Genomic DNA, 113,802 nt, shown 5'->3' on the forward strand with positions numbered 1-113,802 from the left:
GCAGCAGCAGGTACGCGCCGATGCCGCCCACGACCAGGACGATCACCGCGAGCAGGGCGCATCCACAGCCCAGGGCGATGTACAGCGGGGAGCGGCTCTTCCGCTGTGGGGCGCTCGGGGCGCCGTAGGGGTTGCTCATGCGGGCCTCCTGGTCGGGGCACGGGCGCGGCCGACGTCGGTGCCGGGCGCCGCGGTGCCGGTGTCCGAGCCACGGTATAGGGGCCCCGGGTTCGCCGCGATGGGGAGAACTCCCCGTGGGCGAGCGCCCTCGACCACTCCTGGTCAGCGAGGGTCTTAACGGCCACGCCCGCGTCCGGCCATGCCCACGCCCGCGTCCGCGCGAGCCGTGCGACGTGTCCCCCGGCCCGGATGTGGCGTGCGATACTCGCCGAACGGTACAGAATCGAGATGACGCTCGGCGCCGGAGAATCGATCCGCAGGACTCCCCACGCGCGAGCAGGACGACGAGGAGTCACGACCATGCTGACCCGATTGCATGACGCCATGCGCCTGCGCACCTCGCCGGCGATCTTCTTCAGCTCGGCGGCGATCATCATCGCCTTCGTGATCGGCACGATCGCGTTCACAGATCCGCTGAACACAGCGGTCTCCGCGGCCTCGGACTGGCTGCTGACCAATCTCGGATGGTTCTACATCCTGGGCGTGACCGTCTTCCTGGCGTTCCTCATCATGATCGCCGTGGGACGCTTCGGGCGCGTGAAGCTGGGCCCGGACGAAGAGCCCCCGGAGCACTCGGGGGGTGCCTGGTTCGCCATGCTGTTCGCCGCCGGCATCGGCTCGATCCTCATGTTCTGGGGCGTCGCCGAACCGGTGAGCCACTTCGGCGATCCTCCGCGGGGCGAATCCTTGGGCATCGAGGCGGGCACCTGGGGTGCCGCCAAGGACGCCATGAACTTCACGTACTACCACTTCACGCTGCACACCTGGACGATCTTCACGCTGCCGGCGCTGTGCTTCGCGTACTTCATCCACAAGCGCAACCTGCCGCCGCGGGTCAGCTCCATCTTCCAGCCCATCCTCGGCGAGGGCATCCACGGCCCGATCGGCAAGCTCATCGACGTCGTCGCGATCGTCGGCACCGTCTTCGGCATCGCCGTCTCCATCGGCCTGGGCACCCTGCAGATCAACGGCGGCCTCAACCAGCTGTTCGGGATGCCGGAGAACGCGGGTTGGCAGCTGATCATCATCGGCGTGGTGTGCGGTCTCGCCCTCATCTCCGTCTCGCTCGGCCTCGACAAGGGCATCAAGGTCCTGTCGAACATCAACATCGTCACGGCGATCCTGCTGCTGATCTTCGTGCTGTTCGCCGGTGGCTCCACGCTGTTCGTCCTCAAGGGCACCATCGAGTCCTTCGGCAGCTACCTGGTGGCCCTGCCCGAGCTCGCCCTGTGGAACGACACCTTCGCGAACACCGGATGGCAGAACACCTGGACGGTCTTCTACTGGGCCTGGACCATCACCTGGTCCCCCTTCGTCGGGATCTTCATCGCCCGCATCTCCAAGGGCCGCACCATCCGCCAGTTCGTCGCCGGCGTGCTCGCCGTGCCGTCCGCGTTCTCCGTGGTCTGGTTCGGGATCTTCGGCTACTCGTCCTTCAACATCGAGCTCAACGGCGAGGGGGGACTGGTCGACACCGTGGTCGGCGACGGGGACATCCCCGGTGCCCTGTTCTCCTTCCTCAGCCACTACCCCGGGGCGTTCTTCATCTCCGTGGTGGCGATCATCCTGGTGATCATCTTCTTCGTGACCTCGGTGGACTCCGCCGCTCTGGTCACCGACTCGATGGCCAACGGGCACGAGGACTACAACCCGCTGGGACAGCGCATCTTCTGGGGGCTGGCGATCGGTGTGATCACGGCGACGCTGCTGGTGTTCTCCGGGTCCAACGGCCTCGAAGCGCTGCAGTCGACGATCATCCTGGTCGGTCTGCCGTTCTTCATCATGGGCTTCTTCCAGATGTACGCCCTGTACCGAGCGCTCCAGGAGGACGCCGGCGAGCTGCCGCAGATGAAGACTCGCGAATGGGCGCAGGTGCTGCCGCCGGAGGAGTACGAGCGCCGTGAGGAGGACGAGGAGTACGACACCGAGGACTACGTCGTCGAGCCGACCTTCACCACCGAGATCCCCGTCATGCGCGATCCGTACGAGGATGTCGAGGAGGCCGAGGAGAACGGCGATTCCAGCCGTGCGACCCTGCCCGCCCGGACCGGAAGCGGTCGGGCGGATCTGCCGGAGGGCGGGCGCTCGGAGTCCCGCTGACCCGGAGGCAGGCGGTGGCGTCCGACGTCATGGAGGACGACGGCCCGCCCGGACGTCGACGGACACGCCTGCTCACTCCCGGGCATCCCGTCAGATGTGTCGCTCAGGGAGGGACTGAGCGACACATCTGACGGGATCGAACGGGGCAGCGGCGCCGACACCGAGGGCCGACACCGAGGGCCGACGATCCGAGCTGCGGATCGTCGGCCCTCCTCAGGTCGTCGGCGGAGAGATCAGGTGGGATCCACCTGGTGCTTGTCGGCGCTGCGGCGGTAGTACATCGCCAGCACTGCGCCGGAGAGGTTGTGCCAGATGGAGAAGATCGCCGCGGGCAGGGCGGCGGCCGGGCTGAAGGCGGTCGCGGCGAGCGTCGCCGCCAGGCCCGAGTTCTGCATGCCGACCTCGATCGAGGTGGTCCGCGAGGCGCGCTCGCCCTGCTTCAGGACGCGGGCCAGCCAGTAGCCGGCGAGATACCCGATCGCGTTGTGGAGCACGACGGCCAGCAGCACCAGGGCGCCGGCGGAGACGATCGCCTCGGTGGAGCCGCTGACCACGGCGACCACCACCAGGGAGATGCCGACGACGCTGACCCATGGCAGCGCGGGCAGCACCCGGTCGACGAGCCGGCCGAGCAGCAGACGGACGACGATGCCGCCGATGACCGGGATCAGCACCATCTGCACGATGGACAGCGCCATGTCGCCCGCGGCGATCGGCAGGTAGGAGCCGGCCAGCCAGAGGGTCAGCAGCGGGGTGAAGATCGGGGCGAGCAGGGTGGAGATCGAGGTCATCGTGACCGACAGGGCGGTGTCCGCCCGGGCGAGGTAGGAGATGACGTTCGAGCTGGTGCCCCCGGGGGCGCAGCCGACCAGGATGACGCCGACGGCGAGCTCCGGCGGCAGCTGCAGCAGTACGGAGACGCCCAGGCCCACCAGCGGCATGAGCACGTACTGGGCGACGACGCCGATCAGCACGGGCAGCGGCCGGCGCGCGACCAGGGTGAAGTCGGGGATCGTCAGCGTCAGCCCCATCGCGAACATGATGACGCCGAGGAAGAGCGCCGTGAACGGCGCGATCGCCTGGCCGGCCGCCGGCACGAAGAAGGCGAAGGCGGCCGAGGCGAGGATCAGGGCGGGGAAGACGGTCACGGCGATGCGTGCGGACCGGTCCTCCCTCGAGCGCGTGCCTGCACTCGTCTCGGTGGTGGGTGCGGGGGCTGAGGAGGTCATGGCAGAAGGCTACGACCGTGTCCGCGATGCGAGAATGGCGTCTCAGAGATCGAGAGGCCGGTCGTTCCGAGGCGTGGTCCCACCCGTATCGGGCCCGCTCATCACCGTGAGCGAGTCCCGTCGCCCGTCGACCGCGCACGTGAGTCGTCGCTCAGCTCCGCTGTCGCGCCGGCACCGGCCAGTCGTGCACGGGGTCGCCGGAGTCCACGCCCTTCCGGTACAGCCGGGTCATCTCCGCCAGCGCCTCCGGGCGGCCGGCCCCGCGCACCTCGAGGGAGGTGACGGTGTCGATCTGCCAGCGGGCGCCGTTGCGACCGGTGCGGGCCCGACCGGTGAGGATCTCGCCGTAGTGCTCGGCGACCTCCCTGTCGGCCCCCAGATCGCGCAGCCCCTCCACGGCCAGCGGGATCAGCTGCTCCCGCAGCAGGTCCGCCACCCGCACCCGGCCCACCCGCGGCCAGCTCACCCGCGCCTCCAGGCCCCAGCGGGCGCATTGCTGGAACGCCTCGTCGGCCTGCTCGAAGCTCATCCGCGACCACAGCGGCCGCCGCTCGTGCACGAGCGCGTGGACCAGCCCGTAGAAGAAGGCGGCATTGGCGGCCATGTCCGCGGGGGACGGGCCGGCCGGCAGCACCCGGTTCTCCAGCCGCAGGTGCGGCACGTCGGTGCCGGGATCGTAGATCGGACGGTTCCACCGCCACACCGTGCCGTTGTGCAGCCGCAGCTCGTGCAGCCGCGGGGCGGCGCCCTCGGTCAGCAGCGGCTCCTCGGCCATGTCGCGGGATTCGGGGATCAGCGCCGGGAACAGCCGCACGTTCTCCTCGAACAGGTCGAACATCGAGGTGATCCAGCGCTCGCCGAACCACACGCGGGGGCGCACGCCCTGGGTCGCGAGCTCGGGCGGCCGGGTGTCCAGCGCCTGGACGAAGGTGGGGATCCTGTTCTCGTGCCACAGGCGCTTGCCCAGCAGGAACGGCGAGTTCGCCGCGAGGGCGACCTGGGGGCCCGCGATCGCCTGGGCCGCGTTCCAGGCCGGGGCGAACTGCTCGGGGGGCACCTGCAGGTGCAGCTGCATCGAGGTGCAGGCCGATTCCGGGGCGATCGAGTCGAAGGTGGCCTCCACCCCCTTGCCCTCTCCCTCGATGCGCAGGGTGATCTCCTCGCCGCGGGCCTCCATCACGCTGTTCTCCAGCGCCTCGTAGCGGGGGCCGGGGGCCCGCCAGGCATCGCCCGTGAACAGCTCCTCGGTGACGGTGGGGAGGTGGCCGATGGGGATCACCCGCGCGCCGCGGCGGCGGGCGGCGCGGTCGGCCCGCTCGATCTTCTCCGCCAGCTCCCGCTCGAGATCGCGCAGCCCGCGGCCGGTGGGGTGGGTGACCGGGAGGTTCACCTCGAGGTTGAAGCGGCCGATCTCGTGGACGAACTGCTCGTCGTCCAGGTCCTGCAGGAGCGTGTCGACCAGCAGCGCCGGGGCCATGTCCGCGATCTCGGCGAGGTTCATCTCCAGCTCGACGCCGACGGTGCCCTCGTCGATGAACTCGGCGGTGTCGAGGAAGGACTCGAACAGGTCGAGGTTGCGCCGCAGCTCGTGGCGATAGCGCGTGCGCTGCGAGCGTGTGTACTCGGTGGTGCCGATCTCGCGTCCCATGGGGACCTCCGGAGCGTGATGGGGCGTGTGCGGTTCATCCAAGCATGTGGGGCCCGGGCGGCGAAGCCGCTGCCGCAGGACGGAACAGTCGGTCGGCCCGCGCGGCTGCGCGGCATGTCGCCCGGCCACTGCCGCCGGGGGCGTCGTCCCGCCGCTGCCGCCCGCGCTGTCGTCCCGCTGCTGCCGCCCGCGCTGTCGTCCCGCTGCTGCCGCCCGCGCCGTCGACCCGCTGCCGTCGGCCGCGCCGTCGTCCCGCTGCCGTCGGCCCGTCGGCTCGAGACCTCGGTCCGTTGCCACCGGCCCCGGCCAGGCATAACGTGGCAGCAGCGACCCCGCTCGACGAAGGAGTTCCCGATGTCCGACCTGACGAGCAGTTTCGACCACGTGATCGTCGGCGGCGGCGTCGCCGCCGACATGGCGGCCCGGTCGATCCACGAGAAGGCGCCGGCGGCCACGATCGCGATCCTCTCGGCCGACGCCGACGGCCCCGTCTACCGCCCCGCCCTGACCAAGGACCTGTGGCACGGCGAGGACCCCGATCCCGCCTCCCAGGACCTCCACACGGCCGAGGAGACCGGGGCCGAGCTGCGCACCGCCACCTCGGTCACCGCACTCGATCCCGCCGCCCGCACCGTCACCACCGCGGCCGGTGACACGATCGGCTACGGCACGCTGCTGCTGGCCACCGGCGCCTCCCCGCGCCGCCTCGGCGACGGCGAGGACCAGCGCGTGGCCTACCTGCGCACCGTCGCGGACTACCGCCACCTGCGGGACCTGGTCCAGGACGGCACCCGGGTCGCCGTCGTCGGCGGCGGATACCTCGGCACCGAGATCGCCGCGGGCCTCGCCCACGCCGGCGCCGAGGTCACCCTGCACCACACGGGCCGTGTGATCCTCGAACACATGTTCCCCGACTCGATCACCTCCCACCTCACGGAGGTCTTCGAGCAGCACGGCATCACCCTGGTCGGCGGCTTCCGCCTGGCCGGCATCGACGCCGGGGAGCACCTCACCCTGACCGCCGAGGACGGCCGCAGCGCCGCCGCCGACATCGCCGTGCTCGGCCTCGGCGCTCAGCTCGCCAACGACCTCGCGAGGTCCGCGGGGCTCGAGATGGACGGGGACAGCGTCGTGGTCGACGCACAGCTGCGCACCAGCGCCGAGGGCGTCTGGGCGGCCGGGGACATCATCCGCTTCACCGACCCCCTGCTGGGGGACCGCCACGTCGAGCACGTCGACCACGCCTGGGCCTCCGGCACCACCGCCGGGACCAACATGGCCGGCGGCCAGGAGGCGTACGACTACACCCCGCTGTTCTACTCCGACCTGTTCGACGACGGCTACGAGGCGATCGGGCACCTGGACACCTCGCTGGAGATGCTCGAGGTGTGGAGCGAGGATCGCAGCGCCGCCGTCGTCCACTACCTCGACGGTGAGCAGGTCGCCGGGATCCTGCTGTGGAACACCTGGGACTCCGTGCCGACGGCCCGCGAGGTCATGGCCGCCTCCCGAGCGGGACGCCTCCGGCGGGAGGAGCTGCCCGCGCAGATCGCCCCCGGCGGGTGAGGCGCTCGTGAGCAGCCGTGCGGGGCGGTGGGGGTGATGCGCACGGCGGGACGTCGGCCTGCACCGAATCCTGACAACTCCTTCCCAGAGCCCGACCACGACCCCCGCGGAACACCCTTCCGAGCTCTCTAGGCTCTCGGCCATGGACCATGGTCACCGCGGTTTCACCCCGCTCGAGGAACGCCTCGACGCCTGGGCGCATCGCCGCTCGCAGGCGCTCGCGGTCGACGCCAGCCGGCTGCGCCGAGGGCTGCTGGAGTTCGCGGTGTTCACGGTGAAGCAGGCCTGGGCGTGCGTCTTCGGCGCCGCGATGCTCGTGCTGCTGGTGCTCGCCGGTCTGCTCTACCCCGACGGCGCCCTCCTGGTGCGCGGCGATGCGCTGGTGATCGCCGCCGTCACGGTGCAGGCGGCGATGCTCGTGCTGCGCCTCGAAGGCGGTCGCGAGCTGTGGGTGATCATGATCTTCCACGTCGTGGGCACCGCGATGGAGGTGTTCAAGACGCACGTCGGCTCCTGGTCCTACGAGACCGACGGGCTGCTGCGGATCGGCGGCGTCCCGCTGTACTCCGGGTTCATGTATGCCGCCGTCGGCTCCTACATGGTGCGGGTGATGCGCCTGTTCGACCTGCGGTTCGTGCGCTATCCGCCGATCTGGACGACGGCCCTGGTCGCGGCGGCGATCTACGCGAACTTCTTCACCCACCACTATCTGCCCGACGCCCGCTGGGTGCTGCTCCTGCTGGTGGCGTGGCTGTACGCGCCGTGCGTGATGACCTTCCGCAACCGTCGCGGCGGCGCCCGGTTCCGGATGCCGATCCTGCTCGCCTTCGTCGGCGTCGCCTTCTTCCTCTGGATCGCCGAGAACGTGGGGACCTGGGCGGGGGCCTGGATCTACCCGCACCAGGCGGCCGGCTGGCAGCTCGTGCCGCTGACGAAGTTCGTCTCCTGGCTGCTGCTGATGATGATCTCCGTGGTGCTGGTGACCTTCGTGCACCGGCCGCGGGAGCCGGACGCGGCAAGCGCCCGGAACGAGGAGGGAGAGCGCGACCGCCTCAGGCGCTGATCGTGTCCTCCGCCTCGGGTCCGGCCTCCGCGCCTGCGCGCCGTCGGCCCTCCCGCGCCGCGGCGATCGCGGCCACCAGCGTCACCGCCGACAGCGCGACCAGCACCAGGCCGGGGTGCCACCACGCCTGGGACGTCCAGGTCCCCAGCGCCGAGGTCAGCAGCGGGACGAAGCCGCCCACGGTCGCCGCCACCGCGTAGGCGAGCGAGAGCGCCGAGTAGCGCAGCCGGCCCGGGAAGAGGTCGCTCATCAGTCCGCCGAGCGCGGCCCAGGACATGGTGGGCAGGATGCCGCCGATCACCATCATCGCCACCAGCACCCCGAATCCGGCCGACTGCAGCAGGAAGTACATCGGGAAGGCGATCAGCGCGGTGCCGGCGGCGCCGATGCCGACCACCAGCGTCGAGCTGGTGCGGGCGGCCAGTGCTCCGAAGGCGGGCACGGTGATCAGCTGCAGCAGCGAGCCGATCGTCGCGGCGGTCAGCAGCTGCAGGAAGGGATAGCCCAGCACCGCCGCGCCGTAGTTCATCGTGTAGGTGTTCATCAGCGCGTAGGAGCCGATGCCCAGCTGGGCCACCGCGACCGCGATGACCAGCGCCAGGGGACGGGTGCGCAGCAGGGCGAGCACGGGCCGGCGGGCGCGGCTGTCCGTGCGGGCCAGGCGCGAGAACACCGGGGTCTCCTCGACCCGGCGGCGCAGGTACAGCGAGACCAGCAGCAGCGGCACGGCGAGGAAGAAGGGCACGCGCCAGCCCCACGCCTGCATGGCCTGCTCGGGCAGCGTCAGCGACAGGACGATGAACACCGCGGCGGAGAGGATCGAACCGATCGGTGAGCCGAGCTGGGGGATCGCGGCGTAGAACGCGCGCTTGAGCGGGTGGGCGTGCTCGGTGGCCAGCAGCACGGAGCCGCCCCACTCGCCGCCGAGTGAGATGCCCTGGAACAGGCGCAGCGCGACCAGTCCGGCGGCGCCCAGCCATCCGGCCTGCTCATGGGTGGGCAGCAGGCCGATCAGCCCGGTGGCCACGCCCATCAGCGTCACGGTCCACAGCAGCGTGGTGCGCCGTCCCAGGCGGTCGCCCATGTGTCCGAAGATGATCGCGCCGACGGGGCGGATCACGAAGGAGACCGCGATCGTGCTGAAGGAGGCCAGCGTCGCACCGGCCGCCCCCAGGGGTTCGAAGAACAGCGGGCCGACGAAGAATGCGGCGAAGTAGGCGTAGAGGTAGAAGTCGAACTGCTCCAGCGAGGTGCCGACCATGGACGCCCAGGCGATGCGCCAGGGTGAGCGGGAGCCGGCGGCCTTCGGTGCGGCAGTGGTCGTCATGATCTCTCGCTTCCTGCCGCGGCGGGCACCGGGATGCGCCGTGCACGCATCCGTCGGCACAGCGCGGCTCGGCCCGGGAACATTCCCGCCCCGGCGGCTGCGGGCGAGGGGCGTCACAGGAGCCGGGACGGCGGCGGGTCGGCGCGGGCCCGCCACGGGCCCGGGTCGAGTTAAAGTCACCGATCTCGTGACGCCGCTCACACGAAAGCGTCACAGCATCCTCTTCTGGTCACGGTGAGTCTAATGTCCTCGTCACCAGTAAAGGTCCTCGGGACTTTAACAGGAGGTGTCGCCGACGATGAACGATCCGATCTCCCTGGCCGTCTCGACGGTCATCTTCGCCCTGCGCCCTCATCCGACCACCCGTCGGCTGGCGCTGTGGGTCCCGCTGGTGCGTCGCATCCGTGCTCCCCACCAGGGACGATGGGCGCTGCCGGGCGGTCCGCTGACCCCCGACGAAGGGCTGGCCGCGTCGGCCGCGCGGAACCTGCGCGAGACCACGCAGCTGACCCCGCAGTACCTCGAGCAGCTCTACGCCTTCGGCGGTCTGGACCGGGCGCCCACGGCCGCCGAGCGCACCGTCTCGGTCGTCTACTGGGCGCTGGTGCGCCCCGAGGAGGCCGACGCCGGCGCGGCCGGCGTGAACGTGCAGTGGTTCGTCGCCGACGAGGTGCCCGAGCTGGCCTTCGACCACTCGCTGATCGTTCAGTACGCCCTGTGGCGCCTGCGCAACAAGGTCGAGTACTCCCGCATCGCCGCCGCCTTCCTGGGGGAGTCCTTCACCCTCGCGGAGCTGCGCGGCGTCCATGAGGCGGTCCTGCAGCGCACCCTCGACCCCGCCAACTTCCGCCGCCAGATGGAGGCCTCGGGCCGCCTCGTCGCGACCGACGCCTTCCGCACCGGCGGACGCCACCGCCCGGCCCGCCTCTACCGCCACGACCGATCCATCCACCTCGCCGACAACGGCCCCCTCACGGGCCAGTGACCCCACAACCCACCGGAGAGCACGCCATGACCACCACCCACAGCTCCGTCGACCTGACCCTCCGCGACATCTCGGCCGGCACCACCACCGGCAGCAGCTGCTCCACCGAGCTGCTCGACGCCCCCTGGGACGTCGACGCCCGCGACCCCGGCTACGGCCCCGGCGCCTCGATGGCAGACCCGATCCCGGCCGCCGCCCCGCGCCAGGGAGAGATCCCCCAGGAGTACCGCGACGCGAGCGCCGAGGAGCTGGACCGCCGGATCCGCGCCGCGAAGGCGGAGCTCGGGGACCGTGCGGTGGTGCTCGGGCACTTCTACCAGCGCGACGAGGTCATCCAGTACGCCGACCACGTGGGCGACTCCTTCCAGCTCGCCACCGCCGCGACGGCCCGCACCGAGGCCGAGGCGATCATCTTCTGCGGGGTGCACTTCATGGCCGAGACCGCCGATCTGCTCTCCGGGCCCGACCAGGCCGTGATCCTGCCCAACCTCGCCGCCGGCTGCTCGATGGCGGACATGGCGGACATCGACCAGGTCGAGGAGTGCTGGGAGCAGCTCATGGAGGTCTACGGCGGCGAGACGCCGGGGGTCGACGGCCGGATGCCGGTCATCCCCGTGACCTACATGAACTCCTCCGCGGACATCAAGGGCTTCGTGGGCCGCCACGGCGGCATCGTGTGCACCTCCTCGAACGCTTCGACGGTGCTGGAGTGGGCCTTCGAGCGCGGGCAGCGGGTGCTGTTCTTCCCCGACCAGCACCTGGGCCGCAACACCGCCAAGGCCATGGGGATCTCCCTGGACGAGATGCCGATGTGGAACCCCGGCCGACCCCTCGGCGGCAACGACGAACAGACCCTGCACGACGCCAAGGTGGTGCTCTGGCACGGCTTCTGCTCGGTCCACAAGCGCTTCACGACGGCGCAGATCGACACGGCCCGCGCCGAGCACCCCGGCGTGCGGGTCATCGTCCACCCCGAGTGCCCCATGCCCGTGGTCGACGCGGCCGACGAATCCGGCTCCACCGACTACATCCGCCGCGCCATCGAGGGCGCCGCCGAGCCCACCACCTTCGCCATCGGCACCGAGATCAACCTGGTCCAGCGCCTGGCCGCCCAGCACCCGCAGCACACGATCTTCTGCCTCGACCCGGTGGTGTGCCCCTGCTCGACGATGTACCGAATCCACCCCGGCTACCTCGCCTGGGCCCTCGAATCGCTGCTGGACGGCGAGGTCATCAACCGCATCAGCGTCGGCGAGGACGTCGCCGAGCCCGCCCGGGCGGCCCTGGAGCGGATGCTCGCCGCGAAACCCGCGCCGGACAGCGCCGCCCCGGCGTCGAGCGTCACCCCGGGGCCGGGTTCCGCCCCGGCGTCGAGCACCGCCGCGGAGCGCTGAGCATGGCGCGGGAGCAGGAGGCCGGGCTGGGCACCGAGGTGCTGGTGGTCGGCTCCGGCATCGCGGGGCTGACGGCGGCGCTGCGCGCCTCTCGGCACGCGGACGTGCTGCTGGTGACCAAGACCGAGCTGGCCGACGGTTCGACCCGCCATGCCCAGGGCGGCATCGCCGGGGCGCTGGATCCCTCCGACAGCCCGGCCGCGCACGCCCGCGACACCCTCGCCGCGGGCGCCGGACTGGGCGAGACCGAGGCGGTGCGCGTGCTGTGCCAGGGCGGCCCCGACGCGATCGCCGACCTCATCGCCCGCGGTGTCGACTTCGACCGTGCGGCGGACGGCACCTACGCCTGCGGTCTCGAAGGTGCCCACGGCCGGCCACGCATCCTCCACGCCGGTGGGGACGCGACCGGGCGTGCGATCGTGGACGCCCTGGTCGCGGCGGTGCGCGTGCAGGCTGCGGGGGAGTCGACCGGGTCGCTGACCGTGCTCGAGCACGCCGCTCTCGAGGACCTGCTGGTCCAGGATGGCCGCGTGGTCGGTGCCGAGCTGCTGACGGCCGACGGGTCGCGGCGGCCGGTGCACGCCTCCGCGACAGTCCTCGCCACGGGTGGTGCCGGGCAGCTCTTCTCCCACACCACCAATCCCGTCGTCGCCACCGGTGACGGGATCGCCGCCGCCTGGCGGGCCGGTGCCGCGCTCGAGGACCTCGAGTTCTACCAGTTCCATCCCACCGCGCTCGCCGTGCCCGGGTCCTTCCTGCTGTCCGAAGCGGTGCGCGGTGAAGGGGCGGTGCTGCGCGACGAGCAGGGCCGGCGCTTCCTGCCCGGCATCGACCCGCGGGCGGAGCTCGCCCCGCGCGATGTGGTGGCCCGGGCCATCGCCCAGGTCATGGCCGTCCAGGACGGGCGGCCCGTGCTGCTGGACGCCACCGGGATCGGCGCGGAGCGCCTGCGGGAACGGTTCCCCACGATCGATGCCGCCGTGCGCGCGGCCGGGTTCGACTGGGGCAGCCGGCCCGTTCCCGTCACCCCGGCCGCGCACTACTGGATGGGTGGCATCCGCACCGATCTCGAGGGGCGCACCAGCCTGCCCGGTCTGTCCGCGGCGGGGGAGTGCGCCCGCACGGGCGTCCACGGCGCCAACCGCCTGGCCTCGAACTCGCTGCTCGAAGGCGCGGTGTTCGGAGCCCGGGCCGGTGACGCGGCGGCCGGCGCGGCCCGGGCGGGGGTGGGACTCACCGGCGCGGCCCGGGCGGGGGTGGGGCTCACCGGCGCGGCCGAGCTCCCCTCCGCGTCCCCGGCTCCCGGTCAGAGCGCATCCACGGGCGTTATACGAGCATCGAGCGCCATATATGCCGAGGCTGCTCACCGAGCGCCCGTGGATACGCCGCCCTCCCCTCCGTCTCCGCCATGTGCCCTGCCCGGGGTCCCCTCACGCGATGTCGTTCCCACGTCGCCGCCCCGCGTCGATCCCACGCCGTGGACCCGGTCCGCGCTGCAGGAGCTGATGTGGTCCCACGTCGGGCTGCTGCGCACGGGCGAGCAGCTCACCGCGGCCGCCGCGCAGCTCGCCGTCTGGCAGGGCCCGGACCCCGCCGCCCTCACCACGGTCGGCGAGCTCGAGGACCGCAATCTCCTCGACCTCGCCCGCCTGCTCACCGCCCACGCCCTGGCGCGGACCACATCCGTCGGCGCCCATCACCGCCTCGACGATCCGTCCGTCGCGCCGGACGATCGGATCCCCGCTCCCGACCCCTCGCAGGAGGCCCTCGCATGCTGACCACCTCGCCCGCCCTGCCGACCGCCCAGATCGACCCCGTCGTCGCCGCCGCGCTCGCCGAGGACGCCCCGTGGGGTGACCTGACCGGCCAGGTGCTCCTGCCCGCCGACGCCACCGCGAGCGCGCAGCTCGTCGCTCGCGAGGACGGCGTGGCCGCCGGTCTCGCGGTGTTCGCCGCCGCCTTCCGCCTCACCGATCCCGCCACCGAGGTGACCGCTCGCCTCGCCGACGGGGACAGCTTCACCGCCGGTGACGTGCTGGCCACCGTGACCGGGCCGGCCCGCGCCGTCGTCCAGGCCGAGCGGATCGCCCTGAACTTCAGCCAGCGGATGTCCGGCATCGCGACGCTCACCCGGCGCTTCGTCGAGGCCGTCGAGGGCACCGGCGCGGCCATCACCGACACCCGCAAGACCACCCCCGGCCTGCGCGCCCTCGAACGGCATGCCGTGCGCTGCGGCGGCGGGGTCAACCACCGCTTCTCCCTCTCGGACGCCGTGATGGCCAAGGACAACCACCTCGCGGTGCTCCAGCAGCAGGGCCTGGACCTCACGGAGGCGATCCGCCACGCCCGGGTCCAGCTCGGCCACACCACCTCCCTCGAGGTCGAGGTGGACCGGATCGATCAGATCGAGCCGGTCATCGCCGGCGGTGTCGACATCATCATGCTCGACAACTTCTCCCTCGAGGACCTCGCCCGGGGCGTGCAGCTGATCGCCGGCCGCGCGATCATCGAGGCCAGCGGCACCGTCACCCTCGGGACCGTCGGCGACATCGCCCGCACCGGGGTGGACGTCATCTCCTCCGGCGCCCTGACCCACAGCGCACGGCACCTCGACCTCGGCCTCGACATGACCGTCACCTCCGGAGCCTGAAGGAGGCGCCGATGCTCTACCTCGACACCGCCGCCACCACCCCGGTGCGCCGCGAAGCGCTCGAGGCCGCCTGGCCCTACCTCACCGGCACCTTCGGCAACCCCTCCAGCCACCACGCGGTGGGGGAGGCCGCCGCCGCGGGGCTGGAGGATGCCCGTCGGCGCGTGGCCGCCGTGCTCGGGGTGCGCCGCAGCGACCTCGTCTTCACCGCCGGCGGCACGGAGGCCGCGAACCTCGCGATCAAGGGGCTCGCGCTCGCGACTCCGCGCGGAAAGCACCTGGTCACCGCCGCCACCGAGCACGAGGCCGTGCTGGAGACCGTCGACTTCCTCCGCCGCGTCCACGGCTTCGAGGTCTCCCACGTCGGGGTCGCCGCCGACGGGACCATCACCGCCGAGGCCCTGCGTGCCGCGCTGCGGAAGGACACCACTCTGGTCTCCCTCGCGCTGGCGAACAACGAGATCGGCACGATCACGGACGTGCGGGCGCTCGCCGAGGTCGCCCACGAGGTCGGAGCCCTGGTCCACACCGATGCCGTCCAGGCCGCCGGGTGGCTGGACCTGCGCGGGCTCGGCGTCGATGCGCTGACCCTCTCGGGCCACAAGCTCGGCGCCCCCAAGGGGATCGGCCTGGCCATGATCCGCGGACGCCTGCCGGTGGAGCCGCTGGTCCACGGCGGCGGGCAGGAGAACGGCCGCCGATCCGGCACCGAGAACGTCGCCTTCGCCGTGGCCCTCGCGACCGCGCTCGAGCTCGCCGAGACCGAGCGGGAGCAGAAAGCGGCGCGCCTGGCCCCGCTGCGCGACCATTTCCTCGAGCGCGTGCTCACCGCGCGCGAGGGCGTGCTGCGGACCGGGGCGGATCCCCGCCATGCGGGGGCGCGGCTGCCGGGCCACGCATCCTTCTGCGTGTCCGGTCGCAGCGGGGAGTCGATCCTGCTGGACCTCGCCGAGCGCGGCGTGATCGCCTCCAGCGGCTCGGCCTGCGCCGCCGGCAGCGACGAGCCCTCCCACGTGCTCACGGCTCTGGGCATCCCCCGCGAGGTCGCCCAGACCGCGGTGCGCATCACCCTGCCCGCCGACGTCACGGCCGCACAGCTCGCGGCGGCCACCTCCGCGCTCGAGGAGGTCCTCGCCCGCCCGTGAACCGGCGACCTCCGCCGGCGCGATGGCGGATGGCGGCATGTGAATCGTTCCGGTCCGGTGCCTCTGTACCCGTAGACTCCCGGCGTGACCGACCAGAGCTCCCCGCCCTCCGCCGATGCCCCCGCCGACACCGCTGCTGCCGCCCCTGCCGTCACCCGTGCCGTGATCCTCGCCCGCGGACTCGGCACCCGCATGCGCACGGCCGACGAGAGCGCCGCGCTCGACGAGAAGCAGGCCGCCGTCGCTGCCAGCGGCGTCAAAGCCCTCATCGACGTCGGCCGCCCCTTCCTCGACTACGTCGTCTCCGTGCTCGCGGACGTCGGCGTCACCGAGATCTGCCTGGTCATCGGCCCCGAGCACGAGGTGCTGCGCGAGTACGCCGCGCGCGTCAGCGGCGGCCGCGTCACCGTCAGCACGGCCGTGCAGGCCGAGCCCCGGGGCACTGCGGACGCCGTCGCCGCCGCCCGCGACTTCGCCGGCGACCAGCGGGTGATCGTGCTGAACTCGGACAACTACTACCCGCGCGAGGCCCTCGCCGCGCTCGCCGCCGCCCCGGGCAGCGCCCTGGTCGGCTTCGACCGCGAGGCGATGGTGACGGGCTCCAACATCCCCGCCGAGCGGATCCGCGCCTTCGCCCTGGTCGCCGCCGATGAACAGGGCCGCCTCCAGGACATCGTCGAGAAGCCCGACGAGCAGACTCTCGCCGCCTACGGCGAGCAGGCCCCGGTCTCGATGAACGCCTGGCTGTTCACCCCCGCGATCTTCGACGCCTGCGCCCGCATCGAGCCGTCCGTGCGCGGCGAGCTCGAGATCATCGACGCCGTGCGGCTCCTGGTCGCCGAGGGCGAGGCCGTCACCGTCGTCCCCGCCGCTGTCGGGGTGCTGGACATGTCCTCCCGCGGCGACGTCGCCGGCGTGCAAGAGGCTCTGGCCGGGATCGAGGTGCGCCTGTGAGCGACGCCCTCGAGGAGCTCACCGCCGGAGCCCCCGGCACCTCCACCTGCTGGTTCGTGCCCGGACGCATCGAGGTCCTCGGCAAGCACACCGACTACGCGGGCGGCCGCTCCCTGCTGGCCGCCGTCGACACCGGCCACACGATCACCGCGAGCGCCCGGCAGGACCGCGTGCTGCGCGCCCGCTCCGAAGGCGCCGACGGGACCGTCATGATCGACCTGGACCGTCCCGAGGAGTCCGCCGCCGACGAGACCGAGGGGCACTGGGGCGGGTACGTGCGCACCGTCGCCGCCCGCCTGGAGAAGAACTTCCCCGGACAGCTCCGCGGCGCCGACGTCACCGTCACCTCCACCCTCCCGCTGGCGGCCGGGATGTCCAGCTCCTCAGCGCTGGTCGTCGGCCTCGCCCTGGCGCTGATCGACCTCTCCGGCCTCGCCGCCGATCCCGCCTTCACCCGCGAGATCACCACCATCGAGAAGCTCGGCGAGTACTGCGGCACCATCGAGAACGGGCAGAGCTTCGGGTCCCTGGCCGGGGAGCGCGGGGTGGGCACCTTCGGCGGCAGCGAGGACCACACCGCGGTGCTGTGCGGCGTGCCCGACGCCCTCGTGCAGTACTCCTTCTGCCCCGTGCGCCACGAGCGCACCGTCGGCCTCGGTGACGAGCTCGTCCTGGTGGTCGCCGTCAGCGGGGTCGAGGCCGCCAAGACCGGCGCCGCTCGCGAGGCGTACAACCGCGTCTCGCGCGCGGTCATCGAGCTGGTGCTGCGCTGGCAGGAGGCCACCGGCGGCCGGGAGGAGACCCTCGCCGACGCGCTCGCGAGCGCGACGGACGCCGCGGCGCGCCTGCGCGAGCTCGCCGCCGCCGACGACTACCTCGTCGGCCGCCTCGAGCAGTTCCTCACCGAATCCGAGCAGATCATCCCCGCCGCGTCGACCGCGCTGGAGACGGGCGATCTCGAGGAGTTCGGGCGCCTCGTCGACCTCTCCCAGACCGGCGCCGAGACCGGGCTGCGCAACCAGGTCCCCGAGACCATCGCCCTGCAGCGCCTCGCCCGCGAGCACGGCGCCCACGCCGCGAGCGCCTTCGGAGCCGGCTTCGGCGGCAGCGTCTGGGCCCTCGTCCCGGCCGACGGGGCCGAGCGCTTCGCCGCCGAGTGGCTGGAGGCCTACCGCGCCGCCCACCCCGAGCGCTGCGACGCCACCACCGCGATCACCCGCCCCGGCGGAGCCGCCCGGCGCGTGCGCCGCTGAGATACGGCGGCGTCGGACGGCCAGGGGTCGGCATGCGCCGTCCGCCCCGGTCGCCCGTGCAACCTCATACCCGCTGCCGGGCCCGAAACTCCCGCCAGTACCGGCGGCGCCGCCGCACCACCTCCCGCGCCCAGCGCGGATAGAGGACCAGCGGCAGCGGGATCACCGCGAGCACGAAATACAGCACCGGGATCAGCAGCACGATCAGCACCCCGACCGCGAGCCCCCGCAGCACCGGGAAGCCCTCGAGGACGAGGATCGCCGCGACGTCGATCAGGGCGAGCCCGATCGCAGGAGCCCCGAGGACGACGATCCGCTCCAGCATCCAGTTCTCCGCCGGCGGCGGAGCGATCCAGTGACGAGCCGGGGGAGACCCGCCGTGACGTGACCAGAGGGTGTAGGCCAGCAGCAGCAGCCCGACGACCACGAGGACCAGAGGGAGGAGAGCTCGTTGCGACACGCCAAGATTGTCGCAGGCAGACGGCGCGCTGTCCTGTTCCCGGCAGGTCGCGATGTGGATGGGGAGTACTCCCCATTGCGCGAGCTGATCCCGTCGGAGAGTCTGATCCGGTTCGGTATGACGGCATGGGGGGACTGCAGACGTGAACTTCTACGGGATGGATACGGTTCAGGGACAGGAATTCGCCTCGACGCTGACCGAACGCCGGAGCGCCCTGGAGGACAACACAGCCCGGCTCTCGTCCGTCGTGGCGCGGATCGACACCTTCTGGCGGGGCCAGGACGCCGAGTCCTTCCGCACGGAATGGGAGGGGCTGCGCACCGGTCAGATCTCCACGACTCTCGAGCGGTTCGCGGACCTTGCCGAGGAACTGAGGAAGCACGTCGATGAGCAGGACGGCGCCTCGGAGGTCACGGGAGGCGACGGCGGATTCGACCTGGGAGACATCTTCCGCGGCGGGGACATGCCGGGGTGGCGGGACATGCTCCCCAACGACTGGGAAGACGTCGTCGGACTCGGCCTCGGGGGGATCCTCGACGGGCTCGACGGCGCCTACGGCGCACTCTCCAAGTACCTCGGCAATCCCAAGATGATCGCCTCGCTGTTCATGGTCGGCGGCGACGAGATGGCGGACGCCGCTCAGGCGGCGTCGCGCAGCGCGGGCGGGCTGTCCAGGGTCTTCGGGGCCGCCGGAGCCGTCGTCTCGGGCGGCTTCGCCGCGTGGGACCGCTGGGAGGCGGATGCGAGCGACCCCAGCCTCGGCACCGGTGAACGTATGGGGCGAGCAACCATCGACGGTGTGGCCAACGCCGGTGGCGGTGCCCTCGTCGGGTGGGGCGGAGCGGCACTGGGCGCTTCCGTGGGGACCATGATCTTCCCCGGTGTCGGTACGGTCATCGGCGGCGCGATCGGGGGGATCGCCGGAGGGCTCGCCGGGGGGACAGCGGGCAACTTCCTCGCGGACTGGGCTCTTGGCTGACGGAACCCGCAGACCTCGTACCATCCGATATGGACGCAGAACCCATATACAGCGCGAGCAGGAGGACCGATGATCCGAGAGGCAGTGGCCGCGGCGACCGTCCCGGGGGTCGTCGTCTCCCTCGAGAGACCGGACTCCTGGCTGGTCGAGCGCGGAGAGACGACTCCGGCCTTCCTCGCGCTGCAACCGGAGAACGAAGCGGGACCGTTCCGCGACAACCTCCTCGTCGCGATCGAGAAGCCCGCCACCGAACAGCCTCTGGACCTCGAGACGGCACAGTCGATGTCTCGTGCCCAGGCCCTCGCGACGGTCCCTGATTACCACCTGATCGATGATCGGCCCCTTGAGGTCGGAGGGGTCGACGGCTGGTTCCGGGCGGCGGTGTACTCCTCCGAGTCGATGACCACGGTGACCGTCCGCCAACTGTTCGCGGTCCACGGCGGTGTGCTCGTCACCATCACCCTGACCAGCTTCCCCTTCCGGGACCCGGAGTCATCGGAGCTGTTCGAGCGCGTCGCCGCCACCTGCTCGATCACGACCGAAGGGGCCGAGGCCTGATGCTCACGTACGACTCCGCGACGGCCACGTTCCGTGGGTCCCCGAGCGAGATCGATGAACTGGCCCGCCAGCTGACCGTCGACGACGCCGTCTCCGTCCTTGCCCGTCTACGGGACGACGGGGCCGAGATGCCTGAGGGCACCGGGGACGATCTACTCGCGTCCATCGGGGTGACCCTCTCCTCCTCCCTGTTCACGGTGGAGCTCACCGTGTCCGGTCCGAGCGGCCACCAGCGGCACGTGATCGACGCCGGGCAGAACGCCGTGGGGGTGCGTCTCAGCCCGCTCACCGATGACCTCTCGGAGCTGAACGGCTTCCCCGTCGTGAATCTGCCGGGTGGTATGACTCGGCTCGTGAGGTTCCTGCCGGGGATGCCCCCCGCCGCAGACGCCGAAGCCATTCGGGTGCGCACGTCGGCCGTCGTCGACCTCGGCGCGCCGGAGACCTCTGTCCGTCGCAGCGCATGGGTCGAGGTGCAGCCGCACCTTGCGGAAGCCGGGTATCAGGCCGACGGGGCGAGCTCCTGGCAGCTCACTCGCTCTCGCGCAGAGTGGATCTCCATGGATGGCGAGGAATCGTCGAATCTCGCTGTCTACCTTCGCGTCGCCACGCAATACTTCGTGGTGGTCGAAACGGACGACGGTGTCGATCTGGTGCCGGTTCCGTCGGTCACGGCCTGGGAGACCATGATGCAGGTGCTCCCGGGAGCCAACGAGGTCGGGCGGCCGAGCTGAGCGGCCGCGCCGCTGGGGCTGTGTGATCAGCTGTGCCACGATGAGCGGGTGACCACGCCGATGAACTCTTCCCTGCCCTGGCCGACCGAGGCCCCCGCGATCCCGCTGCTGTCCGTACGACCGGTCCTGGACCGCATCGCCTCCCTGGCGCGCACCCACGAGCAGGACGTGACGCTCGTTCCCGGCTTCGCGACGAACGAGGAGGAGCTCGCGGCGGATCCGCCGCCCGCGCTCGAGCAGATCCTCGACGAGCTCGGCGGCATCGAGCTGTGCGGCCACCCCGTGCTGAACCTGCTGATCGAGGACCGCACCGACGTCGGCCCCTACACCCTGCTCGGATCGGCCACGACCTTCTACCCCCTGTACGAGACCCCGGATGCCGCCGTGATCCTCACGATCGACGACGACGGCGCCCCGGGCGCGATCTACGGCATCGGCGAGGACCTCGCCCTGCAGCTGGCCGCCGCAGATCTGCCCTCCTACCTCGAGCGCTTCGCCGACGCCCTCGAGGCGAGCCTGGCGGCGCTCGGCGAAGCCCCCGAGGAGGGGGAGGCCCGCACCGAGCTCGCCGAGCAGCTCATGGACCAGCACCTGTTCGCCGCCTTCCTCGGAGAGGCCGACGATGACGAGGACGACGCCGGGGTGAGTCCGTATGCCGCGGACTCCGGTGCCGTCACCTCCGCAGAGACGACGACGGTGCCGGTGCAGAGCCCGTCGGCCGCCGGGCCGGGCGACCTGCCCGAGGGGACGATCGCCGTGGCGGATCTGCGCCAGGCTCCGCTCGGGGCCCGCGTCGAGCTGATCGATGCCGACGTGCCGGGGGATCCGCTGGATCTCCACGTCGCCTGGCGCGAGCGCGGTCGCGTCGTGGCGCTGCTGACCGCCTGACCCCGTCCCTCCCGTGCCTGCCCGGCGCGCTCCGCCCGCCGGCCTGATCCCTGCGCGCCGCCCGTCGCCCCAGCGCACCCCATGGGGAGTCCTCCCCATGGTTCGTTCCCGGCGGCCCGCCTACGGTGAGAGCGTCACAGGGGAACGGGTGCGACGGCGAGGGGAGCACGGCGGTCGATGAGCGGGTTCTGGGGCGCCGACACGGAGGCGCTGCGGGAGATGGGGTCCGCCTCGGTGCGCCGTGCAGAGCTGCTGGCCGATCTCGAATCCGTGCTCGCCTCGCGCATCGATTCCATGGAGTGGACCGGGGACGACGCCGAGGCGTTCCGCGCGGACTGGGCCGGGAAGGTCCGGCCCGGCATGCAGGACTGCTTCGTGGAGCTGCGTCACCAAGCGCGGCGTCTGCTCAGCCACGCCGAGGAGCAGGAGCACGCCTCCAGCCCGGACAGCATCGGCGGTGCCCTCGGCGGGTCTACCCTGGACATCCGGCCACCTCGACCCTGAGCGGCCACGACCAGGAGGAGCGCCATGACCTCGTCCAGCACGGACACCCCTGCACCGGTTCTCGTCCTCGTCCCCGGAGCGGCTGGGACCCCGCACGACGGCAGCGCCCCCTTCCGCCTCGCCGACCCCGCGGTGCCGCAGCTGTCGATCACCGACCTGGTGGCCACCCGCGGCGACGGCATCTTCGAGACCATCGGCGCCTTCGACGGACGACCCATCAACGTCGGCCCCCACCTGGCGCGCCTCGCCCGCAGCGCCTCCCTGCTCCAGATGCCCGCGCCTCACCAGGAGACGCTCCTCGCCGCGATCGACGCCGCGATCGAGGCCCACGCCGACGTCCCCGAGCTGACCATCCGCGTGATGTACACCCGGGGCATCGAGGGTGCCGGCACCCCCACCTGCTGGATCGATGCGCACGTCTCCGACGACTGGGCCCCGTACCGCCGCGGGATCCGCGTGGCCGCCCTGGACCGCGGCCTGTCCACGGCCGTCCCGGAGACCAGCCCCTGGCTGCTGCCCGGCGCGAAGACCCTCAGCTATGCCGTGAACATGGCGGCCGTCCGCGAGGCGAAGCGCCGCGGCGCGCAGGACGCCCTGTTCGTCGCGACCGACGGCTACGTGCTCGAAGGGCCGACGTCGACGCTGCTGGTGCGCCGCGGCGACGCCTTCCTCACCACGCCCGTCAGCGCCGGTGTGCTGCCCGGAACTTGCGTGACCACCCTGTTCACCGCGCTGCAGGACGAGGGTCACGAGGTGCGCGAGCAGCTGATGACCGTGGCGGACGTCGCCGGCTCCGACGGGGCCTGGCTGCTGTCCTCCACCCGTCTGGCGGCCCCGATCACCCACCTCGACGAGGCCGAGCTGCCGCTCGACCTCGAGCTCACCGAGCGTTTCGAGGCGCTGCTGTCCGGGAGGGCATGACCGCCCGTCGACGTCTGCCTGCGAGGCGCCGGACCAGAGGCGGAGATTCTGTCGACCTCGGACCCGGGCAACGTCCTGTCGGCGCGCACCACGGCCGCTCGGAGGTTCGGCGCGGCGCGAATATGGGCGAAGCGCGCAGCCCGGGCGCGGCAGGTGTCAGAATGTGGCAGCGACCAGGAGGCCCCATGAGCTCGAACGAGCGAGACCACGATGACGCCCACGGCGAGGATGCGGCAGGACCCGTCCCCCTCGCGCTGACCGTCGTCGTCGCCCGCCTGGACGTCACCGATCCCGCGGACGTGCTGCGCTCGCTGTCCGGCTTCCTGCTCGACGCCGGCGCCGTGACGCTCGACTTCCCCGAGGCCCTGCAGGCGCGTGAGCAGCGCTATCCCACGGGCCTGCCCACCCCCATCCCCACCGCGATCCCGCACGCGGACCCCGAGCACGTGCTCACTCCCGGACTGGCGCTCGCGACCCTCGCCCGTCCCGTCCCCTTCGGGGAGATGGGAGGGACCGGCGGCACCGTTGACGCCCGCCTGGTGGCGATGCCGCTGCTCAGCGACGTCCGAGAACACCTCATCGCCCTGCAGCGATTGATGGGTCTGCTGCGGGACGAGGAGGCGGTCGCCGATCTGCTGGAGGCGGCCGACGAGACGGAGCTGCGCGAGCGCGCCGAGGCCCACCTCCGTGCCGGTCCGGCCGCTCCCGGACCAGGCACCGATGACACCGAGGAGCACCACGCATGAGGACGCCGCGGCTGGGGGTGAAGGCACTGATCGTCCGCGACGGCCACGTGCTCATGAACCGCTACATCGATCCCGACGGCAGCACGGTGTTCGCCCTGCCCGGCGGCGGCCAGGAGCACGGCGAGGACCAGGTCGCGGCGCTGATCCGCGAGTGCCGCGAGGAGATCGGTGCGCTCATCGAGGTGCACCAGGCGGCGTGCCTGTTCGAGATCATGATGGATACGCGCATGGTGGACGCATCCCCGATCCCGCCGTTCCACCAGGTCAACGTCGCCTACTGGTGCGGCCTCGCCGAAGGGGAGGAGCCCGGGAAGGGCACCGAGCCCGATCCGGGGCAGGCGGGCACGGCCTGGTTGCCGCTGGCAGGTCTGGATGCCTACGACGTCCGGCCGACGCGGCTCGCCCGCTGGCTGGAATCCGACCCCAGCAGCCGTCCGTTCTCGCTGGGGGCCGGGGGCTGAGGACCCGCCGTCGGCCCGACGACCTCCCCCGCTGACCCGCCTCAGTGGCCGAGGTTGAGGTGCGCGCGGTGGTGATCGCTCGTCTCGACCAGATCGACCAGACCGAGGGCGTAGTCCGCGGCGGAGATCACGCCGCCGTCGCTCTGGACCGCGACGTCGTCGCCGAGTCGATAGCGGCCGAGCTGCTCGGCGGGCAGATGCGCGCCGAACCTCAGAGCCGGGCTCACGAACAGCCAGTCGAGCGTCGCGGGTGTGGCCGGGAGGTCCTCGATGATGAACGCCGCTCCCTCTCGGATCTCCTCGTGGAGCTCCTCGGGGATGCCGCTGAGGTCGCTCACGAAACGATCCGCTCCGGGCGCGGGACGCAGCGAGGAGGCGCCGCCGACGATGATCAGACGCACGCCGGTGGCATCGGCCACGCGGGCGATGGCCCGGTGGGAATCGCGCCAGGTCCCGGCCTGCGCGCCGCGAGGGGCGAGCGCGTCGACCACGACGTCGGCGTCGGCGATGGCCCAGGACAGCGTCGCCTCGTCGCCGGCATCGCCCTGGAGGTAGGTCACGTGAGGAACCGGCTCCTCAGGGGCCGAGCGGCTCAGCGCGGTGACCTGGTGGCCGCGTCCGGCGGCCTCGGCGACGATGGCGGAACCGGCGTAGCCGGTGCCTCCGATGACGGTGATGCGAGACATGAGATGCCTTTCTGTGCACGGGGTGGCGTCGGAACCGACGTCTCGATTACCGTAGGAGAGCAGCTCTCTGTTGGGAAGAAGGCACTTCGTGGTAACCACTGGCACTGGCACTGGCACTGGCACTGGCACTGGCACTGGCACTGACACTGACACCGCCCCGGCGATCAGTCCGTACCGGGCGGGCTGCCCGAGCCGTCACATCCTCGATCGCATCGGGGACCGCTGGACGGTGCTCATCGTCGTCGCCCTCTGGGACGGCAGCGCCCGCTTCTCGGAGCTGGGCCGACAGGTCGAGGGCATCTCGCAGAAGATGCTCACCCAGACGCTGCGCGGACTCGAGCGGGACGGGCTCGTGCGCCGGACGGTCCATCCCGAGGTCCCCGTCCGCGTCGAGTACGAGCTCACCGAGGCGGGCCGGACCCTGCGCGAGCCGTTGCGTGCGCTGCAGGAATGGGCCATCACCTACCTGTCCGACATCACGGAGTCGCAGGAGGCCTACGACAGCGCACGGTGAACGAGGTCGGACCGGCGGATCCGCCGATCGCGACCATCGGTGCGTCCCGACGCGCACCGACGCCGACTGTGGTGCCGTGGGTCCGGGTCAGAGTCCGAGTCCTGATTGGGGTCCGGGTCCGGGTTCTGGCAGGTGGCGTCATCCGCGCTGCGGATCGATGTGGATCTTGGGCCCGGCTCCCGCCCCGTCCGGCCGGGCACCCGCGAGGACTCCCGCCACCTCGTCCAGCCCGATGGTCGCCGCGATGAGCGGGCGGGGGTCGACGGACCCGTCGGCGTAGGCGGCGATGGTCTCCTCGAGCGCGGGGGAGGCGCTGAGCACACCGACGACGGTGAGGTCGCCGAGCACGAGATCGCGGGTGTCGATGCGGCTCGGCTCCTCGGCCAGCCCGATCAGGACCACGCGTCCGCCCGGCTCGACGCGCGAGAGCGCCCAGGGCGGGAGCTCCGCGGAGGGCGCGGCGTCGATGATCGCGTCCACCGGCAGATCCGGCAGGGTCTCCTGCGTCCACACGTGTGCCAGTCCCAGCGAGCGGGCGAACTCCAGCCCCGGCCCGGCCAGCCCCAGCAGGTGCACCTCCGCTCCGGAGGCGCGGGCGAACAGCGCGCACAGCAGACCGATCGTGCCCGGTCCCATGATCAGCACCCGGTGCCCGGGAGCCAGGGCCGCGCCCTGGACGGCGCGCAGAGCGTTGCCTCCGGGTTCGACGAGGGCGCCGAGAGCCGGGTCGAGCTGATCGGGCAGCAGGTGGAGCGAGGAGGCGGGCACGGTGAGCTGCTCGGCCAGCGCTCCGGGCCGATCGCCGCGGATCCCCACCTCCTGGCGCGCCGCGCACACGTGCTGGTGTCCGCGCAGGCAGCGTCGGCAGCGGCCACAGCCCAGCATGGTGTCGCCCATGACCCGTCGGCCGCTCCATCCCGGATCCACGCCGTCGCCGAGCTGAGAGACCGTACCCATCCACTCGTGCCCGATGCGCATCGGGAAGCGGGCGTGACCGGAGCGGAGGTAGGCCATGCTCCCGGCGAAGAACTCGAGATCGGTGCCGCAGATCCCCACGCGCTGCACGTCGACCACCACCTCACCGGGCGCCGCGAGAGGCGGGGCGACGTCGCCCGCGGCAGCCTCGCCGGGGCCGGTGATCACCAGTGCGCGCATCGGGGCAGCTCCTGTCGGGGGTCGGTCTCACCTGCGGACTCATCGTTCCGGAGGGGTCGAGGTGACGTAGCATGCGGGCATTCCACACAGTAGACCGCCGTTTCGGGGAATGGAATCAGCAATGGAGCTTCGCAGCAGCCAGTGGTACGCGGGCGAGGACCGCAACGCCTACATCCACCGCGCCTGGATGCGTCGGGGAGTGCCCGACGACGCGTTCCGCGGCCGCCCCCAGATCGCGATCGCCAACACCGCCAGCGACCTCACCCCCTGCAACGCGCACCTGACCGGCGTCGCGCAGTTCGTCAAGAACGGGATCCTCGAGGCCGGCGGCGTGCCCCAGGAGCTGCCGGTGGTCTCCCTCGGTGAGACCAATGTGCGCCCCACCGCGATGCTCTGGCGGAACATGGCCGCGATGAGCACCGAGGAGATGCTGCGTGCCAACCCTGTCGACGGCGTGGTGCTGCTGGGCGGCTGCGACAAGACCATCCCCTCCCTGCTCATGGCGGCCGCCAGCGTCGACATCCCCGCGGTGGTGGTGCCCGGTGGGCCCATGCTCAACGGCACCTTCCGCGGCGCCCCGCTGGGCTGCGGCACGGGGGTGTGGAAGCTCAGCGAGGAGGTGCGCGCCGGGACGCTCTCGCAGGAGGACTTCACCCGCTCGGAGTCCGCGATGATCCGCAGCGCCGGGCACTGCAACACCATGGGCACCGCCTCCACGATGGCGCTGGTCGCCGAGGCGCTCGGCACCATCGTGCCCGGCATCGCCGGGACTCCTGCCTCCGACGCCCGCCTCAGCGAGGCCGCCCAGCTCACCGGGCGCCTGGCCGTCGATCTGGTGAAGGACGGCCGCACCCCCTCGACCTTCCTCACCAAGGGCTCCTTCCACAACGCGATCGTGGCGCTCGGCGCGATCGGCGGCTCCACCAACGCCGTGGTGCATCTGCTCGCGATCGCCGGCCGCCTCGGCATCGACCTCACGGTGGAGGACTTCGACCGCATCGGCTCCCATGTGCCGCTGCTGGTGGACCTCCAACCCGCCGGCCGCCACCTCATGGAGGACCTCTTCCGCGCCGGCGGCCTGCTCGCCGTGCTGCGCGAAGTGAAGGACCTGCTGGACCCGGAGGCGCTGACCATCACGGGAAAGCCCCTCGTGGACCACCTCGAGGACGCGGAGATCTTCGACCGCGAGGTCATCTCCGGGCGGGAGAGTCCGGTCCAGGACGACGCCGGCATCGCCCTGCTGCGCGGCAACCTCGCGCCCGACGGCGCCATCATCAAACCCGCCGCCGCCACCGGTGAGCTGCTCCAGCACCGCGGCAGGGCGCTCGTCTTCGACAGCATCGAGGACTTCCGTGCTCGGATCGACGATCCCGAGCTCGAGGTCGACGCAGACTCCGTCATGATCCTGCGAGGCTGCGGCCCCAAGGGCTATCCGGGCATGCCCGAGGTCGCCAACATGCCGCTGCCCACCAAGCTGCTCGAGCAGGGCGTGCGGGACATGGTGCGCATCTGCGACGGTCGCATGTCCGGCACCGCCTACGGCACCGTGATCCTCCACGTCGCGCCGGAAGCCGCTGCGGGCGGACCGCTCGGTCTGGTGCGCACGGGCGACTGGATCGTGCTGGACGTGGCCGGGCGGCGTCTGGACGTGGAGCTCGGCGACCAGGAGCTGGCGGCGCGCGAGCCGTCCTCCGCGATGACCGAGGCGTTCGCCGCGCCGGCGCGGGGGTGGGAGCGGCTGTACGTCGACCACGTCCAGCAGGCCGACACCGGCGCCGACCTCGACTTCCTCGTCGGCGCGAGCGGCTCCGAGGTGGGGCGCGAATCGCACTGACCGCTGCGCTGGTCCGCTGTCGCTCGACCCCGCGCCGGCCTCCAAGCCCCTGCGCGGTCGAGAAGGGTGCCGGATTCGGGTACGGAATTCGTCATGGTTCCGCCGCCCTCGCCCCGGGGTGTGCCCCGTGCGGGACGCCTGTGTCCCGACCGAGGGGCGTGACGTCCAGCTCTGGATGAACGTCCTGGTCGCACCCGGAGGAAAGCGTTAGCCTAGGGGAGTCCGTTCGCGGCGTCCCGCCGCCCCCCGATCCCGAGGAGCATCATGCCCGCCTCTCCGTCCATCACCTTCCACGACGGTCGTTCCATCCCGCAGCTCGGCTACGGCGTGTGGCAGGTCGAGAACGAGGTCGCCGCCGACGTGGTCGTCCAGGCCCTCGAGGCCGGCTACCGCCACGTCGACACCGCCCGTGGCTACAACAACGAGGCCGGCGTCGGCACCGCGCTGAAGACCGCAGGTCTGACCCGTGACGACGTGTTCGTGACCTCCAAGGTCCCCAACCAGGACCAGGGCCGCGACAAGACGCTCGCCTCCTTCGACGGCACCATGGCCGACCTCGGCCTCGAGCAGCTCGACCTCTACCTGATCCACTGGCCGGCACCCTCCAAGGGCCTCGCCGTGGAGACCTGGAAGACCCTCATCGAGCTGCAGGAGCAGGGCCGCATCCGGTCCATCGGCGTCTCGAACTTCCGCATCGAGGACCTCGAGAAGCTCGAGGCCGAGACCGGTGTGCTGCCCGTGCTCAACCAGATCGAGCTGCACCCCTACTTCAACCAGCCCGAGCTGCGCGAGTTCCACGCCTCGAAGAACATCGTCACCGAGTCCTGGTCCCCGCTGGGCCAGGGTGGCGGCGAGCTCGAGGATCCGGTCATCCAGAAGATCGCCGAGGCCCACGGTGTCGACATCGCCCAGGTCGTCATCGCCTGGAACCTGGCGCTGGGCAACGTGGTGATCCCGAAGTCCGTGACCCCGAAGCGCATCGTCTCCAACCTCGCCTCTCTCGAGGTCGAGCTCACCGATGACGAGGTCGCGCAGATCACCGCCCTGCACAAGGGTGCCGAAGGCCGCCGCGGCGGCAACCCGGACGACATGGTCGCTCACCAGGGCGCCTGAGCCCCGTCGGGCCCCACGAGGCCCGACGAGGCCCGACGAGGCCCGACGAGGCCCGACGAGGCCCTACGACACACGCCATTGCGCGCTGTGCTTCCACCACGGGAAGCACAGCGCGCAATGGCGTTCAGGTGAGGGCAGCGCGTGGCCGCTCTCGCCGGAGCATGAGTGGTCACCGGATCCGCGTCCCGGTCTCGTGCAGCACCGACAGCTCGAGCGGGGCCGGCGGGGGCAGCGGAGCGGTGTGCCCGGCGCGCGCGGCCTGGAGCACATAGGCCACCAGGCGTCGCGCTGCGGCCACCGCGGTCGATGCCGGCTGCGCTGCGAGGGGATCCACGGCGAGCAGCAACAGATAGACGTCGCTGTGGTCGAAGTCCGGCCGCAGGGTGCCGGCATCCTTCGCCCGCTGCACCAGGTCGGCCAGTCCCTCTTCGGCGCGGATGCTCGTCACCTCCACGTCCACTGCACCCGGGTAGCGGGCCAGGAACGCGGCGCTGAAACCCCGGCTGCGGGCCTGCATCTCGGTCACGGTGGTCAGCAGTCGCACCAGCCCCCGCCAGGGATCCTCGTCGGCCACGGCTCGGGCGAGGACCGCATCGCACTCGGCGAGCTGTTCGGCGAAGACAGCCGCGACGAGCTCGTGGCGGGTGGGGAAGCGACGGTACAGCGTCGCCGGGCTCAACCCGGCCCGTCGGGCGATCGCGCCGAGCGGCACGTCGATGCCGCGGATCGTGAACAGCTCTCGGGCAGCGGTGATCAGGAGATCCCGATTCTCACGGGCATCGGAGCGCAGCCGGGTCGAGCCGGTCCCGGCACTCCTGGAGGGTCCCGCCCCGCTGCTCCCGGAACCGCTGACCTCGGTGGGGCGGCTCCCGGACCGGCTGCTCTCGGTGGGGCTGCTCTCGGTGGGGCTGCTCTCGGTGGGGCGGCTCCCGGACCGGCTGCTCTCGGTGGGGCGGCTCCCGGACCGGCTGCTCTCGGTGGGGCGGCTCCCGGACCGGCTGCTCTCGGTGGGGCGGCTCCCGGGCCGGCTGCTCTCGGTGGGGCGGCTCCCGGGCCGGCTGCTCGGGGTGTTCCCGTCGGCCCCCGCGCCGTCGGCGATCTGCGAGTGATCCTCCTGCATGACTTCCACTCTAGGTGGAAGTGGAAGAGTGTGTTCACTTCCGGGGTTGTGGTGATGGTTCGGTGCGCCAGGTGCCGTCACGAGAGCTGCTCACGAAAGACGAGGACACCCATGCAGACCATGCAGACCATGCAGACCATGCGGGCCGCGATGTACGACAGCTACGGAGGGCCGGAGGTGCTCTACGTCGCTGAGGTCCCGGTGCCGGAGCCCTCCGCCGGGGAGGTGCTCGTGCGGGTCCGCGCCTCGAGCATCAACGGTGGCGAACTCGCCGTCCGTGCCGGGACGCTGCGCCTGCTCACGGGTCGGAGATTCCCGAGGAAGCTCGGCCTCGACCTCGTCGGAGAGGTCGTCGCCCTCGGCGCCGACGTCACCACGGTGACGGTGGGGGACCGGGTATGGGGGACCGTCGAGGAGATCGAGTCAGGGGCGACGGCGCAGTACGCCCTCGTGCGCCCCGACAAGATCGCGAAGGCACCGAGCGGCCCCAGCGCCGTCGAGTCCGTATCCCTGGTCGCCGGCGGCACGACGGCGATCACCGCGCTGCGTGACCATGCCGGCCTCAAGCCGGGGGAGCGGCTCCTGGTGCGGGGCGCGAGCGGCGGGGTCGGCAGCCTCGCCGTGCAGATCGGACACCTGTACGGCGCGCACGTCACCGGGCTCGCTGGTGCGAAGACCCTCGACTTCGTACGCTCCCTCGGAGCCGACGAGGCCCTCGACTACCGCACCACGGCGCCCGAGGAGCTGGGACGTTTCGACGTCGTCCTCGACACCGCCGGGACCGAGCACCGCCGCTACCGGCGCCTGCTCGCCCCGGGCGGGCGGATGGTCGCCGTCAGCCTCGACTTCGCTCGCCTCGCCCCGAGCATCGCCTACCTCGCGACATCGGCCCGCCACGGCGCACGCCGCGTGCGGTTCTTCCGCGGTGATCCGCGCAGTGACCTGTTCGCGGAGCTGACCCGCCTCGTCGACAGCGGGGACGTGCGCCCGGTGGTCGATACGGTCCATCCCCTGGAGGACATCGCTGTCGCCCATCGCGCCCTGGCGGCCGGCGGGGTGCGCGGCAAGCACGTGGTGGACATCGGGTGAGTGGCAGCCTCTTCGCGACCCGGCCGCCGGCGAGGTGAGAGAACGGAGACCAGGAGGCTCGTCCTCCTCGACGCCCGGTCCGTGGCCTGACGCACGCCATTGCGCGCTGTGCTTCCAAGGACGGAAGCACAGCGCGCAATCGCGTCTGGCTGGTGCCCCTTCGCATCGGGCCGCTGGCCACGCCGTAGGGTCGGAGCATGCCGATCCCCACCGCTGCCGCGCCCGACCACGTCGCCGTCTCCGCCTGCCTGCTCGACGCGGAGGGGAAGGTGCTGGCCGCCGACGGCGCGGACCGCCCGTACTACGCCGCCAGCACCATCAAGCTCCACGTGCTGCTGGCCGCGCTGCAGGCCGCCGACACCGGTGTCCTCGACCTCGACGAGAGGGTCCCGGCCACTGACACCTTCACCGGCGCCGACGGCGCTCTGTTCACCCTCGGCGGCGACCACCTCGACTCCACCCATCCGGCCGACGGGGACCCGGTCAGCATCCGGGAGCTGCTCACGCGCATGATCGACCGTTCCAGCAACGAGGCCACCGACCACCTGATCGAGCTGATCGGCCTGGACGCGGTGGGCGAGGCGATCACGGAGCTGGGCCTCACCTCGACGAGGGTGGAGCGGATGATCGGGGACGCGAGCGCTCTCGCGGCCGGAGCGACCAACGAGACCAGTGCCGCCGACCTCGCGCGCACGATGCGCGCTCTCGTGCGGACGAGCTGCCCGCCGAGCGCACCGACCTCGAGCGCGCAGGCTTCGAGCGCGCAGGCCTCGAGCGCACCGACCTCGAGCGCGCAGGCCTCGAGTGCACAGGCTTCGAGCGCGCAGGCCTCGAGCGCACCGACTTCGAACGCACCGACCTCGAACGCGAACACCTCGGGTGCGCCGATTCCGCACGGGGGCCTCGCGCCGCATTCCGGCCCCTCGACGCACTCTGATCTCGCGCCGGAAGCCGGGCTCTCGGCACGCTCCGTCGACCTCGCCCGCACCGCGCTGCGCGCCCAGCAGATCCCGGTGATCGCCCGTGCCCTGCGCGAGGGCGTCCCCTGGGGCTCGAAGTCGGGCTGGGTCGACGGCTATCGGCACGACGTCGCCTTCCTCGGCGACCCGGACGCGGCGGACGTGCGCTACCTGGCCGTGATGACCTCGGGCCTCGATCCGGAGGCGGCGGACGAGGAGATCGCTCGACGGGTGCGGGCACTGGTGGCTGATGTGGCTGCGTGAGCCTCAGCGGCAGGACGACGGGCCCGTCGTCGGAGGTGGGCCCGTCGAGCAGCGGACGGATGCGCTGGTCAACGGCTGACCAGCTGGTCCACGCATGAACAGTGGGTGACAAGGGTGTGTGCACGACGAGGGAGGGGTTGCCCGTCGTGACCTTTCCGTGATCACAGTGGGATCGAGATCACGCACGGCATCGCCGCCCGGCCGACCGGAGGCCGGGCACCGGGGCGGGACGTGCACTCGACACGGAGGTGTCTGACCGTGACCGATCAAGCACTCGTTCCCCACTCCCGTCGGACCTTCTTCCGCGGGCTCGGCGTCGCCGGGGCCGCGGCCGTGACCGGCGCAGCCGTTCCCACCGTGTTCACCGCGTCGGCCTCCGCGGCCCCGGTGCCCGGCTTCAACCAGGAGATCTCCCGCGACGAGGTCATCGAGCGCGCACACGTCTGGGTCGACGATCCCCGGCCCTACAGCATGGAGAGCTTCGACGTGGGCCCTGAGGACGATCCCGACATCTTGTGGCGGATGGACTGCTCGGGCTTCGTCTCGATGGCGCTCGCCGTCCGCTTCGACGACAACCCCACGGGGCTGACCACCGAGACGCTGCACCCCGACGGCGGCTACGGCATCTCCCACTCCATCAGCAAGGATGAGCTGCTCCCGGGCGACTTCATCCTGCAGAAGAACGCCGACTCGTCCAGCGGAGTGGGCCACGTGGTGCTGTTCAACGGCTGGGTCGACGGCGGGTACAACGTGCTCGAGCAGGCCTACGGCGCCGGTGGCACCACCTCCCGCACCGCCACGTATCCGTACGATGATCTGCCCGCCTACCACCCCTTCCGCTACGACAACATCGTCGACTGAAGGTCGGGCGACCCGTGGACTGAAGGTCGGGCGACCCGTGGACTGAAGGTCGGGCGACCGGTCGACTGAAGACCGGGAGACCAGAGGAGTCCCGATCGACGCGACAAGGGCCTCTCCGCCCGCCGGCTCCTGGAACGGGTCGGCAGGGTGGAGAGGCCCTTCGCAGCGTGAAGGGCATTCCTCCGGGGTGATGGATGGGATCGCCGGTGGTCGAAGAACCGGCTGCCGCCGGGTCCGCTCACTCGACGGGCCGGCTGCCGCCGGGTCCGCTCAGCGGGCCAACCGCACCCGTCGCGCCCCGGCGTACTCGCCCGTCGGGTCGTACTCGGTCAGCGACATGATCTCGACGCTGCGGGCCGCGTTCGGGGCCTGCATGATCTGGTCGTCGCCGAGGTAGAGCGCGACGTGGCGGATGGAGTCCCCGCCCGGCTCGGTCGCGAAGAACACCAGGTCACCGCGCTGGATGTCCACCCGTTCCACCGGCTCCAAGCCCGAGTGGTTCATCTGGTCGCCGGCATCGCGGTCGATGGCGATGCCGTGGTGGTGGAACAGCGTGTAGGTGTACCCGGAGCAGTCGAAGCCGTAGGCGCTCACCCCGGCCCACAGGTACCGCAGGCCCAGGAACCGCTCGCCGGTGGCGACGATGTCCTCGACCGTGGGCAGCGGTGGCTGCTCACCGTCCTCGCGCACCACCACGTCGTCGGCCGGGAGGTGGGCGCGACCGCCTCCGGGGACGGCCACCCGCACGGCGTGCCCGGTGCGGCCGAGCACCGGCAGGATCGTGTCGAAGGAGACGTCGACCCCGGGATGGTTGCCCGACGGTGTGCCGCTCAGCGTGCTGGTCAGCGCGGTGACCGTCGCGGTCGGGGCGGAGGCGGCGTGGTCGGCGAAGCCGTCGTCGACCACCAGGTGGATGGTCGGCACCCAGCCGGGGTAGCCGCGCGGATCGCGCGGGGTGCCCTGCGCGGTGACGACGATGTGCGCCCAGTCGCCGTCGATCTCGTCGACGATCACCTCGCTGCCCAGCACGGCCTGCGACTCGAGCTCACCGGTCAGCCAGCGCCGGGTCTCGGTATCTTCCATGTTCGCGTTCCAGGCGTCGAGGTCGACGGGGTTGGTCAGCGAGGGGTCATCGATCCCGGGACGGTTCGTGCGCGGGTCCACCCACAAGGTGGTGGCGGTGACGGCGACGTGGGCGACGCCGCCCGGCGTGAGGCCGACGCCCGGCTCGGGCCGGGGCCCGGGACGCTCGGCGGGCAGGTCGGCGGGGCCGACGGCGCTCGCCGGGGCGAGGGAGGCCAGGCCCGCGACGGCGAGGCCGGCGGTGCCGGTGGCGGCGAGGCGCAGCCCGTCGCGGCGGGTCAGGCGGGGGGTGGGGGAGTGCGTGGACATGATGTCTCCTTCGACGGGTTCCCGCCGGAGCGGGGCAGTGGTGAGCCGGAGTGCGAGGCGTTGATCTGCACGGCGGCGATCGAGCTCGGATCCGTTCGAGTGCGGACGCGTCGGCCGGGTCCGGCCGACGGGCGCGGAAGGCGTCATCGATCATCTCCGATCGGGTCGGACGGGTCGACGTCGGCCCCGAGGCGATCGAGTCCGAGGCCCGGCCCGCCGGTCAGGCGGAGCCAGCCGCTGTCCTGCACGTACCCGCCGGCGGGGACGTCGGAGGCGAACCAGGCCGGCGGATCCAGGTCGATCATCGTGATCGCGGGATGGGCGATCGCCAGATGTGCTGCGGCGGTGATCGAGATGCGCGGCTCCATCATGGCGCCGACCATGCACTCCACCCCCGCCTCCCGGGCCACGTCCGCGATGGCCAGGGCCCCGCGCAGCCCGCCGGTCTTGGCGAGCTTGATGTTCAGCAGATCCACCGCGTCGGCCTCGACCAGGCGCCGGGCATCGGCGGCGTCCCAGACGGACTCGTCGGCCATGATCGGAACCTCCACCGCGGCGGAGACCCGGGCCAGGCCCTCGATGTTCGCCGCGGCGACCGGCTGCTCGACCAGGTCCAGCGGCAGACCGTCGGCGACGAAGCCCGTGATGATGTCGATCGCCTGCTCCGGCTCCCAGCCCTGGTTGGCATCCAGTCGCAGCCGAGCCCCGGGAGCGGCCTCGACCACGGCGGCCAGACGTCGGCGGTCCTCGTCGATGTCGCGGCCGAGCTTGATCTTCAGGACCTGCTCACCGCCGACGACGGCCTCGCGGGCGCGGGTCGCCATCACCTCCGGATCCTCCAGCGAGATGGTCATGTCGTTCATCAGCCCGTCGCCGATCCGACCGCCCAGCAGCTCCACCAGAGGAGCGTCGAGACGCCGAGCCCAGGCGTCGTGCACGGCGACCTCGAGCGCGGCCTTCGCGCTGGTGGCGCCCTCGAGCGCCCCGGCGATCCGCGCCGAGAGCTCGAGGATCGTTCCGCCGGTCCCCTCGAGAGCCCGGCGCAGCGGACCGGTCAGCGCGGCCGTGATCGTCTCGGCCGATTCCCCCGTGACCGCGACCGTCTCCGCCGCGCTGCCCTGGCCGAGGACGCCGCCGGTCAGCTCCACCTCGGCGACGACGTACTCCACCGCCTCGGTGCGCCGGGCGGCGGTGACGAACGGCCGCAGCAGCGGCGCCCGGTGGCGGTGCGCGCGCACCGCCACCACGGTCATCGGTTCCGCGGCCGTCTCCCGGAGGACGAAGGTCTCCGCCACGGTGTCGTCCCCGCTCACAGGACCGACATGATCTGCGCGGCGGCGAGCCCGAGGAAGGTGCCGGCGAAGGAGCCGATCAGCGCCATCAGCACCCCGACGGGCACCAGCTGGCGGTTGTAGGCGGCCGCGACCACGGGCGCCGAGGCGACACCGCCGATGTTCGCGGTGGAGGCGACGGCCAGCGAGAACAGCTCCACCTTCGCGAGCTTCGCGTAGACGAGCATGATGGCGATGTGGACCAGCAGGACCAGCACGCCGATCAGCAGATACAGCGGGGCCTGGGTGAGCGCGGAGAAGTCCGAGCCCGAGGCGATCTGCCCGATCACCACGAACAGCATCAGCGTGGCGACCTCGCTGGAGCCCGCGGTCTTCCCCAGCGGCGTGACGGCGATGATCAGCCCCAGCAGGGAGACGATGAGGATCGTCCAGGTGGTGGCGTTGACGACGGTGCCCCATTCGGGCAGCAGCCCGCCCAGCCAGGCGGCCGCCGTCGAGGCGAACAGCGACCCGAACACGACGATCGCGAGCGAGGCGACCGTGATCGGCCGCTCCTCCTCGTCGAAGGCGCCGACATGGGCATCGAGGTGGGAGGTGTCCGCCTTGGTCCACCGGTTGAAGCGGGGCGAGGAGGCGACCGCGGCGAACATCGCCATCAGCCACACCGAGTACATGATCGTGTCGGTGATCAGGGCGTAGCCGAAGATCGACTCCGGGGCCTGCAGGATGTCCTGCACGGCGACCATGTTGGCGCTGCCGCCGGTCCAGGAAGCCAGCAGGGCGCCGAACACCTTCCAGGACTCATCGTGCAGCGCGGCCTGGAAGATCGTGACCACCACGATCATGCCGATGAACAGCGAGGCGGCCGAGACGGCATAGGTCAGCAGCAGCTTGGGGCCGAGGCGGATGATCTTGCGGATGTCGCAGCCGAACAGGAACAGCAGGATCATCGCCGGCAGGAGGACGTCCTTGACGGCGGCGACCGGCGCGCGGGTGGCGTCGTCCTGACCGAACACGCCGAAGGAGTTGAGGGCAGCGCACGCCAGGTACATCAGCACCATGCCGGGCACGAACTTGAACAGTTTCCAGCCGGTCGTGCGTTCGAGCACGATCAGCACGCACGACAGTCCCAGCAGGACGCCGAGCATGAGCAGGCCGTTGGTGATCACGGGAAGAGCTCCTCGAGGAGGGGATGGACGCGCCGCCGGGCACAAAAAAATCGGAAGCACCCACCAGCGGCGCCTCGGTCGAGGCGTGCTGCGGCGCTTCCGACGGGATCCGGTTCGGTGAGGTTCCGGGCAGACGGTGCGGGTATGGAGTTATGCGGCGGGGCCGGCCGACAAGTCGCGGTACTTCGCAGCGGCGTTGCGCACTGCCGTGGCGAGCGCCCTCTGCGAGGACCCGTGGTACCTGTCGGTGATCGACTCCACCAGGGAATCATCCTCGAGGAGGGAACGGCCCACCAGCAGCTCGCGGACGAACTCGACGGTGAGGGTCAGGGTGGCGGTGCAGTCCACCTTCTCGATGACGTGGGTCTCAGTATCGACGATGAGGCCGATGAAGAACAGCCCCCACTGCTCCGTGATCGGATTGTTGCTGGGCGCCTTGGACTCGCCGGTGAGGTAGATGGTGCGTGCCATGCGCTGAGCCTATGCGACGGCCTCAGAGGTACTCGAGGTTGATCTCGCTGTCGGGGTGGAAGAAGACGCATGAGCCGGGCGTCGGGCGCACGTGGATCGTCATGTCCGCCTCGAGGTCCTTGAACCCCTGGTCCAGACGCATCACCAGCTGTCCGCCGCGCACGGCGGCGGTCATCGCGTCGGTCTCCAGCGTGCGGCAGTGGAGGAAGGCCTCCCCACCGAGCCGTTCGACGAGGCGCACCTGCAGCGGGACGGTGTCGGACCCGGCGGCCGCGGAGCCGGTGCCCACGATCTCCCAGCTCTCGGGGCGGACGCCGACGATCACCCGGTCGTCGGTCTTGGCGACGTCATCCCGGGGCAGTTCCAGGTCCAGGGCGTGCCGGGGCCCGAGCCGGGCGCTCCCGTCGGAGGTGACGGTGGCCCCGTCGATGAGGGTCATCGCCGGGGAGCCGATGAAGCCGGCGACGAAGGTGTTGCCGGGATGCTCGTACAGGTGGGTGGGTTCGTCGACCTGCTGCAGCACCCCTTCTCGCAGCACCGCGACCCGGTCGCCCATGGTCATCGCCTCGGTCTGGTCGTGGGTGACGTAGACCGTGGTCACGCCGAGCTCGCGCTGCAGCTCTCCGATCTGGGCGCGGGTGGAGACCCGCAGCTTCGCATCGAGGTTCGACAGCGGCTCGTCCATGCAGAACACCTTGGGGTTGCGCACGATCGAGCGGCCCATCGCGACCCGCTGGCGCTGACCGCCGGACATCTGCGAGGGCTTCTTGTCCAGCAGCGACTCGAGCTCGAGCATCGCGGCGGCCCGCTGCACCTGCTCATCGATCTCCTTCTTCGGCATCTTCGCGTTCTGCAGGGCGAAGGCCATGTTCTGGCGCGCCGACATGTTCGGGTAGAGGGCGTAGGACTGGAACACCATGGCCACGTCGCGGTCGCGGGCACGCAGCTCGGAGACGTCGACGTCGTCGATCAGGACGGACCCCTCGTCGATCGGCTCGAGCCCGGCCAGCATCCGCATCGCCGTGGACTTCCCGCTGCCCGAGGGCCCCACCAGCACCAGGAACTCCCCGTCGGCGACGGTGAGCGAGACCCGGTTGACGGCCGGGGCGCGGGAGGGGTCGTAGATGCGGGAGGCCTGCTGGTACTCGACGGTGGCCATGGTGTTCCTCGTGCTCCTTCAGGGGGTCGGACGGTCCGTCACAGGTTGGGGGTGATGTCCCGGTCGATGACCTCCTGCGTCTCCTTCTGCAGGTCCTCCATCACCGCGCTCACGTCCTCTCCGGCGATCGCGATCCGGTCCAGGCCGGCCCCGATGCGCTGGCCGCCGCCGCTGACGAACACGCGGGCGTAGTCCTGCGGCGCCGTGTTCTCGCTCAGCTGTCGGATCGCGGTCATCGCGTTGGGGTTCTCCTCGAGGTACGTCTTCTCCTCCTCGTCCTCCATCGCGGACTTGCGCACCGGCATGTACCCGGTGGCCTGGCTGAACGTGATGGTGTTCTTGGTGCTGGTCAGGAAGTCGGCGAACTTCATGGCCGTCACCTTGCGCTCGTCGCTGATCCCATCGGGGATCGCCACCCCGGCGCCGCCGGTGCAGGCGCCCGGCGTGGGGCCGGGCAGGTAGGTGGTGTGGAAATCGAACTCCGCCGAATCGTTCAGCCCGCCGAGCGACCCGGTGGACTGCAGCAGCCCGGAGGCGTTGTTGATGGCGAAGGAGTTCGTGGCGTCCTTCTCGATCTTGATGTGACCGGCTGCGACCTGCTCCTGCAGGAAGGTGGCCGCATCGATCGACCCCTGTTCGGTGAAGGTCGGGGTCCACTCCTCGGAGTACGCCCCGTCGAAGGTCCAGATCATGCCCTGGAAGTACCAGTCGAGGTAGTCCGACCCGTCGGGGACGACGACGGCGGGCTTGCCGTCATTGGCGTCCATGATCTTCGGCGCCCATTGTGCGAACTCGTCCCAGGTCTCCGGGCCGCGATCGGTGGGCAGCCCGGCGCTCTTCATCACCTCGGTGTTGAAGTACATCAGCGTCGTGGAGCGGGAGAACGGCATCCCGTAGTGCTTGCCGTCGTAGGCGTAGTCCTCGCGCAGGGTGTCGACGAGGTCGTCGGAGTCGACGCCGGCCTCCTCCCACAGGTCGTCCAGCGCCGTGGTCGCGCCGGTGAAGGCGAAGTTGAACCAGGTGACGTCCGAGGCCACGATCAGGTCCGGCAGGCCGCCGCCGGCCAGCGCCGCGTTGAACTTCTGGCCCAGCTCCTCATAGCTGGCGCCGCCGTCGATGAGCTTCGCCGGGGTGTCGGGGTTCTCCTCGTTCCAGGCGTCGATGATGGCCTGCTCGATGTCCTTCGAGCTGCCGGGGTGGTTGGACCAGAACTGGAGGGTGCCGTCGCCTTCTTCGCCCCCGCCGCCACCGGCCGAGGTGGAGCCGCCGGCGCAGGCACCGAGTGCCAGCGCCGCCGAACCGGCTCCGGCCATGCCGAGGAGGGAGCGTCGCGTGAGAGCCATGTCAATCTCCGTTTCGTGAGGTGCTGCTGGATCGTTGCGCGGTCGGCGGGTGCCGGCCGGGACGTGGGGGACAGGATGCTGAGGCTCGAGGAGGAGGGAGTGGGGATCCGGGGTGGGCGGCTCAGCCCTTGACGGCCCCGGCGGTCAGGCCCTTGATCATCTGCTTCTGCAGGATCAGGAAGACGAGGAGCATCGGAACGGTGGTCAGGACGGTGCCGGCCATGACCGGACCCCAGTTGGTCAGGCCCTCGTTGTCCTGGAGCTGGGTCAGGCCGATCGGCAGCGGGGCCACCTTGTCGGTGTCGGACATCAGGAACGGCCACAGGTACTGGTTCCACTCGTTGACCACGGTGATCAGCGTGAAGGCGATCAGGGTGGGCCAGGACATCGGCAGCACCACGCGGAACAGGCTGCGGAAGAATCCGGTGCCGTCGAGCTCGGCCGCCTCCATGACCTCCTTGGGCAGGGACAGGAAGTGGTTGCGCATCAGGAAGGTGCCGAAGGCGACCGCGGCCAGGGGCACGATGATGCCCTGGAAGGTGTTGCGCCAGCCCCAGCTGGCCACCAGGGCGTAGTTCGAGATCACGGTGATCTGGTTGGGCACCATGAGCGAGGCGATCACCAGCAGGAACAGCAGGTTCCGTCCGGGGAAGCGCAGGAACGAGAAGCCGTAGGCGCACATCACCCCGAGGCTCACCTCGACGACCGTGAGGATCGAGGTGATGATGATCGAGTTGCGCAGGTAGCGGTCGAAGCGCACCTCGTTGAGCACGTAGGAGTAGTTCTCGGGCACGAAGGGGTCGGGCCACCAGCTGATGGGATCCGTGTAGATGTCGCCGTGGGTCTTCAGCGAGGTGATGACGATGAAGTACAGCGGCACGAAGAACAGCAGCACGGCCACCGCCATCCCCGCGTAGCCGATGATCCTGCCCGAGCTGCCGCCCTGGAAGGCGATGCGGCGCGAGGCGGCGCGCTTCTTCTGGGCGGTGGTGAGCTCGGGCATGTCCTCGGGGCCCGTCCCGGGCACGGGCGGGAGGACGGCCTTGGCGTCGTCGGACATGGTCATGGCGTCATCTCCCGTCTAGTCCTGCTTGTCCTGCAGCTTGACCTGCACCAACGTCACGATCAGCACCAGCAGGAACATGATCGTGGCGACCGCGGCGCCGTAGCCGGCGCGGTTGTTGACGAAGGTCTCCTGGTAGATCTGGTAGATGAGCGTGGAGGTGCCGGTTCCGAACGGGCCGCCCTGGGTCATCACCTGGATGATGTCGAAGACGGTGAACGAGTTCAGCAGCACCGTCACCGACAGGAAGAACGTGGTGCCCTTCAGCTGCGGCAGCGTGACCCGCCAGAACTTCCGCCAGGGCCCGGTGCCGTCGATCTCCGCCGCCTCGTCCAGATCGGCGCGGCGACCCTGGAGCGCCGCCAGGTAGATGACGAAGGTGTAGCCGAGGTTCTTCCACACGTAGGTGGTCGTGATCATGAACAACGCCCAGCCGGAGTGCTGGTAGAAGTGCGGGGTGCTGACGCCGACCCAGTCCAGCACCGCCTGGATCAGCCCATAGCCGGGATCGAAGACGAACTGGAAGGCGACGCCGATCGCGGCACCGGAGATGACGTACGGCGCGAACACGATGGTGCGGACCATGCCGCGTCCGCGCAGGTGCTGGTCCAGCAGCATGGCCAGCGCGAGGCCGATCGCCATCGATCCGATGACCGCGACGACCGTGAAGATCAGGGTGTTGCGGGCGATCTGCCAGCTGGTGTCGTCGGTGAACCACTCGATGTAGTTCCCGAAGCCGATGAACCGCATGTCCGGCGAGGAGATGTTCCAGTTGTAGAAGGAGATGCGGAAGTTGTCGATCAGCGGGCGGTAGGTGAACACGGCCAGCAGCGCCATGTTCGGCAGGATCAGGGCCGCCGCGAGTCCGATCTGGCGCCAGTTGAGCGAGCGGGAGCGCTGGATCGGCTCCTCGTCGGAGACCGACTTCTCAAGACCGGGGATCGTGGGAGAGGTCACATCGGTCACAGTAGCCCCGCCGAACCGGCTCCCGACGGCGATCCGGTGACATCGCTGTGAATCCGTGACCTTCGGGGATCCGTGGGCCGTGCGGTGCTCCGTCGCCCCCGGTCAGCGGCTTGCCGTCGCGCTCACAGCGGCAGTCGGCCCGAGGCCCGTCGGCCTCCTGCCGCGGGGCTCACCGAGGCAGACGGCTCGAGATGCGTCGGCCGCCCGCCTCCGGTTCACAGCGGCAGGCGCACGTAGGTGGTCTCGAGGAACTCGGCGAGCCCCTCGTGGGAGCCCTCACGCCCCAGTCCCGATTCCTTGACGCCGCCGAAGGGGGCCGACGGGTCCGAGGCGACGCCCACGTTCACCGCGACCATCCCGGACTCGATCCGGCCGGCGACGTCCGCGGTCTCGGTGAGGTTCTCGCCCATCGCGTAGGCCATCAGCCCGAACTCGGTGTCGTTGGCGGCGGCGACCATCTCGTCGACGTCATCGAGCACAATGATCGGCGCGACCGGTCCGAAGATCTCCTCGCGGTTCACGCGGGCCTCGCGCGGCACGTCGGCCAGCACGGTGGGGGCATAGAAGAAGCCCGCCCGGTCCAGGCGCTTCCCGCCGGTGAGGACCTTCGCGCCGCGCTCGACCGCGTCGGCGACGAGATCCTCGACCTTGGCGAGCCCGGCCTCGTCGATCAGCGGTCCGAGGGTGGTGCCCGCTTCGATGCCGGGGCCGACCACCAGCTTCTCGGTCTCCTCCACCAGGCGCCGGGTGAAGTCCTCGGCGACGGAGGAGTGGACGTAGAAGCGGTTCGCGGCGGTGCAGGCCTCGCCGTTGTTGCGGTACTTCCCGAGCATCGCCGCGGTCACGGCGACCTCGACGTCCGCCGAGGGCAGCACCAGGAAGGGGGCGTTGCCGCCCAGCTCCATCGAGGATTTCAGCACGTGCTCGGAGGCCTGGGACAGCAGGGTCCTGCCCACCGGGGTGGAGCCGGTGAAGGACACCTTCCGCAGCCGCGCATCGGCCATCAGCGTGGAGCTCAGGCCCTTCGAATCGGAGGTGACCACGGCGTTGACCACGCCGGCGGGCACACCTGCCTCGGCCAGGATCTCCATCAGGATCAGCGAGGTCAGCGGGGTCTTCTGTGCGGGCTTGAGCACCACGGTGCAGCCGGCCGCCAGGGCCGGGCCGATCTTGCGGGTCCCCATCGACAGCGGGAAGTTCCACGGCGTGATCAGCAGGGTCGGGCCGACGGGGTGGGGCACGGTGAGGACCGCGGCGTCGGCCGACGGGGCGTGGCGGAAGCGTCCGGGCAGGCGGACCGCCTCCTCGCTGAACCAGCGCAGGAACTCCGCGCCGTAGGTGACCTCGCCATAGGCCTCCTTCAGCGGCTTTCCCATCTCGAGGGTCATGGCCAGGGCCAGGTCGTCCGCCCGCTCGTGGCACAGCTCGTAGGCGCGGCGCAGGACGTCAGAGCGCTCCCGGGGGAGGGTCGCCGCCCAGTCATCCTGCGCGGCGACGGCGGCGTCCAGCGCCCGGGGGCCGACGGTGGTGGCGTCGGCGTCGACCACCGTGGTCAGCGCGGCGCCGGTGGCGGGATCGAACACCGGGAGCGACGGGTTCCCACCCAGGAAGGCGCCGTCGACGAAGGAGCTGCGCGGCACGCGCTCCAGCAGGTCGGAGATGTGCTGATCGGTGATCTCGGGGAGAGTGGACGGGCCGGCCATGGGATCCTCCTGCGGTGACGGGGTTCCCTCCCAGTCTGCACCTGGGGGCCGGATCCGACGAGGGGACCGCGACCGCTCGGTCCGCCGGGCCGGGTCCTGCCGCGGGACCAACGTGACGGGTCCCGCCCCAGGTCCGGCGGGGCGGGCGCCGCCCCAGGTCCGACGGGGCGGGCGCCGCCCCAGCCGGTCGCCGGGCGTCGGCTGCTCGGCACCGGGCCGTCGCGGCGGCCCCGCCTCAGCTCTTCGCGGCGGCCAGGGAGTCGACGGCGCGGATCAGGCCCAGGTGGCTGAAGGCCTGCGGGAAGTTCCCGGCCATCCGCCCGGCGCCGCTGTCGAACTCCTCGGCCAGCAGGCCCAGGTCGCTCGCGCAGTCCAGCAGCTGGTCCATGAGCCGTTCGGCGTCCTCGATCCGCCCGGAGGCCGCGTACTGCTCGACCAGCCAGAAGCAGCACACCAGGAACGGGTGCTCATCGCCCGGCAGCCCGTCCTGGCCCTGGGTGCGGTAGCGCAGGATCAGGCCGTCCTGGGTGCTCAGCTCCTGCTCGATCCGCGCGACGGTGGTGAGCATGTGCGGGTCGTCGGCCGGGAGGAAGCCGGTGTGGGGGATCTGCAGCAGGAAGGCATCGACCTCGGTGCTGCCGTAGGTCTGGGAGAACGCACCGTCCTCGCCGACGCCGCGGGTCATGACCTCCTCGCGCACCTGGTCCCGCAGGCGCTTCCAGAGGGAGAGGTCCTCGGCGGAGGCGGGCAGGTCGTGGTCCTCGACGCCGCTGATCGCCCGGTCGAAGGTCGCCCAGACCATCACCCGTCCGTGCGTGAAGTAGGCGGGATCGCCGCGCATCTCCCAGATGCCCTGGTCCGGCTCGTCGATCCGATCCATGGTGTAGCGCACCAGCGCCTTCTGCAGCGGCCAGGACCAGATGGTCTCCTCGAGCCCGGCCTCGCGCATGGACGCGAGCGCGATCATCACCTCGCCCACGACGTCGGCCTGGTACTGGTCGGCGGCCCCGTTGCCGATCCGCACCGGCAGCGAGCCCTCGTAGCCCGAGAGGTGATCCAGCTCCCGCTCCAGCAGGTTCCGGTCGCCGGTGATCGAGTACATGATCTGCAGTCGCTCGGGGTCCCCGGCGATGGCGCGCAGCAGCCAGCGGCGCCAGGAGTCGGCCGCGTCGATGTGCCCGTGGGCGAGGAGCGCCTCCAGGGACAGGGCGGCATCGCGCAGCCAGCAGAAGCGGTAGTCCCAGTTGCGCACCCCGCCGAAGTCCTCCGGGAGGCTGGTGGTCGCGGCGGCGATGATGCCGCCGGTGCGGCGATGGGTCAGCGCGCGCAGCACCAGCAGGGAGCGGGCGACCGGTTCGGCGTACTCCTGGTCGACCCGCACCTGTCCCAGCCAGGAGGCCCATTCGGTGACGGTGCGCTCCAGCGCCGAGTCGACGTCGGGAGCCGCGGGCACGTCCTGCCAGGAGGGGAACCAGGTCAGCACCCAGCTGGCGGTCTCGTCGGCCGCGAGATGGTGGCGCCCCTCGTGGGAGCGGCCGTTCGGGGCGAGCTCGGGACCGTGCAGGGCCAGCCCGTCGCCGCCGGCGACGGCGATCAGCACGGGGTCGCCCGCGGCATCCTCCCCGCGCCGCACCCACGGCACGGCCATCCCGTACTCGAAGCGGATCTTCAGCTCCTGGACCACCTCGACCTCGCCCTCGGTGCAGGTCACCGAACGCATCAGATCCGAATGGTCCTCGACGTCCCCGGCCAGGGAGGAGGCGCTGCCCACCAGGGTCCCCGGGGCCGCCCCGGTGGCCGCGTCTCCGGAGCCGGTCGCGGCGGCGGCGTCCCCGTCGGCGATCGGCATCAGCTCGGTGACGACCGCGGTGCCGGTGGGGGAGCGCCACTCGGTCTCCAGCACCATCGTGGTGGGCAGGTAGCGGCGCGAGACCACCTTCCCGTCCGCGATCCGCAGCGACCAGTGCCCGTTCTCGTCGTCCCCGAGCAGGGAGCAGAACAGGGCATCGGAGTCGAAGCGCGGCAGGCACAGCCAATCGATGTCCCCCTGTCTGGTCACGAGCGCTGTGGCGCGCTGGTCGGACAGCAGGGCATGGTCTTCGATGAGCGGACTGGTCATGGCCCCAGTTCATCACGCACGGCCGGTCCGCGGGAGGCAACGACGGGATCCGCCCTCCTCGTGCGGCAGGTCGACGGTTCCTGCCGCGCACGGACGGCCACTGCGTCAGATCGGCCGGCCCTGCCCCGGGACTACGGTGGCAGGCATGACTGCACAGACCACTTCCGCGACCTCCGAGCTGTCCGTCGACGTCCTGGTGGTCGGGTGGGGCAAGGGCGGCAAGACGCTCGCCGCCACCCTCGGCGCCGCCGGCACCCGGGTGGCCATGGTCGAGCAGTTCGACCAGATGCACGGCGGCACCTGCATCAACATCGGCTGCGTGCCGACCAAGACCCTCGTCCACGACGCCGAGCAGCGCCGCGAGGACGACGACGCCCAGCAGTTCTGGGCCCGTGCCGTCTCTCGCCGCGACACCGTGGTGTCCACGATGCGCGAGGTCAACCACCACATGCTCGCCGACCTCGACGCCGTCACCCTGATCGATGGCCGTGCGCGCTTCACCGCCGAGCGCACCGTGGAGGTCACCGGCGGCGAGGACGTGCTCATGGTGACCGCGCCCGTGGTGATCGTGAACACCGGCGCCACCCCGGTCCGTCCCGATCTGGCCGGGATCGACGCGCCGCGGGTGCACGATTCCACCTCGCTGCAGCATGTCGACCCGTTGCCGGGCCGCCTGGTGGTGATCGGCGCGGGGCCCGTCGGCCTGGAGTTCGCCTCGATGTTCGCCGGCTACGGGGCCGACGTGACCGTGGTGAACCGGCGCGAACGCCTCCTGCCCGGTGAGGACGAGGAGGTCGCCGCCGGGGTGACCGACGTGCTGGAGGACGCCGACGTGCGGATCCTGCACTCGGCCTCGGCCGAGCGGATCGAGGACGGGCCCGACGCCGCCACCGTCGTGGTGCGCCGCGACGGCGACGAGCTGCGCCTCGAGGCCGAGGCGGTGCTGCTGGCGACCGGTCGCCGGCCCGCCACCGAGGACCTCGGGCTCGAGACCGCGGGGATCGACGTCGATGCCCGCGGGGCGATCGTGGTCGACGAGCACCTGCGCACCAGCGCCCCGGGCGTGTACGCGATCGGGGACGTCCACGGCGGGCAGCAGGAGACCTATCTGTCCTTGGACGACTTCCGCATCGTGCTCTCCCAGCTGCAGGGGGACGGGCAGCGCACCACCACCGACCGCGTCGCCGTGCCCACCACGACCTTCCTGTCCCCGCCGCTGGCGGCCGTCGGCCTCACCCGGGACGAGGCGCTCGCCGCCGGGCACGAGGTGCTGGTCGCGATCCAGAAGGTCGCGTCCATCAAGGCGATGCCGCGACCGAAGACCGTCGGCGATCCCCGCGGCCTGGTGATGTTCGTGGTCGATGCGCGGTCCGATCAGATCCTCGGGGCGCGGCTGCTGCACGTCGACGCCCAGGAGGTCATCAACCTGGTGGCGCTGGCGATGCGCACCGGCACGACAGCCACGCAGCTGAAGAACGGAATCTGGATCCACCCCTCCTCGGCGGAGTCCCTCAACGAGACCCTCGGGAAGCTGGCGCCCGTCACGGCCTGACGAGCCGGGACCACGGCCGACCCCGGCGGCACCGGCCCCGGACGCCGGGGCTGCCCGGATGCCGGAGCCCGTCGACATGTGTGCGCTGAGGACCGATGAATCCGTTCGCATCGGTCCTCAGCGCACACATGCGTGAGATCCCGGCGGGGGAGCGGCGCGTCGGCGCGGCGCGGCGCAGCGCCGACGCGGTGCGGGGTCGGGTCGGAGCCATTTCGCGCCAGGCGCTGCCGGTCGGGGTCGCCGAGTGCCGGCCGGGATCAGGCCTCGTCGGCCGGTGCCTCCACCGCGGACGGCTCCTCGCCGGTGACGAACTCGGCCAGGTGCTGCGACAGGGCCAGGCGGCTCGGCTCATGGCAGTACATCATGTGCCCGGCCTCGTAGTACTCGGTGCGGATCCGCTCGGTGTAGTCCTCACGCGGGATCGCGAGCTGGGCCAGCACGTGCTCGCTGGCATGGAACGGGGTCGCTGCGTCGTGGTAGCCGTGGGAGACCAGCACCTTCGTGTGCGGGGACTTGCGCAGCAGCCGCGCGAGGTCTGAGGCGACCTCGACGGAGCGGTTCTCGAAGTCCTGGTAGCTCCACGGGTGCACGCGCCCGGACATGATCTCGTAGACCACGTCGCTGGTGAAGTCGAGCTCGCGGCGCAGGTATTGGTTGATGGTCGCGGTGTAGGAGGGGGCGAGCTGGTCGATCGACGCGTCGGTCTCCATCTGCGCGGTGTTGCCGTCCCCCGCCGGGGCGGTGAAACGCCCGTCGATGCGACCGGTCAGCAGGCCCTGGTCGCGCAGCAGTTCGGCGAGGAACGCCAGGTGCTCCACGCGCAGGTTCGCGCGCTGGACCCAGTCGGGGTCCACCCCGATCAGCGCGCCGATCCGCGCGGCGGCCTCCTGCTTCTGCTCCGGTGCCAGGCGCGCCCCGGCGGCCAGCAGTGCCGGGTACTCCTGCTCGGCGAACGCCTCTGCCTCGTCGACCACGTCCTGCAGCAGCCGACCCTCGTGCTTGCCGTGCGCATGCGCGATCGCCGCATAGGTGGGCAGGTAGTGAATGTAGGGGCGGTCGTTGCCCTCGGCGAAGCGGATGGTGCCGAAGTCCAGCACCGGGGAGATCAGCGCGATGCCGGCGACCGCCACGTAGTAGCGGTCCATCAGCCGCGCGGCGACCGCGGAGGCGCGGGTGGTGCCGTAGGACTCGCCCGCCAGGAACAGCGGCGAGGTCCAGCGCTGGTTGCGGGTCAGCCAGTCGATGACGAAGGAGGCCATCAGGTCGCGGTCCGCGGCCAGCCCGTGGTGGCGGTCGCTCTTCGCTCCGGGCACGGGACGCGAATAGCCCGTGGTCATCGCGTCGACGACCACCAGGTCCGCCTGGCGCAGGATCGTCTCGTGGTTGTCGAGCAGGTGGTGCGGCGGGGCTGCGGGAGCACCGGCGTCGCCCGAGTCCACCCGGCGCGGGCCCAGCAGCCCCAGATGCAGCCACACCGTCGACGCGCCCGGCCCGCCGTTGAAGGCGAAGACGACCGGGCGCTCCTGGTCACCGGTGCCCTGGGCGACGTAGGAGACGGAGAACAGCTCGGCGTAGGCGGTTCCGCGCCCGTACTCCTCGCCCTCGGGCTCCTCCCTCAGCACCACGGTTCCGGTGGTCGCCGTGTAGTCCATTGCGCCGTCCGGCAGTGCCAGGGAGTGCAGTGTGGTGACCAGGTGGTCCTCGCGCTTGCCGGCGTCAGGGCCGGCGTCGGTGCCGGGGACGTTCCTCGAGGTGTCGGGGGAGGGGGTGGTGGGCTCAGCGTTCACTCGTGCTCCTTCGTCGGATCCGGCGTCGACGTCGATGCTATGCGAGTGGGGTGACGGGGTGCCGGGGCCTGTGGAGCGGGGCGCACCCGGCCCGGGGGCGCGCCGTCCGCCGACACGTGTGCGCGCCGTCCGCCGACACGTGTGCGCTCCGACGGCCAGGTGCCGGCCTGACATCACGCGCTCGGCCCGACGACACGCGGTCCGGGAACGCCGATTCCCCCGATCCGCACCGTGCATGGTGCGCATCAGGGGACTCGGTGGCCGATCGCCGGCGTGTCCCTCCCGTGAGAGAGCGGGGGTCGGTCGTCGGCGTGTCAGTACGGCCGGAAGTCCGTCCGGTCCGGAGACCCTGCTGCTCAGTCGTCCAGCGGGGCGATGTCGTGGGGCTCCTCCGCGCCGTCCTCGTTGTCGCGGACGACCATGCGGATCGGGTCCACCCTGGTCCAGACGATGAAGGCGATGGCCACGATGACCATGGCCAGGCCCGCCCAGAGGTTGGCGTTGAGGCCGTCGGTCTTGGCGGCGGCACCCTCGTCGAAGGCGAAGATGCCCATCGCGACCAGGATCAGGCCGAACAGGCCCAGCAGCGTGCCGATGAAATTGCGGATGTCGAAGGCGCCCGCGGTCTCGACGTGCTCGGACTCGGGCACAGCGCTCGCGCCGTCGGGGGCTTCCTGAGGGGTGGGGGTCATGACGAGCTCCTTAGGCGAAGAGGAAGTTCAGGGCGACGACGAGGACCAGGGCGATGCCTGCCATCGGGACGGGACGACGCCAGAACGGCATGTCCGCTTCCTCGGGATCGACCAGGTCGGCCTTCGGGGTCTCGGAGTAGACCAGGCCCTTCAGCTCGAGGACGGGCTTCGGTGCGGTGAACTGCGTGACCACCACGGAGACGACGATATCGACGACGAACGCGGTCGCGGCGCTCATGAAGGCGAGCCCCTGGCCCGGCAGCGTGAACACGTCGAAGAACGTCGAGGAGGACCACAGCGCGACGGCCGAGAGCGTGCCCGCCACCAGACCGGACCAGCCGGCGGCCGCGGTCATCCGCTTCCAGAACATGCCCAGGATGAACGTGGCGAACAGCGGGGCGTTGAAGAAGCCGAACAGCGTCTGGAGGTAGTCCATCAGGTTGGAGAACTGCCCGGCGATCAGCGCGGTGAAGATCGCGATCACGCAGGCCGCAGCCGTCGCGATGCGCCCCACCATCGTGTAGTGGTGATCGGGGGCGTCCTTCTTCACGTACTGCTGGTACAGGTCGTAGCTGATCACGGTGTTGAAGGCGGAGATGTTCGCGGCCATACCGGCCATGAACGCGGCCAGCAGGCCGGCGATCGCGACGCCCAGCAGGCCGTTGGGCAGCACCTCGCGCATCAGCAGCAGCAGGGCGTCGTTGTAGGTGACTCCGGTGGCGGCGGCCCCGGCGGAGTCGCCGGCGTGGTCGAGCTGCTTGAACTCCGTCAGCTGGCCCACCAGCACCGCGGCGATCATGCCGGGGATGATCACGATGAAGGGGATGAACATCTTCGGGAAGGCGCCGATGATCGGCGTCATCCGGGCGGCGGTGATCGACTTGCTGGCCATCGCGCGCTGGACCTCGACGAAGTTCGTGGTCCAGTACCCGAAGGAGAGCACGAAGCCGAGACCGAACACGATGCCGACGACGGACAGCACGGGGCTGTCGAAGCCGGACAGTGCCGTACCGGGCCAGGAGTGCAACTGCTCGGACCCGAGCATCCCGTCACCGGCGACCCGCTCCTTCATGCCGCTCCAGCCGCCCACGCGGTGCAGGCCGACGAGGGTCAGCGGCAGCAGGGCCGCGACGATCACGAAGAACTGCAGCACCTCGTTGTAGATCGCGGCGGAGAGGCCGCCGACGGTGATGTAGAACAGCACGAACGCCGCGGCGACGATGAGGCCGACCCACTGGGGCCAGCCCAGCAGGCGGTGGACGATCATGGCCAGCAGGTACAGGTTCACGCCGGCGATCAGCAGCTGGGCGATCGCGAAGCTGATCGCGTTGACCAGGTGCGCCCCGGTGCCGAAGCGCATGCGCATGAACTCCGGGACGGACCGCACCTTGGAGCCGTAGTAGAACGGCATCATCACGACGCCGAGGAACAGCATCGCGGGGATCGCGCCGACCCAGAAGTAGTGCATCGTCGGCATGCCGAGCTCGGCGCCGGTGGCGGACATGCCCATGATCTCGACGGCGCCGAGGTTGGCGGAGATGAAGGCGAGGCCGGTGACCCAGGCGGGCAGCGAGCGGCCGGAGAGGAAGAACTCGATGGAGTTGGAGACCCCGCGTTTGGCGTACCAGCCGACGCCGAGCACGAACACGAAGTACAACGCGATGATCGCGTAGTCGATCCACTGAGCATCCAGGCGGATGTCGACCATGGGGACCAGCTTTCCGGAGGAGGAAGGGGAAGGGGGCGCCTCGAGGGGCGGCGCCCTGTTGCGCGCGCCTCGGGGCGGCGGATCCTGACCGCCGGGCGGATACGCTACCACCGGAAGGGGTCTCCCGCGACGGCGACCTACGGCAATCGCAGGACAATTCTGGCGTGACTATGGTATGCGGGAGCTCGCCCGGCCCGGCAGTCCCATCCGGTCCCCGGCCCTCTCTCCCCGGGCCTCTCCCCGGCCCTCTACCCCCGGCCCTCTACCCCCGGGACGGCCGACCCCCCCCATGCCGAGATCTGCGCAGGTGTTGCCAAGGTGCCTGGTGGGACCGGGAACGCAGAGGTCGGTTCTGGGGTGGGGTGGGGGTGCTGGCTGGCGGGCTCCATTCCCTGCCGAGATCTGCGCAGTTGTTGCCAAGGTGCCTGGTGGGACCAAAAACGTTGAGGTCGGCTCTGCCGGGAACGTTGAGGTCGGCTCTGCCGGGAACGTTGAGGTCGGCTCTGCCGGGAACGCAGAAGTCGGCTCCGCCGGGAACGGGGACGTCGGTTCTGGGGTGCGTGGCGGAGCCGGCTGCACCGTCAGTGCGGGGCTCGAATCGAGCAGGGGTGGGACTCCTCGGGAACTTCGCGTACGATCACGATCGATCCGTGAACGTTCACGCCTCGGTGGTGCCATGACGCACCCGGGTGGCCACGCTCACAGAGAACTCGAAGACGAGGAAGGACAAGGAGAGCGATGAAGCCACGTCTGACCCGGCGCACAGCGCTGGCGGGGTCCGGGGCAGCGATGCTGGCCGGCCTGGCCGCCTGCGCACCGCCGAGCCCCGGCAACGTCAACAACGAAGCGATCATCCCGCCCAGCGACGGTCCGGTGACCCTGAGTTACTGGGCCTGGTTGAAGGACCTGCAGAAGGTCGCTGACATCTTCAATGAGAAGCAGGACCGGATCAAGGTGGAGACCACCTGGATCCCGGGCGGCAACTCCGGCGGCTACGCCAAGATCCTCTCCGCGGTCTCTGCGGGCGGCGGACCGGACATCGCGCAGATCGAGCTGCGCCAGGTTCCCGAGTTCGCCCTCGCGGGCGCGCTGACGGAGCTGACCCGCTACGGTTTCGCCGACCAGGCCGACGCCTTCGACCCCGGCGCTCTCAGCCAGATCAAGGTCGGCGAGTCGTACTGGGCCGTCCCGCAGGACACCGGCCCGGTGGCCACCTTCTACAACCGCGAGGTCCTCGAGGGGGAGCTCGGGCTGCAGCCCCCAGCCACCTGGGAGGAGTTCCGCGAGACCGCCGGAGTCGTCTCCGAGGCCGGTAAGAACCTGATCACCCTCGACCCGTCGGACGGTTCCCACCTCATCTCCTGGATGATGCAGTCCGGCGCCGTGTGGTTCCGGCCCGAGGGTGACGCCTGGATCGTCGACATGACCGGCGACGCCTCGATGCGGGTCGCCGAGTTCTGGGACGAGATCCTCGCCGCGAAGATCATCGGCACCGGATACGGCGCCTTCTCCACGCCGTGGATGGCGGCCGCCGGCGAAGGCAACGTGCTGGCCACCATCGGCGGCTCGTGGTCCGACGCACTCGTCGAGTCGGTGCCGAACGGCAAGGGCAAGTGGGCCGTGTCCCCCATGCCCACCTGGCCCGACGGGTACGCCTCCGGCGCCCATGGCGGCTCCTCCGCCGCCGTGCTGTCGACCAGCAAGCATCCTGTCGAGGCGCTGGAGTTCCTCACCTGGATGTGCACCGACCCCGACGGCATCGACGCGATGATCAAGTACTCCGGGATCGGCTGGTCGCCGGCCAAGGACTACATCGGCGAGTCCCGTCAGGAGCCGTCGGAGTTCTTCTCCGGACAGAACTACAACGAGGAGGTCATCCTGCCCATGGCGGAGGGCCAGAACCTCGAATGGACCTGGGCTCCGATGATGCAGCGCGCTTCTGCCATCGTCGGCGACGGCATGACGACGGCCGTCAGCGGGGAGGTCCCGCTGGTGGACATGCTCCCGCAGGTCCAGACGGAGATCGTCAAGATCATGCGGGAAATGGGCTTGAATGCGGAGGAGGCACGATGAGGTCCAAGACAGCACCCTGGCTCCTGCTGGCCCCGTTCCTGGTGGTGTTCATCGGGACCATGATCATTCCGATCATCATGGCGATCGGGTACTCGTTCAGCTCGGTGGAGCGCTCCGGCCTGCTCGGCGAGGGAGGAATCACCAACAGCTTCGCCGGCTTCGAGAACTACATCAAGGCCCTGTCGAACGCGAACTTCGTGGAGTCGATCGGACGCATGGTCCTGTTCGGCGCCGTGCAGGTGACCGTGATGATCGTGGCCGCCACGATCCTCGCGCTGCTGCTGGAGAGCGCCAGCGCCAAGTGGCCGGGCTTCTTCCGGGCCACCTACTTCCTGCCCTACGGGATCCCGGGCGTGATCGCCACGATCCTGTGGTCGTTCCTGTACATCCCGGGGCTGAGCCCGATCGTGGACGTGCTGAGCTGGGTGGGTCTCGAGATCGACTTCCTGGGCCCCAACATGGTGCTGTGGTCGATCGCGAACATCGTGACCTGGACGTACACGGGCTACAACATGCTCATCATCATCGCCCAGCTCAAGGCGATCCCCGGTGAGCTCTATGAGGCCGCGAAGATCGACGGCGCCAACGGCTTCCGCGTGGCGACGGCGATCCAGCTGCCGCTGATCCGGCCGGCTCTGCTGCTGACGGTCATCTTCTCGATCATCGGCACCCTGCAGCTGTTCGCCGAGCCGCGACTGATGCAGACCATGAGCGCCGGGATCACCTCGGAGTACACCCCGAACATGTCCGCCTACGCCTTCGCGTTCCAGTACAACGACATCGGCATGGCGGCCGCGCAGGCCGTGATCATCGCGGTCTCCGCGTTCCTCCTCTCGGCGGTTGCGCTGGGAGTCTCCTCCTGGACGGAGAAGCGTCGATGACCACCTCGAACACCACGCAAGACACCACGACAACGGACGAGCGCCGTCAGGCGTCGGCCGCCAAGCGGGCCGGGCGCGAGACCCGCGCCGGGGCCCGTGACGCGGGGCGGAAGCCCACGACGACCATCCTGGTCACCGCGATCCTCGTGATCGTGGCGATCTACTTCCTGATCCCCGTCTACTGGGTCATCATCAACGCCACCAAATCGACCGAGGACCTGTTCGGCACCTCCGGCTTCTGGTTCGGGGACAGCTTCCAGCTGTGGGAGAACGTCAAGGCCGTGTTCGCGGCCAACAGCGGGATCTTCCCGCGCTGGGGGCTGAACTCGGTGCTGTACGCGGGCGTCGGCTCCGTGCTGGCCACCTACTTCGCGACCGCCGCGGGATATGCCCTGGCCAAGTACCGCTTCCCGGGACGCCGGTTCGTGTACGTGCTCGTCCTGGGCGGTGTGCTGGTGCCCGGAACCGCCGTCGCACTGCCGCTGTTCTTCCTGTTCAGCTCGATCGGGCTCACCAACACCTACTGGGCGGTGTTGATCCCGTCGCTGGTCAGCCCGTTCGGTCTGTTCCTGGCCTCGATCTATGCGAGCGCCGCGGTGCCCGACGAGCTGCTCGAGGCCGGCCGGATCGACGGCGTGGGGGAGATCGGGCTGTTCCATCGCCTCGCGCTGCCGCAGCTGACTCCGGCGATCGTGACCATCGTGCTGTTCCAGTTCGTGGCGATCTGGAACAACTACATGCTCCCGCTGGTGATGCTGGCCGACGAGAAGCTCTACCCGATCACCCTGGGCCTGGACAACTGGCGGGCCCAGACCGACCGGCTGCCGGAGTTCTACCAGCTCACCACGACCGGCGCGCTGCTGTCGGTGATCCCGCTGGCGATCCTCATCCTGGTGCTGCAGCGCTTCTGGCGCGGCGGCCTCACCGAGGGCTCCGTCAAGGGCTGACCTCCCGCCGCCGAGGCGGCATTCCTGCGGGGCGGCTTCGCCCGGCCCGACAGCCTTGCCCGGCGGGGCGGCCCCGCCCGGCGCGACAGCCTTGCCCGGCGGGGCGGCCCCGCCCGGCGCGACGCGATTGTGCGCTGTGCTTCCGTAGTTGGAAGCACAGCGCACAATCACGGTCTGGGGGACTCCGGTCGCGGGGCACGATCGCGTTCCGGACGCCGCGGGTCAGGGGGCACGATCGCGTTCCGGACGCCGCGGGTCAGGGGGCACGATCGTGTTCCGGCGGCGTCGGACGAGGACGAACAACGTCGATCCGAGGTCCGGGTCGCTTGCATCCGCGGGCTCCCTGCTCTTCGATGAGGGCATGACCGCCGCCGCTCGCCGCCCCGGAGTCCGCCGACGTTCCCTCCTCGCCGCCGGGGTGACCCTGCCCGCCCTCACGGGACTGGCCGCCTGCGACGGCGGGGGCGAGCCCGGCGAGGTCGGCGCGCCCGACGTGGTCGCCGAGGTGGACCGCGAGGCACCGGGCCCCGTCGAGGACGTCGCCGCGCTGACCTCCCCGTTCACCGCCCGACTGCTCGGCGCCCTCGACCGTGAGGCGGTGAACCTCGTGTGCTCCCCGCTGTCGGCCCAGGTGGCGCTGTCCATGGCCGCGCTCGGCGCCGCCGGGGCTACGCGGGAGCAGATGGAGCAGGTGCTCGGCGGCGCCGTCGACGACGTGGCCGCGGCCGCGAACACGCTGACCCAGGTGCTGGCGTCCGTCGGCGACGAGGAGCGGGAGGAGGACAAGGAGGGCGACCCCGAGCCCGCCGTCGCGACACTCGTGAACGGCACCTGGGTGCAGGAGGACCTCGCCCTCGAGGACGACTTCGTCCAGGGTCTGGGCCGCTGGTTCGGCAGCGGCGTCTATCAGGCCGACTTCGCCGACGACGGCGCACGGGAGAAGGCCCGCGAGCGGATCAACGGCTGGGTCGCCGACGCGACGAACGACCTCATCGAAGACCTCGTCCCCGACGGCATGCTCGACGCCGCCACTCGCCTGGTGCTCGTCAACGCCCTGCACCTGAAGGCCGCCTGGCCGCAGCCGCTCACCGCGGCGGGCGGCACCTTCACCGCGGCCGGCGGGGAGGAGCTCAGCGTCGAGATGCTCTCCGGCACCACCGACAGCTGGTACGAGGACGAGCTGTGCCGAGCCACGGCGCTGGAGACCCACGGATCGCAGCTCTCCCTTGCCCTGATCCGGCCCACGGAGGACGTCGCCACCGTGCTCGACGCCTGGTCCGAGACGGCCGACGCCGTCGCCGGGGGCGGTGCCGAGGCCGCCGGCGGGTCCGGTTCCGGTCTCGCCGCCGTGCTGGCCGGCCTCCAGGACTCTCGGGCGAGCACCGAGGTGACGCTGCCCGGGTTCGACATTGAGTGGCAGGACCAGCTCAAGGGTCCGCTCTCGGAGCTCGGGATGGCCGATGCCTTCACCGATGCCGCCGACTTCTCCGGGATCACCTCGGAGGAGGAGCTGATGCTCACCCACGTGGTCCAGAAGGCGGTGATCACGGTCGACGAGGAGGGCATGGAGGCCGCCGCCGCGACCGCCGTGGGTGCCGGCGCGTCGTCGGCGCAGGCGGACGTGCACGAACTGGTCCTGGACGTGCCCTTCCTCTATGTCGCCTTCGAGACGAGCACCCGCGCGCCGCTGGTCCTCGGCTGGATCGGGGACCCGACGCGGACGCGGTGAGACGGCTCGTCCGTCGGCCCCGCCACCACCCACGGACCTCGCGGGGTCCGGAAAACCAGGTGCGGGTGTCGGATCCCTGTGAAAGGTTTCTCCGATGGGGATCTTCGCCGTCGGCGCATGGTGTATCAGGCAGGCGTGGGCGGCCGCCCCGTGCATGGTCGCGGCGGCCGCGGTCCTGGGGCTCCTCGTCGCAGCCGTCCCCTCGCTGCAGGTCGTGCTCATGGCGCAGTTCGTCGGCGCCCTCACCGGCGCGGACAGCTTCGACGACGTCGCCGCGCCCTTCGCGGGCCTCGTGCTGCTGATCGCCTTCACCGGGCCCGTCGAAGCGATCGCCGGCACCATGCAGTGGCGCGTCGTGGATCTCATCGGTCTGCACTCCAAGCGCGAGGTCGCCGACACCCTGGCGACGCTGCCTCCGACGGTGCTTGCGGATCCGGTGGCCGCAGCCGATATCGAGGCGGGCAACAAGGCCGCGGAGGAGGAGCTCTCCTTCCTCTATCCCTTCGTCCTGAGCCTGCTGCGCGACATCCTGTCGGTGGTGGGCGTGTTCCTCACCCTGGCCACGATGAGCCCGCTCGCCGCGGTGTTCGTCCTGATCTCCCTGCTCCCGATGCTGTTCGCCTCGCAGCGGATCTCCCGCATCAGCTCGCGGATGTGGGACGACGTCGGCAAGCTCTACTGGCGATCGCGCTACCTCCACCAGCACCTGGTCACGACGGCGTCGTCGATCGAGCTGACCTCTCTGGGCGCCAACGGTCAGATCTCCTCGAAGGTCACCGGGACGGTCGGACAGATCACCGCCCGCAAGTCGCAGACCTACCTCCCCATGCTCTCCTGGCGACTGCTCGCGGGGGCGGCGACCTCGCTCCTGCTGGCCGGCGCGCTCGCCGCACTCGTGGTGGGGGTGCACTACGGGCCGGCCGCCGCCGGCGGCGTCTACGGAGTGATGGCCGCGATGGGGGCGGTCGGCTCCCTCGGCGCGAACCTCGGGAACATCGTCGAGGGCAGTGCCCCGTACGAGCGCTACGAGACGCTGCTGGGCATGCGACGCGAGGCGCGCGACCCCTCGCTCGCCCGCGACGCGCACTCCCTCGTGGTCTCGGGCATCTCCCATACCTACGAGGGCCAGGACGCGGCCTCGCTCGTCGGCCTCGACCTGCGCATCGACAAAGGCCGCATCGTCGCGCTGGTGGGCGTCAACGGCGCCGGGAAGACCACCGCGGTCAACTCGATCGTCGGCACCCTGGACCCGCAGTTCGGCGAGATCTCGATCGACGGCCGCACCCGCGCGGACATGCCTTTCCAGGAGTGGGTGGGCCATTTCGGCACCCTCACCCAGGAGTTCGGCCGCTACGAGCTGACCGTGCGCGAGTCGCTGCAGCTCGGCACCCCGCGCCGCGATGTGAGCGACGAGGAGATGTGGACGGCGCTGGAGGCGGCGAACGCCGCGCACATGGTGCGCGGCTTCGAGAACGGACTGGACCAGCAGCTGGGCTCGCAGTGGGACGGGGGAGTGGGCCTCTCCGGCGGCCAGTGGCAGCGGATCTCCCTGGCCCGCATCCACCTGCGGGCCGCACCGATCTGGATCCTCGACGAGCCCACCAGCGCGATCGATGCCGAGGCCGAGCAGGACATCTTCCGCGAGCTGCAGCGCTCCAAGGCCGGCCGCATCACCATCGTCGTCTCCCACCGTGCGTGGACCCTGCGCGGGATGGACGAGATCCTGGTGGTCGACCAGGGCCGCGTCATCGAGCGCGGTCGCTACGACGAGCTGCTGGGCCGGGGCGGGCGCTTCACGGAGATCTTCGCGGAGCAGGCCGCCTGAACGGTGCACTGCGGCGGTCGAGAGAGCCCGGTGGTCAACCGCGGCCGACGACACGCGTTCTCCCGGAACCGGTTACTCCGAAATTCTCCACAGATGTGGAACATCGGGGAGCGGCGGCCCGCTCGAGGCGCGTCGAGGGGTCCAGAGGTCTCGCGTCGCCCGGCCCCGCTGCGACGTCCCCGACTACCCTGGGAGCAGAGCGCTCGACGGTTCTCGCGATGGAGGAGACATGCCCGCTGCACGCCCCTGGCCCCTCGGAGTCGACGGCATCGCCTACGGCGGTGATTACAACCCGGAGCAGTGGCCCCGTGAGGTGAGGCTGGAGGACATCGAGCTGATGCGCGAGGCCGGGGTCACCCTGGTCAGCGTCGCGATCTTCGCCTGGGCCATGCTCGAGCCCCGCGAGGGGGAGTACGACTTCGCCTGGCTCGACGAGGTCATGGACGACCTCCGTGAGGCCGGCATCAAGGTGGCGCTGGCCACCGCGACCGCCTCCCCGCCGCCGTGGCTGACCCGCCACCATCCGGAGATCCTGCCCGTCACCGAGGACGGCACCGTGCTCGGCCAGGGCGGGCGGCAGGCCTACGCCGTCTCCTCGCCGCTCTTCCGCGAGTACGCGCTGCGGATGACCCGCATGATGGCCGAGCGCTACGGCGACCATCCCGCGCTCGCGCTGTGGCACGTCGACAACGAGCTCGGCTGTCACGTCCCGCACGACTACTCCGAGCATGCCGCCGTCGCCTTCCGCGGCTGGCTCGAGCGCCGCTACGGCACCATCGAGGAGGTCAACGACGCCTGGGGCACCGCCTTCTGGTCCCAGCGCTACGACTCCTTCCACGAGATCCTGCCGCCGCGCGCCGCCCCCACCGACCCCAACCCCACCCAGCAGTTGGACTTCGCCCGCTACTCCAGCGACGAGCTGCTGACCCACTACCGCGCCCTGCGCGAGGTGCTGGAAGAGGTCACCCCGCAGATCCCCGCGACGACGAACTTCATGCTCTCCTCGGCGACCAAGTGGATGGACTACTTCTCCTGGGCGGCCGACGTCGACGTGGTCGCCAACGACCACTATCTGATCGCCGCCGACCCCCGCGGCCAGATCGAGCTGGCCCTGGCGGCGGACCTCTCCCGCGGCGTCGCGGGCGGCGACCCCTGGATCCTCATGGAGCACTCCACCTCCGCCGTGAACTGGCAGGCCCGCAACCGCGCCAAGGGGCCCGGGGAGATGCTGCGCAACTCGCTCTCGCACGTGGCCCGCGGGGCCGACGGGATCATGTTCTTCCAGTGGCGCCAGTCCCGGGCCGGCGCCGAGAAGTTCCACTCGGCGATGCTGCCCCATGCCGGGCAGGAGTCCGAGGTGTGGCGCAGCACGGTCGCGCTCGGCCGGGCGCTGGAGGCCCTCGCTCCCGTCCACGGCAGCCGCGTGCTGAACCGGGTCGCGATCGTCATGGACTACCCCTCCTGGTGGGGCAGCGAGCTGGACTCCCACCCCACCCAGGCGCTGCGCTACAACGAGGAGCTGCTGCGCTGGTACACGGCGCTGTGGGACCTCGGCGTCGGGGTCGATCTGGTGCCGACGGGCACCGACGTGACCGGCTACGACCTCGTGCTCGCCCCCACGCTGTACACGGTGGCCGACGAGGACGCCGAACGCCTGGCCGAGGCCGCGCGCGCCGGCAGCCAGGTCGTGATCACCTTCTTCTCGGGGATCGTCGACGAGAACGACCATGTGCGCCTGGGCGGCTACCCGGGCGCCTTCCGCGACCTGCTCGGCGTGCGCAGCGAGGAGTTCCATCCGCTTCTGAAGGGCGAGATCCTTCATCTCGACGACGGCACCGCCGCGGACCTGTGGAGCGAGAGGACGCACCTCGAGGGGGCCGACGCGGTGCGCACCTGGGCCGACGGCCCTCTGCACGGCTGGCCCGCGGTGACCCGCCAGGTGGTGGGGGAGGGCGCCGCCTGGTACGTCGCCGCTCGCCCGTCGGCCGAGGGGCTCGAGACGCTGGCGGGCGAGATCATCGCGGCCGCCGGCGTGGAGCCGACCGTGCCGGGGCTGCACCGCGACGTCGAGGCCGTGCGCCGCTTCGCCGAGGACGGCACCACCTACCTGTTCGTCCTCAACCACTCCGACCGCGATCAGGTGGTGCAGGTCAGCGGGCACGAGATGCTCACCGGCGCCGAGGCGGACGGAGCGCTGACGGTGCTTGCCGGATCGGCCGCCGTGATCCAGGAGAGCTGAGGCCCGGGGTTGCCGTCGGCCGGACCGGTCGCGCGGAGCGTCGACTCGACGGCGGCGGGGCTCCGCGCACGAGCCCCGGCGGCGATCGGGCTCCGCGCCCGGTCCTCGGAAGCGGCGGCCGGGCCCGCGGCCACCGGGTGTCCCGTCGGCCGGATTCCTGACAGACTGATGTAAGACGTTTCACCGAGAGGACGACCGACGATGTCCGCCCTGCTGCAGCCCACCCCGGACGGATTCCTTCGCGCCGGGGATTCCCACCTCGTGATCTCCGGGGCGATCCACTACTTCCGCGTCCACCCCGAGCAGTGGCGCGACCGCCTGCGCCGCCTGGTCGCCATGGGGTGCAACACCGTGGAGACCTACGTGGCCTGGAACGTCCACCAGCCCTCAGCGGACGTCGTCGACTTCGACGGCATGGCGGACCTGGGCCGCTTCCTCGACATCGCAGCGGAGGAGGGCCTCGACGCGATCGTGCGCCCGGGGCCCTACATCTGCGCCGAATGGGAGAACGGCGCCTTCCCCGGCTGGCTCCTCGCCGACCGCAACCTGCGTCTGCGCAACCGCAGCGCGCCCTATCTGGCGCAGGTAGACGCCTGGTTCGACCACCTGATCCCGGTGATCGCCTCCCGGCAGGCGAGCCGCGGCGGCACCGTCGTGATGGTCCAGGTCGAGAACGAGTACGGCAGCTTCGGCGACGACACCGCCTACCTCGAACACCTGCGCGACGGTCTGATCGCGCGCGGCATCGACGAGCTGCTTGTGACCTCCGACGGTCCGGCGCGCATGTGGCTGAGCGGCGGCACCGTCGACGGGGCGCTGGCCACGGTGAACTTCGGCTCCCGCGCCCTGCAGGTGCTCGAGATGGCCGAGCGCGAGCTGCCCGCCCAGCCGCAGATGTGCATGGAGTTCTGGAACGGCTGGTTCGACCACTGGGGCGAGGAGCACCACGAACGCACCGGAGGAGACGCTGCCGGGGAGCTGGCCGACATGCTCGGGGCCGGCATGAGCGTGAACTTCTACATGGCCCACGGCGGCACGAACTTCGGCCTGCGCGCCGGCGCCAACCACGACGGCGCCCTGCAGCCCACCACCACCAGCTACGACTACGACGCCCCGATCGCGGAGAACGGCGAGCTCACGGGGAAGTTCCGCGCCTTCCGCGAGGTGGTCGCCCGTCACCGCGATCTGCCCCCGCTGCAGGAGCATCTGGAACAGCTCGGCCTCGCGGCCGTGCCCGCGCGTCTGCCGGCGGCCGAGGTGACGGTGGAGAGGATGATCGCCCTGCGCGGCACCGAGCGCTTCACGCGCCCCGCCCCCGTGCACCCGACCCCGCCATCCTTCGAGGACCTCGGCCTCGAACGCGGCCTGCTGCGCCTGAGCCGCGACATCGAGATCGCCGTGGCCGATCGGGACGGCTGCCCCGAGATCGCCCCGCTGCAGCTGTATGACCTGCATGATCGGGCCTGGGTGTACGTCGACGGGATCTACGTCGGCGCGACCGGCGTGGTGGGCGACGAGCAGCGGGACATCGATCCCGCCCTCGTCGAGCTCACCCCGTTCGCAGACCGTCTGCTGCCGCGCGGCGGGCACCGCACCGTGCGGGTGGAGATCCTGGTCGAGAACCTGGGCCGCGTGAACTTCGGGCCGTACCTGGGCGAGCGCAAGGGGATCCTGGGCGGGGTGTGGCAGTCCGTCCGCTTCCTCAACGACTGGGAGGCTGATCCCTGGCCGCTGGAGGAGATGGCCGACGAGCTCGCCGCCCTGGTCGAGGCCGGGTCGGAGCTCGAGGGGCGCGAGGACATCGGAGCGCGTGCGGAGGCCGGGCCGAGCGCTGAGGTCGGGTCGAGTGCTGAGGCCGGCCTGAGCGTCGGCGGCCGAGGAGAGGCCGTTCTCGATGACGCGCTGCCCGTCCTGGTCAGCGCGTCCTTCACGGCGCCCGAGCAGGCGGACACCTTCCTCGACGTCTCCGGCGCGGGCCACGGCGTCGCCTACGTGAACGGCTTCTGCGTGGGCCGGTACTGGAACATCGGTCCGCAGCAGACCCTCTACGTCCCGGCGCCGCTGATCCGGGAGGGACGCAACGAGGTCCTCCTGCTGGACCTCGAGAAGCGTCCGACGCGCCTCGCGCTCGCCGAGCGGCACATCTTCGGGCGCACGGATCGCTGAGGAGGGCGGTCGGGCGACCGCGCCCGGTCGGACCCGATTCGCGGGAGCGCCGGGGATGTCGGCGGGAAACAGCACGATCACCGGACGCATTGCGAGAAGCGTGATGTGCTGGATGCGGTGGGGACGACCGGCTCCGTCCACGGTCGCCGATTCGTACCGCGAGGACGGGGAGGACGGGATCGGGGCGAGGGTCGCGGGTTCGTTCTCCCGGCGACGTCCCTGTGACGGTGAGCTCATCGATCAAGGCGTCGGTGCCTTGACATGGTGAGACCGCGGGGTAAATGCTTTCACCTACGTTGACCATCGTTCTTGCGACACGAATCCCCTGGCGCCGCGCGGTCGGTGAGGTCAGGATGAAGGCGAGTCCTCCGTGTCCATCGTCGAAAGTGATGCCACCCCATGACAGACCTCCGTATCGGCGTGATCGGCTTCGGTGCGCGCTCGACCCTGGCGTCGCACGCCCATCATCCCGGGGAGGGATCGCGCGTCACTGTCGTCGCGGACCCGTCCCGGCGGGGAAGGGACCTCGCCCGCGAACGCTTCGGGCCGGAGATCGCGACCGTCGACTCGGTCGAGCGGCTCCTCGCCGAGCACGAGGTCGATGCGGTGATGATCCTCGCGCCGGACTTCGCCCACGCCGAGGTGGCGCTGCAGACTCTCGATGCCGGCATCCCCACCTTCTGCGAGAAGCCGATGGCGATCCGCGTCGAGGACACCGACGCGATGCTGGCGCTGGCGCACGAGAAGCGGACCCGGCTGTACATCGGCCACAACATGCGCCACATGCCGGTGATCCGACAGATGAAGGAGATCGTCGATTCCGGCCGCATCGGCCGGGTGCGCGCCATCTGGTGTCGGCACTTCGTGGGCACCGGCGGCGACTTCTACTTCAAGGACTGGCACGCCGAGCGGTCCAAGGCCACCAGCCTGCTGCTGCAGAAGGGCGCTCACGACATCGACGTGATCCACTGGCTGGCCGGCGGCTACACCCGGCGCGTCTCGGGGATCGGTGACCTGGCCGTCTACGGAGACGTCACCGACCGGCGCGACAACTCCGACCGGCTGATGGGCGACTGGTACGACGAGGACACCTGGCCGCCGACGGAACAGAAGGAGCTCAACCCCGTCATCGACGTCGAGGACATCTCGATGCTGACCATGACGCTGGACAACGGAGTGCTCGCCTCCTACCAGCAGTGCCACTTCACGCCGGACTACTGGCGCAACTACACGGTGATCGGCGATGCCGGCCGGATCGAGAACATGGGCGACGGCAGCGGGGACCAGATCCACATCTGGGAATCCCGCCGCTCCGGCCCGGGGCGCCCCGATGCAGTCGAGGTCGTCGCCCGCGCGACCGGCGGTCACGGCGGCGCCGACCCGAACCTGGTCGCAGAGTTCCTGGAGTTCGTGCGCCACGGCGGGGTCACCGACGTCTCCGCGGTCGCAGCCCGCGAGGCGGTCGCCACCGGCGTCTACGGCGCGGAGTCCATCCGTCACGGCGGCGTGCCGTACGACGTGCCGCCGGTCCCCGACGAGATCGTCCGGTACTTCGACGGCGGGCAGCAGGCTTCGCAGGCCGTCGGGGCCTGAGGGCCCCGCGACGAGTCCGGAAAACCACCCCCACCCCCCAGGAGGAATTCCCATGATCAGATTCGGCACCGGCGGCTGGCGCGCCATCATCGGCGACGAGTTCACCCGCGAGAACGTGCGCCTGCTCGCGCAGGGTCTCGCGGACAGGATGCACGACGAGGGCGTGGTCGCACGCGGAGTCGTGATCAGCTATGACCGTCGCTTCCTCTCCGATGTCGCCGCCTGGTGGGCGATCGAGGTGCTCGCGGCCAATGATGTGCCGGTCACCGTCATCACCCGCCCCGTCCCGACCCCGATGTGCATGTGGACCGTGAAGCAGCAGGGCAGCGCCTACGGGATCACGGTCACCGCCTCCCACAACCCGGCTCTGTACAACGGCATCAAGGTGTTCACCGAAGGCGGCCGTGATGCCGAGGTGGAGGTCACCGATGAGCTCTCCGCGCACGTCGCCACCCTGGACCCTGCCGGGGTGCGCTCCCTCGCCCCGCACGAGGTGCGCGAGAGCCCCCTGGTCACCCAGCAGAACTCGATCAACTGGTATCTGGACGCGATCATCGAGCAGCTGGACCTCGACGCGATCCGTCACGCCCACCTCTCCGTGGTGCTGGACCCCATGTTCGGCGTGGCCCAGACCAGCCTGCAGACGATCCTGGTGAGCGCCCGCTGCGAGGTCTCCGTCATCAACGCCCGTCATGACCCGCTGTTCGGCGGTCGCATGCCGTCCCCTGCAGAAGGCTCTCTCGCGCCGCTGCGGCAGTCAGTCCTGGACCAGGGCGCGGACCTCGGCATCGCGACCGACGGCGACGCGGACCGGCTCGGCATCGTCGACGACCGCGGGAACTACCTCAGCCCCAACCAGGTGCTCGTGCTGCTGTACGAGTACCTGCTCAGCGGAAAAGGGTGGCGCGGGCCGGTGGTGCGCAACCTCTCGACCACCCACCTGCTGGACCGGGTCGCCGCCGCGCACGGCGAGACCTGCTACGAGGTCCCCGTGGGCTTCAAGTGGATCAGCGCGAAGATGGCGGAGACCGACGCCGTGATCGGCGGGGAGTCCTCCGGCGGGCTCACCGTGCGCGGCCACATCCCCGGCAAGGACGGCATCCAGGCCGGCAGCCTGCTGGTGGAGATGGTGGCTCGGTCCGGGAAGAAGCTCTCCGAGATCTACGCCGACCTCGTCGAGCGCTACGGCGAGCTGGTGATGGAGGAGTCCTCCTACGGATACACGCCCGCGCGCCGCGAGGAGCTGCAGCGACGGATCTTCGAGGAGCACGACCTGCCCGCCTTCGACCGGGAGATCGACCGGATCTCCTGGGAGGACGGCTGCAAGGTGTACTTCGCCGACGACTCCTGGCTGACCATCCGCTTCTCCGGCACGGAGCCGGTCATCCGGGTGTTCGCCGAGGCGGGCACCGCCGAGGAGGCCAGGGAGCTGTCCCGCACGGTCGCCGACCATTTCGCGCTGACGGACTGACGCGGTCGCGTGTCGGCGACGGCAAGTTCGGGGTCGATGCCCACCTGCCGCGCGTAGACCAGGCACATCCCGAGCACGTCGCCCAGCTCGCATCCCGCCCAGCGAGCTCTGCGCTCTCGTTCCCAAAAGCTCATGTGGCACCGAGAACGTAGAGCTCATCCCGGCACAGCCGCGGTCAGCTGTCGCTCGCAGCGGAGGCGCCGAGGGGTGAACCGTTCGCACCATGCGGCTGGCCGACGGCGGCGGACCCGGCGCGCTCGTACCGGAACCACTTGTCGGCGACCGCCTGTTCGGGGTCGATGCCCATCTGTCGCGCGTAGACCAGGCACATCCCGAGCACGTCGCCCAGCTCGTCGGCCACCACACGTTCCTGCTCCTCGGGCGTACGGCCGCGGTCACGGCTCTGCCCGGACGCGGTCAGATGCGCCTGCGCGAGTTCCCCGACCTCCTCGGTGAGCTTCAGCAGCGCCCACTGCCCGGACCTCTCGATGTCGTAGACCTCCGCATACTGCGCGGAGAGTTTCTCGATGCGGTCGGCGAGGTGATTCAGCTCCATCCGAGCAACCTACCGGCTCCTCCCCAGCCGGCCCGGCCCGACCCACCGGAGACCTCCGCTTCTGCCCGGCGAGCTGCGCTTCTGCCCGGCGAGCTGCGCTTCTGCCCGGCGAGCTGCGCTTCTGCCCGGCGAGATCTGCACTCTTGGTCCCATAGCGCCGTTTGGCACCGAGAACGTAGAGCTCGCCGGGGAGGGGGGGGGAGGGGGAGGAGGCGAGGTCAGCCGTGAGCTCGGCGCGGATCAGCTGGCGCCGCCCACCGCCCCGTAGGCCTCGAGCGCCTCGCGCACGTCGGCGGTGGCGATCGCCCCGGCGTGCACGGGGAAGGACGCGGCGACGAAGCCGTCGGGACGGACCAGGTACAGCCGATCCTCGCGGAGCCTGCCGTTCCCGTCCGGGGTGAAGGTGTACGGCCCCTCGATCCAATCGGGGACGACGGGCCGGTCCGCCTCGATGCCGTAGGTGTGCAGCTGCCAGCTCATCGATCGCAGCACGTCCCGGTTCGCCGCTGTCGGCGGCAGGCGCACGCCGACGGCGCGGTCGCGGGCCCACCGCGGCACGGGCTCTCCGTCGGCCGAGGCGCGGTACCGGATCCGGTACTGCCCGACCAGTCCGGCGAGATACGGGCCGAGCGGGGAGGCGAGCATCCGCGGCACGACGGCGGCGAGCACGGGACGGGCGCGTCGTCGGGCGAAGGCCGTCCCGCGGCCCGTCCGGGCGATGGCCCCGAAGACCCGGTCGGTGGCGTTGATCAGCGTCATCGCCACCGGTCGCCGCTCGGCCTCGTACCGATCCAGCGCGGCGGCGTCGAGATGCCCGGCGGCGACGTCCGCCAGCAGGTTCGCGAGGTGGTGGGCGTCCTGCAGACCGGTGTTCATCCCCTGCCCGCCGATGGGGGAGTGGACGTGCGCGGCGTCCCCGGCGAGGAACACCGCCCCCCGGCGGAAGTGCGCGGCCACCCGGTGGTGGACCCGGTACGCGGAGAACCAGTCGACGGTGTCGTAGGTGATCCCGAGGTCCTCGCGCGCCGCGGCCAGCGCCTCCTCCTGCCCGGGGTCGTCGTCGCCGTGCAGCCACACCAGCCGCGCGTGCCCGCCGGCGCCCAGCGGGAACGAGATCGCGAACCGGCGTTCGCCGAATCGTGCCATCAGCGCGTCGTCGGGCACCCCTGCCACGCCCCGCAGGTCCGCGACGCAGAAGGTCGCGTCGTCCGTGACGCCCTCGAAGGGCAGGCCGAGCTCATGGCGCACCGGGGAGCTCGCGCCGTCGGCCCCGATCACCCAGCGGCAACGGATCCGCACCGGACCGTCGGGCCCCTCGGCCAGCACCTCGACACGCTCGTCGCCGACGGATGCTCCGGATTCGAGGTTCGCCAGGCGGTGGCCCCAGCGGACCGGGTGCCCCTCGGCCTCGAGCGTCGTCGCCAGCAGCTCCTCGTTCTGGGACTGCTCGAAGACCTGCACCCCGGGGTGCCGCGTCCAGCCGGTCTGCGCCGCGAAGATATCCGCACCCGCGGGGGCGGCATCGGTCCCGATCTGGAGGCGCCGCGCGGGATTCGCGTCGGCGAGCACCTGCTCGGCCAGGCCCAGCTGGTCGTAGATCTCCATGCTCCGGGCCTGGAGGACCAGGGCCCGAGATTCCCGCGTCGGCCCGGACTTCCCGTCGATCACCAGGGCATCCACCCCGCGGCGGGCCAGGACCAGACCGGCCATCAGGCCCGTCGGGCCGGCGCCGACGATCAGCACCTCTGTCTCCAGCAGCGAGGGATTCGTGGTACTGACCATGGTGGTGCCTCCCATCGACGCGGCGTCGCGCCGAGTCCTGGCTCCACGGTAGTCCTGTCGACTCCGCCGCGTCTCGGGGCAGCAGCTGTACGATCTGCGTCGTCCTCACCCTTGCGCCCGTGGCATCGCTGCCGCGACAGGAGAACCGATGCCCCGCACCGCCGCCCACCGACTCCCCGCCCTCCCCTCGGACCTTCCGGAGGCGTGGCACGGCGCCGCCACCTGGACCACCACCGGTGAGGGCCAGCAGTCGTGGAGGGTGCGGCCCGAGCACCTCGCGCAGATCATGTCGGCGGACATGGAGGAGCGGTCCCGCGTGCCCAACGGCGTGCGCCTGGAGGTGGACACCGATGCGAGCGCCCTCGAGATCACACTGACCAGCGCACCCGCACCGGAGGATCCCGTCCCCTGTGCCGACATCGTGGTCGACGGTGCGCTCGCGCGGACGGTCGGGATCGACGGACGCACCTCGGCCCGCATCGAGCTGCCCGGGACGCCCGTGCGCGTGGAGCTGTGGCTGCCGCACTCGGTGCCGACCAGTGTGGCGGAGGTGGTCTTCGACGGTGCCGCCCAGCTCACCCCGGCCGCCCCGCGCGGCCTGCGGTGGGCGGTCTACGGCAGCTCGATCACCCAGTGCAACCAGGCCGCGAGTCCGACGGGGACCTGGCCGGCGCTGGTCGCCGCCGAGAACTCCTGGGAGCTGACGGCACTGGGCATGTCCGGGCAGTGCCACCTCGACCCGCCGCTTGCCGAGACGATCGGGGAGGCCCGTCCGGACCTGGTCACGGTGTGCCTGGGCGCGAACGTGTACGGCGCGGGGACCTTCACCGCCCGCAGCCTGCCGCCGACGGTGATCGGCTTCCTCACCCACGTGCGGCGGCTCGTCGACGCCCCGATCGTGGTGATGAGCCCGACCGCCGCCGGGGCCCACCGCGAGGAGCAGCCCAACGCCGCGGGGCTCGACCAGCGGGACGTCCGCGAGATCATCCACCGCTGCGTGCGCAGTCTGCAGCAGCACGACCGGATGCTCACCCTGATCGACGGCACCGAGATCGTCTCCACCGACGAGCTGGATCTGCTCGGCGATCTGCTCCATCCCACCGCCGAGGGCTACCGGGTGATGGCGAAGCGCCTCGCGCCGCAGCTGGCCGAGGCGGCTCGGGGCCGGCCCCCGCGGACCGAGCGTCTGCCGGCCCGGGCCGGCCGCACGACCTGACCGCCCGCACGGCCTGACCGCCCGCACGGCCTGACCGCCCGCACGGCCTGACCGGCCGCACGTCCCGGCGGGCTGACATGGCGCGAGCCGCCCCTCCCGAGGGAGGAGCGGCTCGCGGGGTGGTCGTCGAGGGAGTGCGGTCGCCCCGGTGGTCGCGGTTCAGGCGGAGGTGGTCCCCGCCGTGCCGTACCGCCGACGGAACTTCTCGACGCGGCCGGCGGTGTCCAGCACCGTCGCCTTCCCCGTGTAGAACGGGTGCGAGGCCGAGGAGACCTCGACGTCGATGACGGGATACTCCTTCCCGTCCTCCCAGGTCACGGACTTCTCCGCGGTGCGGGTGGAGCGGGTCAGGAACGAGTAGTCGGCACCCGTGTCACGGAAGACGACGGGACGGTACTCGGGATGGATGGACTGTTTCATGGTTCTCTCCTGTCGGGGTGAGTCGGGCGAACGAGCGCCCTCACCAGCTGGACTTCGTGACGCCGGGCAGCTCGCCGCGGTGAGCCGCCTCGCGGAAGCGGACCCGCGAGAGCCCGAACCTCCGCAGATGTCCGCGCGGCCGGCCGTCGATCGCGTCGCGGTTGCGCAGACGGGTCGGGCTCGCATCGCGCGGGAGGCGCTGCAGAGCGCGCTGCGCCTGGAGCCGCTCGGCGGTCGAGCTGGCGGGGTCCTTGACGGACCGCTTCAGCGCCGAACGCTCCGCGGCGTGCTGGGCGACGACCCGGCGGCGCCGGGCTTCGGCCGCGATCTTCGAGGTCTTGGCCATCAGCGCGTCTCGTGGAACTCGACCACGCCGCGGACCTTCGGATCGTACTTACGCATGACCAGGCGGTCCGGGGTGTTCCGGCGGTTCTTCGTGGTCCTGTAGGCGGTGCCGGTGCCGGCACTCGAGCGCAGCGTGACCGCGCTGCGCACATCGGTCTTCCTGGCCATGGCTGCTCCTTCCGGGAGAGGTGAGGCGGTGGGAGCTCGGGAGGGTCCCGTCGGCTTGACAGCACCGCGTGGAGGACGACGATACTACTTGTTGAGAATCGTTATCGTCAAGCAGGAGAGGTGGTGGCGCCATGCAGGGCGTCCCGGGTTCCGGTCACTTTCAACGACACGAGGGAGGTGTGTATTCCGTGCCTGTCGCGGTGGTCACCGCCGTCGATGCTGTGCTGCGGGACGCGCAGGTCGCGAGCCTGATGCTCGACGCCGCCGGCGTCATCTGCCTGCGCTACGAGGTCCAGGCGAGCACCTCCTCGCTGCGCCGGCTCGTCCTGTCGGCCGAAGGTGTTCTCGAGCACGAGCAGGTCGATCTGGATCACCCCTGCGTCTCCTGCGCCATGCGCGAGGACGCGGTGCCGACGCTCGGCCGCCTCGCGCAGATCCCGGATGTCCGCGCCATCGTGCTCGCCCCGCCGCTGAGTGCCGACCCCTCGGTCGTCGTCGGCACGCTCCGCCCGCATCAGGGGGACTGGCATCTGGCGAGCGCGGTGAGCGTGATCGATGTCGAGGCGGCCGTCGAGGACCTGCTCGGCGAGGACACCCTGGCCGAGCGCGGCCTGCAGTGGGCCGTCGGGGACGCCCGCAGCGTCGGCGAGGCGCTCGCCGCGCAGATCGAGTACGCCGAGCAGCTCGTGATCGACGGGGATCCCGCCGGCCCCGGGGCGGAGCTGGTCGAGCATCTTCGGGCTCCCGAGCAGCGACTGCTTCAGGGGCCCTATGCTCTCGGGGCGGACGAGGCGCTGGAAGGCCGCCTGGATCATCTGATCGCTCTGCGACGGCGGGACGCCCGGTACGTCGAGCCGTACGGCGGGCCGACGGAGCACGGCACCTGGACCCTCGACCTGCACTCCGAGCGGCCATTCCATCCCCGGCGTCTGCTCGAGAACATCGAAGCCCTCGGGGCCGGACGGCTGCGCGAGCGCGGCCGCTTCTGGGTCCCCGATCGTCCCGACAGCATCTGCCAGTGGGACGGGGCCGGAGGGCAGGTCTCGATCGGCGCCGTGTGGCGGACCGGCCGCGAGCTGCCCACCACCCACCTCGTGGTCACGGGCGTCGACGCGGCCGACGCGGAGCGCGTCCGGACGGCGTTCGCCCGCAGTCTGCTCACCGAGCGGGAGTGGTCCGCGGGCCTCGAGCTCTGGCTCGGGACCGAGGATCACCTCGCGCCGTGGCTCGGGGAGCGCGACGTCCGGGTCTGATGCTCCGCGGATGGCGGGCGGTCGGGTGATCTGCGGGTCCCGGCCGGTCGGGCCGTGCGGCGCTGCGCGTCACCGCGGCCGGACCGGCAGGGCGGGTCGATCGGCGAGGAGTCGCACGATGGGGCGCAGCGCCGTTGCGATGCTGAGCACGCGCAGCAGGAGGTCGCGCCCGGTCGCCAGTGCGCGACCGCGCCGGAACATCAACCGCGCCAGGCTGCGCGAGGTGTCCTGTGCGGTCTCGACCCGGGGCCGCTGGGCGCTCTCGTAGGCGGCCAGCGCCTCGCCGATCGTCTCGGGCGTGGCATCGCGCAGGTGGGAGGCCAGCACCCAGGCCGATTCCAGCGCCATGCCGGCGCCGATGCCGGCGGTCGGCAGGAAGCCGGCCGCCGCATCTCCCAGCAGGACCGTGCGCCGCGTGGTCCACCAGGCGGCACGGACGTCGGCGAGCGGCCAGAAGAACGGATCCTCTGCTGTGGCGACGGCCTGCAGCGCGTCCTCGATCCGCGGCGGCACGGTCCCGAGCCTGCGACGGACGACGTCGGTGAAGGCGGCGGGCCGACGTCCGGTCTCCTCCTCGGGGCCGCCGACGAAGGCGCCCAGCGCGCCCGGCACCGGGTACGTGCCGACGAAGAAATCGTCGCCCCACAGCTCCTCGCCGAGGCCGGAGTCCGCGTCGGCAGGGGTCCACACGACCCAGCCGCCCCAGCCGGTCTCGACCCGATCCAGGGGCGCGGCACCGGAGAGGAGGTCGCGGGTCCGGGAGCCGATCCCGTCGGCGATCACGGCGGCGTCGACGCGGAGCGTCCGGGTCGCGCCGTCGCTCTCGAGGATGGCGGTGAGTCCGTCGGGGTCCTCGTCGAGGCCGGTGACCGTGGTGCGATGGGTGACCGCCGCGTCCCCGCCGGCGAGGACCTCGAGCAGGGTGCCGCGGGTCAGTCCCCGGTAGTCCCCGTAGCGGCCGATGACGTCCTCGAGTCCGTCGGTGCGCAGGGAGCGGCCGGAGTGCGCACGGAACCGGAAGCGGTCCAGGGCGACGCTGCGGGCGAGGTACTCCTCCCGGACGCCGAGATCAGCGATCGGTCCGTCGGCCAGCGGCATGAGGGCCACCATGTAGCCGTCGTCCGCCTCGGGTGCCCGGCGCTCGACGAGGATCGGGTGGTGGCCGTCGGCGCGGAGCAGCTGGGCCGCGGCGAGGCCCGCGACCCCGGCGCCGACGACGAGGATCCTCAGGTCGTCGTGGCGGGCGGCGTCGTCCTGGTCGTCGAGGGGGATGGTGCGGATGGTCATCGGGACCTCCAAGGGTTGTGGACCGGGTGGTCCACTCACGGTACGCCGGAGTGGACCACCCGGTCCAGTGCCTTTAAGGTGGGGTCATGGCGAAGAGCGGGCTCTCGAGGGTGCCGACGGCGCGACGTGCTGCGCTGGAGGCCGCGGCGGTGGCGGAGTTCTCCGCCGCGGGGTTCCGCGGGGCCTCGCTGAACGCGATCATCCAGTCCGTCGGGATGAGCAAGAGCTCCTTCTATCACGTCATCGACTCGAAGGCGGATCTGTTCGAGCAGATCGTCGCGAGCCTGGCCGCGAGGGTCGCGGAGCGCCTGCGTCCACCGGACCCGGAGAGCTTCGCGGGCCCCGCGTTCTGGGACGGGATCGACGAATTCGTCGCGCGCTTCGCCGAGCTGGCCGCCACCGATGCCGATCTCGCGGCCCTCGGGCGGATGTTCTACCTCTCGGACGCGCCGGATGCGGGTGACCCGTCCTCCGGCGCCGCGGGAGCCCGCCCCGCGCTGCTGGCCGACGTGCGGGACTGGGTGGACGCGGTCCTCGCCGTGGGTCGGCGCGGCGGGCACATCACGGAGACGCTGCCTCGGGACCTGCAGCGGCACCTGGTCTTCGCGGTGGTGCGGGCGATGGACGAGTGGAGCGTCGCGCATCTCGCGGAGCTCGGCCCGCAGGCCGTGCGGCAGCTGGCCACGGCGGAGTCCGAGGCGCTGCGCGGTCTGCTCGAGCCGCGTCGGCGGGAGGGTCCGGACTGAGCCCACCCGAGGCTCGAGTCTCCGGATTGAGTCGACCCGATGCGCGAGGCTCTGGACGGAGTCGACCCGAGGCTCCAGACCGGGCCGGCTCGAGGCCCGAGGCTCACGGTCGAGTCGGCACGACGCCCGAGGCCCGAGGTCGAGTCGGCACGACGTGCAGGTCCGATCACCGCGCCCGGCGGACGAAGCTGCGGTGCGCGAGGATCGTCAGCGTCAGCAGTGTCGCGACGCTGATCAGCCCGATCAGCAGGTGCCCGGCCCCGCTGGTGGTCGCATCCCAGGCGGTGTGCAGCACGATGGCCCCGACGTACGCGCAGGCCAGCGCCAGCACACCGCGACCTTTGTGGGGCGATTCGACGAGGTACCACAGCGCGGCACAGATCGCGCCGGTCCAGGCGACGTGGCCGGCGGGCACGAGGATGCCGCGCAGGATCAGCGTCACGTCGAGGGCACCGAGCCCGCCGTTCCTGGCCAGCAGTGCGTTGAAGCCGTAGCCCATCGTCTCCAGGACAGCGAAGCCGGTGCCGGCCGCGATCCCGATGACGATGCCGCCACCGCGTGTGGACCGGTGCGCCAGGGCCAGCACGATCAGCGGGATCACCAGTTTGGCGGTCTCCTCGATCACCCCGACCAGCAGGATGGAAGCCCGGCCCAGGAACAGCCCCGCGAGGGACTCCACGAGTCCGGCCGCGCAGATCGCGAAGAGCCCGCCGAGGGTGGCGGTGACCAGGATGGTCGACGTGGGGACGATCGCCCCGGCCCGGCTGGTCTGGGCGAACAGCAGGACCGTCAGCGGGATCGTGACCGCACCGACCAGCAGCACCGTCGGCAGCATGGTGGGGTTCCTGGTCAGCAGCATGATCACGAAGGTGACGATGTAGGCGAGGACTCCTGTCGCGAGGACGAGGGTCCATGAGAAGCGCAGGTACCAGGGGTAGGTCGGCACTGAAGGGGCGGGGGGTGGCGTCTGCGCTCGTGCCGTCGGCCGGGCGGCCGGCCCCGGAGCCGTCGGCCGGGTGGTCGCCGCCGGAGCGGTCGGGCGGGGAGGTGGTGCGTGGGGCGCAGGCGCCGCAGGGGTCTCGGGTCCCGGAGGTATCGAGGACATCGGACGATCCTTCCTGCGGCGGGATCGTGCCCGTCCACCCGAGGCGAGGCGTCGTCGGACGGCGGCGTCGATCCCAGTATGCGCCTGCAGCCGGGCTCCGCGCTCGGCCCGCGTCCCCGCTCGCAGTCCGTGACATCCGCCGTCAGTTTCCGGCATCCTCCCGGTGCCCCCGCCGGGCCGCGGGGTCCACGATCATCAGGACGTCTGCCGGGCCGCCCTCGGCGCCGAAGGCGTGGGGGAGCATGGTGTCGAATTCGGCGCTCTGATTCGTCCGGACCCGGTGGCGCTGCTCGCCCAGCAGCAGCATGAGCGTGCCGGAGAGGACCACCAGCCATTCGTGGCCGGGGTGGGCGCGCATCCGCGAGGGATCCGGGGTCGGTTCGGTCACGCGGCGGCGCAGGATCGAGGTGTCGGGGGAGTGGCGGATCCGCCAGCGCAGCGAGTCCAGACCGTGGTCGCGGATCGGGTGGGAGACGACCTCCTCGGTGGCGATCTCGACCAGCTCATCGAGGCTGGTGTCCAGGGCGCGGGCCAGCGTCACCAGCTGATCCAGCGCGAGACGGCGCTGACCGTTCTCGATCCGCGAGAGCGTGGACTGGCTGATATGGGCGCGGGCGGCGAGATCGCCCAGCGACAGACCCTGCGCGAGACGCAGGGCACGGATCCGACGGCGCACGAGGCCGTCCACGCCGTGGGCACCGGAGCTTTCTTGCGTCATAGGCAAAACTCTATGCGTCTGCGGTATGGCTGTCTACGGTCGGAGCATGCCTCCCGACGGAGGTGCCCGACCACGAGAGGACCCCGATGACCACCCCGCTCACGCCCACCACCTCACTCGCATCCACGTCCGAGAACCGTCCGGTCGCCGACGAGACGCGGCTCGGCACCTCGCCGACGCGCCCGGTCGACTCCCTGACCAGCGCCGCGGCCGAGGACGAGCTGCCCGCCGGCACGGTCGACGTCGCCGTGCTCGGCGGGGGCGCCGCCGGCCTCAGCGGCGCTCTGATGCTCGCCCGCTCCCGCCGCAGCGTCGTCGTGATCGACTCCGGCACGCCCCGCAACGCCCCGGCCGAGGGGATCCACGGGCTGCTCGGCAACGAGGGGACCGCCCCCGCCGCCTACCTCGAGCGCGGCCGCGCCGAGGTGCGCCAGTACGGCGGCCTGGTCCTGGCCGGCGAGGTCGCCGCGGCGCGTGCCGCGGATCCTGCGGCCGACGGGGACCTGCGCTTCACCGTCGATCTCGTCGACGGACGCCGCCTCACCGCGCGCCGACTCCTGCTCGCCACCGGCGTCCGCGATGAGCTGCCGGACATCCCGGGACTGGCCGCGCACTGGGGCCGCAGCGTCGTCCACTGCCCCTACTGCCATGGCTGGGAGGTGCGCGATCAGCCGATCGGCATCATCGCGACCCGCCCCGCCTCCCTGCACCAGGCGCTGATGTTCCGCCAGCTCAGCGACGACATCACCGTCTTCGCCGCCGGTCTCGAGATCGACGAGGCGACCCGCGAGCGCTTTGTCGCCCGCGGCGTCCGTCTCCTCGAGGACCCGATCGAGGAGATCGTCGACCGGCCCGACGGCGCACTTGCCGGGGTGCGCCTGGCCGGCGGCGAGGTCGTGGCCCGCAGCGCCCTCGCGGTCGCGACCGAGCTGTCTCCGCGGATGGAGGGTCTGGAGGACCTCGGGCTGCGGCTCGAGGAAGCCGGCGGCGGCATGGGCCAGAAGATCGCCGCCGGGTTCGCCGGGGTCAGCGAGGTGCCCGGGGTGTGGGTCGCAGGCAACGCTGCGGAGCCCAGCGCCCAGGTGGGGCCGTCGGCCGCTGGCGGTGCGCTCGCCGGGGGCCACATCAACGGGATGCTGGTGATGGCCGACGCGGACGCCGCGGTCGCTGCGCAGAAGCAGGGTGCCGTGGTCTGATCTGCCGGACCCGACCCTGGGTGCCATCGAGCACGTGGTCGCTCCTTCGTCGGCGAACAGGCTGCGCTCATCCGTCTCGACGACGGCTCGGTGAGCGCGACCCGGGAGCACAACGACGTGGTCGCGGTCGACCCGCGCACCGCATCGGACCGCCCGTCCGGGCGCTTTGGGAGGGGTGGGCTCGGACAGCAGAAGGCCGACCCGCCCGGTGATCCGGAGGGGTCGGCCTCGTCGTGCATCACTCCGGGCCCGCGAGATCGCGGAGCCCGTGGGTGGGGTGGTTTCGCTCAGCGACGGCCGGCGGGGGCCGCCTTGCGGCGCCGCGCGGAGCCCTCGCCGCCTCGTGCTCGCGACAGGTGGGCGGCGGAGGAGAGGTCCACGTCGATGACGGGGTAGATGTTCCCGTCCTTCCAGGTCGTGGTGTGCTCCGAGGTGCGGGTGGAGCGGGTCAGGTACCGCAGGTCCGCGCTCTGGTCGCGGAAGACGACCGTGCGGGTCTCAGGATGTGTGGTCTTCTTGGCGTGCGTCATGGTCTTCATCGTTCTCCTTCGTCGGCCGGGGCCGACGGTGTCTGTGCCCGACGCGAGGTCGGGGCGGATGTTCGGGTGCTGGGGGTTCCCAGCGGGAGGCGGCCGGTGCGTCCCGAGTGGGAGGGCCGCGGTGTTCCGCCTGTCGGCGGTCACGCGGCGCGGGGCGCAGGCCGTGCGTCTCAGGTCCGTATCGCGCTGCCACCGTGGCGGCACGCCGGGCCGAGCTGTCATGGGGCGGATGAGTGGATGATCCGCACGGAGGACTCGCGGCCCGCCGGGAGGCGGGTGCTCGGTCCGTCCGCGGTGCGGATTCCCGCCACCGATGACAGCGTCAGACGCTACCAGAGATCAACGGCCCGGGTCACGGGTTTATTCCCGACCTCGACGGACTCGTCCTCAGCGTGGTGGTGCCGGGTGCGGTGCCTGACGGGGTGGGGTGGTGCCTGGTGCGGTGCCTGACGGGGTGGGGTGGTGCCTGGTGCGGTGCCTGACGGGGTGGGGTGGTGCCTGGTGCGGTGGCCTGATGGGGTGTAGCGGTGCTTGGTGCGGTGGCGTGACGCGATTGTGCGCTGTGCTTCCGTGTCTGGAAGCACAGCGCACAATCGCGTTCTGTCGGGGTGGGGCCGATCTCCTCAGGGGCGCTCTGTCCGGGCCAGGCTGCTCAGAGACCCGGGCCAGGCTGCTCAGAGACCCGGGCCGGGCTGCTCAGAGCGTCAGCAGCACCTTGGTGGCGCGGCGCTCGTCCATTGCCCGGTAGGCCTCGGCGGCCTCGGCCAGCGGCAGGGTGAGGTCGAAGACCTTCCCGGGGTCAATCTTCCGGTCCCAGATCAGCTGGATCAGCTCGGGCAGGTAGCGGCGCACCGGGGCCGGGCCGCCGTGGAGGTGGACGGCGGAGAAGAACAGCTCGCCGCCGGGCAGCTGGACGTCGTGGGAGACGCCCACGAAGCCGACGGACCCGCCGGGCCGGGTGGAGCGGATGGCCTGCATCATCGACTCCTGCGTGCCGACGGCCTCGATCACGCTGTGCGCGCCGAGCCCGTTCGTCAGCTCCTTGATGCGGGCCACGCCCTCGTCACCGCGCTCGGTGACGATGTCGGTGGCGCCGTACTCGCGGGCCAGCGCCTGCCGATCCGCATGGCGGCTCATGGCGATGATGCGCTCGGCCCCCATCTGCTTGGCGGCCAGCACGCCCATCAGTCCTACGGCGCCGTCGCCGACCACGGCGACGATCCTGCCCGGTCCCGCCTGGGCGGCGTCGGCCGCGAACCAGCCGGTGCCGAGCACATCGGAGGCGGCCAGCAGCGAGGGGATGAGGTCCTCGGAGGGCCGGCCGGGGGTGGCGACGAGGGTGCCGTCGGCGTAGGGGATGCGGGCCTTCTCGGCCTGGGTGCCGATCTCGCCGTCGACCATGATCGCGTGGACGCAGCGGGAGGGGTGGCCCTCGCGGCAGATCTCGCAGACACCGCAGGAGATGACGAAGGAGCCGACCACGAAGTCGCCGACCTTCAGGGTCTCGACCGCGGCACCGATCTCCTCGACCACGCCCACGTACTCATGGCCCATGTGCTGGTGGTCGGGCTGGTCATAGCCGCGGTAGGGCCACAGGTCGGAGCCGCAGACGCAGGTGGCCGCGATCGTGATGACCGCATCGGTCGGGTCGATGATCTGCGGGTCCTCGCGCTCCTCGACGCGGACGTCGCCCGGGCCGTGCATGATGACAGCGCGCATGATGATGCTCCTTCGATCGGGTGATGGAACTATTGCACGTCTCGACGCGAGTGCTCGGAAGTCTCTGGCGAGACGTGTACCAGCAGGGAACGTCTCGGCTTCCGCGGCCGGTCGCGAGCGGCCCTATCGTGAGCCCATGGACAACAGAGCAGAGGTGCGTCAGTTCCTCATGTCGCGCCGGGCGAAGGTGACCCCGCTGGACGCAGGGCTGCCGGACGGCGGCGGCCGCCGCGTGCCCGGTCTGCGCCGCGGCGAGGTCGCGATGCTCGCCGGGGTCAGCGTCGAGTACTACGCGAAGCTCGAACGGGGCGCGATCGCCGGTGCCTCGGCCTCGGTGCTGGATGCGCTCGCGGCGGCCCTGCAGCTGGACGAGACCGAGCGCATCCACCTGCTGGACCTCGCGCGGGCGGCCGACGGGATCCCCACCTCGGGTCGGCCCCGTCGTCGCAGTGCGGCCGCGCCCGCCCCGGTGCGGCCCGCCCTGCAGTGGACGCTGGATTCGCTGACGGACGGCGTCGCCTTCGTGCGGGACCAGTACCAGAACCTGCTCGCGACCAATGAGCTGGGCCGGGCGTTCTACTCCCCGCTGATCGGGGATGGCACCGGCGGACGGACGCCGAACCTCGCCCGCTTCCAGTTCCTCGACCCGGCCTCGACGGACTTCTACCCGGACTGGGAGCGGTTCGCGCAGATGTGTGTGGGAAGCATGCGGGTCGAGGCGGGCAAGGACCCGCACGACGCCACCCTCCAGGACCTGGTCGGGGAGCTGTCCACCTGCAGCGACACCTTCCGCCGGCTCTGGGGCGCCCATGACGTGCACACCCACGGCTCCGGTACCAAGCGGTTCCGCCATCCCGTGGTCGGCGAGCTCGACGTCGCCTACGAGGAGCTGGCGCTGACGGCGGAGCCGGGGCGCGCCCTGATCGTGTACACCGCGGAGCCGGGCTCGCAGTCCCAGCAGCGGATGCGGCTGCTCGCCAGCTGGGCTGCGACTCGACGGGCCGAGCTGGTGGAGCAGGATCAGGATGCGGCAGCAGAGCGGGAGGCGGAGCGCTCCTGAGTCGCGGTGGCGCCGGCCCGTCCGGCCTCGCCACCGTTGCGAAGTCGGCGGAATGGAGGGTCCGAACCGCCGCAAACGCAACGCTCGGTGCGGGTGCGGGTGCGGGTGCGGGTGCGGGCGCGGGTGCCGATGCGGGCGCGGGTGCCGATGCGGGTGCGGGTGCGGGTGCAGGTGCAGGCGCGGGTGGCGCGCTCTGGAGCATCAGCGCTTCGCGTCGCGCCGGGCCTTGACCCACCCGTCGATGATGTCCCAGAGCGAGCTCCCCACGATCGAGAACACCAGGAGGGTCCCCACGATCCGCATCGTCTCCGGCGTGACCCCGTTGTCCCGGAGCACGACGTCCAGGAACTCCGGATTCAGGAGCATTCCGTTGCCCAGCAGGGTGAGTGCCCAGCTCAGGAACAGCACGGCCAGGGCGGTGTTGAGGACCGCGAACGGCACGGTCCAGCGGCCGCGCACATAGAGCATCGCGGCGAGCCCCACCTCGGCGGCGATCAGCACGAACAGTCCCAGCAGGGCCCAGGGCCACAGCTCGGGGTGCAGGATCGAGATCGATTCCCCGTCGATCCACACGAAGCTGCGGAAGCGGTCCCACAGCAGTGCGCCGATCCCGAGCCCGCCGAAGATCACCGAGGCGATCAGGTCGGCGCGACCGGTGCCCGTCGGGCGCGCCTCGGCCAGCTGATCGACGTCCCATCGATGGCCGGTGTCGGCCCCGGTGCGCTCCAGGACCACGAACACGAGAGTCGTCCAGAAGAACAGGTGGACCGTGGCGGTGATGGTCACGGCGATGGTCTGCCCGATGATCTCGCCGACGTCGGCGCCGGCGAGGACCTGGGCCAGGGCCACCGCGACGGCGACGCAGGCCGGGACGATCGCCAGCAGCAGCTTCAGCAGCCGCCACCACGCGAGGTAGTAGCGGGGTCCGAGCAGGTGCAGCGGGCGGTCGGCGTATCCGGCGGCCAGCGCGGCGGGGTCGCCCAGTTCTGTCAGCGCGGCACGCTCGGCCGCGACGGGGTCCTCGCCCTGGTCCTCGCGGGCCTCGACGGCGTCGGCGATCGAGGTCTCGAGCTCGGCGCGCACGTCGTCCTGGGTCTCGGGAGGCAGCGAGGCGATGGTGGCGCTGATGTAGCGCTCGGTCAGGGTGGTGGCCATGTCAGTGCTCCTCGGAGGGGCCGGGGTGGTCGGCGGACGGGCGGGGTTCGGTGGGGAGGGAGGCGATCGCGGCGGACAGAGAGGTCCACTCCCGGCAGAGGGTGTCGGCCAGGCGAAGACCGTCGGCCGAGGTGGCGTAGAACTTGCGGGGACGGGTGTCCTCGGTGTTCCACTCGCTGGTGAGGAAGCCCTGCTTCTCCAGGCGTCGCAGCAGGGGATAGAGCGTGTTCGCATCCGTCGCGAAGCCGCGCTGTTCGAGCTGTTCGAGCAGGGCATAGCCGTACCCGGGCGTGCGCAGCAGCTGCAGGCAGGCGAGCACGACGGTGCCGCGCCGCAGCTCTTGCAGGTGGGTGTCGACGTGCTCGCTCATGCCCGACACTATACTGTGTGAGGCACACTATTGTCTACGGGTCCGCCCGATGCGCCCCACGACGTGAACGATGGGGCACGACGACCGGCGCGCGGGCAGGCGCTGTGCTGTGGATCGAGAGTGTCGTTCCGGGCGCCTCGGCGTCCGGGGAGGCGCCCAGAACGACACCCTCGATCGCGCTGCGGGCCGGGCGATCTGCGCTGCGGGCCGGGCGATCTGTGCTGAGGGCCGGGCGATCTGCGCTGCGGGCCGGCCGATCGCGCTGCGGGCCGGCCGGCTCAGCTCACGCGCCGGCCGGCTCAGCTCACGCGCCGGCTGACGGGCCGTCCGCGGAACAGGAACTGGGTGGTGCCGTCCTCGGCCGTCGCGCGCTCCGTCGCCACGCCGTAGGTGGCGCTGACCAGCTCGGGGGCGAGGGCCTCGCGGGGCGGCCCGTCGGCCTGCACGATCCCGCCGTCGAGCAGGAGCACGCGGTCGCAGTAGCGGGCGGCGAGGTTCAGGTCGTGCAGCACGACCACGGTGGCCAGACCCCGCTCGCGCACGATCTGCAGCACGTGGTGCTGGGAGCCGATGTCGAGGTGGTTCGTCGGCTCGTCCATGAGCAGCACCCGGGGCTGCTGGGCGAGCGCGCGGGCGATCAGCACCCGCTGCCGCTCGCCCCCGGAGAGTCGGCCGAACTCGCGGCGGGCCAGGTGGCGGGCGCCGGCGCTGTCCAGAGCGTCGGTCGCGATGCTCAGGTCCGCGTCGGTCGTGGACCCGAAGGGGCCGGCGTGGGGGACCCGGCCCAGCAGCACCACGTCGGCGACGCTCAGCGGAACCTCGCCGGTGAGCTCCTGCGCCATCACCGCGATCCGTCGGGCCCGCTGTCGGCTCGTGAACCCGCGCAGATCCCTGCCCTCGAGCCGCACCTGCCCGGCGTCGGGCGTGAGGGCGCGGTGCAGGATCCGCAGGGCGGTGGTCTTGCCGCTGCCGTTGGGGCCGACGAGACCGACGACCTCGCCGGCTGCCACCGTGACGTCGACCCCGCGCAGCACCCTCGTGGTCCCGAAGGAATGATGGAGTCCGTGGGCGGCGAGAACGGGCGCGGCTGCAGGGGCGGGGTGGTCGGCGGATGCGGCGGGACCGCCAGAGGCGGGGCGCCCGGAGGCGGGGCGGCTCGAGGCGGGACGGCCCGAGGCGGGGCTGCCCGGGGCGCGACCGCCAGAGGCGGGGCTGCCCGAGGTGCGGCGGCCCGGGGCGGCCGGGTCGGCGGAGCTCACGTCTCGATCTCGAGCAGCCACTCGTGGATCCTTTCCAGCCCGTCCACGACCAGCGGGGAGGCAGGTTCGGAGAAGTTGAACAGCAGCGGCAGCACCTGCTGGTCCTGGACGGCGCGCAGGGCGGAGAGCTGGTCCTGGGCGATCATCTCCTCGGTGACGTCGCTGCCGTCTCCCTCGCCCTGGTAGAGCACGATGAGCACGTCCGGGTCCGCGGCCAGCAGCGGCTCGGCGCTGATCTCGAACACCCGCTCGGCGGAGTCGGCGAAGGCGTTCTGGAGCCCCAGGGCATCCAGCTGAGCGGTCACCATGCTGCCGGTGCCGTAGGTGTACAGCGGCCCGCCGCCGAGCGAGGGGTACAGCGCCGCTGCGGTCGTGGTGCGCAGGGTCTTCGCGGATTCGGAGACGGTCGCGATCCGCTCCTGCAGGGAGGTGGTGAGCTCCTCGGCCTGCGGGGCGCGGTCGAAGATCTGGCCGTAGGTGCCGATCTCCTCGTACAGGGTCTCGAAGCTCGCCCGCTCGCCGTTGGACCCGCAGAAGACATCCTGGACGACGACCTCCGCGTCGGCCCCGCGCATCGCCTCGCGGGTGACCCCGTCGGGCAGGCCGAAGACGATGTCGGGCCGTTGCGCGATCACCACCTCCTGGTTGATCTGCAGATGCCCGGCCGCGTCGATGTCCTCGCTCAGGGCCGGGATCGCCTCGATCCGGGCGGTGAGGTCCTCGTCGTAGTAGCCGGGCGGGAAGGCTCCGGCGCGGGAGACGACCCGGTCGAGCACCCCGATGCCGTCCAGCGTCGTCACCGGCGCGGACTCCAGCAGCACGATCCGCTCCGGCGGGGCCTCGAAACGCAGCGTCGCCTCGCAGTTGGCCAGCTCGAGCGGGAAGCCGCTCGTCGCGTCGCCGTCCGTCCCGTCGCCGGCGTCGGGGCCCGCGCCGGAGCCTGCGGTGCATCCTGCGGCGGTGAGGCCGGCGAGACCGGCGAGCCCGGCGAGGGCTCCTCGGCGGCTGACGGTCCCGCGCTCGAGGCCGCGGTGGGCGGCTTCCTCGCGCAGGGGGTTCGGGCGGTCGAGCCCCTCGCGCCCGAGGGTCGGGCGATCGGTGGGGTCACCGGGTCGGCGGGGGGAGGGGCGGAGCATCGGGATCCTTCCGACGGAGGCGGGGGAGGAGCGGGTGGGGTCGGCGGACGGAGCCGGCTCAGGACTGCCGGGCATACAGCCGGCGCACGAGGATCAGCAGGAACGGGGCGCCCACCGCGGCGGTGATCACCCCGATGGGCAGCTCGCGCGGTGCCATCACCACGCGGGCGAGGGCGTCGGCCCACAGCAGGAACAGCGAGCCGAGCAGGGCGCTGGCGGGGATGAGCACCCGGTGGCGGGCGCCGACCAGGCGGCGTGCGAGGTGGGGGATCACCAGGCCCACGAAGCCGATCGCCCCGGCGCCGGCGACCGCCGCGGCGGTGCACAGCGAGACCACCACCAGGAAGCCGATGCGGGCACGGTCCGGGGAGATGCCCAGGCCATGGGCGATCTCGTCGCCCGCGCTGAGCGCGTCCAGGACGCGTGCGCCGAGAGTCATCACGGCGATCCCGAGGCCGGCGGCGAGACCGGCGATCAGCAGGAAGGCGTTCCACTGGGCCAGGGCCAACGACCCCAGCATCCAGAACATCACCGAGCGCGAGCCCTCGGCGGAGTCCGAGGAGAAGATCAGCAGGTTGGTCACGGCCGTCAGCGCGTAGCCGACGGCGACCCCGGACAGCAGCAGCCGCAGCGAGCTCACGCGGCCGCCGGCCCGCGCGATGGCGAACACCAGCAGGGCAGCCCCCAGAGCGCCGACGAAGGCCAGAACGGACTGGGCGTACTGTCCCAGGGCCGCGCCGGCGCCGAACAGGATCGCCGCGGCCGCGCCGGTCGAGGCGCCGCCGGAGACCCCGAGGATGTACGGGTCGGCGAGCATGTTGCGCACCATGGCCTGCAGCGCCGCCCCGCAGATCGCCAGGCACGCCCCGACCGCCGCACCCATCAGCACCCGCGGCAGGCGCACGGCCTGGATGATCGCATCGGTCGTGGGGTCGGCTGCCGGGGCGCCGGTCAGTCCGAGGTGGCCGGCGATGACCTGGGCGGTCGTACCCGGCGGAATGGACACGGGGCCGATGCCCACGCACACCACCAGGCTGATCACTGTCGCGACGGCGAGCAGCACGAGCAGGACCGTCGAGCGTCGGGCGCGGGCCCGGACGCCGAGGGGGTCGCGATCTCTGCGCGGGTCACGGGAGTCCAGAGGGCCGCGGCCTGCCGACCCGGCAGGGGGCGGAGGCTGCGGGCCCGACGTCCGCGCGCTGGTGGCCGGTGTCGACACGGGGGTCCTTCCGACGGTGATACTTGAAGGATCCTACAAGGATGCGGGGAGGCCGGCTGCCGTGGTTGCTCCACGTCGTCGGGCCCGCCGGCTCGAGGTCGTGGCGCCCGGGGCCTCGAGGTCGTCGCGTCCGCAGGCAACCGCGTGCCGGTCCCGTAGGCTTCAGCGGTGCCTGTCCTCGACCTCGTCCTGCTCGCCGTGATCATCGGCGTGGGAGCGGGATTCCAGCGCCTGACCGGCATGGGGTTCGCCCTGGTCGCCACGCCTTTCCTGGTGCTCACCCTGGGGCCGTTCGAGGGGGTGCTGGTGACGAACCTGTGCGGCATCGTCTCCGCCCTGCTGAACCTCACCCTCGTCCACCGGGACGTCCAGTGGCGGCGCCTGGCCAGATTCACCCCGTTCTCGCTGCTGGGGATCGTCGCCGGCACCCTCGTGCTGCTGGTGCTGCCCACGGACCCCCTGGCGATCCTGGTGGGAGTGCTGATCCTGCTCGCGATCGGGGTGACCGTGCTCTTCCGGTCCGGGGAGGTCCGGGACTCGCTGCCGGTCAGCTCCGGCTTCGGCGCCGCCTCCGGGTTCATGAACGTCACCGCCGGGGTGGGCGGACCGGCGCTGGCCGTCTACGCCGTGGCCACCGGGTGGAGCCACCGGCATTTCGCGGCCTCGGCGCAGGCGCACTTCGCCCTGATCAGCATCCTCTCGCTGGCCGCCAAGGGGTCCCTGCCCTCGATGCCCGTCGCCGGCTGGGTGGTGACGATCCTGGCGATCCTGGTCGGGATCGGGGTCGGGGAGAGGCTCGCCGGGCGGTTCGCGGAACGCACCCTGATGCGTCTGGTGATCATCCTGGCGACCGGCGGCGCCGTGATGACGATCGGTCAGGCGCTGGTGTGAGGGCCGGGGTGATGGACGCCGGGGAGGTGGTCCGAGCCGAGCTCGTGCAGCAGGTCATGGGCGAAGCGGTCGGTCAGGTCGTAGCGCACCTCGCGCCCTGAGCGCTCGGCCCGCACCCATCCGGCATCGCGCAGCAGCGCCAGCGCGTGGGAGGTGGTCGAGTCGCTCGCTCCGATCGCGCGGGCGATGTCCGAGCTGCGCACGCCGGGATGGGCATGGATGCAGAACAGGATCCGCAGGCGTCGCGGGTCCGACAGCAGCATCATCCGCTCGGCCAGCTGCTCGAAGCCGTCGGCCGCTGCCAGCAGGGACCTGAGCTCGCCGACGAGCTGCTCGTCGGGAAGGCCGTCGTCGTCGGCCCGCACGTGATGGGCGGCGTCCATGGGGCCAACCTACCCGGCGTCGGGGTGGGCCCGGTCGGAGATAGCGCTCGTTCCGGGACTGTGGCCCCTACACTGTCGCCGACGACCGCGCCCGTGTCCCCTATCTGTCTTGCGAGGTGAGTGCGATGGTCGACCTGCTCTGGGGGATCGGAGGGATGGCAGGGCTCCTGCTCATCGCCGTCGCCCTGTCCAGCAATCGCCGGGCGATCCGGCTGCGCACCGTGATCGGTGCCTTCGCGCTCCAGCTCGGGCTGGGGGTGCTGGTTCTGTACTGGGGGCCCGGCCAGTGGGCGCTGGGGAAGGTATCGGCCGGGTTCCAGGCCGTCATCGACACCTCCGGCGAAGGCATCGCCTTCCTGTTCGGGCCACTGCTGCCGGACGAGGGCAGCATCTTCGCCTTCCAGGTGCTCCCGGTGATCATCTTCTTCGCGTCGCTGACCGCCGTGCTCTACCACTGGAAGATCCTGCCGAAGATCGTCGAGTGGCTCGGTGGCGGGCTCGGCAAGCTCCTGGGCACCAGCTACGCCGAGTCGGTCAACACCGCGGCGAACATCTTCGTGGGCCAGACGGAGGCGCCGCTGGTCATCCGCCCCTACATCAAGCGGCTCTCGCGGTCGGGGCTGTTCGCGGTCATGGTCGGCGGTCTCTCGACCGTCGCCGGCTCCGTGCTGGTGGGCTACTCGCTGCTCGGCGCCCCGCTGGAGTACCTGATCGCCGCCAGCTTCATGGCCGCCCCCGGCGCGCTGCTGATGGCCAAGATCCTGCTGCCGGAGGACGATCCCGAGGCCGTCGCCCGCGAGGCCGCGCTGGTCGCGCGCAGCAGCCGTACGAAGACGAAGGGGGCGGCCGACGACGGCGCGGTCGGAGCCGCGACGGGCAGTCCCGAGAGATCGTCCACGCAGGCCGCCGACGGGGCCGATACCGCGGCCACCGGCACCGTGGGCCTCGCCGACGGGGCCGACACCGCGGCCACCGGCACCGTGGGCCTCGCCGACGGCTCGCCCGGTGCCGGCGGGACCGACGCCGCAGAGCGCGGTGCCGGGGCAGCCGGGGGAGGGCAGGACCGCCGGGACGACGACCGCGACGAGGAGGATGACCTCGAGGAGCTCTCCTACAGCAACGTCATCGATGCCGCTGCGGGCGGTGCGGCCGACGGCCTGAAGCTGGCCCTGAACGTGGGCGCCATGCTGCTGGCCTTCATCTCCCTGATCGCGCTGATCAACCTGCTGATCGGTGTCGTCGGCGGCTGGTTCGGCGCCGGGGACCTGACCTTCGAGCAGATCCTGGGCTGGGTGTTCGCCCCGGTCATGGCGATGATCGGTGTCCCTTGGGACGAGGCTGTCGCCTCCGGCAGCTTCGTCGGCCAGAAGATCGTGGTCAACGAGTTCGTGGCCTTCGCCGACTTCGGCCCGCAGATCGACTCCTTCAGCCCCAAGACCGCCGCCATCATCAGCTTCGCCCTGACCGGCTTCGCGAACCTCAGCTCGCTGGGCATCCTGCTGGGCGGGCTGGGCGGGCTGGCCCCGGAGCGCCGTTCCGAGATCGCGCAGCTCGGGCTGAAGGCGATCCTGGGCGGCACCCTCGCCAATCTCATGAGCGCCACGATCGCCGGCATCATGCTCTCCTGAGCGTGAGCGGGTCAGGCTCTGTCGGTGGGCACCCGGTCTGTCGGTCGGCGGGCACCCGGTCCGTCGGCGCGCTCCCGGGTGTGCTCAGGCGCGGTCGCCCAGGTCCACGATGTGCTCGGGCAGGCGCTCATTGCTGCCGTACATGAAGTGGTTCTCCATGCGCTCGGAGAAGCGGCTCGCCTCGGTGGTGCGGCCCACGGCCTCGGCGACCTCCCGGATGTGGATGGGGGCGGCGCCGCAGCACACGCCCAGGTAGTTCACGCCCAGCTCGAACGCCTCCCGGGCGAAGGCCCCGATCTCGTAGCGGTTGGTCAGCAGCGGATCCAGCGCGGTGGGGAACGTCCGACCGTGCGGAGAGGGGACGGAGGCACGGACGTCGGAGAGGTTGAAGAAGGTGGGTTCCTCGGCCGTGGTCCGGTACGGGATCGGCAGTGCGCCGACGTGACAGGAGACCGCCTCGCGGATCCGGCGCAGCCACGGCAGCATCGTGCCCGGCCCGCGGAAGCAGTTCAGCCCCACCACGTCGGCCCCGCCCTGCTCGAGACGCTGGGCGGTCTCGACGATCCCCACCCCGTCGGCCATCTCCTGGAACGCCATCGGAGCGAGCGTCAGCACCACCGGCAGTCCGGAGGCCTTCGCGACCTCGAGCGCCGTCAGCGCCTCGCCGGCGAAGTAGAAGGTCTCGCCGATGATGAGGTCGGCGCCCTCCTCGACGGCCCAGCCGACCATCTCCTCGAACATGGACCGCACCTCGGCCTGACGGGCCGGATCCTCCGGGTCCCAGATGTTCGAGTTCGAGATGTTGCCGGCCATGAGATTGCCCGGCACCCGGTCGGCGACCTGGCGGGCGATCTGCAGCGCGGAGCGGTTCAGCGGTTCGAGCAGCTCCTCCTTGCCGATCACGCGCATCTTCTCGCGGTGGCCGTTGTAGGTGAACGCCTCGACGATGTCGGAGCCGGCGCGCTGGAAGTCGACATGCAGGCTCCGCAGCGCCTCGGGGAACTCGAGGGCGACCTCGGGGACGAACTCCCCGGCGGTGAGGTAGCCACGACGCTCGAGCTCGAAGAGGAAGCCTTCGGCGCAGATCACGGGGCCGGCATCGAGGCGGTCGGTCAGCACGTTCTGGGTCATGGTCGTCTGCTCTCGGTCGACAGGGGAGGGACGTCGGTGAGCGTAATCGCGGCGTTCGCGCGCGTCTGCGGTTGTGACCGAGCGTGAACGGGGGCGTCCGGCCGTGACCGGGGGCGGCCGGGCGGCGGGAGCGCCCGCCGCCCGGCCCTCTCTCAGAGCGCTGCGGCCACGCTCTCGAGCGTCGCGGCGAAGGGGTCGAAGTCGGCCGGCATCGGCTCGACCTCGGCGAAGGTGGAGTCGATCTCGACGATCGATCCTTCGGCGATGGCGGTCTCGATGCCCACCATGATGTCCAGGACGTGCGCGGCGATCTCGCCCTGGGCGCGGTGCGGGACGCCGGCGCGGATCGCGCGGGCCATCTCCAGCACTCCCAGGCCCCGTCCGGTGGTGGCACCGGTCGCGGGCACGTCGGTCGCCGCATCGCCGCGGTAGGCGGTCAGCGCGGAGTCGCCGTCGAAGACGTTGGGGTCCGGGAACGCGAGGGTGGCCTCGGTGCCGTAGACCTCGACGAAGCCGGTGCGGGTGTGGGGGGAGTCGAAGCTCAGCAGCACCGTCGCGTTCTGGCCGGAGGCGAAGCTCAGCAGCGCCGAGACCTGCGTGGGCACGGTGACGTCGAAGACCTCGCCGGCCTTGGGGCCCGAGCCGATGGTGCGCTGGGTCCGGGCGCGCGAGCCGACGGCGCTGACCGAGACGACCGGGCCGAGGGCGAGCACCAGGGTGGTCGTGTAGTACGGGGCGATGTCGTACAGCGGGCCCGCGCCCTCCTGGAACAGGAAGGCGGGGTTGGGGTGCCAGGACTCGGGGCCGGGGGACTGGAACAGGGTCAGCGCGCTGGCGGGGGTGCCGATCGAGCCGTCGCGCAGGGTGCGCAGACCGGTCTGGATCCCGGCGCCGAGCACGGTGTCGGGGGCGCCGCCCACGCGCACGCCCGCGGCGTCGGCCGCCTCGAGCAGGGCCGTCGCGTCGGCCGGGGCGGTGGTGATCGGCTTCTCGGTCCACACGTGCTTGCCGGCGGCGACGATCTGGCGGGAGACCTCGGCGTGCGCGGTGGGGATCGTCAGGTTGATGACGATCTCGACGTCGGGGTGGCCCAGCACGTCCTCGGTGGTGCCGGAGGCCGCGATGCCGAATTCCTCGGCGCGCTGCGCCGCGGCCTCGGGCAGCAGGTCGCCGATGATGTGCACGGTCACGTCCGGGAAGGAGGTGAGGTTCTCGAGGTACTGGCCGGAGATGGTGCCGGCACCGATGATGCCGACGCCGACGGGGCCGGCCTGGGTCTGGGGGGTCATACGGAGTCTCCTTCGTGGTGCGGGGGAGCGGTCCCGGGAGCGGGACGCACGGTGGTCGGGCGGACCGTCGGGCCGCCCGCGCCGGGTCAGGCGGCGACAGCGCTGCGCAGGTGGGTGAGCGAGGCGCCGATGCCCTCGAACATGTCCCCGGCGTAGTCGTCGAATTCGATCACGCCGTAGGCCGCGCCCGCTGCGGCGTCCAGGGTCGCCGCCAGCGGCATCGCCCCGGTGCCCAGCGGCAGCTGCGCGGCGGGATCCTCGGAGAGGTCGCCGTCCTTGAGGTGGACCAGCTGCACGCGGTCGCCGAGCGTGCCCAGCAGCGAGGGGACGTCGGCTCCTCCCACCGCAGCCCAGTAGGTGTCGATCTCGAGGACGACCTGCGGATCCAGCTCGTCGGCGAAGAGCTCCAGGGCGCTGCGGCCCTCGAGCCGGGAGGCCAGCTCGATGTGATGGTTGTGGTAGCCGACGCGGATCCCGGAGGCCGCGGCCGCCGCGGCACGCTCGTTCAGCCTCGCCGCCAGGGAGCGGACCTTTCCGGCATCGGCCCAGTCCTGCGCGTTCCAGGACGGGTCGATGAGGTAGTGGACGCCCACGGCGCGGGCGGCCTCGAGCACCTCCTCGAAGTCCGTGTCCTCGCCGAGGAAGGACTGGTGGGCGCTGGGGAAGGCGATCGGGAAGCGTGACCGGGCGGCGACCAGCTCGTCGCGGAACTCGACGAGGCGGTACGGCTCGGCGTGGGTGAATCCGAGCTCGACCAGGCGAGCCACGGTGCCCGGGAAATCGGCCGCGAGGGCGTCGCGGACGCTGTACATCTGGACGGAGAATTGCACGGGAGTCCTTTCGGTGCGAGGTTGGGGGCGGTGGCCGCGGGGCTGGACTGGGTGCGGTGGGGCTGGACTGGTCGGGTGGGGGTCAGCAGCAGATGGGGGACGCCGGCGGAACGTGCTGTCGATATATGTCGCGCCGTGTCGCCGGCGCCCCCCCCTGCCGAGGTCACTTCACGGCGCCGGCGGTCAGGCCCGCGACGAAGTTCTTCTGCATCATCAGGAAGCCGGCGACCACCGGGATGCTCACCGCGAGCGAGGCGGCCAGCACCTGGTTCCAGTACACGTTGGTCTGCGTGGAGTACTGCTGCAGGCCCACGGCCAGGGTGCGGGTGTCCTCGGTGGTCAGCACGGAGGCGAACAGCACCTCTCCCCAGGCCGTCATGAACGCGTAGATGGCGACGGCGACGATGCCCGGACGGGCGGCCGGCAGGATGATGCGCAGCAGGATGGTGAGGTTTCCGGCACCGTCGACCTTGCCGGCCTGGTCGAGCTCACGCGGGATCCCGTCGAAGTAGCCCACCAGCATCCAGATCGCGAACGGCAGCGAGAACGTCAGATAGGTGATGGTCAGGCCGATGCGCGTACCCACCAGCGGCACCCCGAACATCGTGTCGATGTTGACGAAGATCAGGTACAGCGGCAGCAGGAACAGCACCCCGGGGAACATCTGGGTGGACAGCACCGTGGTCATGAACGGCCCGCGGCCGTGGAAGCGCCAGCGCGAGACGGCGTAGGCGGCCAGCGTCGCCACCGTCACGCTCAGCAGCGTCGCCGCCAGCGTCACGATCAGCGAGTTCATGAAGTACCGCGCCAGCGGCACCGTCGACCACATCTCGATGAACGGCTGGAACGTGATGGTGCTGGGCAGCCAGGAGAACCCGGCCTGCACATCGCCCAGCGGCTTCATCGAGGTGGTGATCATGACGTACAGCGGCAGCGCCACGAACAGGGTCAGTCCGATCAGCACGATGGTGCGGAAGATCTTCTCGCCGGTGGTCTCACGCATTGCGCTTCTCCTTCTTCCACTGGGTGAAGTAGAGGTACACCAGCGACACCGCCAGCAGGAACAGCAGCAGCAGGACGCTCATCGCGCTGCCCACCCCGAAGTCCCAGGACAGGAACGAGGCGTTGTAGATGTGGAAGCTGATGAGGTCACCGGCCGGCGGCTGGGCGCTGCCGAACAGCACATAGGGGGTGTTGAAGTCGTTGAACACCCACAGGAACATCACCAGCAGCATGGTCTGGTTGACCGGGGCGAGCATCGGCAGCGTGATCGAGCGCCACTGGCGCGTCGGCCCGGCGCCGTCGATCGCGGAGGCCTCGTAGAGCTCGCCGGGGATCGACTGCAGGCCGGCCATGAACATGAGGAAGGCGAAGGGCCACATCCGCCAGATCGCGACCACCACGACGGAGACGAAGGCGTTGTCGCCGATCAGCCAGAACGGGGCGTCCTCGAGGATGCCCAGCTGGTCCACCAGCACGTGGTTGATCACGCCGGTGTCCCGCTGGAGCATGAAGTTCCAGGTGATCACCGAGGCGTACAGCGGCAGGGCGTAGGGGATCAGGAACAGGGTGCGGAACACCCCCCGGCCGCGGAAGGGCCGCTGCAGGGCGACCGCGGCCGCCATCCCCAGGCCCCAGCTCAGGCCCACCACGAGTGCGGTGAACCCCACGGTGACCAGGAAGGAGTTCAGCAGCTCCTGGCCGACGGGGGTGTTCAGGTCGATCGCGATGGAGTAGTTCTCCAGGCCCACGAAGGGGGCCTCCAGCCAGCGGCGGATGAAGAACTTGGTCAGCTCCACGAAGCTCATCCAGAACCCGGTGGCCATCGGGATGATGTGGATCAGCAGCTCGAGCAGCACCGCGGGGGCGATGATCAGGTAGGGGAACAGGTGACGCCGGGGCCGGCGCGGCGGCCTGGCGTCGGGACGCTTGGGAGGCGTCGTGGTGTCCTCCGGCGCGGTCAGACTGGACATGGGGGCTCTTCTCGAGGTGGGGTGGCGGGCGCACGGCGGCCGACGGGGCATCGCCCCGTCGGCCGGTGGGACCTCAGGCGCGGATCGAGTCCTGCGCGGTCTGCATGGCCGTCGTGACGTCCTCGCGGGTGACCGTGCCGCCGGTGGCGATGGTCGCGAACATCTCGTTCATCGCCTGGCCGACGGTGGTCTCGTACTGGTCCTCCCAGGGCACCAGCGGCAGCGGCTCGGCGCGCTCGGAGTAGATCTCCATGAACATGTCGGCCTGCTCCTCGTCCTCGGTGAAGGTCGGCGTGCCGTCGACCAGCACCGGCAGCGAGGCGAAGGGCTTGCCGAGCTCCTCCTGCGTCTCCGGGGAGGTCATGAACTTCATGAACTGCAGGGCGCCCTCTTCGTTCCCGGTGTCCTTCATGGCGGCGAGGTTGATCCCGGCCAGGTGCGAGGCGCAGTCGCTGACGGCATCGGCGGGGGCCGGGAAGGGGATGGCCTTGAACTGGTCCGGGGTCATGCCCTGCGACTCGATGGTGGCGTTGGCGTTGTTCTGGTTGATGATCATCGCGGCCTTGCCGTTGGCGAAGGCGGTGACGGACTTGGTGCCGTTGTCGAACTGGGCGTTGGAGGGGTCGACGACCTTGTCCGTCTGCATCAGGTCGAGGTAGCGCAGGATGCCGTCGATGACGCCGTCCTCGGTGAAGGAGGGCTTGCCGTCCTTCGTGTTCAGCGCGGCACCGTTCTGGGTGGCGTTGATGAAGGCGAAGTGGTTGTTCTCCGTGTAGGAGCCGGCTGCCAGCGACATGCCCCAGACGTCGCCCTCGGGATCGGTCAGGGCCTTGGCGGCCTCGACCATCTCCTCCCAGGTGGTGGGCGGCTCGATGCCGGCATCCTCGAACATCTTCACGTTGTAGTACATGCCGTAGGCCAGCCCGTACAGCGGGATGGACGTGGGATCGGTGCCCTCGGCGCCGCCGGTGGCCAGGGCCGCCGGGACGTAGCGGTCGCGGCCGCCGAGCGCCTCGAACTGCTCATCGCCCAGCTCCAGCAGGCCGCCGGTGGCCTGGAGGCTCACGCCCCAGGTGTTGCCGATGTTGACGACGTCCGGGCCCTGCCCGGAGGTGATCGCGGTCTGGATGCGGGTCTGCAGATCGCCCCAGCCGATGACCTCGAGCGACACGTCGATGCCGGTCTCCTCGGTGAACTTCTCCAGGACCGGGGTGAGCACCTCCTTGTCGTTCTCGAGGCTGGTGCCCTGGTTGGAGGCCCAGTAGGTCAGGCTGTCGGAGCTCGAGCCGGAGCCGGAGCTCGATCCGCAGGCGGCGAGGCCGGCGGCGCCGGCAGCGGCGAGAGGGGCAGCGGTCAGAAGGGTGCGGCGTCGCATCGGGGTTCTCCTTGGTGCACCGTCATCGGTGATCGGTTGCGGTAGCGAAGAGCGCGCTCGGCTCGGGGGAGCGGTGCGCGGCAGGCCGGAGGCCAAAGTGCTTAATCGATTCGAACTTAATCGATTCGGCGAGTATGGCCCGCCGACGGAGCGGGTGTCAACAGGTGGGTGTCACAGCACGGTCACGGTCCGTGACGGGGCCTTCGCGTGCGGGGTCGGGCGGATGCGCCGGGTGGCGGTCGGGCCGACGCGCGGTCCACGACGGCGGGCGGAGGCACCGGTTGATGGGTGCGCCGGGTGATGGTCGGCCGACGCGCCCCGGCGCGCCGAACGGACGCGCCGCGCCGCGTCAGTCGGCGGTGGTGGAGCGGCGCGGCACCAGCGTCGCCGGGGGATTCTGCAGGGCGGTGCCGGCGGCGACCTGCCCGTCCAGCCGGCGAGCGAGCAGGTCCCCGGCGGTGCGGCCCATGTCGAAGGGTCGACGGGACAGGGCCGTGATCGCAGGGACCGTGACCTCCGCGATGAGGGAGTCGTCCCAGCTCACCACGCCCAGCTCGGAGGGGACCTCGATCCCGCGGGCGACCGCGGCGCGCAGGGCGCCCAGGGCGATCAGGTCGCTCGAGGCGATCACGGCCGGGCGGGCGCTGAGGGTCCGGTCGGCCGCGTCGAAGGCGCGGGAGCCGGCCTCGATCGTGTAGGTGCCGGAGGAGTGGGTGTGGGGGATGCCGTGGCCGGCGCACAGCTCCTGCAGCAGTTCCAGGCGCCGCCGCTCGTGGGCGAACTCGGAGGGGCCGGTGAGCTGGATGCAGCCGTCGTAGCCGCGCTCGACGATGTGGTCCACGACGGTGCGTGCGTCGTCGGCCTCCGCGGTCATGACCTTCACGAAGTCCTCGGGGCCGACGTAGTGGCCGATCACGGCGAAGTCCATGGCCAGCGACTCCAGGGTCGCGGGGCGATGATCGTGCTCCGCCAGGTCCAGCAGCACCACGCCGTCGACCCGGCGCTGGTGGGCCCAGGTGCGGAACACCTCAACCTCCTCGTCGGGTCCTCCCCGGACGAAGCGCAGCAGCAGCTCGAAGCCGTGGGCGCTGATCGCCGACTCGATGCCGGCCGTCACCGCCGAGTAGAACGGCTCGCGGGAGACCTCTTCGGGGTCTCTGACCAGCACCAGCCCGATGTTCCCGCTGCGACCGCGACGCAGCGCCTGGGCTCCCGAGTGCGGGGTCCAGCCCGTCGCGCGGGCGTGCTCGAGGACGCGCTCGCGCATCGCCGCGCTCACCCCGGGCTTGTCGTTGAGCGCGTAGCTCACGGTGGCGGGGGAGATGCCGAGGTCGTGGGCGATCGTGGCGACCGTCGGGCGGGAGTGCTTTCGCGGCGTAGGCATAGGCGCTCTTTCGGGTCGAGGAGCAGGAGCATCCGGCGTCACGCCGTTCGGCGCATGGCGCCCCCAGGCGGGCGAGCGCGCTGGTCGGAGCCGAGCGCGGTCGTGGGTTGCGCACATGATAGGTCTGCACCCGCTCGACGACCGATTGGTCCCTCGTGCGGAGCCGTGCCGACGGGACCGTAGGATCGCACGACGCCGCGCGCTGCTGCGTCGCCCGGTCCCGAGGAGGAAGCATGACCGTCGTCTCGCGAGCGCTGGACGCCGTGCGCCGCCCGCACGTCGCCACGGATCTGCTCCAGATCCTCAAGGCCGTGGTCGCCGCGACGGCGGCCTGGTGGCTCGTGCTCTACGTGCTCGACTCGCAGATGCCCTTCCTCGCTCCCTGGACGGCGCTGCTGACAGTGCAGTCCACGGTGTTCCGCTCGCTGTCCCGAGGACTGCAGACCCTGGTCGCCTCGGGACTCGGGATCCTGGTCTCCTTCCTGATCGGCAGCCTGCTCGGCGTGCATCTGTGGACCTTCGCGCTCGCCCTGCTGGTGGGCATGATCGGCTCCCGACTGCCGGGCATCCGCGCGGAGGGCGTCGCGATCGCGACCACTGCGATCTTCGTGCTCGGCAGCGGTTTCGGCCAGCAGCAGCCGCTGCTCGACGAACGTCTGATCGAGGTCGCGCTGGGAGTCGCCGTCGGAGTGGTCGTGAACCTGCTCATCCTGCCGCCGCTGCGTGATCGGCAGGCGGCCGCCTACGTCGACAGCATCAATCGACGCATGGGCGGAGTGCTGGGCGACATGGCCGAGTCGTTCTCCGAGTCCTGGGACACGGACCGGGCCGAGGAATGGTTCCGGGAGACCGCCTCGATGCAGACGGAGCTCGAGACGGCCTGGCAGACGGTCCGCTTCGCGCGGGAGAGCGGGAGGGTCAATCCGCGCCGCAGGATCCCGCGCCCGCTCGGTCAGCCCGGCAGGCGTGACCGGGCCGGAGCCGGGCCGACGCGCTCGGGTCGCGACGTCGGATATGAGGAGCTGCTGAACCGGGTCGACGAAGGCGTGCTGTACCTGCGGCATCTCGCCCGCACGCTGCGTGATGCGAGCTATGCGGAGGGCGCGTGGGACGACCTGTGCCGCGAGCGCTGGTCGGCGATCGTGCGCGATGCGGGCCGAGCCATCGCCGACCCCGACGCCGACGTCGAGCCCGTGCAGCATCGCCTCACCGCCCTCGCCGCGCAGCTGTCCGACCAGAAGGGTCTGCCCCGGAGCAGCTGGCCGGTCTACGGGTCCCTGATCACGAGCATGGAGCTCATCGCCACCATCGTCGACGACGTCGCCTCGGACCGTGAGGCGCGGGAGATCGAGCGGGGCAGCCCCGCCTCCTGACCGGTCGCCCGGTCGACCGTGCCGTGATGCTGCACGATGCGCGTCCTGGAGTTCGGCGCGCCGGGCTCCTCGCGTTGCAGCATGACGCGCCGAACCCCTCGCGCCGCAGCGCGAGGGGCCCGGGGGTGGTGGTCAGAACGTCCCGGCCTCCACCTGCTCGGTGCGCTCCTTCTGGCGCTCCACGTCGCGAGGGTAGACCCGGTAGAACAGGAACCAGTAGAGGGCATTGAGGGCGTAGGGGACGACGACGAACCAGAGGAACATGGTCTGGCTGGAGGTGGCCGCGGCGATGAACCCGACCCCCAGGGTGATGACCGCGGTGATGCCGCCCTGCACGAGGGAGAACAGCATCGCGAAGCCGGTGGCGTTCAGCTGACGGGGCACCACGTTGGAGACCATCGGCAGCACGCAGCCCGAGAAGCCGATGGAGAAGACCATGCCCAGCATCAGGGTGAACAGGAGCGCGGGGAGGAACCCCTGGTACGGGACCTGTGTCGCGAGAGTGACGGCGCCCGCGAAGGCCACCAGGTAGAGCTGCATCAGGGTGATGCGGCCCTTCTCGCCGAGCTTCCGCACGAAGAGGTCCGCGAGGCGCCCGCCCATGACGCTCGAGAACACGGCGCCGAGGCTGAAGGCGGCCATGGCGAGCGTGCCCTGGAAGACGGAGATGCCGCGCTCGGCGACCAGGAAATTCGCATAGAAGGAGAGCAGGACGAGGCTGGTCACCAGCGGCAGCATTCCGACCATGAGGGCGACGGTGGGGATCTTGAACAGCTTGACGCCGTCGGAGATCCTGAATCGGCCGGCCTCGGCCATCATGTCGTCGCGGGCGGTGTTGCTCCGGGGGTCCTTGACCCACATCGCGATGAGGATGCCGGAGAGGACCGAGATGCCGCCCATGGTCCACATGGCGTAGCGCCAGGCGTCCGGGTTCGGATCGTCACCGAGGGCGAAGAGGCCGACGGCCGGGCCCAGGATCACGCCGACGAAGGTGCCGATGCCGCGGATCGTGCCGTAGGCCTTGCCGCGCTGGGACTGCTTGAAAAGGTCCGGCAGCAGGCCGTTGATGATCGGTTCGGAGGCCACGGTGCCGATGACGCCGATGGCGTAGAGGATCAGCAGCCAGGTGAAGTCGGGAGCGAAGCCGGAAGCGACGGTCCATAGGCCCCAGACGCCGGTGACCAGGACCAGGATTCTCTTGCGGCCGAAGCGGTCGGCCATCATCGCCCAGAACGGGCCGAAGATCATGCGGGCGAACATGCTGATCGAGCTCATCACGCCGAGCATTCCCTCGGCGACGCCGAAGGCCGCGCCGATGAGCGGGAAGAAGCTGCGGACCAGGCCGCCCTCGGAGTTGTCGACGGCCTGGGAGAATCCCATGGCGGCCATGGCCTTGCCGTTGCCCGTGGTCGATTCCTCGCCGGTGGCGTCAGGGCGGCGGGAGTCGCTGTCGATGACGGCTACGCCGGGGGCGCCGCCCTCGGAGCGGGCGAGGAGCGAGCCGGTGTCGGTGGAGACCGCGCCGGAGATCGGGTCGGGGCGGGTGTAGTCATCGCCCATCGGGGTATTTTCCATCTGATTCCTCTCGAAAACTGCCCGCGGGCAGCGTTGAACTGCATTGTTCGAGTGCTTCGAAGTGGTATTTCCGCGCTGTGCGTCATCGGTGGCGGTGCATTCCCCGCTCGGATGGTGCGTCGGGGTTGCCACAGTTTGTGGTCGCCACCGCGGCTCCGGAATCGATTGCCACGTGTTGCAGCGGGCTGCGGACGGGTGGAGCGTTTCAAAGCCCCGATCGTCGGAGTGTTACTTTCTGGTAAGACCAGTTCAGGCACAGAAATGCCGGAATGATCACGGGTCGATATCGGTTCGGTGTGATCGGCGGGGAATTTCGTCCCCGGGATGTTCTGGCCGTCACGCGGAGGGGTGATCCGGGTCGCGCGCTCGCCTCCGCGCACCTCACCGGGTCGCGCGCCGCCTCTGCGCACCCCACCCCGCCATCTGGTTGCCTCGCACAACTAGATCGGCGTACGGTGCGGATCATGGATCGCGAGATGCTCGACCTGCACCGTGCCACGCTGCGCGCCCTCACCCGGCTCATGTCGCAGTGGAGCTCGCTGGACTTCCAGCGGCGGATCACCGCGCAGAGCGGCCTCACCCTCGACCCGGTCGCGATCCGTGCGCTGTACGGCCTGGGGATCTCGGGCGGCTCCGCCCGCCCTAGCGACCTGGCGGATGAGCTGCATCTGACGCGCCCGTCGACCTCGAAGCTGATCGCCCGGCTGACCGCGGCGGACCTCGTCGAGCGTCGCCCGGACGTCGCCGACGGACGCTCGGCGCACGTCGCCCTGACCGCGGCGGGCCGGCGCACCTACGAGCAGCTCTTCGAGGCCGGCCTGTCCCTGCTCGCCGACGCCACCGACGACTGGGACGCGGCCGACGTGCGCGCCCTGTCCGAGCTGCTGACCCGCTTCACCGCCGATCTCGCGACCGGCTCCACCCCGACCACCCCCTGAGATCAACACCGTCTGCACCGTCGGAGAGCCACCCCTGCTGGGGCCGGCACCGCCTCAGCAGTCACCCCACTACCGAAAGGCCACCACCCCATGTCCCGCACCTATGTCGTCACCGGCGCCGCCTCCGGCATCGGCCGCACCACCGCCCAGATCCTCAGCGACCGCGGCGAGCGGGTGATCGGCGTCGATCTGAAGGGCACCGACGTCTCCGGCGACCTCTCCACCCCCGAGGGTCGCGCCGGTGCTGCCGAGGAGGCCGCCCGGCTCGCCGGGGGCACGGTCGACGCCGTGATCGCCTGCGCCGGCCTCTCGATCCCGAAGCCGCTCACCGCGTCGGTGAACTACTTCGGCATGACGGAGTTCCTCGAGGCCATCCAGCCTGCGCTGACCCGCTCCGAGGCGCCGCGCGTCGCGCTGGTCTCCTCGATGGCCACGTTGCAGCCGGTGGTCCCCGCGCTGGTCGATGCCCTGCTGGCGGGCGACGAGCCCACCGCCCTCGAGATCGCGACCCGGATGGCCGAGGATTCCCGCACCGCGAACGTCATCTACCCGTCCTCCAAGCGCGCCATCTCCCGCTGGGTGCGCCGTGAGGCCCCCACCGGGCGCTGGGCCGGCGCCGGCATCCCGCTGAACGCGGTGGCACCCGGGACCGTGGTCACCCCGATGACGAAGGAGCTGCTGGCCAGCGAGGAGGGTCGGGCGATGACCGACGCCTACGTGCCGATGCCGCTGAACTCGCATCAGGGCCCGGAGACCATCGCGCACCTGCTGATCTGGCTCACCTCGGTGGAGAACTCCCACTGCGCGGGTCAGACCATCTACTGCGACGGCGGCACCGACGTGGTGCTGCGCGGCGAGGACGTGTGGTCCTGGAACGACGCGGCGATGCGCGAGACCTTCGCGCAGATCGGCGCCGGCCTGACGGGCTGATTCCGTCAGCGGGCCGCCGTCGCCGCGTCGGCCAGCTTCGTGGTGTTCTGTGCGGTGCGGACGGTCGCGACGCTGAACTCCAGGCCCAGACGCATGGCGATCAGTGCGATGACCGAAGGGATCCATCCGAACACGATCGCGAGAATCAGGGGCACCGCGTTGAAGCTCGCCTCTTCGTAGAAGCTGGTGGCGCTGCCCAGCGCGACGCCGAACAGGATGGCGAGAAGTATCTGGCCGAGCCACAGCAGCGCGGCGACCAGGAACGCCACGATGTAGAGGAACGAGGAGAACTTCACGGTGATGAAGTGGTCGAACCTGAAGTCGACCATCGCCCGGAAGAAGCCGGGCTCGCCGTTGCCGCTCGACTGCGGCGCGGGGGCCCGGGACGGGTCCTGCGGGATCTGCTGACCGGCCGGCGAGGCCGGGCCGTACGCGGGAGACGGCTGCGAGGAGCCGGGCGTTCCCTGCCCGTACGCAGAGGATCCCTCGGAGTACGCGGGGGGCTCCTGCCCGTACGCGGGGGACTCCTGGCCGTACGCGGGTGACTCCTGTCCGTACGCGGTCGCCGACCGCCCGGCGGCGTGGGGGTCCTGGTCATCTCCAGAGGGCGGCTGCGCCTGGCCGGGCTCGGCCCAGGTCTGATCGGCAGAACTGTTCTGCTCCGGCTGCGGTGTCTCGAAACGGTCCCCGTCGGATGGATGCGACATAGAGCTGTTCCCGTCCTTCATACGTCGATGGCTGGTGCGCGGTCCACGCGCGGGATGCAGCCCCGAACTGCCGGCGGCCCCCCGTCGCGCTGTCCCCTTCGAGCACCATAGTGCGGATCCGCATCCTGCTGCGACCCGTCTCGGCCCCGGGATCAGGGCCACGAGACCCGGCGCCGGGATCAGGGCGCCGGAACTCGACGTCGGGACACGACCCGAGGCTCAGGCCGGATCGGGCCACGGCGTGCCGCAGGATCTCATCCGCGGTGCGGGTACTCCGCCTCGCGGCCCTGGAACTCGAGGATGTCGGGATTCCTGATCTCGCCGTCCTGGATCTCGATCGCGCGGTCGATGGTCTCGACGTCGGCCCAGGCGGCGGGCCCGGCCATGACCGTCTCGAGGAAGGGGAGCAGCGCCGCGCTGTTCTCCCAGCTCGCAGAGTTCCAGAGGTATGAGGGACTGTGGTCCACCGCGTAATAGCTGATGCCGTTGGCCAGCGTGAGCATCGGTTCCGCGAAGGAGGTCGGCCGCGCCCAGGAGAATCCCATGCCTTCGTCGCAGGAGACGTCCACGATCAGGCTTCCGGGCGTGAACTGCTGCAGGTCGTCGTCGTGCAGATACAGCAGCGGAGCGTTCGGGTCCTGCAGGGTGCAGTTGACCACCACGTCGCTCTCGGCGAGGAACGGCGCCAGCGGAACCCGTCCCTCGTCGGTGATGGCCTCGCTCTGATAGGGCTCGTCCTCATGGGCGAACTGGACGATGTCCACGGAGTGGATCGGGGCGGCGACCGCGGTGACGGCACGGTTGGTGAGAACCCGGATCTGGGTGATGCCATGGGCACCCAGCGCGGTGATCGCGCCCCGTGCGGTGGCGCCGAAACCGATGACCGTGGCGGTGAGGCGGCGGCCGTAGTTCCCCGTCGACCCCAGCAGCTGCAGGGAGTGCAGCACTGAGCTGTAGCCCGCCAGCTCGTTGTTGGCGTGGAACACGTGGAGATTGAACGAGCCGTCCCCGCCCCAGTAGTGCATCGCCTCGAACGCGATGAGCGTGAGGTGCTTGTCGATGGCCAGCTGGGTGAGCGTGCGGTCCTGCACGCAGTGCGGCCATCCCCACAGGATCTGACCCTCGCGCATGGCGCGGATGTCCTCGTGCTGCGGCTTCGGCAGGGCGAGGATGTCGGCCCGCTCGAACAGTTCGGCACGGCTGCAGATTCGGCCCACGTGCGGGGCGAGCTCGGAATCGGGGATACCGAAGTGTTCGCCGTAGCCCTCCTCGATGAGGACACGGCCCCGCAGGTCTGCGGGGATCCGGTCGAGGTGGGCGGGGTGGATCGGCACCCGCCACTCATCGGTCTTGAGGGAGAATCCGAAGACTCCGAGGGTGAGTGCGGTATCGGTCGTCGATCCGCTGAGGTCGTTGTGGCGTGGCAGCACGTGCATCCGTTCCTGGGCGCCCGGTGGCACCCTGGCTCCTGACCATAGAGCATCAGGTCACGAGCGACGCCGGTCGGGAGACGGCGGGCCATGAGCCCGCCGCGCCCCGGAGGTCCGGGGCGCGGTGTCCGGAGCGGTGGAGTGGTGACGCAAGGTCGCGGTGCCGAAGTGCCCTGTCCCGAGTGCGACCTCGGGAACGCCTTCTGGCAGGGGAAGGCTTTCCGAGGTCGCATCGGGGGCCCGGGTGCGGGCACTCAGGCGATGCGTGCCCGGGCGCAGGCGCTCAGGCGCTGATCCGTGCCACCGCGTCGATCTCGACCTTGATGTTCGCCAGCTGGGAGCCGACGGTGGTGCGCACCGGGAAGGGCTCGGAGAAGAACTCGCGGTAGGCCTCGTTGAACTCCTGGAAGTCGGCGAGGTCGGCGAGGTGCACGGTGGTCTTCAGGACGTCCTCGAGGCTCGCCCCGCGCTCGGCGAGCACGGCCTGGAGGGTGCGCAGCACCTGCCGGGTCTGCTCGGCGACCGAGTCGGAGACCTCTCCGGTGGCGGGGTCCTGCGGGCCGAAGCCGGCGGTGAACAGCAGGTCCCCGCTGACGATCGCCTGGCTGTAGGGCCCGGCGGGCTGCGGCGCGTTCGTGGTGTGCAGTGCTTCCTTGGGGGTGCTCATGCGTCTCCTCGTCGTGGTGAGCGGTTCTCGGATCCCGGCGCGGCGGCCCGGAGGCCCCCGCCCGGGTGCTCGCCGGTGAGGTCCCCACCGGCCAGAACGGGGCGGCCGCCGACGATCACGTCGTCGATGCCCTCGGCGAGGGCGAGCGGCCGGTCATAGGTCGCGCCGGGGCGGACCGCCTCGGGGTCCACCAGCGCCAGGTCGGCGAGGTACCCGGGGCTCACGCGCCCGCGATCGCCGAGGTGGAAGCGGTCGGCGGGCCCGGTCGCCAGGTGCCGGGCCGCCTCGGGCCAGGTCAGGAACCTGTGCTCGCGCACGTAGGTCGCGAGGTATTCGGCGAAGGTGCCGCGGGCGCGCGGATGCGGGTGGGCGCCGATGAAGATCCCGTCGGACCCTCCCAGATGCCGAGGATGGGCGATCAGGCGGCCGAGGTCGGAGACCGGGCGCTGGTCCCGCACGGCCATGACCACGTTCACCTCGAGGCGGGAGGCGGCCAGCAGGTCCAGCGCCGCGTCGATCGCGTCGGTGCCGCGGCGCGCGGCGACCTGCGCGAGGGTGAGCCCGTGGGCCCAGGCGAACTCCTCGGCGACCGTGTGCGCGATGGTGATCAGCTCCGGCCACTCGGGGCCGAGGCTGGGGTTGTGATCCACCCCGGGGAACCAGTCCCGGCGCAGCTGATCACGCCGGTCCGGATCGCGCAGCAGGGCCGCGGCCTCGCCGGGGTCCATGGCGTTCAGCGCCGGGGGCAGCAGCGTCATCCCCAGGATCGAGCAGCCGCGGGTGTACGGGTAGGCGTCGAAGCTGGCGTCGACGCCGCGCTCGGCGAGCAGGGTCATCAGCCGCCACGCCTCGTCGGCCCGGGTGTGGAAGTGGGAGATGTGCACGGGCACGCCGGCGTCGAGCCCGATCCGGCCCACCTCCTCGATGCCCACCTGCGAGTTGTCCTCGTAGCCGCCGCGCATGTGCGTGACGTAGGGGAGCCCGGTCGCGGCGAGCGGACGGCACAGGGCCGCGATCTCCTCGGCGTCGGCGTAGATCCCCGGCGTGTAGTCCAGCCCGGTGGAGAGGCCGACGGCCCCGTCGGCCACCTCGCGGGCGACCAGCGCCGCCATCTCGGCGAGCTCGTCGGCGGTGGCGGGTCGGTCCTCGCCGCCGATCACCTCGTGGCGCACGGTGCCGGCCGGGACCAGGGCGGCGACGTTCAGGGGCACTGCCCCGTCGTAGCTCGCCAGCAGCTGTGCGATCCCGGACCCCTGGTAGGTGGGGTGCGGGCCGTTGATCGCTGCGAAGTACGTGCTCGCCCACGCGCCATCGCCCGGGGCGTAGGAGACGCCGTCCTGCCCGCCGATGATGGTCGTGACCCCCTGGCGCAGCAGGGCCCGCTGCACCTCCGGGGTGAACACGGCGCCTTCGGCGTGCGAGTGGGCGTCCACGAGGCCGGGCAGCACCAGGCGCCCGTCGGCCGCGAGGATCTGCGCGTCGGCGGCGTCGGCGGCAGCATCGGGCCCGACGGCGGCGATGCGCTCGCCGACGATCAGCACGTCGGCCTCCCGCACGCCGTCGCGGTCGACGACGCGCCCGCCCCGGATCAGCAGCGATTTCGTGTGCGACATGCTCACGATCCTCGCAGAGCGTTCAGGCGACCGGCGTCCGCGGTGTCGGGCCGCATGGACGCGGTGGCGGTCGCGATCGCGCCGACGGCGCTGATCACCACGACGTAGACGACCACCGGCCAGATCGACCCGCCGGCCCAGCCCACCAGGGCGGTGGCGATCAGCGGGGCGAGGCCGCCGCCGAGGGTGTTGGACAGCTGGTAGCCGATGTTCACGCCGGTGGTGCGCTGCTCGACGTCGAACATCTCGGTGAGCATGGTCTGCAGCGTGCCCTGCATGGCGATCCCCGGGATCGCGAAGCCCACGATCATGCCCAGCCAGATCAGCACCGGTTCATGTGTGCCGTAGAGGGCGAAGGCGGGCCACACCAGCAGGGCGAAGCCGAGGCAGCCGGCGATGTAGACCCTCTGCCGGCCGAGGCGGTCCGAGAGGGCGCCGTAGGTCGGGGCCAGGACGATCTGCAGGGCGCCGACGATCATGGTGCCGATGAAGCCGACCTGGGCGGGCACCCCGTCGGAGACCATGAACGCGAGGCCGAAGGTGAGCACCACGTAGCCGGCGATCGACTGCGGCAGGCCGATGAGGATGCCGAGGATCGCGTTCTTGGGGTGGCGCAGCACTTCTCGCAGCGGCGAGGGAGCGGCGACCTTCTGCGCGGCGACGTCGCTGCGGTGCTGGGTGAACTCCTCGGACTCCTCGAGGTGGCGGCGCAGGATGACCGCGACGATCGCCAGGACCAGCGCGAACAGGAAGGGGATGCGCCAGCCCCAGGTCATGAAGAAGGATTCCGGGCCCGCGCCGAGGCCGGCCATCATGCCGGCGGAGGCGACGTTGGCGATGCCGGCGCCGCTGATCAGGAGCGCGCCGAACAGTCCCCGTCGGCCGACGGGCGCGTGCTCGACGACCATCGTCGCAGCGCCGCCCATCTCGCCGCCGACGAACAGGCCCTGGAACATGCGGGCGGTCACCAGCAGGACCGGAGCGGCCAGCCCGATGCTGGCGTCCGAGGGGATCAGGCCGATCGCGGCCGTGGTCAGGCCCATGCCGATCACGGTGATCATGAGGGTGAGCTTGCGGCCGAAGCGGTCGCCGATGTAGCCGAACACGAGCCCGCCGACGGGTCGCAGCAGGAAGCCCACGGCGAAGGTCGCGAAGCTGGAGAGCTGGGCGACGAAGGCCGAGTCGGAGGAGAAGAAGACGGCGGGGAAGACCGCGGCGGAGGCGAGCCCGTACAGGTAGTAGTCGAAGTACTCCATCAGCGTGCCGATGGTGCCGCCGGCGATGGTGCGCCGCTGTGTGGGGGTGAGCGTCGCGGGCGGTGGTGCGGACTGGGTGGTCGGCTGCATGCTGTCCTCCTCGACGAGCCGGGCTTGACGGAATTTATACATGCTTGACAGAGGTTACGTCTACCGTGGTGCCATGATGGGCACCATGAGCGCAGCGGAGAGAGTCCCGAATCTGCCGGAGTCGTCGGCGCCTGAGCCAGGTGCTCGGTTCGCGAGCTTCGATGACGCCTACGGCGCGCTGACCCCGCTCATGGAGGCGATCGCCGCCGTGGTGGGCCCGCACTGCGAGGTGGTGCTGCACGACCTCAGCCGCGGGGACCTCGACAGCTCCGTCGCCGCGATCGTGAACGGCCACCTCAGCGGGCGGACCGTCGGCGGCCCCTCCACCAACCTCGGCGCCGAGGTGCTGCGCGACCCCAGCATCGACCACGACGCCCACGGCTACCGGGGTCGCACGGCCGACGGACGCGAGCTGACCAGCTCCTCGGTCTACTACCGCGACCTCGAGGGATACATCATCGCGGCCTTCTGCATCAACGTCGACCTCACCCCGGTCCAGACCGCCATGAACGCCCTCGGCGCGCTGGTGCCCGAGGTGCGCCAGGACGTGGTGGAGCGGCCGAAGGAGCTGGTGGGTCCGGACATCTCCACGGTGCTCGACGACCTGGTCGAGGAGGCGATCGCGACGGTCGGCAAGCCGGTGCCCTCGCTGACCAAGCCCGAGCGGATCCGGATCCTGCACCTGCTCGAGGAGCGCGGGGCCTTCCGCATCAAGCGCGCGGCCGACACGGTCTCCGCCCGGCTCGGCGTCTCCCGCGTGACGGTCTACGGCTACCTCGACGAGGTGCGGCGGGGCTGACGCGCGGGCGCTCCAGGGCTGAGGTTCCCTCGCCGTGGGCCGCGCCGGATGCGCCCTTCGGGGGCACCGCCCCGCCAGATGTGCCCTTCGAGGGGCACCGCCGCGCCGGGCCCGCCCGTCGAGGAGCGCCGCCCCGCCAGGCCCGCCCGTCGAGGGGCACCGCCCCGCCGATCCGGTCGTACGTGCCGTTCAGAGGGGGCCTCAACGGCACATCTGACGGGATACTGACGGGTCATCGTCCGTGCGGCACCTTCCGGGCCTCTGCCTCGAAGGGTCTGCCGTGTCGCGCTCGGCGTTCGCGGAGCCATCGGAGCATGTCGTCGTCAGGATCTCGCCCCAACAGCTGACCCATCTCGCACTTCGGTTCGGCCAGTGCCCTCAAAGATGGCGGAGGCTGGGGTGCGTCGTCATCCTGTGGCGCTCCGCCTCTGCGCCGAGGGGACGACGGCCACCAGCGCCCCCACGACGATCGCCCCCACGACGATCGCCCCCGCGAAGACCGTCATCGGGACCTGAGCCGTGCCGACGAATGCCAGGGCCAGGTTCGCCCCGAGGTGGATCACGGTGCAGACGGCCATGCGCTGCCAGAACGTCCCGGTCATCACCGCGGCCATCGTCGCAGTCAGCGCGACGGTGCCGACGAGGAAGGCCGCGAACTGCGCCGGCGGCAGGGCGTAGTACTGGACGTGCCAGAGCCCGAACAGGACGCCCGTGATGACCGCGGCGCCCCAGCGGGGCAGCCACCGCTGCAGGCCGTGGAGGAGGAGTCCGCGGTAGCCGATCTCCTCGGTCAGGGCACCGACCGACTGCAGAAGCAGGAAGATCAGCAGGGGAGTGCCCGCGACTTCCCGGGGCATCACCGGGCCGCTTTCGCGGAGGATCGAGAGCGCCGTGAAGTAGATCGCGATGGCGGCGACGGCGAGTGCCAGCGAGGCGGCCATGGCCCCGGGGCGCGCTCGGGGGAGGGTCCAGGGGGAGTGGCAGCGCAGGAGGAGCCAGGCGGCACCGGCGCCGACGGCCGGAGCGAGCATCACCAGCGAGAGGACCTCGGGGTCCGGGCCCGTCAGCGATTGCGTGGCGAGGAGCGCTCCCGCGCACAGGCCCGAGACCATGAACCACACGGCGAGAGCGAGAGCGAGTCGGGCGGAGGAGACCGAGGCGAGCGGCGTCCGTTCCGACCTGATGCGGTGGCGGTACGCCCGCGTTTCCATGAGTGTGAATGTAGTCGCGGGGGCAGCGGACGGGAAGGCCCGTGCATCGGAGCGGTACCTACGAAGGAGATGTTCCCGCGACCACGCCGACCGGGTGCGGGCGCATGGGCCGTTCGGACGATGCCGACGATCCGACGGACCGGCCGTGCGGCCGATGCGAGGGCGCCGCCCGATTCCTAGCGTGGTGGCATGCACCGACAACAGCCTCCCCTCGTCCAAGACCGGGCCCCGGAGCCTCGACGCCGCCTGACCGGCCGGGCGGCCCAGATCCTCGGCCTGCTGGCCCTGTCAGGCATCGGGGCCGAGCTGCTCGCGGCCTACTCCGACTCCACGGGGGATCCGGGCGCGATCGCCTTCGCGCTGGTGTTCTTCGGAGCGCTCTACGGCGCGCCGGCGCTGCTCGCGCGAGACCTGGCGCGCCGCCTGGGCTGGGGGTGGCCGAGCCTGCTGGTGATGTTCGCCGCGCTCGGTGTGGTGCAGGCCTGCCTCATCGACCAGTCGCTGTTCGCCGCCGACTACGGGGGATACACGGGCTGGGCCGAGAACCGTGAACCCACCCTGATCCCCGCCCTGGGCTTCAGCGGCTACAACGCCTACTCGTTCCTCATCGGGCACGTGATCTTCAGCTTCGCGGCGCCGGTGGCGCTCGCGGAGGCATGGTCGCCGAGGCGAGCTCGCACGCCGTGGCTCGGCCGGATCGGTACGATCCTCGCGGGACTCGCGTACCTCGGGGCGGCGGCGTTGATCGTCAGCGACCCGGAGTCGCAATCAGGGAGCGTGCCTCAACTGCTGGGTGCCTGCGGAGTTGTCGGTGCTCTGGTGATCGTGGCGGCGGTCGTCGGGCGCCGCGCGCGTGCGGCGGCGAGCGAGCCGTCCGCGGCACGCGGCGAGATCCCCTTGTGGGCGATCGTCCTCACGGCCGTAGTGGCCGCGGTGGTCCCGGATCTCGTGCCTCCGACCTGGCCGGGCGTGGCCGGCGCGGTCGCGGTCTCCGCCGGGTTCGGGATCGCCCTGCTGCTCGCCGCACGCAGGCGGCGGTGGAGCATCCGCCACGCAGCGGCGGTCGCCGTGGGCTTTCTGCTGGCACGCGGGCTGCTGGCGTTCACCTACTTCCCGCTGAGCGGCGAGGTCTCACCGGCGGCCAAGTACACGCACAACGCGGTCATGCTGCTCGTGGTGCTGTTCGCCGGTGCGGTGGCGCTGCGGCGTCACCCGAGGAGCCCGGAATCGATTCGCGGTACGGGTGTGGCATCGTCGGACCCATGAGGCTGTACCTGTCGTCGTACCAGCTCGGGGACCGCCCCGACCTGCTCGTGTCCATGGTGCGCGGCGAGCGGCGCGGATGGGTGATCGCCAATGCCCTGGACGGCGGGGATCAGGAGCGCCGCACCGCCGATACCCAGCGCCAGATCGCCTCCCTGGCGGAGCTCGGCCTCGAGGCGGCAGACCTGGACCTGCGCGAGCACGATTCGTCGTCGATCGAAGCCGTCGTCGGAAGACCGGACTTCCTTTGGATTCGCGGCGGGAATGTCTTCACCCTGCGCATGGCGCTGGCCCGGTCCGGGATGGACGCGCTCCTCGTCGACGGTCTGCGCCGGGACGCCTTCGTCTGCGCCGGTTTCAGCGCGGGCCCGTGCGTGCTGGCGCCGACCTTGAACGGTCTGGAGCACTGTGACCCGATCGAGGACTGCCTCGCCGCGTACGGCGAGGTCCGCTACGACGGGCTCGGGGTGCTGGACCGCGCCGTCGTCCCTCATATGAGCTCGCCTGGCCACCCGGAGACGGAGCTGCTCGGTGAGGTCGCGGCACGGTATGACGCCGAGCGGAGGCCGTATTGGGCACTGCGTGACGGACAGGCGCTGGTCGTGGACGGTGGCGCGCCGACGGTTCGGTGAGCAGCTGCGGGCGCTTCCGGCCCGGCTCTCCGGTCAGCCTCCTAGAAGAACGTCTCGACGGCCTCGTGCACGACGTTCGTCTCGGCGTCGACGATCGGGATCAGCCGCCACTTGTCGAAGGCGGTGCAGGGGTGGGAGAGCCCGAGCGTGACCACGTCGCCGAGTGCGAGCGGGGACTCGCCGCGGTAGCGCAGGAAGGCGTGCTGGTCGTTCAGCGCCGTGATCTCGGCGTCCAGCGGCCGCTCGGGCCCGCCGAGCTGCGCGGCGACGGCGAGCGGGACGGGCAGGCCCTCGTCGAAGGGGACGTCCCGCTTGCCGGCGTCGAGCAGGGCCAAGCCCGGCTCCGGCATCGAGACCACGCGGGCGTAGGCGCGCATCGCCGGCAGCAGGGCCTGCTCCTCGGCGACGTCCCGCGTCGTATCCAACGGGGAGATGCCCCGGTAGAAGCCGGAGTCGTGCACGATGTACGCGCCCGAGCGCAGGATCGCGCGCAACTCGCTCAGCGGGGCGAAGGCGTCGGCCACGAGGTCGAAATAGGCGCTGCCGCCCGCGGTCACCCACGGGGTGCCCTCGATCAGCGGGCGCAGCCGGCCGACCAGCGCGGCCAGGCGCTCGCAGTAGGCGCCGACGGTCGCGAGCGACTCCTCGGAGCGGTCATGGGCCAGCGCCCCTTCGTAGCCGGCGGCGCCGTACAGCGTGAGCGTGCTCGAGGTGGCCACCCGCTCCGCGATCGCGAGCGCCGTGGCCTCGTCGCGGGCGCCGGTGCGGCCCCCGTCGGCCCCGAGCTCCACCAGCACACCCAGGCGCGATGCCGCCGGCAGCTCCCGCTCGAGCAGGTCGATCGTGGCCAGGGAGTCCGCCCAGCACACCAGCTCCTGATCGGGGTGCTCGAGCAGATGCGCGGCCAGGCGCCGCAGCAGGGCCGGGTCGGTGCACGCGTTGGCCAGCTGCACGGTGGGCACCCCGGCCAGCAGGGCGACGTCCGCCTGCCAGCCGGTGGCCACGGTGATCCCTGTGCACCCGACGTCGAGCTGGCGCTGCCACAGCACCGGCGCCATCGTGGTCTTCCCGTGCGGCATCAGCTCGAGCCCGCGCTCGGTCGTCCAGTCGGCCATCACCTGGAGGTTGTGCGCCATCGCCTGCTGATCGAGCACCAGCAGGGGCGTGGAGAAGTCCGCCAGGGGCGTGTCCAGCGCGGTGATGTCGCGGCCGACGAGACCGAGCGGGAAGGACTTGTCGACCGCTTCGACGGTGCGTCCGTCGGTGCGCTGGGCGTGCTGGGACATGGGTGACCTCGCTCGGCTCGACGGTGATGAACTGCGAGTCTCTGGGGTTGGCTGGGATTATGCAAGACGGACGGAGGGGTCGTGGGGGTCGGGCGCTCGCGCCGTGCCGCGAGGGGCATCCGCCAACTACCGTACGATCTCCCAGGTCGCGCGAGGATCTTTCGCCGAGCGCCCGCTCCACTCGACGAGGCCGGCGTCCCGGAGTGCTTCGAGTGCCGTGCGGGTCCAGGGACGGGACTTTCCTGTCGCCTCGATGATCTCTCCTGTCCCCAGCGGGGCGCCATGGGTGCGAAGCAGTTGAAGGATTGCGTCTGCTCCGGAGGGGAGTCCTTCTTCGATGCGTGGGTCCAGCCGCCCCGAAGTCGTCAGGATCAGTCGCACACTGCCGCTGGTCTGTTCATACACCGGGTCGGTGAGCCCCGTGCTCCGCATCTCCTCGAAGATGCGCTGGATGCCCTCGCCGCGCTCCAGGGTGATTCCGAGGTCCGAACAGACGCGGGCGATACGTGGATTCCTCGCGTACCGGGCGATCTCGAGCGGTCTGGTCGGGTCCGCAAGGCCGGGAAAGCGACCAGGGCTTTCGATCTCGATGCGACCCGGGTAGATGCTGACCCGGATGTGGTCCCTGCCATGGAATAGCTGCGGTGGACGACGGCATTGACCAGACCTTCGAGCCAAGCGTCCTTCGGGATGAGTGGCACATCGTCGAAGCGGCCGGACACGCCCAGCGCCCGATGCTTCGGCATCCACTCGTCGATGCAGTTCGATGCGTTGTCGAGGATCGTGGGGATCGGTCCTTCGAACCTCTGATCCTTCCCGGACTCCAGGGTCTGGCGGGCACCGGTCCCGGCCGCGTCTCTGGCGAAGCGCATCACGCGCACGTACGCCTGGGGGAGAGCTTCCTGGGGGTGTCGGCCCAGCAGCAAGGATGTGGCGTGGTTAGGTCGTCCGTCGCGCCGTAGGAGGCTGCGGGCGCGCAGAGCCGTCTCGATCGACGACGAGGCTCCGATGGCTTCGCGGTACAGAGACAGCTGGCGAGCGTCCAGATCATCGAGCGTTACATCCGGGACCGCCTCAGCCTCGAAGTATGCAGCACCTCGGTCGTACTCCAACTCCTTCCGCTGGGTGAAGCTGAGCTTCTTCGACTCGTCGCCGACCCGGAGGTAGACGTCTCCGGTGTTCGTCTCGTGGACCCGCTCGCTCGGAGGGACATCGATGT

The 113,802-nt window shown here is 71.2% G+C and carries 101 protein-coding genes and 1 pseudogene (2 of these 102 only partly in view); 48 read left to right on the forward strand and 54 right to left on the reverse strand.

The features are described 5' to 3' along the window. Positions 1 to 139 carry the beginning of a DUF4352 domain-containing protein gene (locus JOF44_RS14720; protein WP_209892969.1) on the reverse strand. Its footprint begins 518 nt before the window's first position, so the window shows 139 of its 657 coding nt (coding positions 1-139); it begins with the start codon at positions 137 to 139; its stop codon lies beyond the left edge, outside the window. Between the two features lie 341 nt (positions 140 to 480). On the opposite strand from JOF44_RS14720, the gene JOF44_RS14725 reads away from it, so the two are divergent. After that, a complete protein-coding gene (locus JOF44_RS14725) occupies positions 481 to 2,280 on the forward strand; it encodes a BCCT family transporter (RefSeq protein ID WP_209892972.1) in 1,800 nt (599 codons plus the stop codon). Between the two features lie 233 nt (positions 2,281 to 2,513). Here JOF44_RS14725 and JOF44_RS14730 read toward each other — a convergent pair whose 3' ends face one another. Beyond that, on the reverse strand, positions 2,514 to 3,509 hold the full coding sequence (locus JOF44_RS14730) for a bile acid:sodium symporter family protein (RefSeq protein ID WP_209892975.1): 996 nt from the start codon (positions 3,507 to 3,509) through the stop codon (positions 2,514 to 2,516). 151 nt (positions 3,510 to 3,660) lie between these two features. Next, on the reverse strand, positions 3,661 to 5,157 hold the full coding sequence (locus JOF44_RS14735; RefSeq protein ID WP_209892977.1) for a glutamate-cysteine ligase family protein: 1,497 nt from the start codon (positions 5,155 to 5,157) through the stop codon (positions 3,661 to 3,663). A gap of 354 nt (positions 5,158 to 5,511) precedes the next feature. Between JOF44_RS14735 and JOF44_RS14740 the strand changes: the two genes are divergently transcribed. Then, positions 5,512 to 6,723, forward strand: a complete 1,212-nt coding sequence (locus JOF44_RS14740; protein WP_209892981.1) for an NAD(P)/FAD-dependent oxidoreductase — start codon at positions 5,512 to 5,514, stop codon at positions 6,721 to 6,723. A 142-nt stretch (positions 6,724 to 6,865) separates the two neighbouring features. Continuing rightward, positions 6,866 to 7,786 (forward strand): DUF817 domain-containing protein, encoded by a 921-nt coding sequence (locus tag JOF44_RS14745; protein WP_209892984.1) that lies wholly within the window; start codon positions 6,866 to 6,868, stop codon positions 7,784 to 7,786. Here the strand turns inward: JOF44_RS14745 and JOF44_RS14750 are convergent. Continuing rightward, positions 7,776 to 9,113: an MFS transporter gene (locus tag JOF44_RS14750; protein ID WP_209892987.1), complete on the reverse strand. Its 1,338-nt coding sequence runs from the start codon at positions 9,111 to 9,113 to the stop codon at positions 7,776 to 7,778. The genes JOF44_RS14745 and JOF44_RS14750 overlap by 11 nt on opposite strands. Before the next feature lie 298 nt (positions 9,114 to 9,411). Between JOF44_RS14750 and JOF44_RS14755 the strand changes: the two genes are divergently transcribed. From JOF44_RS14755 to JOF44_RS21010, 7 genes are all read left to right on the forward strand, one after another. After that, on the forward strand, positions 9,412 to 10,098 hold the full coding sequence (locus JOF44_RS14755) for an NUDIX hydrolase (RefSeq protein WP_076811405.1): 687 nt from the start codon (positions 9,412 to 9,414) through the stop codon (positions 10,096 to 10,098). Between the two features lie 26 nt (positions 10,099 to 10,124). Beyond that, positions 10,125 to 11,492, forward strand: coding sequence for a quinolinate synthase NadA (gene nadA / locus JOF44_RS14760; RefSeq protein WP_209892990.1), 1,368 nt, complete (start codon positions 10,125 to 10,127; stop codon positions 11,490 to 11,492). Between the two features lie 2 nt (positions 11,493 to 11,494). Next, positions 11,495 to 13,270 carry an L-aspartate oxidase gene (nadB, locus tag JOF44_RS14765; RefSeq protein ID WP_209892993.1) on the forward strand — a complete coding sequence of 592 codons (1,776 nt, stop codon included), beginning with the start codon at positions 11,495 to 11,497 and terminating at the stop codon, positions 13,268 to 13,270. Beyond that, positions 13,264 to 14,142, forward strand: coding sequence for a carboxylating nicotinate-nucleotide diphosphorylase (nadC, locus tag JOF44_RS14770; RefSeq protein ID WP_209892995.1), 879 nt, complete (start codon positions 13,264 to 13,266; stop codon positions 14,140 to 14,142). The genes nadB and nadC overlap by 7 nt, the downstream gene beginning before the upstream one ends. An 11-nt stretch (positions 14,143 to 14,153) precedes the next feature. Then, a complete protein-coding gene (locus JOF44_RS14775; protein ID WP_209892998.1) occupies positions 14,154 to 15,287 on the forward strand; it encodes a cysteine desulfurase family protein in 1,134 nt (377 codons plus the stop codon). An 84-nt stretch (positions 15,288 to 15,371) separates the two neighbouring features. Next, on the forward strand, positions 15,372 to 16,241 hold the full coding sequence (locus JOF44_RS14780) for a nucleotidyltransferase family protein (protein WP_342591797.1): 870 nt from the start codon (positions 15,372 to 15,374) through the stop codon (positions 16,239 to 16,241). Further along, positions 16,238 to 17,494 carry a GHMP family kinase ATP-binding protein gene (locus JOF44_RS21010; protein ID WP_209893001.1) on the forward strand — a complete coding sequence of 419 codons (1,257 nt, stop codon included), beginning with the start codon at positions 16,238 to 16,240 and terminating at the stop codon, positions 17,492 to 17,494. Before JOF44_RS14780 ends, JOF44_RS21010 begins: the two co-directional genes overlap by 4 nt. 64 nt (positions 17,495 to 17,558) lie before the next feature. Here the strand turns inward: JOF44_RS21010 and JOF44_RS14790 are convergent, their stop codons facing one another. After that, positions 17,559 to 17,954, reverse strand: coding sequence for a hypothetical protein (locus JOF44_RS14790; protein ID WP_209893004.1), 396 nt, complete (start codon positions 17,952 to 17,954; stop codon positions 17,559 to 17,561). 157 nt (positions 17,955 to 18,111) lie between these two features. Between JOF44_RS14790 and JOF44_RS14795 the strand changes: the two genes are divergently transcribed. From JOF44_RS14795 to JOF44_RS14830, 8 genes are all read left to right on the forward strand, one after another. Beyond that, complete coding sequence (locus JOF44_RS14795; protein ID WP_209893007.1) at positions 18,112 to 18,933, forward strand: hypothetical protein; 822 nt, start codon at positions 18,112 to 18,114, stop codon at positions 18,931 to 18,933. Between the two features lie 69 nt (positions 18,934 to 19,002). After that, positions 19,003 to 19,491: a hypothetical protein gene (locus tag JOF44_RS14800; protein WP_209893010.1), complete on the forward strand. Its 489-nt coding sequence runs from the start codon at positions 19,003 to 19,005 to the stop codon at positions 19,489 to 19,491. Next, a complete protein-coding gene (locus JOF44_RS14805) occupies positions 19,491 to 20,225 on the forward strand; it encodes a hypothetical protein (RefSeq protein ID WP_209893013.1) in 735 nt (244 codons plus the stop codon). The genes JOF44_RS14800 and JOF44_RS14805 overlap by 1 nt, the downstream gene beginning before the upstream one ends. Positions 20,226 to 20,273: 48 nt before the next feature. Next, positions 20,274 to 21,113: a hypothetical protein gene (locus JOF44_RS14810; RefSeq protein WP_342591798.1), complete on the forward strand. Its 840-nt coding sequence runs from the start codon at positions 20,274 to 20,276 to the stop codon at positions 21,111 to 21,113. A gap of 177 nt (positions 21,114 to 21,290) precedes the next feature. Continuing rightward, positions 21,291 to 21,617: a WXG100 family type VII secretion target gene (locus tag JOF44_RS14815; protein ID WP_209893016.1), complete on the forward strand. Its 327-nt coding sequence runs from the start codon at positions 21,291 to 21,293 to the stop codon at positions 21,615 to 21,617. Positions 21,618 to 21,641: 24 nt separating this feature from the next. Beyond that, the gene (locus JOF44_RS14820) at positions 21,642 to 22,538 is read left to right on the forward strand and encodes an aminodeoxychorismate lyase (RefSeq protein ID WP_209893019.1); all 897 of its coding nucleotides are present in this window, start codon (positions 21,642 to 21,644) and stop codon (positions 22,536 to 22,538) included. A 185-nt stretch (positions 22,539 to 22,723) separates the two neighbouring features. Next, a complete protein-coding gene (locus JOF44_RS14825; RefSeq protein ID WP_209893022.1) occupies positions 22,724 to 23,284 on the forward strand; it encodes a PTS sugar transporter subunit IIA in 561 nt (186 codons plus the stop codon). Further along, positions 23,281 to 23,745 (forward strand): NUDIX domain-containing protein, encoded by a 465-nt coding sequence (locus tag JOF44_RS14830; RefSeq protein ID WP_209893025.1) that lies wholly within the window; start codon positions 23,281 to 23,283, stop codon positions 23,743 to 23,745. Before JOF44_RS14825 ends, JOF44_RS14830 begins: the two co-directional genes overlap by 4 nt. Positions 23,746 to 23,786: 41 nt before the next feature. On the opposite strand, the gene JOF44_RS14835 is transcribed toward JOF44_RS14830, so the two are convergent. After that, positions 23,787 to 24,431 (reverse strand): NAD(P)-dependent oxidoreductase, encoded by a 645-nt coding sequence (locus JOF44_RS14835; RefSeq protein ID WP_209893027.1) that lies wholly within the window; start codon positions 24,429 to 24,431, stop codon positions 23,787 to 23,789. Between the two features lie 88 nt (positions 24,432 to 24,519). Here JOF44_RS14835 and JOF44_RS14840 point away from each other — a divergent pair, with 88 nt between their 5' ends. After that, the gene (locus tag JOF44_RS14840) at positions 24,520 to 24,945 is read left to right on the forward strand and encodes a winged helix-turn-helix transcriptional regulator (RefSeq protein WP_342591799.1); all 426 of its coding nucleotides are present in this window, start codon (positions 24,520 to 24,522) and stop codon (positions 24,943 to 24,945) included. A 138-nt stretch (positions 24,946 to 25,083) separates the two neighbouring features. Here the strand turns inward: JOF44_RS14840 and JOF44_RS14845 are convergent, their stop codons facing one another. Further along, on the reverse strand, positions 25,084 to 26,100 hold the full coding sequence (locus tag JOF44_RS14845) for a zinc-dependent alcohol dehydrogenase (RefSeq protein WP_209893030.1): 1,017 nt from the start codon (positions 26,098 to 26,100) through the stop codon (positions 25,084 to 25,086). Between the two features lie 121 nt (positions 26,101 to 26,221). On the opposite strand from JOF44_RS14845, the gene JOF44_RS14850 reads away from it, so the two are divergent. Further along, positions 26,222 to 27,934, forward strand: coding sequence for an IlvD/Edd family dehydratase (locus JOF44_RS14850; RefSeq protein WP_209893033.1), 1,713 nt, complete (start codon positions 26,222 to 26,224; stop codon positions 27,932 to 27,934). A 264-nt stretch (positions 27,935 to 28,198) separates the two neighbouring features. Then, positions 28,199 to 29,047: an aldo/keto reductase gene (locus JOF44_RS14855; protein WP_209893035.1), complete on the forward strand. Its 849-nt coding sequence runs from the start codon at positions 28,199 to 28,201 to the stop codon at positions 29,045 to 29,047. 169 nt (positions 29,048 to 29,216) lie between these two features. Here the strand turns inward: JOF44_RS14855 and JOF44_RS21190 are convergent, their stop codons facing one another. Beyond that, positions 29,217 to 29,759: a TetR/AcrR family transcriptional regulator gene (locus tag JOF44_RS21190; protein ID WP_342591800.1), complete on the reverse strand. Its 543-nt coding sequence runs from the start codon at positions 29,757 to 29,759 to the stop codon at positions 29,217 to 29,219. Positions 29,760 to 29,775: 16 nt separating this feature from the next. On the opposite strand from JOF44_RS21190, the gene JOF44_RS21195 reads away from it, so the two are divergent. The 4 genes from JOF44_RS21195 (at position 29,776) to JOF44_RS14875 (ending at position 33,340) form a co-directional block, all read left to right on the forward strand. After that, entirely contained in the window at positions 29,776 to 30,156 is a 381-nt protein-coding gene (locus tag JOF44_RS21195; protein WP_342591801.1) for a hypothetical protein, read from the forward strand. A 122-nt stretch (positions 30,157 to 30,278) separates the two neighbouring features. Further along, positions 30,279 to 31,256 (forward strand): NAD(P)-dependent alcohol dehydrogenase, encoded by a 978-nt coding sequence (locus JOF44_RS14865; RefSeq protein WP_245348963.1) that lies wholly within the window; start codon positions 30,279 to 30,281, stop codon positions 31,254 to 31,256. A 197-nt stretch (positions 31,257 to 31,453) separates the two neighbouring features. Then, positions 31,454 to 32,479, forward strand: a complete 1,026-nt coding sequence (locus JOF44_RS20815) for a serine hydrolase (protein ID WP_245348964.1) — start codon at positions 31,454 to 31,456, stop codon at positions 32,477 to 32,479. 258 nt (positions 32,480 to 32,737) lie between these two features. Next, positions 32,738 to 33,340: a C40 family peptidase gene (locus tag JOF44_RS14875; protein WP_209893041.1), complete on the forward strand. Its 603-nt coding sequence runs from the start codon at positions 32,738 to 32,740 to the stop codon at positions 33,338 to 33,340. Positions 33,341 to 33,610: 270 nt separating this feature from the next. Here the strand turns inward: JOF44_RS14875 and JOF44_RS14880 are convergent, their stop codons facing one another. From JOF44_RS14880 to JOF44_RS14925, 10 genes are all read right to left on the reverse strand, one after another. Next, positions 33,611 to 34,732 carry a C40 family peptidase gene (locus JOF44_RS14880; RefSeq protein WP_209893045.1) on the reverse strand — a complete coding sequence of 374 codons (1,122 nt, stop codon included), beginning with the start codon at positions 34,730 to 34,732 and terminating at the stop codon, positions 33,611 to 33,613. 143 nt (positions 34,733 to 34,875) lie between these two features. Next, complete coding sequence (locus JOF44_RS14885) at positions 34,876 to 36,045, reverse strand: dipeptide epimerase (protein WP_342591802.1); 1,170 nt, start codon at positions 36,043 to 36,045, stop codon at positions 34,876 to 34,878. Continuing rightward, positions 36,042 to 37,193, reverse strand: a complete 1,152-nt coding sequence (locus JOF44_RS14890) for a DUF819 family protein (RefSeq protein ID WP_209893048.1) — start codon at positions 37,191 to 37,193, stop codon at positions 36,042 to 36,044. Before JOF44_RS14890 ends, JOF44_RS14885 begins: the two co-directional genes overlap by 4 nt. Before the next feature lie 150 nt (positions 37,194 to 37,343). Beyond that, the gene (locus JOF44_RS14895; RefSeq protein WP_209893051.1) at positions 37,344 to 37,664 is read right to left on the reverse strand and encodes a DUF3870 domain-containing protein; all 321 of its coding nucleotides are present in this window, start codon (positions 37,662 to 37,664) and stop codon (positions 37,344 to 37,346) included. A gap of 22 nt (positions 37,665 to 37,686) precedes the next feature. Continuing rightward, positions 37,687 to 38,823: an ABC transporter ATP-binding protein gene (locus JOF44_RS21015; RefSeq protein ID WP_209893054.1), complete on the reverse strand. Its 1,137-nt coding sequence runs from the start codon at positions 38,821 to 38,823 to the stop codon at positions 37,687 to 37,689. A 38-nt stretch (positions 38,824 to 38,861) separates the two neighbouring features. Continuing rightward, a complete protein-coding gene (locus JOF44_RS14905) occupies positions 38,862 to 40,166 on the reverse strand; it encodes an ABC transporter substrate-binding protein (RefSeq protein ID WP_209893057.1) in 1,305 nt (434 codons plus the stop codon). Positions 40,167 to 40,287: 121 nt separating this feature from the next. Next, positions 40,288 to 41,232: a carbohydrate ABC transporter permease gene (locus JOF44_RS14910; RefSeq protein ID WP_245348965.1), complete on the reverse strand. Its 945-nt coding sequence runs from the start codon at positions 41,230 to 41,232 to the stop codon at positions 40,288 to 40,290. Between the two features lie 15 nt (positions 41,233 to 41,247). After that, positions 41,248 to 42,186, reverse strand: coding sequence for a carbohydrate ABC transporter permease (locus JOF44_RS14915; protein WP_342591803.1), 939 nt, complete (start codon positions 42,184 to 42,186; stop codon positions 41,248 to 41,250). 224 nt (positions 42,187 to 42,410) lie between these two features. Further along, on the reverse strand, positions 42,411 to 43,898 hold the full coding sequence (locus tag JOF44_RS14920; protein ID WP_209893060.1) for an NAD-dependent succinate-semialdehyde dehydrogenase: 1,488 nt from the start codon (positions 43,896 to 43,898) through the stop codon (positions 42,411 to 42,413). 235 nt (positions 43,899 to 44,133) lie between these two features. Next, on the reverse strand, positions 44,134 to 46,017 hold the full coding sequence (locus JOF44_RS14925) for a glycoside hydrolase family 15 protein (protein ID WP_209893063.1): 1,884 nt from the start codon (positions 46,015 to 46,017) through the stop codon (positions 44,134 to 44,136). A gap of 145 nt (positions 46,018 to 46,162) precedes the next feature. Here JOF44_RS14925 and JOF44_RS14930 point away from each other — a divergent pair, with 145 nt between their 5' ends. Further along, positions 46,163 to 47,569 (forward strand): dihydrolipoyl dehydrogenase family protein, encoded by a 1,407-nt coding sequence (locus JOF44_RS14930; RefSeq protein WP_209893067.1) that lies wholly within the window; start codon positions 46,163 to 46,165, stop codon positions 47,567 to 47,569. 257 nt (positions 47,570 to 47,826) lie between these two features. Here the strand turns inward: JOF44_RS14930 and JOF44_RS14935 are convergent, their stop codons facing one another. The 3 genes from JOF44_RS14935 to JOF44_RS14945 all read right to left on the reverse strand — a co-directional run bounded on the left by JOF44_RS14935 (position 47,827) and on the right by JOF44_RS14945 (position 51,756). Then, a complete protein-coding gene (locus JOF44_RS14935; protein ID WP_342591804.1) occupies positions 47,827 to 49,356 on the reverse strand; it encodes a S10 family peptidase in 1,530 nt (509 codons plus the stop codon). A 356-nt stretch (positions 49,357 to 49,712) separates the two neighbouring features. Further along, a complete protein-coding gene (locus tag JOF44_RS14940; RefSeq protein ID WP_209893070.1) occupies positions 49,713 to 50,048 on the reverse strand; it encodes a hypothetical protein in 336 nt (111 codons plus the stop codon). Positions 50,049 to 50,058: 10 nt separating this feature from the next. Next, on the reverse strand, positions 50,059 to 51,756 hold the full coding sequence (locus JOF44_RS14945) for a sodium:solute symporter family protein (protein WP_209893073.1): 1,698 nt from the start codon (positions 51,754 to 51,756) through the stop codon (positions 50,059 to 50,061). Positions 51,757 to 52,494: 738 nt separating this feature from the next. Between JOF44_RS14945 and JOF44_RS14950 the strand changes: the two genes are divergently transcribed. The 9 genes from JOF44_RS14950 (at position 52,495) to JOF44_RS14990 (ending at position 66,680) form a co-directional block, all read left to right on the forward strand. Then, complete coding sequence (locus JOF44_RS14950; RefSeq protein ID WP_209893075.1) at positions 52,495 to 53,829, forward strand: ABC transporter substrate-binding protein; 1,335 nt, start codon at positions 52,495 to 52,497, stop codon at positions 53,827 to 53,829. Continuing rightward, positions 53,826 to 54,710 (forward strand): carbohydrate ABC transporter permease, encoded by an 885-nt coding sequence (locus tag JOF44_RS14955; RefSeq protein WP_209893077.1) that lies wholly within the window; start codon positions 53,826 to 53,828, stop codon positions 54,708 to 54,710. The genes JOF44_RS14950 and JOF44_RS14955 overlap by 4 nt, the downstream gene beginning before the upstream one ends. After that, entirely contained in the window at positions 54,707 to 55,657 is a 951-nt protein-coding gene (locus JOF44_RS14960) for a carbohydrate ABC transporter permease (RefSeq protein WP_209893079.1), read from the forward strand. The genes JOF44_RS14955 and JOF44_RS14960 overlap by 4 nt, the downstream gene beginning before the upstream one ends. A 361-nt stretch (positions 55,658 to 56,018) precedes the next feature. Next, positions 56,019 to 57,386 (forward strand): serpin family protein, encoded by a 1,368-nt coding sequence (locus JOF44_RS14965; protein ID WP_209893082.1) that lies wholly within the window; start codon positions 56,019 to 56,021, stop codon positions 57,384 to 57,386. A gap of 94 nt (positions 57,387 to 57,480) precedes the next feature. Then, positions 57,481 to 59,211, forward strand: a complete 1,731-nt coding sequence (locus JOF44_RS14970) for an ABC transporter ATP-binding protein (RefSeq protein ID WP_209893083.1) — start codon at positions 57,481 to 57,483, stop codon at positions 59,209 to 59,211. 229 nt (positions 59,212 to 59,440) lie between these two features. Further along, the gene (locus tag JOF44_RS14975) at positions 59,441 to 61,450 is read left to right on the forward strand and encodes a beta-galactosidase (protein ID WP_209893086.1); all 2,010 of its coding nucleotides are present in this window, start codon (positions 59,441 to 59,443) and stop codon (positions 61,448 to 61,450) included. Positions 61,451 to 61,651: 201 nt separating this feature from the next. Further along, positions 61,652 to 63,616: a glycoside hydrolase family 35 protein gene (locus JOF44_RS14980; RefSeq protein ID WP_209893089.1), complete on the forward strand. Its 1,965-nt coding sequence runs from the start codon at positions 61,652 to 61,654 to the stop codon at positions 63,614 to 63,616. 399 nt (positions 63,617 to 64,015) lie between these two features. Then, positions 64,016 to 65,209, forward strand: a complete 1,194-nt coding sequence (locus tag JOF44_RS14985) for a Gfo/Idh/MocA family protein (protein WP_209893092.1) — start codon at positions 64,016 to 64,018, stop codon at positions 65,207 to 65,209. Positions 65,210 to 65,261: 52 nt separating this feature from the next. Beyond that, positions 65,262 to 66,680 (forward strand): phosphoglucomutase/phosphomannomutase family protein, encoded by a 1,419-nt coding sequence (locus JOF44_RS14990; protein WP_209893095.1) that lies wholly within the window; start codon positions 65,262 to 65,264, stop codon positions 66,678 to 66,680. A gap of 175 nt (positions 66,681 to 66,855) precedes the next feature. Here JOF44_RS14990 and JOF44_RS14995 read toward each other — a convergent pair whose 3' ends face one another. Then, positions 66,856 to 67,236, reverse strand: coding sequence for a MazG nucleotide pyrophosphohydrolase domain-containing protein (locus JOF44_RS14995; protein WP_209893098.1), 381 nt, complete (start codon positions 67,234 to 67,236; stop codon positions 66,856 to 66,858). 240 nt (positions 67,237 to 67,476) lie between these two features. Further along, on the reverse strand, positions 67,477 to 69,018 hold the full coding sequence (locus JOF44_RS15000; protein ID WP_245348966.1) for an FAD-dependent monooxygenase: 1,542 nt from the start codon (positions 69,016 to 69,018) through the stop codon (positions 67,477 to 67,479). 148 nt (positions 69,019 to 69,166) lie between these two features. On the opposite strand from JOF44_RS15000, the gene JOF44_RS15005 reads away from it, so the two are divergent. Beyond that, on the forward strand, positions 69,167 to 70,234 hold the full coding sequence (locus JOF44_RS15005) for a GDSL-type esterase/lipase family protein (protein WP_209893104.1): 1,068 nt from the start codon (positions 69,167 to 69,169) through the stop codon (positions 70,232 to 70,234). A gap of 159 nt (positions 70,235 to 70,393) precedes the next feature. Here JOF44_RS15005 and JOF44_RS15010 read toward each other — a convergent pair whose 3' ends face one another. From JOF44_RS15010 to rpmG, 3 genes are read right to left on the reverse strand one after another with little or no spacing between them, the layout of a single operon-like run. Beyond that, on the reverse strand, positions 70,394 to 70,654 hold the full coding sequence (locus tag JOF44_RS15010; RefSeq protein ID WP_209893106.1) for a type B 50S ribosomal protein L31: 261 nt from the start codon (positions 70,652 to 70,654) through the stop codon (positions 70,394 to 70,396). 40 nt (positions 70,655 to 70,694) lie between these two features. Next, on the reverse strand, positions 70,695 to 71,000 hold the full coding sequence (rpsN, locus tag JOF44_RS15015; protein ID WP_209893109.1) for a 30S ribosomal protein S14: 306 nt from the start codon (positions 70,998 to 71,000) through the stop codon (positions 70,695 to 70,697). After that, on the reverse strand, positions 71,000 to 71,167 hold the full coding sequence (rpmG, locus tag JOF44_RS15020; protein WP_209893112.1) for a 50S ribosomal protein L33: 168 nt from the start codon (positions 71,165 to 71,167) through the stop codon (positions 71,000 to 71,002). The genes rpsN and rpmG overlap by 1 nt, the downstream gene beginning before the upstream one ends. Positions 71,168 to 71,355: 188 nt before the next feature. Here rpmG and JOF44_RS15025 point away from each other — a divergent pair, with 188 nt between their 5' ends. Continuing rightward, on the forward strand, positions 71,356 to 72,420 hold the full coding sequence (locus JOF44_RS15025) for a GTP-binding protein (RefSeq protein ID WP_209893115.1): 1,065 nt from the start codon (positions 71,356 to 71,358) through the stop codon (positions 72,418 to 72,420). Positions 72,421 to 72,489: 69 nt separating this feature from the next. Here the strand turns inward: JOF44_RS15025 and JOF44_RS15030 are convergent, their stop codons facing one another. Further along, positions 72,490 to 73,707 carry an FAD-dependent oxidoreductase gene (locus tag JOF44_RS15030; protein WP_209893118.1) on the reverse strand — a complete coding sequence of 406 codons (1,218 nt, stop codon included), beginning with the start codon at positions 73,705 to 73,707 and terminating at the stop codon, positions 72,490 to 72,492. An 86-nt stretch (positions 73,708 to 73,793) separates the two neighbouring features. Between JOF44_RS15030 and JOF44_RS15035 the strand changes: the two genes are divergently transcribed. After that, positions 73,794 to 74,453 (forward strand): TetR/AcrR family transcriptional regulator, encoded by a 660-nt coding sequence (locus JOF44_RS15035; protein ID WP_209893121.1) that lies wholly within the window; start codon positions 73,794 to 73,796, stop codon positions 74,451 to 74,453. A gap of 166 nt (positions 74,454 to 74,619) precedes the next feature. Here JOF44_RS15035 and JOF44_RS15040 read toward each other — a convergent pair whose 3' ends face one another. Together JOF44_RS15040 and JOF44_RS15045 are read right to left on the reverse strand one after the other, a co-directional pair. Continuing rightward, complete coding sequence (locus tag JOF44_RS15040) at positions 74,620 to 75,399, reverse strand: PrsW family intramembrane metalloprotease (RefSeq protein ID WP_209893124.1); 780 nt, start codon at positions 75,397 to 75,399, stop codon at positions 74,620 to 74,622. Between the two features lie 301 nt (positions 75,400 to 75,700). Then, entirely contained in the window at positions 75,701 to 76,276 is a 576-nt protein-coding gene (locus JOF44_RS15045) for a helix-turn-helix domain-containing protein (protein WP_209893126.1), read from the reverse strand. An 86-nt stretch (positions 76,277 to 76,362) separates the two neighbouring features. Here JOF44_RS15045 and JOF44_RS15050 point away from each other — a divergent pair, with 86 nt between their 5' ends. Then, positions 76,363 to 77,472 (forward strand): FAD-dependent oxidoreductase, encoded by a 1,110-nt coding sequence (locus JOF44_RS15050; RefSeq protein WP_209893129.1) that lies wholly within the window; start codon positions 76,363 to 76,365, stop codon positions 77,470 to 77,472. A 287-nt stretch (positions 77,473 to 77,759) separates the two neighbouring features. Here the strand turns inward: JOF44_RS15050 and JOF44_RS15055 are convergent, their stop codons facing one another. Next, complete coding sequence (locus tag JOF44_RS15055; protein WP_245348967.1) at positions 77,760 to 78,011, reverse strand: 50S ribosomal protein L31; 252 nt, start codon at positions 78,009 to 78,011, stop codon at positions 77,760 to 77,762. Positions 78,012 to 78,707: 696 nt separating this feature from the next. Next, positions 78,708 to 79,730: a zinc-dependent alcohol dehydrogenase family protein gene (locus JOF44_RS15060; RefSeq protein ID WP_209893133.1), complete on the reverse strand. Its 1,023-nt coding sequence runs from the start codon at positions 79,728 to 79,730 to the stop codon at positions 78,708 to 78,710. A 136-nt stretch (positions 79,731 to 79,866) separates the two neighbouring features. Between JOF44_RS15060 and JOF44_RS15065 the strand changes: the two genes are divergently transcribed. Further along, a complete protein-coding gene (locus tag JOF44_RS15065; RefSeq protein WP_209893136.1) occupies positions 79,867 to 80,790 on the forward strand; it encodes an MmyB family transcriptional regulator in 924 nt (307 codons plus the stop codon). 201 nt (positions 80,791 to 80,991) lie between these two features. On the opposite strand, the gene JOF44_RS15070 is transcribed toward JOF44_RS15065, so the two are convergent. The 5 genes from JOF44_RS15070 to JOF44_RS15090 form a co-directional block, all read right to left on the reverse strand. Next, entirely contained in the window at positions 80,992 to 81,945 is a 954-nt protein-coding gene (locus tag JOF44_RS15070; protein ID WP_209893138.1) for a permease prefix domain 1-containing protein, read from the reverse strand. Position 81,946: 1 nt separating this feature from the next. Beyond that, complete coding sequence (locus JOF44_RS15075; protein WP_209893141.1) at positions 81,947 to 82,315, reverse strand: PadR family transcriptional regulator; 369 nt, start codon at positions 82,313 to 82,315, stop codon at positions 81,947 to 81,949. Positions 82,316 to 82,614: 299 nt separating this feature from the next. Beyond that, positions 82,615 to 83,574 (reverse strand): ABC transporter ATP-binding protein, encoded by a 960-nt coding sequence (locus tag JOF44_RS15080; protein ID WP_342591805.1) that lies wholly within the window; start codon positions 83,572 to 83,574, stop codon positions 82,615 to 82,617. Next, positions 83,571 to 84,710, reverse strand: a complete 1,140-nt coding sequence (locus JOF44_RS15085) for an ABC transporter substrate-binding protein (RefSeq protein ID WP_209893144.1) — start codon at positions 84,708 to 84,710, stop codon at positions 83,571 to 83,573. Before JOF44_RS15085 ends, JOF44_RS15080 begins: the two co-directional genes overlap by 4 nt. 58 nt (positions 84,711 to 84,768) lie before the next feature. Then, positions 84,769 to 85,929: a FecCD family ABC transporter permease gene (locus JOF44_RS15090; RefSeq protein WP_342591806.1), complete on the reverse strand. Its 1,161-nt coding sequence runs from the start codon at positions 85,927 to 85,929 to the stop codon at positions 84,769 to 84,771. A gap of 168 nt (positions 85,930 to 86,097) precedes the next feature. Between JOF44_RS15090 and JOF44_RS15095 the strand changes: the two genes are divergently transcribed. Next, positions 86,098 to 86,820: a sulfite exporter TauE/SafE family protein gene (locus JOF44_RS15095; RefSeq protein WP_209893147.1), complete on the forward strand. Its 723-nt coding sequence runs from the start codon at positions 86,098 to 86,100 to the stop codon at positions 86,818 to 86,820. Here the strand turns inward: JOF44_RS15095 and JOF44_RS15100 are convergent. Then, positions 86,805 to 87,203 carry an ArsR/SmtB family transcription factor gene (locus JOF44_RS15100; protein ID WP_209893150.1) on the reverse strand — a complete coding sequence of 133 codons (399 nt, stop codon included), beginning with the start codon at positions 87,201 to 87,203 and terminating at the stop codon, positions 86,805 to 86,807. The two genes, JOF44_RS15095 and JOF44_RS15100, sit on opposite strands and share 16 nt — an antisense overlap. A gap of 125 nt (positions 87,204 to 87,328) precedes the next feature. Between JOF44_RS15100 and JOF44_RS15105 the strand changes: the two genes are divergently transcribed. After that, positions 87,329 to 88,831: a NupC/NupG family nucleoside CNT transporter gene (locus JOF44_RS15105; RefSeq protein WP_209893153.1), complete on the forward strand. Its 1,503-nt coding sequence runs from the start codon at positions 87,329 to 87,331 to the stop codon at positions 88,829 to 88,831. Between the two features lie 84 nt (positions 88,832 to 88,915). Here the strand turns inward: JOF44_RS15105 and JOF44_RS15110 are convergent, their stop codons facing one another. The 7 genes from JOF44_RS15110 to JOF44_RS15140 form a co-directional block, all read right to left on the reverse strand. Then, positions 88,916 to 89,962, reverse strand: coding sequence for a homocysteine S-methyltransferase family protein (locus JOF44_RS15110; RefSeq protein ID WP_209893156.1), 1,047 nt, complete (start codon positions 89,960 to 89,962; stop codon positions 88,916 to 88,918). Between the two features lie 152 nt (positions 89,963 to 90,114). Continuing rightward, the gene (locus JOF44_RS15115; protein ID WP_209893159.1) at positions 90,115 to 91,251 is read right to left on the reverse strand and encodes a Gfo/Idh/MocA family protein; all 1,137 of its coding nucleotides are present in this window, start codon (positions 91,249 to 91,251) and stop codon (positions 90,115 to 90,117) included. A gap of 86 nt (positions 91,252 to 91,337) precedes the next feature. Further along, a complete protein-coding gene (locus tag JOF44_RS15120) occupies positions 91,338 to 92,081 on the reverse strand; it encodes a sugar phosphate isomerase/epimerase family protein (RefSeq protein WP_342591807.1) in 744 nt (247 codons plus the stop codon). A 163-nt stretch (positions 92,082 to 92,244) separates the two neighbouring features. Further along, positions 92,245 to 93,084 (reverse strand): carbohydrate ABC transporter permease, encoded by an 840-nt coding sequence (locus tag JOF44_RS15125; RefSeq protein ID WP_209893161.1) that lies wholly within the window; start codon positions 93,082 to 93,084, stop codon positions 92,245 to 92,247. Next, complete coding sequence (locus tag JOF44_RS15130; RefSeq protein ID WP_209893164.1) at positions 93,077 to 94,054, reverse strand: carbohydrate ABC transporter permease; 978 nt, start codon at positions 94,052 to 94,054, stop codon at positions 93,077 to 93,079. The genes JOF44_RS15125 and JOF44_RS15130 overlap by 8 nt, the downstream gene beginning before the upstream one ends. Before the next feature lie 73 nt (positions 94,055 to 94,127). Continuing rightward, on the reverse strand, positions 94,128 to 95,429 hold the full coding sequence (locus JOF44_RS15135; protein WP_209893167.1) for an ABC transporter substrate-binding protein: 1,302 nt from the start codon (positions 95,427 to 95,429) through the stop codon (positions 94,128 to 94,130). Positions 95,430 to 95,778: 349 nt separating this feature from the next. Further along, a complete protein-coding gene (locus JOF44_RS15140; RefSeq protein WP_209893170.1) occupies positions 95,779 to 96,813 on the reverse strand; it encodes a LacI family DNA-binding transcriptional regulator in 1,035 nt (344 codons plus the stop codon). 233 nt (positions 96,814 to 97,046) lie between these two features. Here JOF44_RS15140 and JOF44_RS15145 point away from each other — a divergent pair, with 233 nt between their 5' ends. Continuing rightward, positions 97,047 to 98,186 carry an FUSC family protein gene (locus JOF44_RS15145; protein ID WP_209893173.1) on the forward strand — a complete coding sequence of 380 codons (1,140 nt, stop codon included), beginning with the start codon at positions 97,047 to 97,049 and terminating at the stop codon, positions 98,184 to 98,186. A 132-nt stretch (positions 98,187 to 98,318) separates the two neighbouring features. On the opposite strand, the gene JOF44_RS15150 is transcribed toward JOF44_RS15145, so the two are convergent. Beyond that, positions 98,319 to 99,761, reverse strand: coding sequence for an MFS transporter (locus tag JOF44_RS15150; protein ID WP_209893176.1), 1,443 nt, complete (start codon positions 99,759 to 99,761; stop codon positions 98,319 to 98,321). Between the two features lie 464 nt (positions 99,762 to 100,225). On the opposite strand from JOF44_RS15150, the gene JOF44_RS15155 reads away from it, so the two are divergent. Further along, complete coding sequence (locus JOF44_RS15155; protein WP_245348968.1) at positions 100,226 to 100,699, forward strand: MarR family winged helix-turn-helix transcriptional regulator; 474 nt, start codon at positions 100,226 to 100,228, stop codon at positions 100,697 to 100,699. Positions 100,700 to 100,789: 90 nt separating this feature from the next. Then, positions 100,790 to 101,629: an SDR family oxidoreductase gene (locus JOF44_RS15160; protein ID WP_209893179.1), complete on the forward strand. Its 840-nt coding sequence runs from the start codon at positions 100,790 to 100,792 to the stop codon at positions 101,627 to 101,629. Between the two features lie 5 nt (positions 101,630 to 101,634). Here JOF44_RS15160 and JOF44_RS15165 read toward each other — a convergent pair whose 3' ends face one another. The 5 genes from JOF44_RS15165 to JOF44_RS15185 all read right to left on the reverse strand — a co-directional run bounded on the left by JOF44_RS15165 (position 101,635) and on the right by JOF44_RS15185 (position 107,392). Then, positions 101,635 to 102,336, reverse strand: coding sequence for a DUF4282 domain-containing protein (locus JOF44_RS15165; RefSeq protein WP_209893182.1), 702 nt, complete (start codon positions 102,334 to 102,336; stop codon positions 101,635 to 101,637). 254 nt (positions 102,337 to 102,590) lie between these two features. Beyond that, on the reverse strand, positions 102,591 to 103,772 hold the full coding sequence (locus tag JOF44_RS15170) for a N(5)-(carboxyethyl)ornithine synthase (protein ID WP_209893185.1): 1,182 nt from the start codon (positions 103,770 to 103,772) through the stop codon (positions 102,591 to 102,593). 277 nt (positions 103,773 to 104,049) lie between these two features. Beyond that, entirely contained in the window at positions 104,050 to 104,433 is a 384-nt protein-coding gene (locus tag JOF44_RS15175) for a RidA family protein (protein WP_209893220.1), read from the reverse strand. Next, a complete protein-coding gene (locus JOF44_RS15180; RefSeq protein WP_209893223.1) occupies positions 104,430 to 106,046 on the reverse strand; it encodes an N-acyl-D-amino-acid deacylase family protein in 1,617 nt (538 codons plus the stop codon). Before JOF44_RS15180 ends, JOF44_RS15175 begins: the two co-directional genes overlap by 4 nt. A gap of 2 nt (positions 106,047 to 106,048) precedes the next feature. Continuing rightward, a complete protein-coding gene (locus tag JOF44_RS15185) occupies positions 106,049 to 107,392 on the reverse strand; it encodes an MFS transporter (protein ID WP_209893226.1) in 1,344 nt (447 codons plus the stop codon). 73 nt (positions 107,393 to 107,465) lie between these two features. Here JOF44_RS15185 and JOF44_RS15190 point away from each other — a divergent pair, with 73 nt between their 5' ends. After that, the gene (locus JOF44_RS15190) at positions 107,466 to 108,191 is read left to right on the forward strand and encodes a helix-turn-helix transcriptional regulator (RefSeq protein ID WP_209893228.1); all 726 of its coding nucleotides are present in this window, start codon (positions 107,466 to 107,468) and stop codon (positions 108,189 to 108,191) included. Positions 108,192 to 108,598: 407 nt separating this feature from the next. On the opposite strand, the gene JOF44_RS15195 is transcribed toward JOF44_RS15190, so the two are convergent. Beyond that, positions 108,599 to 109,402 carry a CPBP family intramembrane glutamic endopeptidase gene (locus tag JOF44_RS15195; protein WP_209893231.1) on the reverse strand — a complete coding sequence of 268 codons (804 nt, stop codon included), beginning with the start codon at positions 109,400 to 109,402 and terminating at the stop codon, positions 108,599 to 108,601. A gap of 189 nt (positions 109,403 to 109,591) precedes the next feature. Between JOF44_RS15195 and JOF44_RS15200 the strand changes: the two genes are divergently transcribed. Both JOF44_RS15200 and JOF44_RS15205 read left to right on the forward strand, forming a co-directional pair. Beyond that, entirely contained in the window at positions 109,592 to 110,668 is a 1,077-nt protein-coding gene (locus JOF44_RS15200; RefSeq protein ID WP_245348969.1) for a hypothetical protein, read from the forward strand. After that, positions 110,665 to 111,297, forward strand: coding sequence for a Type 1 glutamine amidotransferase-like domain-containing protein (locus tag JOF44_RS15205; protein WP_209893234.1), 633 nt, complete (start codon positions 110,665 to 110,667; stop codon positions 111,295 to 111,297). The genes JOF44_RS15200 and JOF44_RS15205 overlap by 4 nt, the downstream gene beginning before the upstream one ends. 41 nt (positions 111,298 to 111,338) lie before the next feature. Here the strand turns inward: JOF44_RS15205 and JOF44_RS15210 are convergent, their stop codons facing one another. The 3 genes and pseudogenes from JOF44_RS15210 to JOF44_RS21270 form a co-directional block, all read right to left on the reverse strand. Beyond that, on the reverse strand, positions 111,339 to 112,583 hold the full coding sequence (locus tag JOF44_RS15210) for an alanine racemase (RefSeq protein WP_209893237.1): 1,245 nt from the start codon (positions 112,581 to 112,583) through the stop codon (positions 111,339 to 111,341). Between the two features lie 126 nt (positions 112,584 to 112,709). Then, entirely contained in the window at positions 112,710 to 113,333 is a 624-nt protein-coding gene (locus JOF44_RS21265; RefSeq protein WP_377785099.1) for an ATP-binding protein, read from the reverse strand. A gap of 443 nt (positions 113,334 to 113,776) precedes the next feature. Further along, positions 113,777 to 113,802 (reverse strand): annotated as a pseudogene (locus JOF44_RS21270) (AlbA family DNA-binding domain-containing protein) (its annotated part continues 322 nt past the right edge of the window); the annotation flags it as partial.

It is taken from the genome of Brachybacterium fresconis (genome assembly GCF_017876515.1).
GTDB lineage: Bacteria > Actinomycetota > Actinomycetes > Actinomycetales > Dermabacteraceae > Brachybacterium > Brachybacterium fresconis.

Coding starts and splice junctions, on each gene's coding strand:
- JOF44_RS14725 (WP_209892972.1), top strand. CDS start 481: ATGCTGACCCGATTGCATGACGCCATGCGCCTGCGCACCTCGCCGGCG.
- JOF44_RS14730 (WP_209892975.1), bottom strand. CDS start 3,509: ATGACCTCCTCAGCCCCCGCACCCACCACCGAGACGAGTGCAGGCACG.
- JOF44_RS14735 (WP_209892977.1), bottom strand. CDS start 5,157: ATGGGACGCGAGATCGGCACCACCGAGTACACACGCTCGCAGCGCACG.
- JOF44_RS14740 (WP_209892981.1), top strand. CDS start 5,512: ATGTCCGACCTGACGAGCAGTTTCGACCACGTGATCGTCGGCGGCGGC.
- JOF44_RS14745 (WP_209892984.1), top strand. CDS start 6,866: ATGGACCATGGTCACCGCGGTTTCACCCCGCTCGAGGAACGCCTCGAC.
- JOF44_RS14750 (WP_209892987.1), bottom strand. CDS start 9,113: ATGACGACCACTGCCGCACCGAAGGCCGCCGGCTCCCGCTCACCCTGG.
- JOF44_RS14755 (WP_076811405.1), top strand. CDS start 9,412: ATGAACGATCCGATCTCCCTGGCCGTCTCGACGGTCATCTTCGCCCTG.
- nadA (WP_209892990.1), top strand. CDS start 10,125: ATGACCACCACCCACAGCTCCGTCGACCTGACCCTCCGCGACATCTCG.
- nadB (WP_209892993.1), top strand. CDS start 11,495: ATGGCGCGGGAGCAGGAGGCCGGGCTGGGCACCGAGGTGCTGGTGGTC.
- nadC (WP_209892995.1), top strand. CDS start 13,264: ATGCTGACCACCTCGCCCGCCCTGCCGACCGCCCAGATCGACCCCGTC.
- JOF44_RS14775 (WP_209892998.1), top strand. CDS start 14,154: ATGCTCTACCTCGACACCGCCGCCACCACCCCGGTGCGCCGCGAAGCG.
- JOF44_RS14795 (WP_209893007.1), top strand. CDS start 18,112: ATGGATACGGTTCAGGGACAGGAATTCGCCTCGACGCTGACCGAACGC.
- JOF44_RS14800 (WP_209893010.1), top strand. CDS start 19,003: ATGATCCGAGAGGCAGTGGCCGCGGCGACCGTCCCGGGGGTCGTCGTC.
- JOF44_RS14805 (WP_209893013.1), top strand. CDS start 19,491: ATGCTCACGTACGACTCCGCGACGGCCACGTTCCGTGGGTCCCCGAGC.
- JOF44_RS14815 (WP_209893016.1), top strand. CDS start 21,291: ATGAGCGGGTTCTGGGGCGCCGACACGGAGGCGCTGCGGGAGATGGGG.
- JOF44_RS14820 (WP_209893019.1), top strand. CDS start 21,642: ATGACCTCGTCCAGCACGGACACCCCTGCACCGGTTCTCGTCCTCGTC.
- JOF44_RS14825 (WP_209893022.1), top strand. CDS start 22,724: ATGAGCTCGAACGAGCGAGACCACGATGACGCCCACGGCGAGGATGCG.
- JOF44_RS14830 (WP_209893025.1), top strand. CDS start 23,281: ATGAGGACGCCGCGGCTGGGGGTGAAGGCACTGATCGTCCGCGACGGC.
- JOF44_RS14835 (WP_209893027.1), bottom strand. CDS start 24,431: ATGTCTCGCATCACCGTCATCGGAGGCACCGGCTACGCCGGTTCCGCC.
- JOF44_RS14845 (WP_209893030.1), bottom strand. CDS start 26,100: ATGCGCGCACTGGTGATCACCGGCCCCGGCGAGGCTGCCGCGGGCGAC.
- JOF44_RS14850 (WP_209893033.1), top strand. CDS start 26,222: ATGGAGCTTCGCAGCAGCCAGTGGTACGCGGGCGAGGACCGCAACGCC.
- JOF44_RS14855 (WP_209893035.1), top strand. CDS start 28,199: ATGCCCGCCTCTCCGTCCATCACCTTCCACGACGGTCGTTCCATCCCG.
- JOF44_RS14865 (WP_245348963.1), top strand. CDS start 30,279: ATGCAGACCATGCAGACCATGCAGACCATGCGGGCCGCGATGTACGAC.
- JOF44_RS20815 (WP_245348964.1), top strand. CDS start 31,454: ATGCCGATCCCCACCGCTGCCGCGCCCGACCACGTCGCCGTCTCCGCC.
- JOF44_RS14880 (WP_209893045.1), bottom strand. CDS start 34,732: ATGTCCACGCACTCCCCCACCCCCCGCCTGACCCGCCGCGACGGGCTG.
- JOF44_RS14895 (WP_209893051.1), bottom strand. CDS start 37,664: ATGGCACGCACCATCTACCTCACCGGCGAGTCCAAGGCGCCCAGCAAC.
- JOF44_RS21015 (WP_209893054.1), bottom strand. CDS start 38,823: ATGGCCACCGTCGAGTACCAGCAGGCCTCCCGCATCTACGACCCCTCC.
- JOF44_RS14905 (WP_209893057.1), bottom strand. CDS start 40,166: ATGGCTCTCACGCGACGCTCCCTCCTCGGCATGGCCGGAGCCGGTTCG.
- JOF44_RS14910 (WP_245348965.1), bottom strand. CDS start 41,232: ATGACCATGTCCGACGACGCCAAGGCCGTCCTCCCGCCCGTGCCCGGG.
- JOF44_RS14920 (WP_209893060.1), bottom strand. CDS start 43,898: ATGGCCGGCCCGTCCACTCTCCCCGAGATCACCGATCAGCACATCTCC.
- JOF44_RS14925 (WP_209893063.1), bottom strand. CDS start 46,017: ATGACCAGTCCGCTCATCGAAGACCATGCCCTGCTGTCCGACCAGCGC.
- JOF44_RS14930 (WP_209893067.1), top strand. CDS start 46,163: ATGACTGCACAGACCACTTCCGCGACCTCCGAGCTGTCCGTCGACGTC.
- JOF44_RS14940 (WP_209893070.1), bottom strand. CDS start 50,048: ATGACCCCCACCCCTCAGGAAGCCCCCGACGGCGCGAGCGCTGTGCCC.
- JOF44_RS14945 (WP_209893073.1), bottom strand. CDS start 51,756: ATGGTCGACATCCGCCTGGATGCTCAGTGGATCGACTACGCGATCATC.
- JOF44_RS14950 (WP_209893075.1), top strand. CDS start 52,495: ATGAAGCCACGTCTGACCCGGCGCACAGCGCTGGCGGGGTCCGGGGCA.
- JOF44_RS14955 (WP_209893077.1), top strand. CDS start 53,826: ATGAGGTCCAAGACAGCACCCTGGCTCCTGCTGGCCCCGTTCCTGGTG.
- JOF44_RS14960 (WP_209893079.1), top strand. CDS start 54,707: ATGACCACCTCGAACACCACGCAAGACACCACGACAACGGACGAGCGC.
- JOF44_RS14965 (WP_209893082.1), top strand. CDS start 56,019: ATGACCGCCGCCGCTCGCCGCCCCGGAGTCCGCCGACGTTCCCTCCTC.
- JOF44_RS14970 (WP_209893083.1), top strand. CDS start 57,481: ATGGGGATCTTCGCCGTCGGCGCATGGTGTATCAGGCAGGCGTGGGCG.
- JOF44_RS14975 (WP_209893086.1), top strand. CDS start 59,441: ATGCCCGCTGCACGCCCCTGGCCCCTCGGAGTCGACGGCATCGCCTAC.
- JOF44_RS14980 (WP_209893089.1), top strand. CDS start 61,652: ATGTCCGCCCTGCTGCAGCCCACCCCGGACGGATTCCTTCGCGCCGGG.
- JOF44_RS14985 (WP_209893092.1), top strand. CDS start 64,016: ATGACAGACCTCCGTATCGGCGTGATCGGCTTCGGTGCGCGCTCGACC.
- JOF44_RS14990 (WP_209893095.1), top strand. CDS start 65,262: ATGATCAGATTCGGCACCGGCGGCTGGCGCGCCATCATCGGCGACGAG.
- JOF44_RS14995 (WP_209893098.1), bottom strand. CDS start 67,236: ATGGAGCTGAATCACCTCGCCGACCGCATCGAGAAACTCTCCGCGCAG.
- JOF44_RS15000 (WP_245348966.1), bottom strand. CDS start 69,018: ATGGTCAGTACCACGAATCCCTCGCTGCTGGAGACAGAGGTGCTGATC.
- JOF44_RS15005 (WP_209893104.1), top strand. CDS start 69,167: ATGCCCCGCACCGCCGCCCACCGACTCCCCGCCCTCCCCTCGGACCTT.
- JOF44_RS15010 (WP_209893106.1), bottom strand. CDS start 70,654: ATGAAACAGTCCATCCATCCCGAGTACCGTCCCGTCGTCTTCCGTGAC.
- rpsN (WP_209893109.1), bottom strand. CDS start 71,000: ATGGCCAAGACCTCGAAGATCGCGGCCGAAGCCCGGCGCCGCCGGGTC.
- rpmG (WP_209893112.1), bottom strand. CDS start 71,167: ATGGCCAGGAAGACCGATGTGCGCAGCGCGGTCACGCTGCGCTCGAGT.
- JOF44_RS15030 (WP_209893118.1), bottom strand. CDS start 73,707: ATGACCATCCGCACCATCCCCCTCGACGACCAGGACGACGCCGCCCGC.
- JOF44_RS15035 (WP_209893121.1), top strand. CDS start 73,794: ATGGCGAAGAGCGGGCTCTCGAGGGTGCCGACGGCGCGACGTGCTGCG.
- JOF44_RS15045 (WP_209893126.1), bottom strand. CDS start 76,276: ATGACGCAAGAAAGCTCCGGTGCCCACGGCGTGGACGGCCTCGTGCGC.
- JOF44_RS15050 (WP_209893129.1), top strand. CDS start 76,363: ATGACCACCCCGCTCACGCCCACCACCTCACTCGCATCCACGTCCGAG.
- JOF44_RS15055 (WP_245348967.1), bottom strand. CDS start 78,011: ATGAAGACCATGACGCACGCCAAGAAGACCACACATCCTGAGACCCGC.
- JOF44_RS15060 (WP_209893133.1), bottom strand. CDS start 79,730: ATGCGCGCTGTCATCATGCACGGCCCGGGCGACGTCCGCGTCGAGGAG.
- JOF44_RS15065 (WP_209893136.1), top strand. CDS start 79,867: ATGGACAACAGAGCAGAGGTGCGTCAGTTCCTCATGTCGCGCCGGGCG.
- JOF44_RS15070 (WP_209893138.1), bottom strand. CDS start 81,945: ATGGCCACCACCCTGACCGAGCGCTACATCAGCGCCACCATCGCCTCG.
- JOF44_RS15075 (WP_209893141.1), bottom strand. CDS start 82,315: ATGAGCGAGCACGTCGACACCCACCTGCAAGAGCTGCGGCGCGGCACC.
- JOF44_RS15085 (WP_209893144.1), bottom strand. CDS start 84,710: ATGCTCCGCCCCTCCCCCCGCCGACCCGGTGACCCCACCGATCGCCCG.
- JOF44_RS15100 (WP_209893150.1), bottom strand. CDS start 87,203: ATGGACGCCGCCCATCACGTGCGGGCCGACGACGACGGCCTTCCCGAC.
- JOF44_RS15105 (WP_209893153.1), top strand. CDS start 87,329: ATGGTCGACCTGCTCTGGGGGATCGGAGGGATGGCAGGGCTCCTGCTC.
- JOF44_RS15110 (WP_209893156.1), bottom strand. CDS start 89,962: ATGACCCAGAACGTGCTGACCGACCGCCTCGATGCCGGCCCCGTGATC.
- JOF44_RS15115 (WP_209893159.1), bottom strand. CDS start 91,251: ATGACCCCCCAGACCCAGGCCGGCCCCGTCGGCGTCGGCATCATCGGT.
- JOF44_RS15125 (WP_209893161.1), bottom strand. CDS start 93,084: ATGCGTGAGACCACCGGCGAGAAGATCTTCCGCACCATCGTGCTGATC.
- JOF44_RS15130 (WP_209893164.1), bottom strand. CDS start 94,054: ATGTCCAGTCTGACCGCGCCGGAGGACACCACGACGCCTCCCAAGCGT.
- JOF44_RS15135 (WP_209893167.1), bottom strand. CDS start 95,429: ATGCGACGCCGCACCCTTCTGACCGCTGCCCCTCTCGCCGCTGCCGGC.
- JOF44_RS15140 (WP_209893170.1), bottom strand. CDS start 96,813: ATGCCTACGCCGCGAAAGCACTCCCGCCCGACGGTCGCCACGATCGCC.
- JOF44_RS15145 (WP_209893173.1), top strand. CDS start 97,047: ATGACCGTCGTCTCGCGAGCGCTGGACGCCGTGCGCCGCCCGCACGTC.
- JOF44_RS15150 (WP_209893176.1), bottom strand. CDS start 99,761: ATGGAAAATACCCCGATGGGCGATGACTACACCCGCCCCGACCCGATC.
- JOF44_RS15155 (WP_245348968.1), top strand. CDS start 100,226: ATGGATCGCGAGATGCTCGACCTGCACCGTGCCACGCTGCGCGCCCTC.
- JOF44_RS15160 (WP_209893179.1), top strand. CDS start 100,790: ATGTCCCGCACCTATGTCGTCACCGGCGCCGCCTCCGGCATCGGCCGC.
- JOF44_RS15165 (WP_209893182.1), bottom strand. CDS start 102,336: ATGTCGCATCCATCCGACGGGGACCGTTTCGAGACACCGCAGCCGGAG.
- JOF44_RS15170 (WP_209893185.1), bottom strand. CDS start 103,772: ATGCACGTGCTGCCACGCCACAACGACCTCAGCGGATCGACGACCGAT.
- JOF44_RS15175 (WP_209893220.1), bottom strand. CDS start 104,433: ATGAGCACCCCCAAGGAAGCACTGCACACCACGAACGCGCCGCAGCCC.
- JOF44_RS15180 (WP_209893223.1), bottom strand. CDS start 106,046: ATGTCGCACACGAAATCGCTGCTGATCCGGGGCGGGCGCGTCGTCGAC.
- JOF44_RS15185 (WP_209893226.1), bottom strand. CDS start 107,392: ATGCAGCCGACCACCCAGTCCGCACCACCGCCCGCGACGCTCACCCCC.
- JOF44_RS15190 (WP_209893228.1), top strand. CDS start 107,466: ATGATGGGCACCATGAGCGCAGCGGAGAGAGTCCCGAATCTGCCGGAG.
- JOF44_RS15195 (WP_209893231.1), bottom strand. CDS start 109,402: ATGGAAACGCGGGCGTACCGCCACCGCATCAGGTCGGAACGGACGCCG.
- JOF44_RS15200 (WP_245348969.1), top strand. CDS start 109,592: ATGCACCGACAACAGCCTCCCCTCGTCCAAGACCGGGCCCCGGAGCCT.
- JOF44_RS15205 (WP_209893234.1), top strand. CDS start 110,665: ATGAGGCTGTACCTGTCGTCGTACCAGCTCGGGGACCGCCCCGACCTG.
- JOF44_RS15210 (WP_209893237.1), bottom strand. CDS start 112,583: ATGTCCCAGCACGCCCAGCGCACCGACGGACGCACCGTCGAAGCGGTC.